At 44.5% G+C, this 115,343-nt stretch carries 110 protein-coding genes, 1 tRNA gene and 3 pseudogenes (1 of these 114 running past the window's edge); 103 read left to right on the top strand and 11 right to left on the bottom strand.

Going from position 1 to position 115,343, the window contains the following annotated elements; translation table 11 throughout:
• Positions 1-263, top strand: partial view of a S41 family peptidase gene (locus tag GGR02_RS07550; protein ID WP_229706119.1) — the 3' end only. Its footprint begins 1,141 nt before the window's first position; only the last 263 of its 1,404 coding nucleotides appear in the window; its start codon lies beyond the left edge, outside the window; its stop codon occupies positions 261-263.
• Between the two features lie 236 nt (positions 264-499).
• The gene (locus tag GGR02_RS07545; RefSeq protein WP_183184120.1) at positions 500-982 is read left to right on the top strand and encodes a C40 family peptidase; all 483 of its coding nucleotides are present in this window, start codon (positions 500-502) and stop codon (positions 980-982) included.
• A 143-nt stretch (positions 983-1,125) separates the two neighbouring features.
• On the opposite strand, the gene GGR02_RS07540 is transcribed toward GGR02_RS07545, so the two are convergent.
• A complete protein-coding gene (locus GGR02_RS07540) occupies positions 1,126-2,007 on the bottom strand; it encodes an accessory Sec system S-layer assembly protein (protein WP_183184119.1) in 882 nt (293 codons plus the stop codon).
• Complete coding sequence (secA2, locus tag GGR02_RS07535; RefSeq protein WP_183184118.1) at positions 2,004-4,388, bottom strand: accessory Sec system translocase SecA2; 2,385 nt, start codon at positions 4,386-4,388, stop codon at positions 2,004-2,006. Before secA2 ends, GGR02_RS07540 begins: the two co-directional genes overlap by 4 nt.
• Positions 4,389-4,603: 215 nt before the next feature.
• Here secA2 and GGR02_RS07530 point away from each other — a divergent pair, with 215 nt between their 5' ends.
• From GGR02_RS07530 to GGR02_RS07470, 13 genes are all read left to right on the top strand, one after another.
• Positions 4,604-5,686 carry a glycosyltransferase family 4 protein gene (locus GGR02_RS07530; protein ID WP_183184117.1) on the top strand — a complete coding sequence of 361 codons (1,083 nt, stop codon included), beginning with the start codon at positions 4,604-4,606 and terminating at the stop codon, positions 5,684-5,686.
• Between the two features lie 152 nt (positions 5,687-5,838).
• Complete coding sequence (locus GGR02_RS07525) at positions 5,839-6,951, top strand: DegT/DnrJ/EryC1/StrS family aminotransferase (RefSeq protein ID WP_183184116.1); 1,113 nt, start codon at positions 5,839-5,841, stop codon at positions 6,949-6,951.
• Between the two features lie 208 nt (positions 6,952-7,159).
• Positions 7,160-7,909 carry a lipopolysaccharide biosynthesis protein gene (locus GGR02_RS07520; protein ID WP_229706120.1) on the top strand — a complete coding sequence of 250 codons (750 nt, stop codon included), beginning with the start codon at positions 7,160-7,162 and terminating at the stop codon, positions 7,907-7,909.
• Positions 7,902-8,915 carry a Gfo/Idh/MocA family protein gene (locus GGR02_RS07515; protein WP_183184114.1) on the top strand — a complete coding sequence of 338 codons (1,014 nt, stop codon included), beginning with the start codon at positions 7,902-7,904 and terminating at the stop codon, positions 8,913-8,915. The genes GGR02_RS07520 and GGR02_RS07515 overlap by 8 nt, the downstream gene beginning before the upstream one ends.
• A gap of 16 nt (positions 8,916-8,931) precedes the next feature.
• Positions 8,932-10,245, top strand: coding sequence for a nucleotide sugar dehydrogenase (locus GGR02_RS07510; protein ID WP_183184113.1), 1,314 nt, complete (start codon positions 8,932-8,934; stop codon positions 10,243-10,245).
• 19 nt (positions 10,246-10,264) lie between these two features.
• On the top strand, positions 10,265-10,996 hold the full coding sequence (locus GGR02_RS07505) for an acyltransferase (RefSeq protein WP_183184112.1): 732 nt from the start codon (positions 10,265-10,267) through the stop codon (positions 10,994-10,996).
• A complete protein-coding gene (locus tag GGR02_RS07500) occupies positions 10,997-12,430 on the top strand; it encodes a lipopolysaccharide biosynthesis protein (protein ID WP_183184111.1) in 1,434 nt (477 codons plus the stop codon).
• 30 nt (positions 12,431-12,460) lie between these two features.
• On the top strand, positions 12,461-13,519 hold the full coding sequence (wecB, locus tag GGR02_RS07495; RefSeq protein ID WP_183184110.1) for a non-hydrolyzing UDP-N-acetylglucosamine 2-epimerase: 1,059 nt from the start codon (positions 12,461-12,463) through the stop codon (positions 13,517-13,519).
• Between the two features lie 12 nt (positions 13,520-13,531).
• Positions 13,532-14,926, top strand: a complete 1,395-nt coding sequence (locus GGR02_RS07490) for an O-antigen polymerase (protein ID WP_183184109.1) — start codon at positions 13,532-13,534, stop codon at positions 14,924-14,926.
• A 9-nt stretch (positions 14,927-14,935) separates the two neighbouring features.
• Positions 14,936-16,048, top strand: a complete 1,113-nt coding sequence (locus tag GGR02_RS07485; RefSeq protein ID WP_183184108.1) for a glycosyltransferase — start codon at positions 14,936-14,938, stop codon at positions 16,046-16,048.
• Positions 16,045-17,115 (top strand): glycosyltransferase, encoded by a 1,071-nt coding sequence (locus GGR02_RS07480; protein WP_183184107.1) that lies wholly within the window; start codon positions 16,045-16,047, stop codon positions 17,113-17,115. The genes GGR02_RS07485 and GGR02_RS07480 overlap by 4 nt, the downstream gene beginning before the upstream one ends.
• 3 nt (positions 17,116-17,118) lie before the next feature.
• The gene (gene galU / locus GGR02_RS07475; RefSeq protein WP_183184106.1) at positions 17,119-17,982 is read left to right on the top strand and encodes a UTP--glucose-1-phosphate uridylyltransferase GalU; all 864 of its coding nucleotides are present in this window, start codon (positions 17,119-17,121) and stop codon (positions 17,980-17,982) included.
• Complete coding sequence (locus GGR02_RS07470) at positions 17,982-19,199, top strand: glycosyltransferase family 4 protein (RefSeq protein WP_183184155.1); 1,218 nt, start codon at positions 17,982-17,984, stop codon at positions 19,197-19,199. Before galU ends, GGR02_RS07470 begins: the two co-directional genes overlap by 1 nt.
• A 32-nt stretch (positions 19,200-19,231) precedes the next feature.
• Here the strand turns inward: GGR02_RS07470 and GGR02_RS07465 are convergent, their stop codons facing one another.
• The 5 genes from GGR02_RS07465 to GGR02_RS07445 all read right to left on the bottom strand — a co-directional run bounded on the left by GGR02_RS07465 (position 19,232) and on the right by GGR02_RS07445 (position 24,974).
• The gene (locus tag GGR02_RS07465; protein WP_183184105.1) at positions 19,232-20,560 is read right to left on the bottom strand and encodes a SpoIID/LytB domain-containing protein; all 1,329 of its coding nucleotides are present in this window, start codon (positions 20,558-20,560) and stop codon (positions 19,232-19,234) included.
• Positions 20,561-20,562: 2 nt separating this feature from the next.
• Positions 20,563-21,228 (bottom strand): SH3 domain-containing protein, encoded by a 666-nt coding sequence (locus tag GGR02_RS07460; protein WP_183184104.1) that lies wholly within the window; start codon positions 21,226-21,228, stop codon positions 20,563-20,565.
• A gap of 41 nt (positions 21,229-21,269) precedes the next feature.
• Positions 21,270-23,087 carry an N-acetylmuramoyl-L-alanine amidase gene (locus GGR02_RS07455; protein ID WP_183184103.1) on the bottom strand — a complete coding sequence of 606 codons (1,818 nt, stop codon included), beginning with the start codon at positions 23,085-23,087 and terminating at the stop codon, positions 21,270-21,272.
• A 123-nt stretch (positions 23,088-23,210) separates the two neighbouring features.
• Complete coding sequence (locus tag GGR02_RS07450) at positions 23,211-24,245, bottom strand: LCP family protein (protein WP_183184102.1); 1,035 nt, start codon at positions 24,243-24,245, stop codon at positions 23,211-23,213.
• Between the two features lie 90 nt (positions 24,246-24,335).
• On the bottom strand, positions 24,336-24,974 hold the full coding sequence (locus GGR02_RS07445) for a YigZ family protein (RefSeq protein WP_183184101.1): 639 nt from the start codon (positions 24,972-24,974) through the stop codon (positions 24,336-24,338).
• A gap of 285 nt (positions 24,975-25,259) precedes the next feature.
• Here GGR02_RS07445 and GGR02_RS07440 point away from each other — a divergent pair, with 285 nt between their 5' ends.
• The 38 genes and pseudogenes from GGR02_RS07440 to darG all read left to right on the top strand — a co-directional run bounded on the left by GGR02_RS07440 (position 25,260) and on the right by darG (position 62,023).
• A complete protein-coding gene (locus tag GGR02_RS07440; protein WP_183184100.1) occupies positions 25,260-26,435 on the top strand; it encodes a sensor histidine kinase in 1,176 nt (391 codons plus the stop codon).
• Positions 26,432-27,112: a response regulator gene (locus GGR02_RS07435; RefSeq protein ID WP_183184099.1), complete on the top strand. Its 681-nt coding sequence runs from the start codon at positions 26,432-26,434 to the stop codon at positions 27,110-27,112. The genes GGR02_RS07440 and GGR02_RS07435 overlap by 4 nt, the downstream gene beginning before the upstream one ends.
• A gap of 101 nt (positions 27,113-27,213) precedes the next feature.
• On the top strand, positions 27,214-28,053 hold the full coding sequence (locus GGR02_RS07430) for a DegV family protein (RefSeq protein ID WP_183184098.1): 840 nt from the start codon (positions 27,214-27,216) through the stop codon (positions 28,051-28,053).
• A 67-nt stretch (positions 28,054-28,120) separates the two neighbouring features.
• Positions 28,121-29,611 (top strand): DEAD/DEAH box helicase, encoded by a 1,491-nt coding sequence (locus GGR02_RS07425; protein ID WP_183184097.1) that lies wholly within the window; start codon positions 28,121-28,123, stop codon positions 29,609-29,611.
• Positions 29,608-30,309: a ComF family protein gene (locus tag GGR02_RS07420; RefSeq protein ID WP_183184096.1), complete on the top strand. Its 702-nt coding sequence runs from the start codon at positions 29,608-29,610 to the stop codon at positions 30,307-30,309. The genes GGR02_RS07425 and GGR02_RS07420 overlap by 4 nt, the downstream gene beginning before the upstream one ends.
• Positions 30,310-30,427: 118 nt before the next feature.
• Positions 30,428-33,247 carry a hypothetical protein gene (locus tag GGR02_RS07415; protein WP_229706121.1) on the top strand — a complete coding sequence of 940 codons (2,820 nt, stop codon included), beginning with the start codon at positions 30,428-30,430 and terminating at the stop codon, positions 33,245-33,247.
• Complete coding sequence (locus GGR02_RS07410) at positions 33,244-33,531, top strand: EscU/YscU/HrcU family type III secretion system export apparatus switch protein (protein ID WP_183184094.1); 288 nt, start codon at positions 33,244-33,246, stop codon at positions 33,529-33,531. Before GGR02_RS07415 ends, GGR02_RS07410 begins: the two co-directional genes overlap by 4 nt.
• Positions 33,532-33,592: 61 nt before the next feature.
• Entirely contained in the window at positions 33,593-34,018 is a 426-nt protein-coding gene (gene fliS, locus GGR02_RS07405) for a flagellar export chaperone FliS (RefSeq protein ID WP_183184093.1), read from the top strand.
• A gap of 22 nt (positions 34,019-34,040) precedes the next feature.
• The gene (locus tag GGR02_RS17780; protein WP_306415774.1) at positions 34,041-36,035 is read left to right on the top strand and encodes a flagellin N-terminal helical domain-containing protein; all 1,995 of its coding nucleotides are present in this window, start codon (positions 34,041-34,043) and stop codon (positions 36,033-36,035) included.
• 84 nt (positions 36,036-36,119) lie between these two features.
• Positions 36,120-36,557 carry a YaaR family protein gene (locus GGR02_RS07390; protein WP_183184153.1) on the top strand — a complete coding sequence of 146 codons (438 nt, stop codon included), beginning with the start codon at positions 36,120-36,122 and terminating at the stop codon, positions 36,555-36,557.
• Between the two features lie 14 nt (positions 36,558-36,571).
• On the top strand, positions 36,572-36,979 hold the full coding sequence (locus GGR02_RS07385) for a TIGR03826 family flagellar region protein (protein WP_183184092.1): 408 nt from the start codon (positions 36,572-36,574) through the stop codon (positions 36,977-36,979).
• Positions 36,980-37,053: 74 nt separating this feature from the next.
• On the top strand, positions 37,054-37,317 hold the full coding sequence (gene flgM, locus GGR02_RS07380) for a flagellar biosynthesis anti-sigma factor FlgM (protein ID WP_183184091.1): 264 nt from the start codon (positions 37,054-37,056) through the stop codon (positions 37,315-37,317).
• Positions 37,318-37,333: 16 nt separating this feature from the next.
• On the top strand, positions 37,334-37,804 hold the full coding sequence (locus GGR02_RS07375; RefSeq protein WP_183184090.1) for a flagellar protein FlgN: 471 nt from the start codon (positions 37,334-37,336) through the stop codon (positions 37,802-37,804).
• A gap of 11 nt (positions 37,805-37,815) precedes the next feature.
• Entirely contained in the window at positions 37,816-39,654 is a 1,839-nt protein-coding gene (gene flgK, locus GGR02_RS07370; protein WP_183184089.1) for a flagellar hook-associated protein FlgK, read from the top strand.
• A gap of 9 nt (positions 39,655-39,663) precedes the next feature.
• On the top strand, positions 39,664-40,548 hold the full coding sequence (gene flgL / locus GGR02_RS07365) for a flagellar hook-associated protein FlgL (RefSeq protein ID WP_183184088.1): 885 nt from the start codon (positions 39,664-39,666) through the stop codon (positions 40,546-40,548).
• Positions 40,549-40,562: 14 nt separating this feature from the next.
• Positions 40,563-41,117: a DUF6470 family protein gene (locus GGR02_RS07360; RefSeq protein WP_183184087.1), complete on the top strand. Its 555-nt coding sequence runs from the start codon at positions 40,563-40,565 to the stop codon at positions 41,115-41,117.
• A 19-nt stretch (positions 41,118-41,136) separates the two neighbouring features.
• Positions 41,137-41,571, top strand: a complete 435-nt coding sequence (gene fliW / locus GGR02_RS07355; RefSeq protein WP_183184086.1) for a flagellar assembly protein FliW — start codon at positions 41,137-41,139, stop codon at positions 41,569-41,571.
• A 13-nt stretch (positions 41,572-41,584) separates the two neighbouring features.
• Complete coding sequence (gene csrA, locus GGR02_RS07350) at positions 41,585-41,827, top strand: carbon storage regulator CsrA (RefSeq protein WP_183184085.1); 243 nt, start codon at positions 41,585-41,587, stop codon at positions 41,825-41,827.
• 2 nt (positions 41,828-41,829) lie between these two features.
• Positions 41,830-42,015: a hypothetical protein gene (locus GGR02_RS07345; RefSeq protein ID WP_183184084.1), complete on the top strand. Its 186-nt coding sequence runs from the start codon at positions 41,830-41,832 to the stop codon at positions 42,013-42,015.
• Between the two features lie 139 nt (positions 42,016-42,154).
• Positions 42,155-43,315 (top strand): flagellin N-terminal helical domain-containing protein, encoded by a 1,161-nt coding sequence (locus GGR02_RS07340; protein WP_183184083.1) that lies wholly within the window; start codon positions 42,155-42,157, stop codon positions 43,313-43,315.
• A gap of 175 nt (positions 43,316-43,490) precedes the next feature.
• A pseudogene (locus GGR02_RS07335) lies at positions 43,491-44,774 on the top strand (IS110 family RNA-guided transposase).
• Positions 44,775-45,681: 907 nt separating this feature from the next.
• Positions 45,682-47,517, top strand: coding sequence for a motility associated factor glycosyltransferase family protein (locus GGR02_RS07330; protein ID WP_183184082.1), 1,836 nt, complete (start codon positions 45,682-45,684; stop codon positions 47,515-47,517).
• A complete protein-coding gene (locus tag GGR02_RS07325; RefSeq protein WP_183184081.1) occupies positions 47,514-48,635 on the top strand; it encodes a class I SAM-dependent methyltransferase in 1,122 nt (373 codons plus the stop codon). The genes GGR02_RS07330 and GGR02_RS07325 overlap by 4 nt, the downstream gene beginning before the upstream one ends.
• Before the next feature lie 21 nt (positions 48,636-48,656).
• Entirely contained in the window at positions 48,657-49,649 is a 993-nt protein-coding gene (pseB, locus tag GGR02_RS07320) for a UDP-N-acetylglucosamine 4,6-dehydratase (inverting) (RefSeq protein WP_183184080.1), read from the top strand.
• A gap of 11 nt (positions 49,650-49,660) precedes the next feature.
• Positions 49,661-50,527, top strand: a complete 867-nt coding sequence (locus GGR02_RS07315) for an aldo/keto reductase (RefSeq protein ID WP_183184079.1) — start codon at positions 49,661-49,663, stop codon at positions 50,525-50,527.
• Positions 50,528-50,529: 2 nt separating this feature from the next.
• On the top strand, positions 50,530-51,288 hold the full coding sequence (locus GGR02_RS07310; protein WP_183184078.1) for a cytidylyltransferase domain-containing protein: 759 nt from the start codon (positions 50,530-50,532) through the stop codon (positions 51,286-51,288).
• A 17-nt stretch (positions 51,289-51,305) separates the two neighbouring features.
• The gene (locus GGR02_RS07305) at positions 51,306-52,598 is read left to right on the top strand and encodes an aminotransferase class III-fold pyridoxal phosphate-dependent enzyme (RefSeq protein WP_183184077.1); all 1,293 of its coding nucleotides are present in this window, start codon (positions 51,306-51,308) and stop codon (positions 52,596-52,598) included.
• 12 nt (positions 52,599-52,610) lie between these two features.
• Positions 52,611-53,711, top strand: a complete 1,101-nt coding sequence (gene pseG / locus GGR02_RS07300) for a UDP-2,4-diacetamido-2,4,6-trideoxy-beta-L-altropyranose hydrolase (RefSeq protein WP_183184076.1) — start codon at positions 52,611-52,613, stop codon at positions 53,709-53,711.
• Positions 53,698-54,228, top strand: a complete 531-nt coding sequence (pseH, locus tag GGR02_RS07295) for a UDP-4-amino-4,6-dideoxy-N-acetyl-beta-L-altrosamine N-acetyltransferase (RefSeq protein WP_183184075.1) — start codon at positions 53,698-53,700, stop codon at positions 54,226-54,228. The genes pseG and pseH overlap by 14 nt, the downstream gene beginning before the upstream one ends.
• An 18-nt stretch (positions 54,229-54,246) precedes the next feature.
• Positions 54,247-55,290: a pseudaminic acid synthase gene (pseI, locus tag GGR02_RS07290; protein ID WP_183184152.1), complete on the top strand. Its 1,044-nt coding sequence runs from the start codon at positions 54,247-54,249 to the stop codon at positions 55,288-55,290.
• A 22-nt stretch (positions 55,291-55,312) separates the two neighbouring features.
• A complete protein-coding gene (gene pseC, locus GGR02_RS07285) occupies positions 55,313-56,503 on the top strand; it encodes a UDP-4-amino-4,6-dideoxy-N-acetyl-beta-L-altrosamine transaminase (protein WP_229706122.1) in 1,191 nt (396 codons plus the stop codon).
• 688 nt (positions 56,504-57,191) lie between these two features.
• Positions 57,192-57,566: a flagellar protein FlaG gene (gene flaG / locus GGR02_RS07280; RefSeq protein WP_183184074.1), complete on the top strand. Its 375-nt coding sequence runs from the start codon at positions 57,192-57,194 to the stop codon at positions 57,564-57,566.
• Positions 57,567-57,581: 15 nt separating this feature from the next.
• Positions 57,582-59,075 (top strand): flagellar hook-associated protein 2, encoded by a 1,494-nt coding sequence (locus tag GGR02_RS07275; RefSeq protein ID WP_183184073.1) that lies wholly within the window; start codon positions 57,582-57,584, stop codon positions 59,073-59,075.
• An 18-nt stretch (positions 59,076-59,093) separates the two neighbouring features.
• Positions 59,094-59,495: a flagellar export chaperone FliS gene (gene fliS / locus GGR02_RS07270; protein WP_183184072.1), complete on the top strand. Its 402-nt coding sequence runs from the start codon at positions 59,094-59,096 to the stop codon at positions 59,493-59,495.
• Entirely contained in the window at positions 59,495-59,848 is a 354-nt protein-coding gene (locus GGR02_RS07265; RefSeq protein WP_183184071.1) for a flagellar protein FliT, read from the top strand. The genes fliS (GGR02_RS07270) and GGR02_RS07265 overlap by 1 nt, the downstream gene beginning before the upstream one ends.
• A gap of 9 nt (positions 59,849-59,857) precedes the next feature.
• The gene (locus GGR02_RS07260) at positions 59,858-60,244 is read left to right on the top strand and encodes a hypothetical protein (protein ID WP_221210759.1); all 387 of its coding nucleotides are present in this window, start codon (positions 59,858-59,860) and stop codon (positions 60,242-60,244) included.
• 76 nt (positions 60,245-60,320) lie between these two features.
• On the top strand, positions 60,321-60,968 hold the full coding sequence (gene darT / locus GGR02_RS07255; protein WP_229706123.1) for a type II toxin-antitoxin system toxin DNA ADP-ribosyl transferase DarT: 648 nt from the start codon (positions 60,321-60,323) through the stop codon (positions 60,966-60,968).
• A complete protein-coding gene (gene darG / locus GGR02_RS07250) occupies positions 60,959-62,023 on the top strand; it encodes a type II toxin-antitoxin system antitoxin DNA ADP-ribosyl glycohydrolase DarG (protein ID WP_229706124.1) in 1,065 nt (354 codons plus the stop codon). Before darT ends, darG begins: the two co-directional genes overlap by 10 nt.
• A 10-nt stretch (positions 62,024-62,033) precedes the next feature.
• On the opposite strand, the gene GGR02_RS07245 is transcribed toward darG, so the two are convergent.
• Positions 62,034-63,116 carry an HD-GYP domain-containing protein gene (locus GGR02_RS07245; protein ID WP_183184068.1) on the bottom strand — a complete coding sequence of 361 codons (1,083 nt, stop codon included), beginning with the start codon at positions 63,114-63,116 and terminating at the stop codon, positions 62,034-62,036.
• A gap of 185 nt (positions 63,117-63,301) precedes the next feature.
• Between GGR02_RS07245 and hpf the strand changes: the two genes are divergently transcribed.
• The 12 genes and pseudogenes from hpf to GGR02_RS07185 all read left to right on the top strand — a co-directional run bounded on the left by hpf (position 63,302) and on the right by GGR02_RS07185 (position 75,215).
• Positions 63,302-63,850, top strand: coding sequence for a ribosome hibernation-promoting factor, HPF/YfiA family (gene hpf, locus GGR02_RS07240; RefSeq protein WP_183184067.1), 549 nt, complete (start codon positions 63,302-63,304; stop codon positions 63,848-63,850).
• A 65-nt stretch (positions 63,851-63,915) separates the two neighbouring features.
• Positions 63,916-64,557 (top strand): hypothetical protein, encoded by a 642-nt coding sequence (locus GGR02_RS07235; RefSeq protein ID WP_183184066.1) that lies wholly within the window; start codon positions 63,916-63,918, stop codon positions 64,555-64,557.
• A 128-nt stretch (positions 64,558-64,685) separates the two neighbouring features.
• The gene (gene secA, locus GGR02_RS07230; RefSeq protein ID WP_183184065.1) at positions 64,686-67,193 is read left to right on the top strand and encodes a preprotein translocase subunit SecA; all 2,508 of its coding nucleotides are present in this window, start codon (positions 64,686-64,688) and stop codon (positions 67,191-67,193) included.
• Between the two features lie 77 nt (positions 67,194-67,270).
• Positions 67,271-68,381 (top strand): peptide chain release factor 2 gene (gene prfB, locus GGR02_RS07225; RefSeq protein WP_183184149.1). Its coding sequence is split into 2 segments (ribosomal slippage): positions 67,271-67,345 and positions 67,347-68,381, totalling 1,110 coding nucleotides; the frame shifts between segments, so codons are not numbered across the junction.
• Positions 68,382-68,598: 217 nt separating this feature from the next.
• Complete coding sequence (locus GGR02_RS07220; RefSeq protein ID WP_183184064.1) at positions 68,599-68,847, top strand: hypothetical protein; 249 nt, start codon at positions 68,599-68,601, stop codon at positions 68,845-68,847.
• Positions 68,816-69,046: pseudogene (locus GGR02_RS07215) on the top strand (type II toxin-antitoxin system RelE family toxin); the annotation flags it as partial. The gene GGR02_RS07220 and the pseudogene GGR02_RS07215, both read left to right, overlap by 32 nt.
• A 287-nt stretch (positions 69,047-69,333) precedes the next feature.
• Positions 69,334-70,197, top strand: a complete 864-nt coding sequence (locus tag GGR02_RS07210) for a YitT family protein (protein WP_183184062.1) — start codon at positions 69,334-69,336, stop codon at positions 70,195-70,197.
• A 61-nt stretch (positions 70,198-70,258) separates the two neighbouring features.
• A complete protein-coding gene (gene cccB, locus GGR02_RS07205; protein ID WP_183184061.1) occupies positions 70,259-70,582 on the top strand; it encodes a cytochrome c551 in 324 nt (107 codons plus the stop codon).
• Between the two features lie 163 nt (positions 70,583-70,745).
• The gene (ftsE, locus tag GGR02_RS07200) at positions 70,746-71,432 is read left to right on the top strand and encodes a cell division ATP-binding protein FtsE (protein ID WP_183184060.1); all 687 of its coding nucleotides are present in this window, start codon (positions 70,746-70,748) and stop codon (positions 71,430-71,432) included.
• Positions 71,422-72,315, top strand: coding sequence for a permease-like cell division protein FtsX (gene ftsX, locus GGR02_RS07195; protein WP_183184059.1), 894 nt, complete (start codon positions 71,422-71,424; stop codon positions 72,313-72,315). Before ftsE ends, ftsX begins: the two co-directional genes overlap by 11 nt.
• 36 nt (positions 72,316-72,351) lie before the next feature.
• Positions 72,352-73,596, top strand: coding sequence for a murein hydrolase activator EnvC family protein (locus GGR02_RS07190; RefSeq protein WP_183184148.1), 1,245 nt, complete (start codon positions 72,352-72,354; stop codon positions 73,594-73,596).
• Between the two features lie 170 nt (positions 73,597-73,766).
• A complete protein-coding gene (locus GGR02_RS07185) occupies positions 73,767-75,215 on the top strand; it encodes a S41 family peptidase (protein ID WP_183184058.1) in 1,449 nt (482 codons plus the stop codon).
• 93 nt (positions 75,216-75,308) lie between these two features.
• Here GGR02_RS07185 and GGR02_RS07180 read toward each other — a convergent pair whose 3' ends face one another.
• On the bottom strand, positions 75,309-75,794 hold the full coding sequence (locus GGR02_RS07180; protein WP_183184057.1) for a MerR family transcriptional regulator: 486 nt from the start codon (positions 75,792-75,794) through the stop codon (positions 75,309-75,311).
• A gap of 193 nt (positions 75,795-75,987) precedes the next feature.
• On the opposite strand from GGR02_RS07180, the gene GGR02_RS07175 reads away from it, so the two are divergent.
• The 4 genes from GGR02_RS07175 to uvrA all read left to right on the top strand — a co-directional run bounded on the left by GGR02_RS07175 (position 75,988) and on the right by uvrA (position 82,444).
• Complete coding sequence (locus tag GGR02_RS07175) at positions 75,988-77,178, top strand: PDZ domain-containing protein (protein WP_183184056.1); 1,191 nt, start codon at positions 75,988-75,990, stop codon at positions 77,176-77,178.
• A 16-nt stretch (positions 77,179-77,194) separates the two neighbouring features.
• Positions 77,195-77,416 (top strand): CsbA family protein, encoded by a 222-nt coding sequence (locus tag GGR02_RS07170; protein WP_183184055.1) that lies wholly within the window; start codon positions 77,195-77,197, stop codon positions 77,414-77,416.
• A 181-nt stretch (positions 77,417-77,597) separates the two neighbouring features.
• Positions 77,598-79,574: an excinuclease ABC subunit UvrB gene (uvrB, locus tag GGR02_RS07165; protein ID WP_183184054.1), complete on the top strand. Its 1,977-nt coding sequence runs from the start codon at positions 77,598-77,600 to the stop codon at positions 79,572-79,574.
• 5 nt (positions 79,575-79,579) lie between these two features.
• The gene (gene uvrA, locus GGR02_RS07160; protein ID WP_183184053.1) at positions 79,580-82,444 is read left to right on the top strand and encodes an excinuclease ABC subunit UvrA; all 2,865 of its coding nucleotides are present in this window, start codon (positions 79,580-79,582) and stop codon (positions 82,442-82,444) included.
• Between the two features lie 47 nt (positions 82,445-82,491).
• On the opposite strand, the gene GGR02_RS07155 is transcribed toward uvrA, so the two are convergent.
• On the bottom strand, positions 82,492-82,725 hold the full coding sequence (locus GGR02_RS07155) for a hypothetical protein (protein ID WP_183184052.1): 234 nt from the start codon (positions 82,723-82,725) through the stop codon (positions 82,492-82,494).
• Positions 82,726-82,767: 42 nt separating this feature from the next.
• Here GGR02_RS07155 and GGR02_RS07150 point away from each other — a divergent pair, with 42 nt between their 5' ends.
• The 23 genes from GGR02_RS07150 to GGR02_RS07040 all read left to right on the top strand — a co-directional run bounded on the left by GGR02_RS07150 (position 82,768) and on the right by GGR02_RS07040 (position 100,644).
• Complete coding sequence (locus tag GGR02_RS07150) at positions 82,768-83,097, top strand: DUF4870 domain-containing protein (RefSeq protein WP_183184051.1); 330 nt, start codon at positions 82,768-82,770, stop codon at positions 83,095-83,097.
• Positions 83,094-83,288 (top strand): PspC domain-containing protein, encoded by a 195-nt coding sequence (locus GGR02_RS07145; RefSeq protein ID WP_183184050.1) that lies wholly within the window; start codon positions 83,094-83,096, stop codon positions 83,286-83,288. The genes GGR02_RS07150 and GGR02_RS07145 overlap by 4 nt, the downstream gene beginning before the upstream one ends.
• Entirely contained in the window at positions 83,285-83,626 is a 342-nt protein-coding gene (locus GGR02_RS07140) for a phage holin family protein (protein WP_183184049.1), read from the top strand. The genes GGR02_RS07145 and GGR02_RS07140 overlap by 4 nt, the downstream gene beginning before the upstream one ends.
• An 85-nt stretch (positions 83,627-83,711) precedes the next feature.
• Complete coding sequence (gene hprK, locus GGR02_RS07135) at positions 83,712-84,647, top strand: HPr(Ser) kinase/phosphatase (protein ID WP_183184048.1); 936 nt, start codon at positions 83,712-83,714, stop codon at positions 84,645-84,647.
• A gap of 14 nt (positions 84,648-84,661) precedes the next feature.
• Positions 84,662-85,471 carry a prolipoprotein diacylglyceryl transferase gene (gene lgt, locus GGR02_RS07130; protein ID WP_221210750.1) on the top strand — a complete coding sequence of 270 codons (810 nt, stop codon included), beginning with the start codon at positions 84,662-84,664 and terminating at the stop codon, positions 85,469-85,471.
• 16 nt (positions 85,472-85,487) lie between these two features.
• Complete coding sequence (locus GGR02_RS07125) at positions 85,488-86,423, top strand: nucleoside recognition domain-containing protein (protein ID WP_183184046.1); 936 nt, start codon at positions 85,488-85,490, stop codon at positions 86,421-86,423.
• Positions 86,423-87,070, top strand: a complete 648-nt coding sequence (gene ppaX, locus GGR02_RS07120) for a pyrophosphatase PpaX (protein WP_183184045.1) — start codon at positions 86,423-86,425, stop codon at positions 87,068-87,070. Before GGR02_RS07125 ends, ppaX begins: the two co-directional genes overlap by 1 nt.
• A complete protein-coding gene (locus GGR02_RS07115; RefSeq protein ID WP_183184044.1) occupies positions 87,067-87,570 on the top strand; it encodes an acyltransferase in 504 nt (167 codons plus the stop codon). The genes ppaX and GGR02_RS07115 overlap by 4 nt, the downstream gene beginning before the upstream one ends.
• Positions 87,571-87,680: 110 nt before the next feature.
• Positions 87,681-88,856, top strand: a complete 1,176-nt coding sequence (locus GGR02_RS07110; RefSeq protein ID WP_183184043.1) for an ATP phosphoribosyltransferase regulatory subunit — start codon at positions 87,681-87,683, stop codon at positions 88,854-88,856.
• Position 88,857: 1 nt separating this feature from the next.
• The gene (hisG, locus tag GGR02_RS07105; RefSeq protein WP_183184042.1) at positions 88,858-89,496 is read left to right on the top strand and encodes an ATP phosphoribosyltransferase; all 639 of its coding nucleotides are present in this window, start codon (positions 88,858-88,860) and stop codon (positions 89,494-89,496) included.
• A gap of 75 nt (positions 89,497-89,571) precedes the next feature.
• On the top strand, positions 89,572-90,840 hold the full coding sequence (gene hisD, locus GGR02_RS07100; RefSeq protein ID WP_183184041.1) for a histidinol dehydrogenase: 1,269 nt from the start codon (positions 89,572-89,574) through the stop codon (positions 90,838-90,840).
• Positions 90,837-91,424 carry an imidazoleglycerol-phosphate dehydratase HisB gene (hisB, locus tag GGR02_RS07095; RefSeq protein ID WP_183184040.1) on the top strand — a complete coding sequence of 196 codons (588 nt, stop codon included), beginning with the start codon at positions 90,837-90,839 and terminating at the stop codon, positions 91,422-91,424. Before hisD ends, hisB begins: the two co-directional genes overlap by 4 nt.
• Complete coding sequence (gene hisH, locus GGR02_RS07090) at positions 91,425-92,060, top strand: imidazole glycerol phosphate synthase subunit HisH (RefSeq protein ID WP_183184039.1); 636 nt, start codon at positions 91,425-91,427, stop codon at positions 92,058-92,060.
• Positions 92,060-92,794, top strand: a complete 735-nt coding sequence (gene hisA, locus GGR02_RS07085) for a 1-(5-phosphoribosyl)-5-[(5-phosphoribosylamino)methylideneamino]imidazole-4-carboxamide isomerase (protein ID WP_183184038.1) — start codon at positions 92,060-92,062, stop codon at positions 92,792-92,794. The genes hisH and hisA overlap by 1 nt, the downstream gene beginning before the upstream one ends.
• On the top strand, positions 92,791-93,549 hold the full coding sequence (gene hisF / locus GGR02_RS07080; protein ID WP_183184037.1) for an imidazole glycerol phosphate synthase subunit HisF: 759 nt from the start codon (positions 92,791-92,793) through the stop codon (positions 93,547-93,549). The genes hisA and hisF overlap by 4 nt, the downstream gene beginning before the upstream one ends.
• Positions 93,546-94,169, top strand: a complete 624-nt coding sequence (hisIE, locus tag GGR02_RS07075; protein WP_183184036.1) for a bifunctional phosphoribosyl-AMP cyclohydrolase/phosphoribosyl-ATP diphosphatase HisIE — start codon at positions 93,546-93,548, stop codon at positions 94,167-94,169. Before hisF ends, hisIE begins: the two co-directional genes overlap by 4 nt.
• 174 nt (positions 94,170-94,343) lie before the next feature.
• Entirely contained in the window at positions 94,344-95,786 is a 1,443-nt protein-coding gene (locus tag GGR02_RS07070; RefSeq protein ID WP_183184035.1) for a tetratricopeptide repeat protein, read from the top strand.
• A 90-nt stretch (positions 95,787-95,876) separates the two neighbouring features.
• Positions 95,877-96,824, top strand: coding sequence for a thioredoxin-disulfide reductase (gene trxB / locus GGR02_RS07065; protein WP_183184034.1), 948 nt, complete (start codon positions 95,877-95,879; stop codon positions 96,822-96,824).
• 223 nt (positions 96,825-97,047) lie between these two features.
• Entirely contained in the window at positions 97,048-97,506 is a 459-nt protein-coding gene (locus GGR02_RS07060; protein ID WP_183184033.1) for an NUDIX hydrolase, read from the top strand.
• 12 nt (positions 97,507-97,518) lie between these two features.
• A complete protein-coding gene (rapZ, locus tag GGR02_RS07055; RefSeq protein WP_183184032.1) occupies positions 97,519-98,409 on the top strand; it encodes an RNase adapter RapZ in 891 nt (296 codons plus the stop codon).
• Positions 98,406-99,383 carry a gluconeogenesis factor YvcK family protein gene (locus GGR02_RS07050; protein WP_183184031.1) on the top strand — a complete coding sequence of 326 codons (978 nt, stop codon included), beginning with the start codon at positions 98,406-98,408 and terminating at the stop codon, positions 99,381-99,383. Before rapZ ends, GGR02_RS07050 begins: the two co-directional genes overlap by 4 nt.
• Positions 99,384-99,418: 35 nt before the next feature.
• Entirely contained in the window at positions 99,419-100,372 is a 954-nt protein-coding gene (gene whiA, locus GGR02_RS07045; protein WP_183184030.1) for a DNA-binding protein WhiA, read from the top strand.
• A 14-nt stretch (positions 100,373-100,386) separates the two neighbouring features.
• Positions 100,387-100,644, top strand: coding sequence for an HPr family phosphocarrier protein (locus GGR02_RS07040; RefSeq protein ID WP_066322813.1), 258 nt, complete (start codon positions 100,387-100,389; stop codon positions 100,642-100,644).
• A 39-nt stretch (positions 100,645-100,683) separates the two neighbouring features.
• Here GGR02_RS07040 and clpP read toward each other — a convergent pair whose 3' ends face one another.
• Entirely contained in the window at positions 100,684-101,274 is a 591-nt protein-coding gene (gene clpP / locus GGR02_RS07035) for an ATP-dependent Clp endopeptidase proteolytic subunit ClpP (RefSeq protein WP_004892507.1), read from the bottom strand.
• 228 nt (positions 101,275-101,502) lie between these two features.
• Between clpP and GGR02_RS07030 the strand changes: the two genes are divergently transcribed.
• The 11 genes and pseudogenes from GGR02_RS07030 to GGR02_RS17895 all read left to right on the top strand — a co-directional run.
• Positions 101,503-101,574, top strand: a tRNA-Arg gene (locus GGR02_RS07030).
• Positions 101,575-101,778: 204 nt separating this feature from the next.
• On the top strand, positions 101,779-103,074 hold the full coding sequence (gene rpoN, locus GGR02_RS07025) for an RNA polymerase factor sigma-54 (protein WP_183184029.1): 1,296 nt from the start codon (positions 101,779-101,781) through the stop codon (positions 103,072-103,074).
• 11 nt (positions 103,075-103,085) lie between these two features.
• Positions 103,086-103,331, top strand: coding sequence for a glutaredoxin family protein (locus tag GGR02_RS07020; RefSeq protein ID WP_183184028.1), 246 nt, complete (start codon positions 103,086-103,088; stop codon positions 103,329-103,331).
• A gap of 129 nt (positions 103,332-103,460) precedes the next feature.
• Positions 103,461-104,495 (top strand): sugar-binding transcriptional regulator, encoded by a 1,035-nt coding sequence (locus GGR02_RS07015; protein ID WP_183184027.1) that lies wholly within the window; start codon positions 103,461-103,463, stop codon positions 104,493-104,495.
• A gap of 31 nt (positions 104,496-104,526) precedes the next feature.
• Positions 104,527-105,534, top strand: coding sequence for a type I glyceraldehyde-3-phosphate dehydrogenase (gene gap, locus GGR02_RS07010; RefSeq protein ID WP_183184026.1), 1,008 nt, complete (start codon positions 104,527-104,529; stop codon positions 105,532-105,534).
• Between the two features lie 108 nt (positions 105,535-105,642).
• Positions 105,643-105,777: a hypothetical protein gene (locus tag GGR02_RS17475; protein ID WP_260175000.1), complete on the top strand. Its 135-nt coding sequence runs from the start codon at positions 105,643-105,645 to the stop codon at positions 105,775-105,777.
• A gap of 133 nt (positions 105,778-105,910) precedes the next feature.
• On the top strand, positions 105,911-107,095 hold the full coding sequence (locus GGR02_RS07005; protein ID WP_183184025.1) for a phosphoglycerate kinase: 1,185 nt from the start codon (positions 105,911-105,913) through the stop codon (positions 107,093-107,095).
• Between the two features lie 17 nt (positions 107,096-107,112).
• Entirely contained in the window at positions 107,113-107,868 is a 756-nt protein-coding gene (tpiA, locus tag GGR02_RS07000) for a triose-phosphate isomerase (protein WP_183184024.1), read from the top strand.
• A complete protein-coding gene (gene gpmI, locus GGR02_RS06995) occupies positions 107,865-109,400 on the top strand; it encodes a 2,3-bisphosphoglycerate-independent phosphoglycerate mutase (protein ID WP_183184023.1) in 1,536 nt (511 codons plus the stop codon). Before tpiA ends, gpmI begins: the two co-directional genes overlap by 4 nt.
• A gap of 15 nt (positions 109,401-109,415) precedes the next feature.
• Positions 109,416-110,708 (top strand): phosphopyruvate hydratase, encoded by a 1,293-nt coding sequence (gene eno, locus GGR02_RS06990; RefSeq protein ID WP_183184022.1) that lies wholly within the window; start codon positions 109,416-109,418, stop codon positions 110,706-110,708.
• 1,525 nt (positions 110,709-112,233) lie between these two features.
• Positions 112,234-113,583 (top strand): annotated as a pseudogene (locus GGR02_RS17895) (DNRLRE domain-containing protein); the annotation flags it as partial.
• Between the last annotated feature and the right edge of the window lie 1,760 nt (positions 113,584-115,343).

Genomic DNA, 115,343 nt, shown 5'->3' with positions numbered 1-115,343 from the left:
CGAATAAACAATTCACGATGAAATTTTCTCGTAAACTAGCAATTAGCGATACAAGCAAACTCGGTATTAAGCTATATGAACTAGGCGGGCAAGAAGTGCCGGTAACGGTGCAAGTGAGCAAAGGAACGCAGCTTGTCATGAAGCCGAAAAGCTTGTTGAAAAAGGGGACATCCTATTTGTTAGTCGTTCCGCCGACGGTGAAAAGCAAAGATGGCGTTTTGATGAAAAAAGGAGCGTATGTCGAATTTAGTGTGGCAAAATAAGCGTTACAGCCGGTTCTCGTACGGGAGCCGGCTTTTTCTATTAAAAAATTTGTAGAACTTTGCAATTTAATAGTAAATGTTGTAACGAAAATGTAATATAACCATGAATTTTTAATAGGAATGAAACACAATAACGGAAAGAAATAAGGTAGAATTTTGGTGAGGTGGAATGAAACAACTGGATTTGCAACCGATTTCAAAGGGAAAGAGCGAGTTGCTTTGATAGGGGGAGACAAATGAAACAACGGCTGGCGATGGTAATCGTTTCACTTTTTGTGTTTTTGAGCGGGCATTATGCGTTTGCGGAAGAATTAGACATCGTTGCATTTAGCAAGCAATACGTCGGCGTTCCGTATAAATGGGGCGGAAAGACGCCGAAAGGTTTTGATTGTTCTGGATTTGTCACGTATGTATACCAAGAGTTTGGTGTTTCCCTTCCGAGAACAGCAGAAGAGCAGTACCGGCGCGGAAAGAAAGTGTCGAAAGAAGAGTTGGCTGTTGGCGACTTAGTCTTTTTTACGACGTATAAAAAAACGGCTTCTCATACGGGCATTTACATCGGGGACGATAAATTTATCCATGCAAGCGATAAAGGGGTCATTATCTCTGATTTAGATGAGTCGTATTGGCGAAAAACATATTTAGGAGCGCGCCGTTACTTCGACAGCGACGAAGAAGTGGCTGCGTTACAAAGCTATAACCGCCTTGGCTGGCATTAATACATAAAAAGATGCTGTTTGAAGCAAGGAGTTTTCCCTGCTCGAAACAGCATCTTTTTTGTCTTTAAAGCTCACATCGGTGGAATTCGCTCCGTCTAGCGCTGGGACGGTTAAACCTATTTAGCGAAGTTTACGCGCTTTTCTTATGCTTTTGGCGGGTATACTTTCCATTTCGTTAAATTCACATCTTCTTTTAGCAATAGAGTAGCTGGGAAAATAAACGTCCACGGTTTACTTGTATTCGCTTTTACTTCGAATTGCTCTAGCTGAAATACCCCTTTGCAAATGACATCGCCAGACGCATCTTCCACGACGAGCGGGATTTGCTCGAGCTGAATATGTTTGTCGCTTCCGTTGCGAATGAGCAACGTGACGACTAAATCGCGCTTTTCATTGAGTTTTGCTTCAAGCCCCATAAAGTTAATTTCTCCGACAGAAAGCGGCGGCAATGTTTCGATTAATTTTTGTAAATGTTCGCGTTGCTGCGTCGATAACGCTTGTTCCCAGCTTGCTTCTAAATCGAGGCGATGGTCTTCGCGCTTCGGAGCTTGTTTTAGTTCAAACGCAATCTTCCACCCTTCCTGTGGAATTTTGTCTACGAGTTTATCTTCCGCCGAGAAGAGGAAGCGCCACGGTCTTGCGGTCATCGGCGGAAGCTCCCCAAAGCTGTCCATCGCAAATGCCCGCTTGGCGATGGCTTGTCCGTTCTCATCTAAAAGCAGCAAGTTGATTTGCTCAAACCGGACTGGTTTCGGCAGTGTGCTTCGTAAAAAGGCGACGACAACAAACCCGTCGTTGTATTCAATCAGCTTCATTCCCGAAATGGAAAGTTGATTCGGTTTTAGCGGCGGAAGCTGCTGGTGATGAAACTGGTAGACGTATCGCTCCTGTGGCGATACGTCCCAGTCCGGATGGAACGATAGCGTTGTCTTTACTTCCTCTATCGTTTGTTCTTCCTTAGAAGTCGAATGAGAAAGTGCTTCTGCATTCGGTGCTGCTGTTTTTGTTTTTCGTTTAAAAATCATTCCGTACCCTCCTCATTGCCGTCTAACTCAAATTGGTTTTTGACGTAGTTCATAAAGCGAATCGAAATATCGGCTTGAATTTCTTGCTGGAGATGGACAAATTCATGAAACGCCTCGATTTCAAATAGGCGGTACGGGTCTTCTTGGCCGTATCCACGCAAATGGATGCCATCTTTTATGTTCGTAATCGTATCGAGATGACGAATCCAGTGCGAATCGATTGTTTGAATCATAAATCGTTTGAGCTGAGCGGCAAGCGACTCGTCGTCTTTTAGTGTGAATAAGTCTTCTTTTAGTTTCTCATATTCTTCGAAAACGATTTGTTCGATCTGCTCTTTTTCTAGTTCTTTTAAATCGTCGCACGTTTTATGGAAGCGTAAAAATACGAACGACAATTCTTCATACAAGCCTTTCGTGTTCCATTCCTCATAAAAAACGTCTGGCAAACAATATTTTTCGATTGTTTGTGTTAAATAGTTTTTGATATACTCCAGTATTTCTGCCATCATCTCTGTCGGTTCACACGCTAAAATGCGGTCGCGCATTTGATAGATGATTTTGCTTTGTCGATCGATGACAGAGTCGAGCTTTAATAAATGGGCGCGAGCCGAATAATGTGCGTGTTCGACTGTTTCTTGCACTTTGCGGACAAATTTTACAGGGTCTGGAGAAATAACGAGCCCCTCGTCATTTGTTTTCACTTTGCTAAGCCATTTTTCTAGCTCTTCCTTATCATATGATTTGAACAGTTCATCTTCTAACGAAATGATAAATTGCGAAGAGCCTGGGTCTCCTTGTCGTCCCGCACGACCGCGCAGCTGCATGTCGATCCGGTTGCTTTCATGACGTTCAGTGCCGATAATATGCAAGCCGCCAAGCTCTGCGACGCCTTCTCCTAATAAAATATCTGTTCCTCGTCCTGCCATGTTAGTTGCGAGCATCACTTGCCCTTTTTGTCCAGCAAGGGCAATGATTCGTGCTTCGTCTTCTTCTGTTTTCGCATTCAAAATTTGGTGTTGAATGCCATGTTTCGTTAAATACTTTGACAATCGTTCCGACTGCGCAATCGATGTCGTCCCGATTAAGACAGGGCGACCGAGATCGTGCATTTTTTTTACTTCAGCAACAATTTTTTTCGCTTTCGCTTCATATGTGCGATAGACGAGATCGTCCATGTCCACACGGCGCCGTGGCTTGTTTGTTGGAATGGTGACGACATGCAAATGATACGTGTCCCAAAACTCGTCTTTCGACGGGGTTGCGCTTCCTGTCATGCCGCATAATTTTTCGTACATGCGGAAGTAGTTTTGGATGGTAATCGTTGCTTGCACGTCGTTTTCTTCTGTAATCTCGACACCTTCTTTCGCTTCAATTGCTTGATGAAGCCCATCGCTGAACGTCCGTCCTTCCATAATGCGTCCAGTGAATTGGTCAACGAGAAGCACTTTTCCGTCTTTGACGATATAGTCGACATCGCGTTTCATAATCACAAACGCGCGCAGCGATTGCATAACGTTATGCAACAACGCTTGATGCTCGGCATCGTATAAGTTATCAATGCCAAACGCTTGTTCAATTTTTGCTGCTCCAGCGTCGGTTAAAAAGATTTGTTTTGTTTCTGGATACAATTCGTAATCTTCGTCTTGCTTAAATTGCCGAACGATTTGTGCGGTTACTTGGAACAATTCAGCGCCGATGCTCGATTTGTTTGCGATAATGAGCGGCGTGCGCGCTTCATCGATTAAAATGCTGTCAATTTCATCGACGATGGCGTAATGAAGCTTGCGCTGCACTTTCTCGCGAATATCATAGATCATATTGTCGCGCAAATAATCGAAGCCAAATTCCGTCCCTGTTCCGTATGTAATGTCCGCTTGATACGCTTCTTTTTTCGCTTGCGGAGAGATTTGCGAAATGTTTAGGCCGACAGACAGCCCTAAAAATTCGAACACTTTCCCCATTTGTTCTCGGTCGCGCCGCGCTAAATATTCGTTGGCGGTAATAATATGCACCCCTTTTCCTTCAAGGGCGTGCAAATAACTCGGAAGCGTCGCAACTAACGTTTTTCCTTCTCCCGTTTGCATTTCCGCAATATTTCCTTCATGTAAAACGAAGCCGCCGATTAGCTGTACGTCATAATGGCGAAGTCCAAGCACGCGTTTTGCGGCTTCGCGCACGACAGCAAACGCTTCAATTTTTAAATCATCTAATGTTTGTCCTTGCTGGAGACGTTCTTTAAACTCCATCGTTTTTGCTTTCAACTGTTCATCGTTTAACGAAGCGACGTATGTTTCTTGCTCGTTCACTTTGTCAACAAGTTTGCGCAACCGTTTGATATCGCGGGCACTTTCGTTAAACAGCTCTTTCACTTTTGTTAGCATAGTTCCCTCTCCTACTTAAATTCATTCCTAGACGAATTATAACATACTATGGCAAAGTGCAACTGCATGGAATTGTATTAGGAAAAAAATACAAATATCCATTGGATTATCCAAACTTGCCGAATGTTTTGAAGCAAAAAAAGATTGATTTACGCCGCTTATGTGGTAACATAAAAATGATGTGTAACTATTTATAGGTCAAAGGTGATCTGTTTATGAACATGCAAGCAATTTTGGCGTTTTTTGTGTCATTTCTGACAGTTATTGCTGTGACGCCTTTGGTGATAAAGTTTGCGATTAAAATCGGTGCAATCGACAAACCGAATGAGCGAAAAGTGCATACGCGTATTATGCCGCGTCTCGGGGGATTGGCGATTTTTATTGGTGTCACCGTCGGTTATTTTGTCGGAGGGGTGTATCACGAGAAAGTGACAGGCATTACGGTTGGCGCCATCTTAATCGTTTTGATTGGAATGCTGGATGATTTGTACGAGCTTTCGCCAAGGGTCAAGTTTCTTGGACAGTTATTGGCGGCTTGTCTCGTTGTCGCGTCAGGATTAAAGGTGGAATTGCTATCGATTCCATTTATAGGTAAATTTGATATTGGGCTATGGAGTTATCCAGTGACTGTTTTTTGGATTGTTGGCATTACGAACGCAATTAATTTAATTGACGGTCTTGATGGCCTTTCGGCAGGTATTTCTGCTATTGGGATTGCGACGATTGCCACGCTAGCCGGAATGGCGGGCAAGATGTTGATTTTTACTTTATCCCTTATTATATTAGGCAGCATTATTGGCTTTTTATTCTACAACTTCCATCCAGCGAAAATTTTTATGGGCGATACAGGCGCGTTATTTTTAGGGTACGCCATTTCTGTATTGTCGCTTCTTGGTCTGTATAAAAGTGTGACGTTGTTTAGTTTTGTCGTACCCGTTATTATTTTAGGGGTACCAATTTTTGATACGACGTTTGCGATTATCCGCCGCATCGTCAATAAAAAGCCGATTTCGGCGCCGGATAAATCACATTTGCACCACCGATTATTGGCACTTGGGTTTTCGCACCGAAACACGGTTCTACTTATTTACTGCTTTGGCATTATGTTTGGCGTTAGTGCGATTTTATTTTCTTCGTCGACGCTATGGCAATCGGTGTTAATTCTTTTCGGGTTGCTCATTTTAGGAGAAGTATTGGCAGAAGTAATCGGGCTTGTCAATGAACAGTACAAGCCGTTTATGACAATTGTTCGCAAACTTGTTCGCGGCGGAAGAAAAGTATATGGCGATCACCGATAAACAACAGGTTGACCGTTTGTGTCTTTCGTAGGTACAAACGGTTTTTTCGATAACAATATACGAATTTTGTCAAAAAAGAGCACTATATGAAGAAAAAAATGTGATAAACTAAACGTGTTATAAATTGATACCAACTTATTGGAGGAATTTTCATGAAAGTACCAATGTTAGACTTAAGCGAGCAATATCAACGTTTACGCGCAGAAATGTTAACGGTATTAGACGAAGTGATGAGCTCGTCGCGTTTTATTTTAGGCGATCATGTCAAAAAGTTAGAAACCGACGTCGCGGCCTATAGTAACGTCAAGCACGGCATTGGCTGCGGGAATGGAAGCGATGCGATACATATAGCATTACAAGCCGCTGGGGTAGGGCCTGGGGATGAAGTAATTACAACGCCATTTACATTTTTCGCAACAGGCGGTGCGATTGTCCGCGCAGGAGCGAAACCAGTATTTGTCGACATTGACCCAGTCACGTTTAACATCGATCCGGCAAAAATTGAAGAAGCGATTACGGAAAAAACGAAAGCGATTCTTCCGGTTCACTTATACGGACAAATGGCCGATATGGATCCAATTGTAGAAATCGCGAAGAAGCACGGGCTTTTTATCATTGAAGATGCTGCGCAAGCGATCGGCGCAAAATATAAAGGGAAAAACGTTGGTGAGCTTGGTACGGCGGCAACGTACAGCTTCTTCCCGACGAAAAACTTAGGTGCTTACGGGGACGGCGGCATGATTGTGACGAACGATGATGAAATTGCGGAAAAATGCCGCGTCATTCGTGTGCATGGAAGTAAACCAAAGTATTATCATCACGTCTTAGGATACAATAGCCGCTTAGACGAAATGCAGGCAGCGATTTTAAACGTGAAATTCCCGCACCTGAATGAGTGGTCGGAATTGCGTCGTGAACGCGCGTCAACGTATACACACCTATTAAATGAAATGCTTGGTGACGTTGTCGTAACGCCAGTGGAAGTAGAAGGTCATTACCACGTTTTCCATCAATATACGATTCGTGTACCGAAACGCGACGAGCTGCAAGCGTTCTTAAAAGAAAACGGGGTAGCGACAATGGTATATTACCCGCTTCCGCTACATTTACAACCAGTATTCCAAGAGCTCGGCTATAAAGAAGGAGATCTTCCAGAAGCGGAAAAAGCAGCAAAAGAAGCGGTATCATTGCCGATGTTCCCAGAATTGAAAGTAGAGCAACAACAATACGTTGTCGAGAAAATTGCCGAGTTTTATAAAAAGTGATTACGGGCGTATTATTTTATAAAAAACATAGCCGCTACATACAAGCTTTTCGGCCAGTCGGTAAAAAAGCTAAGGTAGCGTCCACTAGTTTTTATTCATTAATAAACACGCCTAAAAAGTGATACGATGAGAAAACGTCGCCGCTTGCGTGCAGGGGGCGTTTTCTTACTGAATATCTGCAGATGCGAAAATAGTTAGAATAAGGACGGTGAGTCTTTTGTCAGCGGAAAAACAAAGGTTCGTGTTATACGAATATCTTTCGTATTTTTGGAAAAAGAAAATTTGGTTTGTGATCATTCCACCGGTGATGGCGCTACTAATGTTTTTCGGTGTACAACTTGTAATGAACCACGCTAAATATACCGGAAAAGCGCTCGTGTTTACCGGGTCGATTAACGTATCAGATTTAACAAACCCAGATAATATTATGGCGCAACTGCCGAATGTGAAAAATACTGTCGATATTGTGGTGCCGGAAGAAAAATACGTAAAAATCACGGTAAAAGGAAATGATGAAAAAAGCGTGCAACAAGATTTGCATACGATTGTTGCAGATTATAACGAAAAACTGCAACGACATTCGAAAGAACGGCTTGATGTGACAAATACGTATTTGAACTCGTTAGACGAGCGGACGAAGACATTGCAGGCATTGATTGACCGCTATAACGAAAAACTCAACTCATCGTCTCTCACCCCGCAGCAAATCGAAAGTACAACCGATTTGCTAGTGGAGGCACAAAACGATTTAACGAAAACGATGGAAACGGCAAATCGTGTTCGCGGCGATTTAGCATTTTATGAAAAGCCATCGGTTCTTTCCGAAGTAGTCGCTCCATCGAAATCGTATGCAAAAGAATCGATTGCGAGCGGTCTTGTCTTCGGCGTGTTTTTGACTTTTATTTTCCTTACTTTGATGAAGTATGTGTTCGATGCTAGGAGGTACTATCATGGTTAAATTTGCGATTGTCGGGATGGGGCACATCGCTAAAAAACATATTGAAGCGATTGAAAACACCGAAGGAGCGGTGCTTGCCGCGGTGTGCGACACGAACCGAGAGCGTTTAACAGGATTTCCAGAAGAAGTGAAAACATATACCGATTTAGAAACGATGTTAAAAGAAAATGAAGATATTGCTGTCGTTAACATATGCGTACCTTCTGGGCTCCATGCGAAGCTGACGAATATTGTAGCAAACTATAAACGCCATATCATTGTCGAAAAACCAATGGCGTTAAAAATAGAAGACGCGGAAGAAATGATTCGAGTGGCGAAAGAAAACGGCGTGAAGCTTGCCGTCGTTCATCCAAACCGTTTCCGCCCAGCGATTCAAAAGTTGAAACAAAAAATGGAAGAAGGGGCATTTGGGAAACTGAGCCACGCCAACGCTACCGTTCGTTGGAATCGCAACCAAGCCTATTACGACCAAGCGCCATGGCGCGGGACGAAAGAATTTGATGGCGGCGTGCTGATGAACCAAGCGATTCATGACCTTGATTTAATGCTTTGGTTAATGGGGCCAGTCGAATCGGTGCAAGCGATGGCGGCGACAAGGCTGCGCCATATTGAAACAGAAGATGTGGCGGCAGCCGTCGTGCAGTTTAAAAACGGAGCGCTCGGAGTCATTGAAGCGGCTACTACGATTTATCCGAAAAACTTAGAAGAGTCGATTGCGATTTTCGGCGAAAAAGCATCGGTGAAAATTGGCGGTCGAACAGCGAATTTTATTGAGACGTGGGATATCGAAGGAGTAACAGAAGAAGAAAAAGCACAAGTCATTGCCGAAATTAATAACGACCCATTTGGAAAACCAGGACATCAGTGCATTGTGGAAGATATGATTCAAGCGATACGAGAAGATCGCGAGCCGATTGTGACAGGAGAAGACGGTCTTGCGCCTGTGAAGCTTATTTTAGCGATTTTAGAATCAGCAGAAACAGGAAGAAAGGTTATACTATCATAAGAAAGGAACGGTCACAATGAACTATTACGAACAATTATTAAATAAAATTGAGAAAAAAGAGGCAGTCATCGGAGTAGTCGGGTTAGGATATGTCGGCTTGCCGCTTGCGGTGGAAAAAGCAAAAGCGGGCTTTAAAGTTATTGGTTTTGATATTCAACAAAGCCGGGTAGACCAAGTAAATAGAGGCATTAACTATATCGGTGATGTCGTCGATGAAGATTTACATGAAATGGTGAAACAAGGTTATTTACAAGCAACAACGGACTATGCGCGCATTGCGGAAGTGGACGCGGTAGCGATTGCTGTTCCGACACCGCTTGATGAGCATCATCAGCCAGATACGTCCTATGTGGAAAGCTCCGCGAATGAAATTGCTAAATATGCACACGAAGGTATGTTAGTCGTCCTAGAGTCTACGACGTATCCTGGAACGACAGAAGAAATTGTTAAGCCAGCGTTAGAGAAAAAAGGATTGGTCGTTGGAGAAACAGTATTCGTCGCTTATTCTCCTGAGCGCGTCGACCCAGGGAACAAGGTGTTTAAAACGAAAAACACGCCAAAAGTGGTGGGCGGCGTGACAGAAAAATGTACGAAAGTCGCTTCGGCACTTTATCGTTCGGTACTAGAAGGCGATGTTCACGAAGTGTCAAGCCCAGCAGTCGCTGAAATGGAGAAAATTTTTGAAAATACGTTCCGCCATATTAATATCGCCTTAGCAAACGAAATGGCGATTCTTTGCGAACGAATGGGCATCGATGTGTGGGAAGTCATTGAAGCAGCGAAAACGAAGCCATACGGCTTTATGGCGTTCTACCCAGGTCCAGGGTTAGGCGGACATTGCATCCCGATTGACCCGTTCTATTTAACATGGAAAGCGCGCGAATATAACTACCATACACGCCTTATTGAATTAGCGGGGGAAATTAATAACGCGATGCCTGAATACGTCATCCATCGTACGATGCACATTTTAAACGAAGAAGGAAAAGCACTTCGCGGTTCAAAAGTGACAGTACTAGGGGTTGCGTATAAAAAAGACATTGACGATGTGCGAGAATCCCCAGTATTAAAAATTGTCGAGTTATTAGAGCAACATGGAGCGGAATTTACGGTCGTTGACCCATATGTTCCATCGTTCCGCGCGTGCAACCGCGTCATTGAAACGGTAGCACTGACGCCAGAATTGTTGCAGCGGTCTGACATCGTACTCGTTACAACCGATCATTCGACCTTTGATTATGAAATGATTGCACAAAATAGCCCAGTCATTTTCGATACGCGTAACGCGTTAAAAGATGTGGAAAAACCGAACAAGTACGTAAAACTATAACGGTGAGGAGAAAAGACAGATGAACTTTATTGATCCTTCAGTTATGCTTGATGAAACAGTAGCAGTCGGTTATTTTACGGTCATTGAAAAAGGGGTAAAAATCGGAAAAAATGTCACCATCGGCAATCGCGTGACCATTCATGAAGGAACGGTCATTGGCGACGGAACGACCGTCGCCGATGGCGCTGTGCTCGGGAAACCGCCAAAACCAGCCAAAACGAGTACTGTCAAACTTACCGGCGACGTACCTGCACTTGTTATCGGTGAAAATTGTACGATTGGTGCGAATGCGGTCATTTATCGCGGTGCGGTAATTGGAGCAAATACGCTCGTAGCGGATTTAGCAAGCGTGCGGGAAAACGTGGAAATCGGCGAATACGTCATTGTTGGGCGCGGAGTATGTATAGAAAACTATGTAAAAATTGGCGACCGGACAAAGATTCAATCGAATTCTTATATTACTGCGTATTCGACGTTAGAAGACCACGTGTTTATCGCGCCGTGTGTCACAACGACAAACGACAATTACATGGGGCGAACAGAAGAACGATTCTCGAAAATTAAAGGCGCAACGATTAAACGCGGTGCGCGTGTCGGTGGAGCTTCCATTATTTTGCCAGGTATTACAATTGCCGAAGAAACGTTTGTCGCTGCAGGTGCGCTTGTAACAAAAGATACCGAACCGAAAACAGTCGTTAAAGGGCTTCCAGCGAAATTCAGCAAAATGGTGGATGAACGGGAGTTGTTATAATTGCTATCACAAATTAAGCGTTTAGGAGCGGATTCGCTCCTTTACGCATTCATGAACGTAGGCACTAAATTGATTGCGTTTGTGATGTTGCCGGTGTACACGAGTTTTTTATCGAAGACGCAATACGGAGTAGTGGATATTTTAGATCGGCTGACATCGATGTTAACGTTTTTAGTAATTTTCGGAACGGACTCTGCTTTGTCTTTTTATTATTACGACACGAAAGATGAGGACAAGCGAGTGTTGTACGTGCAAAACGTCATGTATTTTCGTCTGTTTGTTGTTGCAGTGTTATTTTTGCTTGTCGTCATCGCTGGTCCGTGGTTTTCGGAAAAAATATTAGAAAATCCACACTATGTCGATTTGCTATATGTGAATTTATTGACATTGCTTTTAGATACGATTTTTCTTGTAGTAACAACAGTGATGCGCTTCGAGTTTCAAACAAAGCAAGTCGTGCTGTTTACTGTGTTGAAAATGTTGCTTGTTGCTGTTCTTTCCTATATGGCGCTAAAGTTTTTCTCGCCTACTCCAAGCGCTTTGTTTATCGGAAGGCTAGTAAGCAGCGTTGTCGTGTTTATCATGATGTTGCGCATGACATGGAACTATTTGAAGTTTCGCATCGATTGGTCGGTGTTAAAAGAGTTATTGGCGTATGCTGCGCCGTTAGCACCGACATCGATTGCGTTTTGGGTAATTGCCAATTCCAGCACATTTTTCATTCAACGGTTTGCTTCGCTTGCAGAGGTTGGCGTGTTCGGGGTTGCCCTCCGTTTAGCGATGATGATTACGCTTATTACAAGCGGGGTGCAGATGGCGTGGCGTCCGTATTCGATGTCGGTAAAAGACAAAAAGGATAGTCCGTATATATTTGCAAAAATTTATATGGCGTTATTGCTTTTAGGGCTTGTTGGGGTGATGGCAATAGCGACAGTTAGCCCGTGGGTCATGAGAACATTTTTTACTTCTGACTATTATGAAGCGTATCCATATATTCCTTTTTTGTCGTGTGTCACCTTTTTAAACTTCTATTACTTAATTATTTCAGTCGGTCTGTTCTTTAAAAAAGAAACAGGTTATATTACTCGTATATTTATGATTGCAGCGCTCATGAATATAGTGCTAAACTTTACGCTCGTGCCGTTTTTCGTTAGTTGGGGGGCAGTCATTGCTAACGTCGTCACATACGCCTTTGCGGTATGGTTCATTTTTCGAAAAAGCCAACAAGTATATTATGTGCCAGTGTCATTTGCGAAAATGGCTTTTTTATTTGTGAATATGATGATTAGTACTGTTGCCATTGTTTATGTGCAGGAAAAACATTTGAGCATGTTATTTATTTTAGGAAGTTGGGTTTATTTTCTTGCAACGGTAGCTATAAGTCGTGTCGATCGTGATTTTCGGCGGCAATCGGTGATGGAAAATGTGTCATAATGGAAATGCTAACTACGAGGAGGATGGGCTATGAAAATTGTTACTATTTTAGGGGCGCGCCCGCAGTTTATTAAAGCAGCTCCTGTGTCGCGCGTCTTGCGGAAGAAGCATACGGAAATTATCGTTCATACTGGGCAGCATTACGATGCGAACATGTCGGATATTTTCTTTGCGGAATTGAACATTCCAAAACCAGACTATCATCTTGGCGTTGGCTCAGGTACTCACGGCAAACAAACGGGCGAAATGATGATTAAATTAGAAGAAATCGTCCTAAACGAGCAGCCGGATTATGTGCTCGTATATGGCGATACGAACTCGACGCTTGCTGGGGCGCTTGTCGCTGCGAAACTCCATATCCCTGTTATTCATGTGGAAGCAGGCTTGCGCAGTTTTAACAAAAAAATGCCGGAAGAAATTAATCGAATTATGACTGATCATGTATCCGAATTTTTATTCTGTCCGACAGATACCGCAGTGGAGAATTTAAAGAACGAAAATATTACTCGCAACGTCTTGAACATCGGCGATGTCATGTACGATGCGGTGTTATACAATAAAGAATTGGCACAAGAAAAATCAACGATTCTTGCTGATCTTGGATTAGAGGCGAAGCAATACCACCTCATTACCATTCATCGTGCCGAAAACACAGATGATGTACAAAATATGAAAAATATTTTGGAAGCATTTGCGCAAATCGAAGAAGTGAAAGTATGGCCGATGCATCCGCGCACGAAGTATAAATTAGCGTCATACGGCCTGAGCGTAGAAGCGATTCCGAATTTAAAAGTGATTGAACCGGTCGGATATTTAGATATGCTGACATTAGAAAGCAATGCGAAAAAAATTATTACTGACTCGGGCGGTGTGCAGAAAGAAGCATATTTTATGCAAGTTCCGTGCGTCACTGTGCGTGAACAAACGGAATGGGTCGAAACGTTAGAAACAGAAGCAAACATTCTTGTAGGCACAGACGTCGAAAAAATTGTTGCTGCGGTAAAGAAAGATGTTCGTCCAGTGTATTCCGACGTATTTGGCGACGGAAAAGCAGCCGAAAAAATTGTTGAGGCAATTGAGCACGTATAAGGGTGCATTAGGATGCTATATGTTGTTATTTGGTTAATCGTACTAGTGGTGTCGACGGGATTGTTTCGATATGTCTCTGGCAGTTTGTCGGTTGTAAAACCAAATCTTGTGTCGCTTGTGTATTATTATTCGCTACTTATTTCTAGTTTTATTGGCTCTTTATTGATTGTGCTAGGAATCGATCATTACTATATGACGGAAAAATTATTTCGACCGGAAGAGTACCGAGTGATTGGATTTGCCGTTGTCTGCTTCGTGATGGTCTGTTTGCCGCTTGCGATGCTATTTATTTCGCGAGTATGTGGCTTTCATCCGAAACATGAATTTCATCGGTATTTACAGAGCCCTGTTCAACCAATAGGAGCGAATGGAAACGAGTTTTTTTATTGGTTTCTTGCCTTATCGATTGTAAGTGTATTAGCGATTTTATATACGATTTGGAAGACGCCACAAGTGCCTATTTTCGCACTACTGGTAGGGCATGGAGATACAAGTTTAGCAGAACTGCGAATTGCTGCTTCGATGCATTTTAAAGGAAATGTATTGTTTCGTAACATTTTCGCTCTCTCCTTAACGCCATTGTTGTCGCTAATAGCATACATTTTTGCTGTGCTTACAAATGAAGCGCGTTGGAAATTGTTATTTCTTGTTTTGTTTGCCGGGGCCGTCTTTGTCAGTATATATGATTTGGCAAAATCGCCAATTTTCTTCTATTTGATTATGTTTTTGCTTGTGCGCATTTACATTGGAAAAACGAAATTATCGGCTGCAAAAGTGCTGGCATATAGTGTAGTGGGCAGCATTGCCTTAGTCGGAATGTATATTGTTATTCAAGGAGTACGTGATGCCGAATCGTTTTTGTCATATAATAAAGGACCAATCGGGCGAATGATTTTCGCACAAATCGCTCCGACATTTTTACATTTAAATTTGTTTGGGGAGGCGCTTCCTTTTTTGCATGGAAGAAGCTTGCCTTCTATTTTGACAAGCTTGTTTGATGTGGATAACGTTCGTTCGGCACGGATAGTGATGGCGCACGTGTTTCCAGAGAGGATTGAAGACGGTACAGGTGGGGTGCTCAACACGCTATTTGTCGCGGAGGCATATGCAAACTTTGGTTATCTTGGAATCATCGTCGGGACCGTTTATATTGGGATGATGATTCAGCTGTTATACATTTGTTTTCTTCGGTTGCCGAAGAATCCGGTGTTTGTTAGCTTGTTCATTTATTTTTCTGTCAACATTCCACGAACGATTGTCGGCGGATTTACGGACTTTTTATTTAATCCGATTTGGGTGTTGCTTGTCATACTTTTCGGTGGAATAGTGCTGTTTTTGCGTATAAAAGAAGACGTCTGGCCATGGCTTGAAAAAAGAGGGATGTTGAAAAAAATTCGTGTTCGATGAGGGATTGCGATGAAAAAAGTGCTCGTCTATTATCCGTTTACGCTGGCGGAGCAAGCAAACAGCGGCTCTAAACTAAGACCGCATGAAATGTATAAGGCGTTTTGCGAATGGGGAAGCCGAAATGGAGTAAATATATTGTTCATTTCTGGGACGTCAGCCGAACGAGAGAAACAATTTCGTCAGCTCGTCAATAGCGGGGAACTAGAAGACATTTGGTTTTGCTATATGGAAAACCAAACGATTCCGTTATGGTTAACAGACCCAGGACATAAGCCGAAAAAACCGTTTATCGACTGGACGATATTGCGCTACTTAAAAAAACGAAACGTACCTGTCGGCGTGTTTTACCGAGACGTTTATTGGAAATTCGACGAGCTTTACCCGTTAAAAGGTTGGAAAAAGAAAGTAATGCAAACGATTTATCGGTTGGAAGAGCGGTTTTATGAAGCATATTGCGACGTCATTTTTTTACCGAGCAATGAAATGGGGAAATATGTAGCGATTAACCGTCCGATGACCGACCTTCCACCGGGAGGGAAACAACGGGCGATTGAACGAGAAACACGAAACGATTCCGTTGCGTCAGCCGTATATGTCGGGGGCATTAATAACGAAGACTACGGGTTGTTTTTGCTTCTTGATGCATTGGAATTAGTGAATGAACCAACACCGCTTCTTCATTTAACCATTGTTTGCCGGAAAAATGAGTATGAAGCGTTGCCCGAAGAACAAAAAGCTCGTATTCACCGTTTAGGTGTCGATGTCCGACATATTAGCGGTGCCGAGCTAGATCGGCTATACGAGCAAATGGATTTTGCGTTTATTCCTCGCTTGCGCAGCGAATACAACGATTTCTCCGTACCGGTAAAGCTGGTGGAATATTTATCGAATGAATTGCCGGTAGTGGCGACGAATTGCTTAGCGCAGCAGCGGTTTATTGAAACGGATGAATACGGGGTTATTTGTGAAGATACCCCACTGTCGATGGCCGAAGCGATTCGCACGATGATTGAACGAAGCGAATATTATCGTCAGCGAATTTCGGAAACATTTATGCAAAAACATTCTTGGCTTGCGAGAGTGGAAAAAGTGAAGCAAACGTTAACGAGGGAGGACACATGAAAGTAGCGCTGTTAGCCCCAAGCAAATCGATTCACACCCATAAATGGGCCTTGTTTTATCAGCAGCAAGGCATTGATGTCAAAGTGATTACGTTTAAAGATCATTATTCGCCAGAGAATGCGAAAGAAGTCGAAACATGGGTATTGCCGAAGTGGTTTCCCGGGAAATTCTCCTATATTTCGAGCGTATTCGCCTTAAAAAAACAGCTTGCTTCGTTCCAACCCGACATTTTACACGCGCATTACGTGTCGAGTTATGGATTTGTCGGGGCGTTAGCGAATTATCACCCTTTTTACGTTTCGGTGTGGGGACGGGATATTTACCAATTTCCGCAGCAACATGCGATCAATCGCACTATTGTGGAGTTTACGTTGAAAAAAGCGGATGTGATTTGTTCGACAAGCCATGTGATGGCAGTGGAAACGAAAAAATATACGAATAAGCCTGTAGAAGTGACGCCATTTGGTGTTGATTTGTCTATTTTTCGCCCGATGGAAAGACAGAAAAAGGATACGGTGACGATTGGAACGGTAAAAGCCCTTTCTGATAAGTACGGCATTGCAGATTTAATTAAGGCGTTTGCGATGATTCATCAACAATATCCGAACACGAATTTGTTGATTGTTGGGGATGGTCCGCAGCGCCAAGAGTACGAGCAACTAGTAGAAACGCTCGGAATTTGTCATGTGACGACATTTACAGGACGTGTACCAAACACCGAGGTGCCGAACTACATTAATCAAATGGATATTTTTGCTGTACCGTCTACAGAAGATAGCGAAAGTTTTGGTGTAGCGGCTGTAGAAGCGATGGCGTGCGGCGTGCCGGTCGTTGTCTCCAATGTCGGTGGGCTTCCCGAAGTGGTGAAAAAAGATATAACTGGTTTGATCGTCCCGAAAGAAAATCCAGAAGCGTTAGCGGCGGCGTTCCAAAAACTTCTCGGCGATACAGATCTTCGTCACCGAATGGGGAGAAACGGCATACAACATGTGAAAGAACATTATGATTGGATCGATAATGCGAATGGCATGTTGAAACTATATGAAAAAACGTTGAACGGGGTGTGAGAGATGATTAAAAAGGCGGTCATTCCCGCGGCGGGATTAGGCACGCGCTTTTTGCCGGCGACAAAAGCGCAGCCGAAAGAAATGTTGCCGATTGTCGATAAGCCGACCATCCAATACATTATTGAAGAAGCTGTTCATTCAGGAATTGAAGATATTATTATCGTGACAGGCCGCAATAAACGGGCAATCGAAGATCATTTTGATAAGTCGGTAGAACTTGAAATGTTACTAGAGCGGACGGGCAAGCATGATATGTTACAAGTTGTCGAGTCGATCTCGAACTTAGTTGACATTCATTATGTTCGGCAAAAAGAGCCGTTAGGGTTAGGGCATGCCGTATTGTGTGCGAAAAAATTTATCGGGAACGAGCCATTTGCTGTACTATTAGGAGACGATATTATCGACAGCGATGTCCCAGCATTAAAGCAAATGATCGACCAATACAACCGCGTGCAATCAAGCGTGCTTGGTGTAAAAGATGTTCCGCGCTCGGAAGTGAATAAATACGGAATAGTTGATTACAACGGGCAAGATGGGGAATTGTTTGCTGTGAAAGGATTAATAGAAAAACCGCCAGTAGAAAAAGCGCCTTCTACACAGGCGATTATCGGTAGATATATTTTAACTCCTGCGATTTTTGAGATGCTTGAAGAAGTGCAACCAGATGCGAAAGGAGAAATTCAATTGACCGACGCTATTGACCGGTTGCTTTCGAAAGAATCAATTTATTCGTACATTATTAAAGGAACTCGGTATGATGTGGGGGATAAGTTTGGATTTTTGCAGGCCTCGATTGATTTTGCGTTAAAGCGCCCAGATTTAAAAGATAAATTAGAACATTACTTGCGGGAAAAATTGCAGCCATGATGCGAATTATTTATTTATGTCAACATTTTCCACCAGAGACGGGCGCACCGCAAATTCGGGTGTATGAGGTTAGTAAAGAGCTTATCAAACGTGGACACCAAGTGGAAGTGTTGACTGCGTTCCCACATCATCCGAAAGGGGTTATTCCAGAAGAGTATCGCGGGATGTTTTATTTATTTGAGGAATGGGACGGGATTCCTGTCCATCGAACGTGGATTTACCCATCGCCAAAAGGTAGTTTTTGGAAAAGGTTGGCATCGTATTTTTCGTTTACGTTTAGCGCGTTTTATTCGCTTTGGAAAGCGAAACCGACGGATGTCATCATTTGCAATTCTCCACCGTTATTTTTAGGGATTACTGGATATATTGGCGCAAAACTGAAACGGGCGAAATTTGTATTTAACGTAGCCGACATTTGGCCGGAATCAGCGGTCGAATTAGGGATTTTAAAAAATAAAGCGTTCATTCGGATGGCGACATGGCTGGAACATTTTTTATATAAAAAATCGTGGAAAATTGCGACGGCAACCGAAGGGATTCGCGAATACATGATTAAACACGGTAAACCGGCAAGCGATGTGTTTTTATTGCCGAATGGCGTCAATACGGACGTGTTTCGTCCGCTTCCAAAAAGCGAAGCACTCGTGAAAGAAATTGGACTCGAAGGAAAAATCGTCTTTACGTATGCAGGAACGATGGGGTATGCCCAAGGACTAGATGCGGTGTTAGAGGCAGCTGCTTTGTTGAAAAACGAGCACCCGAATGTTCACTTTTTATTTGTTGGAGACGGACAAGAGCGAGAGAAGTTAATCGAGATGAAGGAACAGCTTCAGCTTGATAATGTGACCTTTTACGGTTCAGTGCCGGTTGCGAAAATGCCGGAAATTTTTTCGATTTCTGATTACAGCATTGTGTCGTTGCGCAACATTGATTTATTTAAAGGGGCTCGTCCGTCAAAAATTTTCCCAGCGCTTGCGACAGGAACCCCGGTGCTTTATTGTGGGGAAGGCGAGAGCGCGCAAATTTTATTAACGCATCATTGCGGTCGGATTGCGCCGCCGGAAAATCCAGAAGGAATCGCAGCGGAAATTCGCCACTTGCTTGCCATTTCTCCTGAAGAATATAAGACGATGTCAGAGAGCGGGAGAAAATTAGCCGTTGAGGAATATTCGTGGATTCGCATTGTGGATGATTTACTACAACATCTTACGGAATAGAAAGAGAGCCTAGGATGATCGCCTAGGCTCTTTTATTTAGAAACGACAGCCCCTTTGAAGTAGTATTGCAAAATTTGTTCGGCTGTCCATCCGCGTTCTGCAAACGCTTTTGCCCCATACTGGCTCATTCCAATGCGATGTCCCCACCCTTTTCCATTAACGATTACTGAAGTGACAGTACCGATTGTCGAAGGAATAGTAGTTACACCATCCGTCGTTTGGACTTTGACGTTTCCTGCATCTGTAATGGCTTGAACACCAGCTGTTGTTTGGACTTGCTGTCCGCTTAATGAATATAGCGGGGTTTTTCCTGCCAAGGTTTGTACGTATAACCCCCCGTCTTTATTAACGGTAATGGTAAACCAGTTCGAGAGCAGTTTGTTGTAATAGCGAGTATCGTTAATCGGAAACAAGCTACGAATCGTGCTTTCGTTGCCACTAATCGTTTTTTCCCCAGCAGAAGTCATCACGGTAACCGCGCCAATTTCGCCATTTACTCCTTTTTTCGTAATGGATACGTCATATAAAACGGTGGAAGAGGCAGTAAAGCCGAACGACTGTAAAATAGTAGTTGGTGTAAACGTAAACGACCAGTTGCTATACGGCGATGATTCGTACGGATCGCTCACGCTTGAAAGGTAAGGGAATAAGCTTTGGTTAGAGTTCCATACGTCCCCGACATTTGCAGTTTTCCCACCACTTGTGGAGTGGAAAAACGCTTGAATGACTTGACCGTTATATTTGACGTACAGCCCTTTCGTTTCATCGACTGCTTGGTTCGTCGTCGCTTTTTCGCTGCTATATCCGCCATATACTTGTGTATTTGGGTTCGTTGTTAGCGTGCCTTTTGTTTTTTCCGCATAGCTTCTTGCGGCAATGGCTTGTGCTTTTAGCGCTTCTTTCGGCCAAGAGGACGGCATTTCGTTCGGCACGACTCCTTTTAAATAATCTTCCATGTCAAGTATATTAACCACTTGCAGTTTGTTCGTTTGGCTTGTAATGTCCGCGCTGCCGCGATACAATGTGGTGTTTACTTTGAGCAAGGAAAGAGCATATACTCCTTTTGTTTCTTGAATCGTAAACCCAAGCGTCGATGTGTAAGTGGATGTCCCATCAGAAACGACAATACCTGTTGGCGTGTATTGAACCGTCAACGTCGTGTTCGTACTTAACGGTGTAATCGCTCCTGTTTGTTTATTAAACAATTGGTAGTTTCCGTTAATTAAAATAGAAACAGAGTTTCCTTGATACACAAGAACATTGACAGGGTTGGCGTACGTTACGACTTCCATTGCTTTTGGCGAAACGGGAAGCGCAAAGAAAAGGATGCCGGCAAACAAAAGCGAAAGAAGGTGTTTCATCGTCACTTCACCTCGCCTAAATATCCGGCCATCCAGCCTCTTTTCCCGCTGTTTGTTTGCACGTTATACCATATTTCACCTTGACTATTTGTAAACGGTTGAATGAACAGAAGCATTGCTCCACGTTCGACCGTTTCAATAATCGGATAAGACGTGCTTGCTCCTTTTCGAATGTTTGTTTTCGCGATCGTTACGACTGTTTTTTGGCTGCTGCTTGCAGTGCCTTTGATTGTCGACACATCGCTGTAGGACACCCATCCTTTTACCGTTGACGAAGCTTGTACATAATACCATACTCCTTGCGAAGAGGAGAGAGCGCTAATGACTTTTAATGATTCTCCTGCGTTTTTATAGGCGACGATTTTGTAAACTGTGCTTGCTCCACTGCGGATAGCTGTTTTGCTTTTTGTTGCATAAACAGTGGACGGCAGCGCTGCTTGTTTCGCTAACTGTTGTTTTAAGCTGTCGATTTCTTTTTGCTGGGCATCAATTTTTGCTTGTAAAGTAGTTATCTGCGTTTTGATTGGATTTAATTGTGCCGTTACCCAGTCGACACTAGCTAAAATGACTTCTTCTGACGCTTTCATGATTGTCGGGGTGAAAAAAATCGAACCTGTGACGATTCCGATTGTTAGCCCGAGAGAAATCGTCCATTTTTTTGCGTTCATCGCAAACCCTCCATCTTGTAGTTTCGTTGAGCAATGTGTTATTAAAAGTTATTAAAATATTGCTCGAGCCCTTGACGAATGCCAACCGCTGCCTTTTGGAGAAACGCTTTCGTTTTTAGTAATGCTTCTTCATTTGGATTAGACACGTATGCTAATTCTACAAGAATACTAGGCAGTTCATTTTTTCGGTTCACATAAAATGCTTGTTCTTTGTAGCCACGGTTTGGTGTTTTTAATTGGGCAACGAGCGATTGTTGCACATATTGTGCTAACGTTTTGCTTTTCGGTCCGTTAAAATTGGTAGTAACGTTATAGTACGTTGTCGTTCCTGTTGATGTTTTCGAATAAGAGTCTGCATGGATGCTAATAAACGCATCGTAATCCGAATTGTTTGCGATGGCTGTCCGCTCGAATAATTCGAGAAAAACGTCTGTGCTTCGTGTTAATGTGACGATGGCGCCAGCCTTTTCTAATTCTTCTTTTAACAGCAATGCCGTATTTAACGTAATCTCTTTTTCTTTTAAACCAGTTGGACCGATGGCGCCTGTATCATGTCCGCCATGCCCGGCATCCACAATAATTTTCTTTCCTTTTAAGCCTGTTTCAACGATTTTAATAGACAAACGATCGCTGTAATTTCGAATCGTAAATGTATACCCAGGCGAGAATGTCACGATGACAGAAGCGTCCGTTTGCTCAATCGACTGTATGCCGTCAATCGAAAATGTTGGAATATCTGCATACGAAAACGCTCCGGTAATTTTTAGACGGTTGCCGGACAATACAGTATACGATACGTTAAAATTATTCGTTTTTTTCCATTCTAAATAGCGTTCTTCCCCGCTGTTTTCCATCGTCGGTGCAGTAAGGCTATTAACAGCAAGGGGAGAAACATTTTCTTCTAGTACCCAACCTCGCACTCCAGCAGGCGTTTCGACATACAGCCATTCGTCCTCACTGTATAAAGACAGGAGACGATCATTTATGTTTAACATCTGTATTGGCTCGTCTACCCATGTCGGGTTGCTTTGGAGTGGAACAGCCGTGTTTTTTGCATACACATATTTAGGGACTGTGTAGTTTAGTTCAAACTGTGGAAGCCACCCAACAGTCCCAGATGACGTGGAGACTTTTACCCAGTTGAACAAGGAATCGATGGCTGTGTCTAGCACAGTGACTTGGTCATTTCGTTGGACACTTCCAACAACTGTAGCGCTTAGAGAAGGCGCACTGTAAAGGGTAGCCATGTTGGTGATGACGGTTTTTTTCGATGACGTTGTACTGTCAGATGATGACGATGTATTTGTGCTAGCCTTGACAACCGTTTCATGCACCCAACCCGTTTTGTTGTTAGCGAGCACGACTTTATACCATTTTGCGCCTTTTGCATCCGCGGAAATAGCGATTGCTTTTAGTACAGTGCCTTTCTTCAGTTGGGTCAGCACTTTGGCGCTTGTCGAAGGGCTTTGTCGAACATTCGCAACGGAAACGTTAATGGATAATTGAGCAGCGATCGATTTTTCGCTATTTAGTTGCGAATTTTTCACGGCAGTCGTTGTTTTTGGATTAGAAGCGACAGTTTTCACGACCGTTTCGTGCATCCATCCCGTTTTGTTGTTAGCGAGCACGACTTTATACCATTTTGCGCCTTTTGCATCCGTCGACACAGCAATCGCTTTTACTGCCGTTCCTTTTTTTAATTTCGTGACGACTTTTGCGGTCATTGTCGGATTTTGCCGGACATTTGCGACCGAAACTTTTACCGATAAAGGATAGGTCGCTGTCGCCGCTTCCACCGAAGCAAACGTTGAACCTAGCAAACTAGCTGTAATCATCGTAGAAGCAATCCACTTTTTCACGCTATCCCTCCGCACGTTAATATTCTCCTATCTTTATAGTAACCGATTTTTGTCGAAATTTCCAATCGGAAGAAAGTGCTAAAAGGGTCCTATGACCAAGGACCCTTTTAGCTAAAAAACTATTTAGTTAGAAGCTTTGGAATTTTGTTCACTATTACTTTGTGTATAGGATGTGTTTGTGTCTTTTTGTAATGCTTGTTTTAATGTTTCGTTAATTTCTGCCACTGATTGTTCGTCAGGGATATAGTAATACACATGGTCGATGAAATCATCGTATCCTTTTAAATGCAGATTCTCCACAGGGACATCTTTCATTTTTTTGTATAAGTAAATAAACGACAACAAATCCGAAGGTGGAATGTTTGTCCGGACGTTGTCTCCTAGGTTAGCAATCACGTCATCAAGTTTCGGTAGAGAAGTGATTGACGTACTTTTGTCAATAATTGCTCGGAGAACTTGTTTTTGCCGTTCGTTTCTTCCTAAATCTCCTTTAGGATCAGATTTTCGCATTCGTACGTATGCAAGCGCTTGGTTTCCGTTAAGTTCCATTTCCCCTTTATGGAACGTATACCATTTTAATGAACCCGTCAGTTGCGCTTTAAACGTAAATGGTACATCGACTTTCACTCCGCCGAGCGAGTCAACGATTTGTTCAAATCCTTCAAAGTTTGTTGTAATATAATAATCAATCGGTACGTCAATTAATTCGTTGACCGCAGCGATTGTTGCTTCGATGCCGCCATAGCTGTAAGAATGCGTAATTTTATCTTTTCGCCCTTCTGCCGGAATGTAGACACGCGTATCGCGCGGAATGCTTAGCACATATATTTTTTTCGTTACCGGATTAACGGTTAACAACATAATAACGTCTGAGCGTCCTTTTTCATCATGGTATTGATTCTCGACACCGACGAGCAAAATTGTCATCGGGTCTTTTTTAATCTCAATGTTTTCATGCGGCTTCTTTTTCAATTTGGAAACATCTAATGCAGCATATATTTTTTCGCTCGCTCGTTTTGCTTCAGAATAGATTTGGTAGGCGAAAACACTTCCGGTACCAATGAGCAACAAAAGGACAATGAAAAGAAAAGAGCGAAATTTTTTATTTTTTTTCTTTTTCTTTTTAACAGCTTTCCTGTTCGTTCGTGAATCAATCATAAAAACCCTCTTTTCGGTTGAGAATAAGTCAATGTTTGTACCATCATATCATTTTATAAAAAATGAAAGATGCGGTAAATATATTTTTCCCTAAAGTGTTACTTCATTCTCCAAATACTCTGTCGCTCGTTCGACAATCTCCACCCTCCCGTTCGTCAAGTCGGTGATCCAGTCGATGAACGGTTGTTTGGCGGCTTCTTCGACGAATACGTCGATTTCGACGCGGTCGAGGTAATGGATGGCTTTAATCGGATAAACGGACGCCCGCAGCTCATTTTCGACTTTGCCAAGCCAAGGGTAGTCGATCGTTAAGCGCATGACGCGCATGAGCCGGCGCTCGACAATTTTCGCTGCTTTTAATCCTTCGGAAACGGCTTTGCTATAGGCACGGACAAGACCGCCAGCACCGAGTTTAATGCCGCCAAAGTAGCGCGTGACGACAACGACCGTATCTTTCAGCCCTTTTTTCTTTAATACATCAAGCATCGGAACGCCGGCAGTGCCGCTCGGTTCGCCATCATCGTTTGCTTTTTGAATTTGGTCGTGTTCGCCAATGAGGTAGGCCGAGCAGTTGTGCGTCGCATCCCAATGCTTTTTTTTAATCGTTTGAATGAATTGCGTTGCTTCTTCTTCTGTCGTCGCCCGATTCACATAACAAATGAACCGTGATTTTTCAATCACGAGTTCTGCTTCTCCGTACCCTTTGACGGTGTAGTACATTGGCAACAAACGAAAAACACCCCTTATCGGAAACGTTCGACATTGCGACTTTTGTTCGAATGTAGAAAAACGTCTATTTTCCTAATCTGTCCATAGAAAAACGTGCTATACTAAAAATAAACGCATGAAACGGCGATAAAAACAATTACGCTTTTTCTATTATAAATCGACAACTTTTTTCCTTCAATAAAACTTTTCACCGGAAAAATTTATCGTTTTTTTATCATGCTAACTTAAGAAGCCCTTCTCTATAGCTAGAAGGGCGGGGATTTCACTGAACGTTGGAGGAACGTTATGTCTTCACATAAAAAATTAAACGCTAAGGCATTGGATAAAATTGTCGAAAAAATGATTAATACGGTGCACGATAGTAAGGACGAAATTTTCCGAATTGGTGAGCAGTCGCGCCAAGAGCATGACCGTTTGCTTAACGAGCTAACGGAAACAAAACGGCGCGTCCAGCAAATTATTCGCGAAGCCGATCAATTAGAGGTGCACGCACGGCTTGCCCGGCAGCGTTTGTCGGAAGTAAATCGCCAATTTTCTCGCTACTCCGAAGAAGAAATTCGTGAAACGTACGAAAAGGCGCACGATTTGCAAATGAAAGTGACGATGATTCGCGAACAAGAAAAACAATTGCGGCTGCGCCGTGACGAGTTGGAACGAAGACTCGCAGGCTTAAAAGAAACGATTCAGCGCGCCGACCATTTAATCGGGCAAATTACGGTCGTATTGAACTATTTAACGAGCGATTTCCGCGAAGTGAGCGAATTTATTGAAGGGGCGCGGCAAAAGCAAGAGTTTGGCCTAAAAATTATTGAAGCGCAAGAAGAAGAGCGAAAGCGCCTATCGCGCGAAATTCATGATGGGCCTGCGCAGCTCCTTGCGCATGTGATGATGCGGTCAGATTTAATGGAACGCATCATTCGCGAAAGGAGTGCGGAAGAAGCGATTGACGAAGTGCGTGATTTTAAAAAAATGGTTCGTTCAGCTCTTTACGAAGTGCGGCGAATTATATATGATTTAAGACCAATGGCGCTTGACGATTTAGGCTTAATTCCTACACTTCGCAAATATTTGCAAACGGTGGAAGAGTATAACAAAAAAACGCGCATTTCGTTTGTACATATCGGAGAAGAAAAACGGCTGCCCGCTCGATTGGAAGTCGCGATCTTTCGCCTTGTCCAAGAATCGGTGCAAAACGCGCTGAAACATGCCGATGCATCGGAAATTGAAGTGAAAATGGAAATAAAAAAGAACCTTTTGTTTTTATTAGTAAAAGATAATGGCAAAGGGTTTGATGCGACGGAAAAAAAAGAAAACGCCTTCGGGCTCATTGGGATGAAAGAGCGTGTCGAGCTGCTAGAAGGAACGATGAATATTCGTTCACAACTTGGCGTCGGCACAACGATTTTTATTCAAATTCCACTTAATGTAGAGGCAACAGAGAAAGGGAGGAACGAGCGATGAAAACGCGCATCGTCATTATTGATGATCATCGTCTATTTCGCGAAGGAGTTAAGCGCATTTTGCAATTTGAAGAACAGTTTGAAGTCGTCGCTGAAGGGGCGGATGGCAAAGAGGCACTTGCCCTTGTCGAAAAGCATCGCCCAGATATTGTCATTATGGATATTAACATGCCGCACACGAACGGAGTGGAAGCAACGCGCCAATTGATTGAAGCATATCCCGATATAAAAGTCGTCGTTCTCTCCATCCATGATGACGAAAATTATGTGATGCATGCGTTAAAAAGCGGCGCGTCCGGCTATTTACTAAAAGATATGGACGCTGATACGTTAGTCGAAGCGGTGAAAGTAGTGGCGGAAGGTGGTTCGTATTTGCATCCGCGCGTCACGCATAATTTAATTAAAGAATATCGCCGGCTTGCGTCCGGGGAAAATGAAAAAGAAGCGCCGGCAAAGCGCGAAGTATGTTTGCCATTGCATTTATTAACGCGCCGCGAGTGTGAAGTGTTGCAGCTATTAGCAGATGGAAAAAGCAACCGCGGCATCGGCGAAGCGCTGTTTATTAGCGAAAAAACAGTAAAAAACCACGTCAGCAACATCTTGCAAAAATTAAACGTCAGCGACCGGACGCAAGCCGTCGTTGTCGCGATTAAAAACGGCTGGGTCGAAGTGCGCTAGCGAAGGTTGTCGAATCGTTCGACAGCCTTTTTTAATGCAATTTGTCCCATTTTTCGCTACAATAAAGCTTAGACCACTATCGAATGAGGAAGGTACGAGCGATGAAAACAGCGATTGTAACAGATAGTACGGCGTATATTCCGAAAGAAGTGCGCGAGTCGTTGCATATTCATATGATTCCGTTAAGCGTGACGTTTGGCAATGAAACGTATCGGGAAGAAATCGACATCGATGCGGAACAATTTTTTACGGAAGTAAAGCAGCATAAACATCTCCCGACGACATCGCAGCCATCAACTGGGGCGTTTGTGGAGCTGTTTGAGTCGCTACGGAAGGAATACGATGCCATCATTAGTATTCATTTATCGAGCGGCATTAGCGGAACGTACCAAGGGGCGGTGACCGCGGGAACGATGGTCGATATTCCAGTGTATCCGTACGATTCGGAAATTAGCTGCATGGCGCAAGGGTTTTACGTCATCGAAGCAGCGAAGATGGCGCTTTCTGGAAAAAAACCAGAGGAAATTATTGCTCGCTTAGATGAAATGAAAAAATCGCTTCGCGCCTATTTTATGGTCGATGACTTAATTCATTTGCAGCGCGGCGGTCGCTTAAGCGGAGCGCAAGCGTTCATCGGCAGCCTTTTGCAAGTCAAGCCGCTATTGCATTTTGAAAAGAAAGTCATCGTGCCGTTTGAAAAAGTGCGTACACGCAAAAAAGCGATAAACCGCATCGAGGAGTTGCTCGCAGAAGACGCAGCAAGCGGCGCACCGTTAAAAGCGGCAATTATTCATGCGAATCGCTTAGAAGAGGCAACGGCGTGGAAAGACGAGCTCGCGGCGCAATATCCGAACGTCGAATTTACTATTAGCTATTTCGGACCGGTCATCGGTACGCATTTAGGTGAAGGGGCACTTGGTCTTGCTTGGTATCGGCCATAATGGCGTTCCTCTGTTGATGGAGGAGCGCCAAGCCCTCATACTCATTATTTTTAGCAGGAGGGATACGATGCGTTTTATGTATGATGGGACAAACTTAGTGCCTGAGCCATTAACGGCTGGGGGAGAAAAGGTGGTGCCGATCAGCCGAGTTGCCACAATCCCCATCTATGAACTGAATCCTCATTTTTCTCCTTCTTCTGAACTTCTTTCGTTTCTTGCTGGAAGACAACTGCTTCTTGATGAACTCTCTTTTTCACTCGACCAACTTCACGCACATTATGAAAACGGATATGTATCGTATCAAAAAGGCGTCGTTCCTACCGAACAAGGGCATCGCTGCATGCGGTGTGGAAACGATGCGCCTCATTTCTTTGCTTCCTTTTTTTGTGCCCGCTGTGAAACGGTATGCACGTATTGCCGAAAGTGCGTGACGATGGGGCGAGTGAGCGAATGCACTCCGCTTGTTGTTTCTAACGTTCCACCAGAGCGCGTCGTTTATCCACATCCGTTGGCGTGGACAGGAACACTTTCGAAAGCGCAACAACGAGCCGCCGATGCAGTCGTACAAGCCATCGAACGGCGCGCAGAACTGCTCGTTTGGGCGGTGTGCGGCGCAGGGAAAACAGAAGTATTGTTTCCTAGCATCCAACGAGCGCTAGAGCTTGGCGACCGTGTATGCCTTGCCACTCCACGAACGGACGTCGTTCTTGAATTAGCCCCGCGCTTAAAACAAGCGTTTCCATCGGTTTCAACAATCGCTTTATACGGCGGCAGCGAAGACCGAAAGAAAGAAGCGTCCCTCGTCATTACAACCACCCATCAGTTATTACGGTTTTATCGCGCGTTTGATGTGATGATTATTGATGAAGTCGATGCGTTCCCATATTCTGTTGAGCCGATGCTTGCATACGCTGCCGAAAAAGCGCGGACAAAACCGTCTGCCCTCATTTATTTAACCGCTACTCCAAACGAAAATTGGCAGCGAGAAATGAAACAAGGAAAACGTTCCGCTGTCACGATCCCTGCCCGCTACCACGGCTATCCACTCCCTGTTCCGACGTTTGCATGGTGTGGGAATTGGCGGAAAAAAGTAAACCGAGGGACGTTGCCAACAAATGTGCTCGCTTGGGTCGAAAAGCGGTTACAGGAAAAGAAACAAGCGTTTTTGTTTGTGCCGCATGTGGAGTTGTTGGAAAAAGTCGCTGCGATTTTGCAGCGGTTCGACCGCCGCATTGTCGGGGTGCATGCGGAAGATAAAGCGCGCAAAGAAAAAGTGCAATCGTTTCGTGATGGCAATATTCCGCTTTTAGTGACGACAACCATTTTAGAGCGGGGCGTGACCGTTCCGAATATCGATGTTGCAGTGCTTGGGGCAGAAGATGATGTATTTACGGAAGGAGCGCTCGTACAAATTGCCGGAAGAGTGGGGCGCAGCGCCCAATATCCAGGCGGGGACGTTCGTTTTTTTCATTTCGGAAAAACAAAAGCGATGGTGAAAGCGAAGCGGCATATTTGCGACATGAACGACGAAGCGAGAAAAAGGGGGTTATTATGGTGATGTGTTTGCTTTGCCATCAGCGCTATGAACCGAGGCTAGGCTGGAGCGATTTTTTAACGGTGAAGGAAGCGGACGTATTGTGTGAACAGTGTCGCCGCTCGTTTTCGTTAATCGAAGGGGAACGGTGCCACCAGTGTGATCGGCCCTTTTCGCTCATTTCCGATTCGTACCGCTACGGGGAATTGTGCACCGATTGCCTTCGTTGGCAGCAAGCTGACGAGTGGCGGGATGTATTGACAAAAAATCGGTCGGTTTATGTATACGATGAGTGGATGAAAGACGTTGTGACGCGCTGGAAGTTCCGTGGCGATTACGCGCTTGTCGAAGCGTTTCGCGTCGATGTCCGCCGCGAATTTTTTCGTCACTTTTCAGCGGACGTTGTTCTCGTTCCGATTCCGCTGAGCAAAAAGCGGTTGTATGACCGCGGCTTTAACCAAGCGAAAGCGCTTGCCGAAATACTTTCCCTCCCCATCGCCGACGTGCTTGAACGCGTCGATTCCGAAAAGCAGTCGAAAAAGACGCGGATGGAGCGGCTGCGGACGGTTCAGTTTCGTTTGTGTACGAGGGAGTGGCGATACGACCAATGCGTTCTCATTGATGATCTTTATACGACCGGTTCGACCGTTTATCACGCTGCGCGTCTATTGAAGCAAGGAGGAGTGCGCGACGTTTCTTCTTTCACGCTTGCTCGTGCGTAATAACGACACGGTTTCCGCTTTTTTCGTTCCGCAATTGTTGGGAACAATCTCCCATTCAAACTGGCTAGCGATTCGTCGATATAAAAAATAGAACAAACGGAAAACGGAGATGGTGTCGATGGAAATACGGGGATACGGGCAACTGCAGCGGTGGTCAACGCCACCTGCTGCATTAACGATGAAAGTGGGCGACGTATATGAAGTAATCGTGAAAGAGAAAGTGAGCGATAGCGAAGCGATTGTCCAGTTGCGCGGTGTCGATGTTCGGTTTCGTTTTGACGGCGACGTGCCGAAAGATGGGCGTCTAACGGTGCAAATTACTGGGCAACAAGGAGAAATTATCGAGGGGAGAGTAGTCGTTACGCAGCCAACGATAGCGCCTCCTTCTTTTGAAACACCGGAGTTACGCCAAGCGGCGCAGATTATCGCTGCAAAGCAGCTACCGCTAACAAACGAGCTTGTTGCCTCGTTGCGGACGTTTTTAACGGAAGGAACGGGAACGGTCGAACAAAAGTTAGAAACGATTCAAGTTGCCGCAAGTAAAAAGCTTGAAATGACCGTATCGCAGCTAACAGCAATCCATGAAGCGCTGCACGGGCAATCGCTTAGTGCGTCGCTAAGCGAAATCGTTCAGGCAATCGATGCGAATTTTTCGTTTACGCGAATGACCGAGGAGCGCTCGCTGTCTTTGCCGGAACTTCGTATACAAGTGCAACAAGAACCGATTTTTGCGCGGGCGGTTGAACACGTAAAGCGATATGCGGAGGAAACGGGCGATACATCGCTAGGAAACGCGGTACAGGAAGCGATTCGTTTCAAAGAAACGAACGAACCGCTCGCACGCAGTCGCTTATTGCAAGCGCTGATGGCAGCGGAACGGAAAGAATCGCCAATCAATGAACAAGCCCCAGCAAGCGAAGCGCTCCGCCTTGTGCGCCGGCAAGTTGAGCGGGAGCCGATTGTGGCGAAAGCACTTTCGATTGTCAAAGCAAACGAGTCGGTGCGGCAACTGCTTGGAAAAACGTTTGATGACATAGAAGAATTGTATCGCTCAGGACAACCGCTATCGGCGAAAACGAAGCTGTTGCAGGCATTAATGGAAGCAGAGCAGCCGCTAGAAAGCAAAGCTGTGCAAAAAGCACTCATGTCACTGGAGCAAGCAGTGATGGAAGCAAAGCAAATCGTTCGGTCGGCTCGCCACGTCGAAGAAGCGGTGCAGCAACTAAAGGAAACGGTTTTGCCTAACGTTCGTGGGGGAAGCGGGTTAGAAGAGGTCGTTTCCCGCATCGAACAAACGATTCAGCAAGCGAAAGAACAATTTGTAAAAGTGGTACAGGCGCCACAGCAGCAAACGGCTATTGAGGCGGCAGAAAACGTGCAAACCGCTCCACGCTCGGAAGCGCAACAGCTAATCATCTCTCGCGTGCAACAAGGCATGCTGTCACTTTCTGATGCAATCGAGCAGCTTTCGGTAGCGGACAATCCTATTTTTCAGCAACTCAAACAGGCTCTCTATACTCAGAAAGAACAGCTTTCAACGGCGCTTTCCGAATTAGACGGGCAGGTTCGTCCTGCATCTTTCATCGTGGCGCAAGCGATGAAAGTGGTGCAGCGGGAAGCGAATATCCAATCGGTGTTGAAAACGATTCAAACGGAAACGATTCCGGCGCTTCATCGTCATTCCGATGCCCAACAAATGATTACAGCGGCGGTTGCGACAGCGAAACAGCTCGCGGAAGATGGGCGGGAAATGGCGGCGCGGCAGGCGATAGTGCACGCCTTGCAACAGGTAGAACAAACGCTGCCAACTTCCGCCCCTGCTATCGAGTGGCAAGCAACGCTTCCGCTTTCAACGAAAGATATACTAGTGCAAACGGTAACGAAGCGCATGGCGGAGGCGACGCACCATTTCCAGCAAATAAAGCGTGATATGATGCGTAATTTAAGCGCAACCGACCAGCTTATTGCCCAATTTAAACAAGCCGCTCGCCCGCAAGCGAAGCAGCTATTAGAAACAGTCATTAAGCAGCTCGATCAAACGATTTTAAAAAGCGATGTGATGTTATTTGCTGATATGGCGTTAGAAAAAAAGCTGCTACAAGCAAGTTCGCAGCTTGCCCAAGCGAAACAGTTGCTAGAAAAAGGGCAAATAAGCGATGCGCAAAAAATCGTGAAAGAAGTGAAACACGTTCTTGAACCATTGCAATTTAAACCGGCGGATACGAAAGTAAAACATTTTATCGCAGCCGATAAACAAGAAACGCCAGAACAAGCGCTGCTTTCAGAATGGAACAAAATCGTCCAGCCGGAGTCGTCTGCCCGTCATGTATTTGACACGATTCGCCGGATGGGGTTAACGTACGAGGCTGACATGGCGAACGCGCTCGTATTAGGAGAAGCAAAGCGAGAAGAGGCGGAAGCATCGTTAAAAGGATGGTTAACCAAATTGGCGCAGACCGGTAACGAAGCGGTTGCGAAACAAGCGGAGCAAGCCGCAACTAATCTCACCGGCCAGCAGCTATTAAACAAAGGAGACCAAGGCAGTGCGATGCAGACGCTCTTTTTTACGCTTCCGCTTTTGTTGCAAAGAGAAGTAAAAGACGTGAAAGTGTACGTCAATGCGCGCAATGACGGCAAGCGAATCGATTGGGAAAATTGCAGCTTATATTTTTTATTGGAAACGAACAAGCTTGGGGATGTTGGGGTGCTACTAAGTGCGAACGAACGAACGCTGTCGGTGACATTTCGCAACAATCGCGAAGATTTTGCCGAAAAAATGCGCCCGCTTGTCGAGGCGGCAACAGAAAAACTAGAAGCGATTGGCTACCGCGTGGGCAACGTCCAGTTTACGACGTTTGCGGAACCGGAAAAAACAGCAACTAAACCGGAGCAAAAGCGGGCGACGTGGACAGAGAAAGGATATGATTTTACGATATGATGTACTTTAACCAAAAACGAAAGCGAGAAGTCAACGGGCCATCTGCGGCGGTTATTCGATACGAACAAGGGGATAAAGCGCCGAAAGTAGTTGCGCACGGCAAAGGCTATGTCGCCGAAAAAATTATTGCACTCGCAAAAGAGCATAACGTGCCAATGGAACAAGACGCTTCGCTCGTGCACCATTTGCTTGACATTGATCTCGGGGACAGCGTTCCGCCGCAGCTATATGCAGCCATTGCCGAAATTTTAATTTTAATAGAAAAAATGGAACGAAACTATTAAACTAAAAAAAGAAGCGGACGATAAATAAAGTAGGGAAATGGTGAAAAAGGGGAGTGGGCGTGTGGAATTCCTCACCGAAGAAGCAGTATATAAAAAAACACCGCAACAATTAACAGCATTGCTATATGAAGGGCTAATCGAGAGCATGGAAGAAGCGATCGCAAGCACGAAACAAGGCGACTACGTCCGGGCAAATAAGCGGTTGCAAAAAGCAAACGACATTTTGCGCCGCCTTGGTGTTGGGCTAAAATACGATGCCGGTATTGTCGCCCATCAGCTTGATGCGCTGTATAACTATATGGCAGAGCGGTTGATTGAGGCGAACGTTAAAAAAAATATCGACATGATGCAAGAAGTGCTTACCATTGCGACGGAAATTGCCCGCGCGTGGAACGAAGCGTTGAAAAAAGAGCCAAAGCCTGTGCAACAAGCGTTTATGCAAAAAGCAGCGGCGTACGAGAAGTTTGTGACGACGTACGAACAATAAGAGAAAAGGAGCGAACGATTCGATGAGAATTAACCACAATATTCAAGCGCTGAACGCGTATCGCAACTTAGCAACGAACCAAGCGAATGCTTCCAAAAACTTAGAAAAACTTTCTTCCGGCTTGCGCATTAACCGCGCCGCAGACGACGCGGCCGGCCTTGCGATCTCCGAAAAAATGCGCTCGCAAATTCGCGGGCTACAAATGGCAGAACGCAACGCCTTAGACGCCATCTCGCTCATCCAAACAGCGGAGGGAGCGCTCAACGAAGTGCACAGCATCCTTCAACGCATGAGAGAACTGGCAGTGCAGGCGGCGAATGATACGAATACGAATGAAGATCGCACACATATTCAAAGCGAAATCAATCAATTGGCTGATGAATTAAATCGGATTGGAAATAGCACAGAATTTAACAAAATCACGTTGCTTGACGGCAGCATTCAAAAAACAGATGCGCTTCCTGCGAAATATATAAGCAATCCAGTGAGCGGAAATATCGAGATTCGTAGCGCAGAAACAAAGGCAAAAGTGGAAGGGCAACCTATTTCAACTGCTGTTGATATTCACGGGGATAAAGCGGGATATGTTACAGGTAGTGTGAAATTATCTAATAGTGATTTATCTAGCTCAAATATTACTATTGATAGTACAAATAACGAATTGACATTAGAGCTAGATGACGGTACAACGGATGCTATTGTTATTGATGTAAGTGGAGGCAACAAAACGTACGATGGAACGTCTGGAAAAGATAGTTCGACTTTATTAAATGACATTGAAGCAGCTATCAATGGATCAAGTTTAAGCGGAAAAGTTTCTGCAAGCATTGATGCTAATGGTTATTTAGTGTTTACTCGTTTAAATAAGACAGGTAACGGTAGCTACGTGAAAGTAATGGGGGGGAATGCTGTAGGGACATTAATTGGTACAGCAACAAGAACGGATGGAATCCCGGCTAACCACACCCTTACGTTTGATTTTACGGATGGTGCGGGTGGTAATGGCGGTACTGTTACTATTACTCTAACCGATAAGGTCTATAATACAGTAGATGAAATCGTAACAGAAATCAATAGCAAGCTAACATCGTCTGGCTATAACGTTACCGCTCTAAATGACAACGGAAAAATTGTTCTTCAAGCGAATGATGGTGGAGCGGATAGTTCTATCACAAACGTAAGAGGTTCTGCTGCATCCCCATTATGGTTAGTCAATGCTAAAGAAATTGCTGGATTAGATGTAAATAATCAAATTTCTTTCAAACTCAATGGAAATGCGTACACTGCAGCCATTCCTGCTGGAACGTATACAGATCGCAGTGTATTAGCTTTAGCTATTCAAAACGCCATTAATAATGCAACAAATAACGGGGAGCCAGATATGACTGTGAAAGCAGTTGGTGACCTTTTTGTGTTTGAAACGGGAGATGTTGGTGCAAATCAAAAGTTCGAGATTACTTCTCCTCATGTTGATTTAGGATTAACAGCGCGTGAAGAGAAAGGACAAGATGCGTTGAACGTTGATATTAGTCTTCAAATTGGGGCGAATGAAGGACAAAGCTTTACGTTCAGCATTGCTGATATGAGAGCAAAAGCATTAGGACTCACGTATACAGTTTCTGGAGATCGTACGTATACAAGTGCAGATGGAAATACTATTTCTGCTAATTATTCTGTTAATACCGTTAAAAACGGAACTACTACCGAGTATGTGATTAATGTTTCCGATGCTAAATCGGCAAGTAAAGCGATTACTGTAATTGATAATGCGGTTAGGTTAGTATCTGCGGAACGGGGCAAAATTGGTGCGATCCAAAACCGCCTTGAGCATACAATTAACAACTTAAAAACAGCGAACGAAAACTTAACATCCGCCGAATCCCGCATTCGCGATACGGATATGGCGATGGAGATGACGGAGTTTACGAAGAACAATATTTTAAACCAAGCGGCACAGGCGATGCTTGCGCAGTCAAACCAGCTGCCGCAAGGGATTTTGCAATTGTTAAAAAGCTAATGTTTTTTCACAGGGTTAGGTCAAAGCGACCTCGCCCTTTTTTTGTACGTGTGGCATAATAAAAAGAAAAAGGTGTGAGCGATGATGGAAGTGCAGAAAGTGTCGCGGGCAACAATCAATCGCGTGGAGAAAAAAGACGATGCGCCGACGGAATCCGTTTCGTTTACGGAAGTGATGCATAAGAAAAAAAACGATGTGTTGTTTGAACGATTTCAAACGATGGCCCAGGAGATTGAAGCACAAGGAAAAAAATTAGCCGAATCGCAAACGGTGGAAGACTTAAAAAAATATAAAAAGCTTGTCAAACAATTTCTCGACGACGCCGTCAAAAATGGCTTGCAGCTGGAAGAACAGCGCGGCTTTAGCCGCGGCGGACGAACACGCATTTATAAAATCGTCAAAGAAGTCGACAAAAAACTAATCGATTTAACGAACGCCGTACTGCAAAAAGAACAAAAAGGACTCGACTTATTAGGACTTATTGGGGAAATCCAAGGGTTGATTATCAACATTTACACATAAAGAAGGGGAGAACTATGGCACAGTTAGATAATTGCCCAAAATGCGGCCGTTTATTTGTCAAAAACCAATTTCGCGACATATGCGAAGTATGCTATAAGGAAGAAGAAAAATTGTTCGAAAAAGTGTATAACTTTTTGCGAAAACGGGAAAATCGTACAGCGACGCTTGCGCAAGTCGTCGCTGCGACCGAAGTAGACGAAACGCTTATCATTAAATGGATTAAAAAAGGACGGATTCAACTTTTGCAATTCCCAAACCTTGGCTATCCGTGCGACAAATGCGGCAAGCTTATTCGTGAAGGACGGCTTTGCTTGGAGTGCAACCAAGGACTACAACAACAGCTACAAAAACTCGAAGAAGAAAAACAACGGCAAATCGACAAACAGCGGATGACGTATTATACAAAGAAAGACGAAAACTAAACATTCCCTCTTTTTTGCCGATATAAACAATAGATACGTTTGCGCGTACACCTGAAGAAAGCGAGGTGAGCACGATGAACATCCATCGCATTGGCTCAACGAACGTCAATCCTTATCAGCGTCAAATGAACAAACTAGAACAAAGTGCAAAAACAACGGGAAAAAAAGATAAAGTCGAAATTTCCCAAGCGGCAAAAGAACTGCAAGAAGCGTCCAAGTTAGAAGCCGCTCGCCAAGAAAAAGTCGAGCAGCTCAAACAACAGGTGCAAACCGGCACGTACACCGTTGACGCAAAAGCGGTTGCGGAAAGCGTCTGGAATTATTATTTCAACAAATAATTGGGGAGAAAAAAAGATGACGTTTACTGAATTGATTTCTCTCTTAGAAAAACAAATCAAACTGCATAAAAGCCTCTACCAGCTCGCATTAAAGAAAACAGAAGCGCTAAAAAAGCAAGACATCGAAACGTTAACAGCACTTATGAAAGACGAGCAAAAACATATTTTTGCCATTCAGCAGCTGGAAAATAACCGGTTGCACTTCATGCGACAACACGGTCTTGCGGAAGCGACGATGACAAACTGCATCGAGCTTGCGGAAGAGCCAGAACGTTCGCAGCTTGCCGAACTATACGACGAGCTCTCGCGCATCATAGCAAATATTAAGCAAGCAAACGACGTAAACCGGCAGCTGACCGAACAATCGCTACAATTCGTTTATTTAACACTCGATATGATGACGCCGCAAGCGCAGCCGATGAACTATAATAAGACGAACACGTACGAGGAGCCGTTCGACCGCTCGATGTTCGAGTCGAAGGCGTAAGGGGGATTATGATGCTTTCTACATTTGGAGGATTAGAAACGGTACGGCGCGGCATGACCGCTCAGCAACAAGCACTCTATGTCACCGGACATAATATTGCCAATGCAAACACGCCTGGCTACTCGCGCCAGCGCGTCAATTTCGTTCAGACGCCGCCGTATCCGTACCCGTCACAAAACCGCCCAGTCATTCCAGGCCAAATCGGGACAGGGGTCGAAGGCGGAACGGTGCAGCGGATGCGCGAAGAATTTTTAGACGTGCAATACCGCGGGGAAAATATGAAATACGGCTATTGGAACATGCGCTCGGATGCGCTTAAAAAAATGGAAGAAATTATGAACGAACCGTCGGACGAAGGGCTAGCGAAAACGCTTGACCGTTTTTGGCAGTCGCTCCAAGACTTAGCCGTCAACCCGTCCAACTCTGGTGCTCGTTCGGTCGTCCGTCAGCGCGGCATCGCGGTCACGGAAACGTTTCATTATTTATCTTCTTCGTTAAAATCGATTCAAAACGATTTAAAAAATGAAATAGACGTTACCGTCCAAGCGATTAACTCACTGGCGACCCAATTGAACAATTTGAACCAACAAATTGGCGAAACGGAAGTGCACGGCTATTTGCCGAACGACTTGTATGACGAGCGCAATCGGTTATTAGACGAATTGTCGCAATATGTCAATATGAAAGTAACACCTGTATCAAGCGGCGGCAGTGCGCTAAAAATTGCCGAAGGGCGGTTTACGGTCGAACTTGTCGATAAAACGAGCGGCGCTACCATAGGAACGCTTGTCGATGCGAAAAACAGTACCGTACAAAAATTCGATGTCCAATATAAAGACAACGTAAAAAAAGAAGGACCAGTCGTGTCGTTTTCGCTCGGCAATCAGACAGTCAATTCTTTTATGAATTTAAAAGAAAACGGCAAAATTGGGGCGCTTCTTTATTCCTATGGCTATAGTGAAGACGGCGGCGCAACGGAAAGCGGCTTGTACCCAGACATGTTAAACAACTTAAACGCCATGGCGAAGGCGTTTGCAGATGAGTTTAATAAAATTCATTCAACAGGTTGGAGTATTCATGAAATTCAAACAGGTCAAAAGCTTTCAAGTAATAATTTCTTTACTTATGACCCTTCCGATGTGGCAGGAACGCTTGGCATACATTCTAATATTGTAGGTTCATTAGACAACATTGCTGCATCATTTGCTGGGTTTGGAATTTCTCCTTGGGGGACTTTTGATGGCAACGTCAATAGTTCGGGTCCTTATAACCGTATTCGTTTAGAGTTAGAATTTGACCATATAAATAATCGTTTTGATTATAAAGTATTTGATGAGAACTCTAGCTTAATCACATCTGGACATACAGTGGATACAAGTGAAAGTTCGTTAAAATCCACGCTCGAGAGTTTGTTTAATGCAAACACAGTTGAGTTTATGGCACAATTTACAACACTGAAACAAGGTGATAAATGGACGTTTGAATTTGAAAAAAATAAGCAGATTGTTGGACAAATCGGCGATGGAAGTAACGCCCAAGCGTTAGCTGAAGTAAAAAATACAACGATGTCTATCGCCGGCAGTACGACGACCATTCAAAACTTTTACGAAAGCGTCATCGGACAAATGGCGGTGAACGCCCAAGAGGCAGAGCGGCTTGCCAATAATAGCGATACGCTCCGCCAGTCGGTCGACGAACGCCGCCAGTCGGTCAGTTCGGTATCGTTAGACGAGGAAATGACGAACATGATTAAATTCCAGCACGCTTATAACGCGTCAGCCCGCATGATTACGATGATTGACCAAATGTTGGATAAAATTATTAACAATATGGGCGTTGTCGGAAGGTAGGTGAACTAAATGCGCATCACGCAATTCATGCTTACGAACAACTCATTGCGTAACATTAGCCAAAGCTATGCGCGGATGGATAAATACCAAGAGCAACTATCGACAGGAAAAAAAATCCAACGCCCATCGGACGACCCGGTTGTGGCGATGAAAGGGATGTATTACCGTACAAGTTTAACGGAAATCGAGCAATACCAACGGAACTTGTCCGAAGTGCATACGTGGATGGACAATTCCGAATCGGCGCTTGACCATGCGACACAAGTATTGCAGCGCGTGCGCGAACTCGTCGTCCAAGGGAAAAATGGGACGTTGACGGATGAGGACAAGCAGGCGATCGCCCGTGAGATTGGACAGCTAAAAAGCGATCTCGTGCAAACGGCAAACACAAAAGTAGCAGGAAAATATATTTTCAATGGCACAAACATTGCCCAAGCTCCCGTGACGGAACAACCATCGCCAACTGCACCATCTGTAACTAACAACACTGACGATTTTACAGTAGAAGTATCAAAAGGCATTAAATTAAAGGCGAATATTAATCCAAACAACGTCTTTAGCCAAGGGCTATTTGATACGCTGCAAAAGCTCGAAAACACGTTTAGCGGCAAGTCATCTGACAATTTGGATCAACTCTTAAGCGACTTAGATAATCATATGAATAGCGTTTTAGCAGAGCGAGCCGATCTTGGCGCACGCGTGAACCGGCTCGAGCTGATTGAGCAGCGTCTTTCTACGCAACAAGTCATCGCGCAACAAATGATTTCTGACAACGAAGACGCTGACCTTGAAAAAGTCATTACCGATTTAAAAACGCAAGAAAGCGTCCATCGTGCCGCATTGTCCGTCGGGGCGCGCATCATCCAGCCGACGCTCGTTGATTTCTTGCGTTGAGGGGATGATTCGTCATGAAACTTCCGCAATTAACGATGCAAGCGACGTTTCCACAATTGGCGATTTCGATCGAGCGGGCGCAAATGGAAATGCGTCAGCCGCCCGCGGACGTTTCGATTGCGCAGCCGCCCGCGCAGCTCGAGATGGAAACAACCCCGCCGCGCTTGACGATCGACCAATCGGAAGCGTGGGCAGATATGGATTTAAAACATATTTTTCGCCGCATCGAAGAAGCAGCGCAAGAAGGGTACGAAAATTGGCTATCCTATTTAGAAACGACATCGGCACAAGGCGATGAATTAATGCGCATCGAACAAGGTGGGGATGTGCTGGCCGAACAGGCGAAAGCAAATAGCGAGCCCCCGCCGCTAGAAGTGAACGTTGGGCTTGTGCCGCGCCCATTCAGCGTGAAAATCGGCTTTGAGCCGGGTCGTATCGAGATGAACTGGCAAACGTATGGTGCGCGCATCCACATCGAACCGCGCCCAGTGCAAATCGATTACAAACCTGGTGCGGTTCATTTTGACTTAGCGCGGCATAATGCTTTGCGCATTGACGTCGTCACATAACGAATTGAGGGATAAGCGTATGAATATTGCTACAAAATATCATGGAGAGATCGAAATTCACGAAGCCGACATTATTCGTTTTGAACAAGGCGTTCCGGGCTTTCCTGACGAAAAGCAGTTCATCTTATTGCCGCTTCATGACACGCCGTTTGTCATTTTGCAGTCCATAAATACGCCCGCGCTCGGCTTTGTCATGATCGAGCCGTTTTCGTATTTTCCGACGTACGAAATCGACCTCGATGACGCAACGTGCGAACAGCTGTCGCTCAAAGCGGAAAAAGACGTTGCCGTATACGTCATTTTAACCGTCGCCGAGCCGTTTGGCGATACGACAGCAAACTTGCAGGCGCCTGTTGTTATTAACGTCTGCGAGCGTCTCGGCAAACAAGTCATTTTAACGAACACAACGTACAAAATAAAACATCGTCTATTTCCAGAAAAAGTGGCGAAATAAGGAGGCGGGAACGATGCTTGTTTTAACGCGCAAATTAAAAGAAGCGATCCAAATTGGCGATGACATCGAGATTACCGTTCTCGCCATCCAAGGCGACCAAGTGAAGCTTGGCATCCATGCGCCAAAACATATTGACATTCACCGAAAAGAAGTATATCTCGCCATCCAAACAGAAAATAACGCTGCTTCGCACGCCTCCGTTTCGTCGCTAAAACTGCTGACGGAGCAATTAAAGCAACGGAAAGGAGGGAAGTAAGCATGAGTGTAAGCATCGGCGGCGTCCAAATTCCTGGCGTCATCGCGCGCATCGTCGAAGACAACAAACAAATCGCCGAACAAGCGCTAAACGAAATCATTAACAAACATAAAGACGACCCAGCGCGCATCGTCAAAGAAATCCAACAGCCATCTCCATTTTCGCAATTTCTTGACATTAAAATCTAATTTTTTTACAAAAAACTATTAAACTTTAAAACTATCTATCCGATAATAAAAGTGAACGCAGAAACGAAAGGCGGCCGACTTTCGAAACTGCAAACAACCACACGGACGTGGGAAAAACAAATTCAAGGAGGAATATGAAATGAGAATTAACCACAACATTGCGGCTCTTAACACGTACCGCCAATTAACAGCTGGTACACAAGCTGCAGGAAAATCAATGGAAAAATTATCTTCTGGTCTTCGCATTAACCGCGCAGGCGACGACGCAGCAGGTCTTGCGATCTCTGAAAAAATGCGCGGCCAAATTCGTGGGTTAGAAATGGCTTCCAAAAACTCCCAAGACGGTATCTCGCTTATTCAAACGGCTGAAGGAGCATTAAACGAAACGCATAGCATTTTGCAACGCATGCGAGAATTAGCAATCCAAGCGGCAAATGATACAAACACAGATGCCGACCGTTCAGAAATCCAAAAAGAGATTAATCAGTTGACGGATGAAATCGATCGTATCGCAACAACGACAGAGTTTAACACTAAAAAGCTATTAAACGGTGGTTTAAAAGGAGTGCAAGCTTCTGTTGGCGCTTCATTGAAATTTGCTGCATCTAATGCAGCAGCAGCTGTTAACGTAACTGCAGCAGCTTCTGTCATTGCTGCTATGGCTGGATCGATTTCTGACACAATCCGTTTCCGTTTAACACAAGGAACTGCTACAACATCAGGTAACGTTTCTGTGTCACGTGCGTTAAACTCAGTAATGACAGCGTCAATTGGTACAGATGGGACAGTTACAATTGGTTCTGTTGTTGTTGGTTCAATTGATGTAACAGCATTTAAAGCAGGAGATACAATTACGGTTTCGTTTACGAAGGCAGAGGATGCGGTTACAACTGATAACGCGCTTCGTTTCCACATCGGAGCAAACACAGCACAGGAGATTACGGTTGGTATCGGTGATTTAGCTGCACAAAGCCTTGGCGTTAAATCTGGTTCTACGTATTTAGATGTGTCAACACAATTTGGTGCAGAAGCATCAGTTGATCGTCTTGATGCAGCAATTGCAAAAGTTTCTGCAGAGCGCTCTAAACTTGGTGCGTACCAAAACCGCTTGGAGCACACAATCAACAACTTAGGTACAGCTGCAGAAAACTTAACAGCCGCAGAGTCTCGTATTCGCGACGTAGATATGGCGAAGGAGATGATGGAGTTCACAAAGAACAACATCCTTTCTCAAGCTGCACAAGCAATGTTGGCTCAAGCGAACCAACAGCCACAAGGAGTATTGCAATTACTCCGTTAATCATTATGAAACAAAGAGGGAGCTTAGGCGTTCTAAGGTCCCTCTTTGTTTTTATTTAAAAGATAAGAAAGCATTCCTGTTAGAAAGGTTTTGGGGGACTTGAAAGAAAAAAGCCCTCTTGGTATGATGCAGGGGTACCAACAAAAACCTACCATCAAACCAAGGAGGACTCATTATGAATTGTACACAAAATCGCAAAATTGAACAAGTCACGGATCAAACATTAGTGATTGGAATGGACATTGCCAAGCAAAAACATTTCGTGGCGATGGTGGACGCACGGGGAAGAGAACTCAAGAAGAGGGTTCCAGTGCTCCAGTCGAGAGCCGGATTTGAGCAGTTCTATGCGTTGATTCAGGAGGCGATGAGGGAATTCGATAAAACGGAAGTGATCGTCGGAATCGAACCGACCGGACATTACTGGTTGAACCTTGCCCATTTTCTCGAGGAAAAAGGGATCCCGTTGGTCATGGTCAACCCGATGCACGTCAAACGGTCGAAAGAACTGGACGACAACTTACCGACGAAGCATGACGCCAAAGATGCCCTCGTCATCGCAAGGCTCGTCAAAGACGGACGATTTAGCTATCCACGCATTCTCCACGAGGTGGAGGCGGAATTACGGGCAGGAACCACGTTTCGAGAATCACTGATCAAGGAACGGAATGCCGTCCTCAATCAAATGATTCGTTGGCTGGATCAGTACTTCCCAGAGTTTGTGCAAGTGTTTCCGTCGTTCGGAAAACTCGCATTGGCAGTTTTAGAACACACGCCGTTTCCGATGGACATGGCCGATCAGACGATCGAAGGGCTCATGGAGCGATACCGTCAAAGCGAAGGACTGAAATGTCCGCAAAAACCGAAAATTCAAAAGCTGATCGAGGTTTCTCGCGATTCGATTGGCATCACGGAAGGACAACGGATGGCCCGTACCCAAATTGCCACGTTGGTCCGCCGATATCGCCAATTGGAACAAGAGATCGCAGCGTTGACGGAAGAGTTAGTTGCCCTTGCACAAACGACGGTGGAGTACGAATGGCTTCAAACCATCCCGGGGTTAGGCGATGCGACGATGGTGGAACTATTGTCGGAAATCGGGAGTTTTCAACAGTACCAAGATCCGCGGCAATTGATCAAATGAGCGGGCTTGACGTTGAAAGAAAACTCGTCGGGACAACACAAGGGGCAAAAACGAATCTCGAAGCGAGGGCGAAGACGGCTACGCGCCCTTCTCTTTCGGGTGATGATCCCACTCATTCGCCATAACAAGGCGTTTCGTGCCTTGCACGAGTACTATACGACACGTCCTGTCCATCCGTTGCGTAAGAAGCAATCCATCGTTGTGTTATGTGGCAAGCTATTGAAGATTGTATACGCGGTTTGTGTGAAACAGCAAGCATTTGATGAGGAACGAATGATGCGAGATATCTTCTCCTCCACTCAAATACAGGCAGCCTAAAGCCGCCTCCTTTGACAAAAAGAGTGTTCTGAACAACCAGATGACACGGAGAAGCTGGCACCATTTTATACATTCGACCTCGAGTCCCTAAGAAAGCTTAGCCGGCCTCTGCCTGGTGAAGAGACCGAACGAAGGAATGTTGGCACACGGATGCCCAGAGACATGGGAGGGTTCGTCCTCATCAGTAATGCAGAGATCCAAGGTGCATCGCATACACATCCCCCCACTGGTATATAAAAATACAAAAATATCCAGTGGTCGCGAAGCGCACCATTGGTTGTTAGATATCAACAAAAATGAAAAAATGTGTGATGAGTTTTGTCGAAAAATATTTTTTTGGCACCCCTAAGATGCCAAGAAACCTTGATATATCAACATTTCTAGAGGGAGTATAAAATTTTACGATTAGGTGGGGCGATGTCTAGCTTCAAGCGCCATCGGTGTGATGCGCCTCGCCCCTTCTTTCGGCGGCGACACACTGAGTTTGCTTCTTTGAAATATCCCACGCAAGCGAAAGCTTTGCTTTGGCTGAGCCTCCTCGGTGGGGCTTGTGCGCTCTTCGCCGATAGGCGGATAGGCGGGCGCTTTGCGCTTTTCTTATGATTTACACTATGCCAAAAAACAGGTTCATCATCACCCCAACATGTACTTACCAAACGGTATATTTTTCTGAACAATCATGTGGAAAAATCACTGGTTTACTTGTTTTTCCTCGGAAGCATAAGTAAGACATGTTATGAAAAAATCAAGTACAACTTTTGGTGAAGAGCCAAAAAACAATCATATTTCTGCAATTATCCACAACATGTTGCAAAAAGGATTTAAACTTCTTTATTTTATTCCGATATAACAGGTAGGGAGATGAGTATAAAATAATGATTAAATTACTTAAAGAGGAGAGAGTGTATTGAAACTAATCGATTACAATATTGCTATTTTGTTTAGAGAGCATCACAACAATGTGATTGATTTACATCATGTTCCAGAAGATGTTGTTTTCAAAGAAATACAAAACGACAAAGAAATATTTTTCAATGCATGGGCTGATCAAACGTTTGAAGTAATTGACCAGCTAGAGGGAAAGCCGGATGTTTCAAGACATAAACGTGAGTTAGTAATCATTATTGGTGTGAATAACTTGAGAGAAATTGAAACGATTGTTGCAAATGGAAATCCAAATAGCTTTTATTTAGTCTACGAGCCGATGCGTGGCTTTTTTAAACATGTTTGCGAACAAAAAGATATGACGATTTTTAATCGCGATAACGTATGTCTTGTGCACGTACCGTTGGAAAGACTGAAGTTTGTTATTAACGAGTTGTTCTCGACAACACTCATTTTTTTAACAGCGAATATTCGCTTTCATTTAACACACCCATATCGAACATATTTATTGCCATTGTCTAAAAAAATTGTGAATGCGTTCAGTCTTGTGTTGCGTACAATTCGGTGGGGGTTTGGAAACTCTATTTATGATTGTCTAGAAGGATCGACGCAAAATATCCATAATATTAAGTATATGTTTCGTTCGAAAGATGTGCGAAAGCTGAAAAAACGTTTTGCTAATGTTCCAGCGATTATTGTCTCAGCTGGACCTTCGTTAGATAAAAATATTCATCATTTACATAAGGCAGTTGGGAAAGCAATTATTATCGCTACTGAAACGATTTTAGAACGGCTCGTTCGTGAAGGAATTATTCCGGATTTTGTAACATCGATTGAGAGAGTACAGTCGGCATACGAATTAAGTTACAAAGGGAAGAAATATCCAAAAGAAGTAACACTTGTTGCTCCAGCTGTTATCAAACCGATGATTTTTGAAGAATTTCAAGGTAACTGGATCATGCCGTTGCGTGATGGAATTGGAGAGTATGAATGGCTTGACCGAATTTTGTCGCTTGGTCCGGATGCGTTTGTTTCCATGGGAGATTCAACCGCTCATTTAGCGCTTGGGTTTGCACATCATCTGGGAGCCAATCCGATTATTTTAATCGGTCAAGACTTAGCATTTGGTGAAGGGGGAACGGGGTGTCATGCTTCCGGTACTATTTATGAACAAATTGGAACGAATCCGTTGGATGACCCGATGCAAGATCCAACAAAAACGGTTGAAGGGTATTACGGCGGAGAAGTTGTTACGTCTGAATTGTGGCTTGCATTTAAAAAATGGTTTGAATTTTATATCGAATATATAAAAGAACAAACGAACGTTATTAATGCAACAGAAGGTGGAGCGAAAATCGAAGGAACTGTTCAAATGCCGCTTTTACAAGCTATTGAGCAATATTGCCAACAGGAGATTAACGTGTACTCCATCGTAGAACAAACGCCAATGTATCAATTCAATCGCGTGGACATCATTGAAAAATTGAAAACTGAAAAAGCGAAGATTGTTCAGGTTGAACAATTGGTAACACGCTTTGCAAAAGAAATTGATGGGATTGTGTTTCCGGAAAATGAAGATGTGCTCATATTGGAACAAATTATAGAAAAAATGAAAAAAGCTGATGAGATTTTATTAGCAGTTTATGACCATAAGTTATTGTTCCATAATATGCAACCAGAATTGGTCAACACGTTTTATAAAATGTATAAAATTGATGAAATATTGTCTTTGGAAAATGTAAAGAAAAACATAGATGTGCAAAAAGATTTTTTACGCACCCTTCGCATCGTCCTTGATGCGCTTATTGATCAAATTGATCGCACAATTACGGAACTCTCAAAGGAGTTGGGAAAATGAACGAATATACAAAAAATGAAGAAAATATGACAAATATTCAGCAACTTGAACAGCTTGGTATACATTTTTTTCAGGAAGGAAACTACGAAGAGGCCGAAAGATATCTGGTACAAGCTTTTGAACAAGAACCTGATTTAGAGCGGTTTTATAACGTTATTCATGTTAAATATAAGCTTGGTAAGTTTTCTGAAGTTGTGTACCTAGGTGAAAAATATCTAGAAATTGATGAAAATGAAAAATACGTGCTTGATATGGTCGGGGATAGTTATTATTATTTACAACAGTATAAGCAATCAATGGATATGTTTGTTCGGTTGCAAAAAATCAGTTATGACGAACGTGTATACAAAAAAATAGTAGAAGTGAAACGAAAACTTGAAGAACAACAAGAGAAACGCCGTCTTGAAAAATGGGCCGAAGAGTTTTATTATGTATCGTCTTATGGAGAAAAAGGAAGACAGACCCGGACACTGCAATTTCCTATTTTATTTAAAGATCATGTTCTTGAATATTTGTTAATGAGCAAGCTCATTCAGTATGGTTTTCAAAACATTCCACAAGTAAAAGTGCTAGATGTAGGGTGCGGAGAAGGGAGATGGTTGCGCAAACTTGTGGATTGGGGAGCTTCACCTAAACACTTAGCTGGTGTGGATTTAGATGGAAGTATTATTCAGTTGGCGAAAGAACTATGTGCCAAAGATATGACACTGTTACAAGCGCATGGCGATGAGCTGCCGTTTGCGAATGAATCGTTCGATGTTGTTTTAACAATCGGTGTGTTACAGCATATTAAAGACAAGGAATTAAGAAAAAAAGTCTCAAATGAATTGTCACGCGTGTTGAAAAAAGGAGGAATTATTTTTACGTACAACTTAAACAAAAAACAGTTTGCGAAATCGGTAGGAAATCTATTTATCCACAATACAACAATTGGAATTGAAATGGGGGAATTAGAAGAAATGTTCCCTGAACATGAAATCGTTTATGAGGAAGTGTTACTCGCAGATAGTGTCATTTTCAATGTCATTCCGGAACAATGGGGGACTTTATTCGATAAAGCGACTCAGTCGAAAAACTTTAATCATGGCTATGGCATTGCTGTCATCTGTAAAAAGTGAAAGGATATGTGGAGGAAAGTTATGTTTACCGGAAAAACAGTGTTGATTACAGGTGGAACAGGATCTTTTGGTAAAAAATGTGTAGAGATACTACTACGAGATTATTCACCGAAAAAGATCATCGTATACTCTCGAGACGAATTAAAACAATATGAAATGCAACAACAGTTTCATACGGAGGTTATGCGTTATTTTATAGGGGATGTTCGGGATGAATCGCGATTAAAGCAAGCGATGAGAGAAGTAGATTTCGTTATTCATGCGGCAGCGCTTAAGCAAGTGCCTGCCGCAGAATACAATCCAATGGAGTGCATTAAAACGAATGTTCTTGGTGCGCAAAATGTTATTAATGCGGCAATTGAAAATGGCGTGCAAAAAGTAATTGCTCTTTCTACAGATAAGGCAGCAAATCCTGTCAATTTGTATGGGGCAACGAAATTAGCCTCCGACAAGCTATTTGTTGCGGCGAACAACATGGTAGGGAGCAATCCGACGCGTTTTTCTGTTGTTCGTTACGGTAATGTTGTCGGTTCACGTGGATCGGTCATTCCGTTTTTTAAAAAGCTAGTAAAAGAAGGTGTAAAAGAACTGCCGATTACCGATGTGCGTATGACGCGTTTTTGGATTACGCTTGAGCAAGGAATTCACTTTGTGTTTAAAAGCTTTGAGCGAATGTATGGTGGAGAAATTTTTGTTCCAAAATTACCGTCCGCTCGAATTGTAGATATTGCTAAAGCGATTGCTCCATATTTACCATATAAAATTATCGGTATTCGTCCAGGAGAGAAGATTCATGAGGTGATGTGTCCGAAAGATGATTCGCATTTAACATTGCAATTTCATGATCATTTTGTAATTAGACCTACAATCACATTCAATCGTCCAACAGATTATAAAGTGAATGCGGTTGGTGAAGTGGGTACAGAAGTAGAGCAAGATTTTGAATATAATTCGGGCAACAATCCTCATTTTTTGACAGTAGATGAAATTTGTCAATTAGTTGATCATGTATGAAAGGTGACGATATGAAACTGGCGTTAGGAACAGTACAATTTGGTATGCATTATGGGGCATTTAATCATGCTGGGCAGCCTTCTAAAGAAGAGGTAAAACGCATATTCATCACTGCAAAACAAAATGACATACGTACTATTGATACAGGGGCTGCTTATGGATGTAGTGAAGAAATTATTGGTGAATGTATCGAATCCGATTCGCGCTTTCTAGTCGTAACAAAAACCCCAGTCAATATAAACGATGCTTCTGACATAAAAAAAAGTTGTTATGATTCACTTCAAAAACTTGGCATCGATCATTTATACGGGCTTCTTGTTCATCGTCCACATCATTTGTTGGATGGAAAGGCAGAACACATATATAGGGTGCTTGATGAATTGAAGCGTGATGGACTCGTAAAAAAAGTAGGTGTATCTGTTTATACACCTAAGGAACTGGAATCGATTTTAGCACGGTTTGCGCTTGATCTCGTTCAAATCCCTCTCAACGTATTTGATCAACGGTTTTTACATAGAGGTTTATTGAGAAAGCTAAAGCATATAGGGATTGAAATACATGTACGTTCTATATTTTTGCAAGGATTGCTGTTGCAAGATGTTGAAAAAGTACCGAAGCATTTTTCTAAAGTACGAAAAACGATGATAGACTATTTTGCTTTTTTAAATAGTTGCAAGCTTTCTCGTTTAGAAGGAGCCATTCATTTCGTCAAACAAATAGATGAAGTCGATCGTATAGTAGTAGGGGTTGATCACGTTCAACAGTTTATTGAAATTATTGAAGCGTACAACAAGAACATCCCAAGGATTGATTTTTCTTCTTTTGCGATGGAAGATGAGGATATACTTAACCCATCTTTATGGAAATTGGAGGAATAACAATGATTTTAGCGGTAGTGCAAGCGAGAATGAGTTCAAAGCGATTACCGGGAAAAGTATTGTTACCGCTAGTCGGTAAGCCGATGATTGTTCGGCAACTTGAACGAATTCAGAGGTGCAAAATGATTAATCATATCGTCGTAGCAACGAGCACACATGAAAGCGATGATCCGCTCGTTCAAGTTTGTTTACAACACGGAATAGATGTATATCGAGGATCGCTAAAAGATGTACTAGAACGTTTTTACTTCGTGTATGAAAAATATAGACCCGAGCATATTGTCCGTTTGACAGCGGACTGTCCACTCATTGATCCAACTGTGATTGACAAGGTTGTTCAGTTTCATCTCGAAGGTCGCTATGATTATACAAGTAATGTACTACCTCCAACGTTTCCAGATGGGTTAGATGTTGAAGTGTTTGTTGCAAATAAATTGACAATTATTTATGAAAAAGCAACACTACAATCTGAACGGGAGCATGTTACGCCATTTTTTTACAAAAATGAACACCTTTTTTGCATCGGTCGTTTTTGCAATAATAAAGATTTGTCTACGTACCGATGGACGGTGGATGAACAAGAGGACTATTTTCTTGTAAAAAGCATTTACGAAGAATTGTATCCAACGAACCCTTATTTTTTGATGGAAGATATTTTGGGTTGTTTAGATCGTCATCCTAATTGGCTTAATGTAAATAGTCAATATTGGCGCAATGAAGGGTATGAAAAGTCCCTACAAGCAGATCAGTACATAAAATAGCTAAAGAAGGGGTCACTATGTCCAAACGATATGCTAAATCTGAACAATTTTTAGAGCGATCGCTTCAATCTATTCCGCTTGCTTCTCAGACGTTCAGTAAAAGTATGATACAATATCCTTTAGGTGTTTCACCGTTATTTGCACAAAAAGGAAAGGGAAGTAGGCTATTTGATATTGATGGTAATGAATATATTGACTTTGTGAATGGTCTCGCTTCCCTTACGCTCGGCTATAACGATCCAGATGTTCAAGAAGCAGTCATTGCCCAAATACATGAAGGGACAATTTTCTCACTACCTCATCCGTTAGAAACATTTGTAGCTGAAAAAATAATAGAGATGGTTCCTTGTGCAGAAATGGTTCGTTTTGGAAAAAATGAATCAGATGCTACGGCTGGTGCTATTCGTTTAGCGCGTGCGTTTACACGCCGTGACCGTGTTGCAGTATGTGGGTATCACGGGTGGCAAGACTGGTACATTGGCTCCACGTCACGCGATTTAGGGGTACCAAAAGCAACAAAAGAACTGACTCACGTGTTTATTTATAATGACATCGATTCATTAAAGAAACTGTTTCAACAGTATCCTAATGATATTGCAGCTGTTATTTTAGAGCCAATGAATGTACAAGAACCAAAGAATGGCTTTTTGCACGAGGTAAAAGAGCTGACACATCAACACGGAGCCATCCTTATTTTCGATGAAACGATTACAGGTTTTCGTTTTGCAAATGGTGGGGCTCAAGAATATTTCGGAGTAATCCCTGATTTAGCTACATTTGGAAAAGGATTAGCTAATGGATATCCGTTATCTGCAATTGTAGGGAAAAAAGAGATTATGCAACTGATGGAAGAAATTTTCTTTTCGTTTACATTCGGTGGGGAAACATTGTCGTTAGCCGCATCGTTAGCCACCCTTAATAAATTGCAACGAGAGCCCGTTATTGACACGTTGTATGTACAAGGAAGTAAACTTATAAATGGATTGCGGAATATTATAGAGAAATTGCAGCTTCAAGAAGTGATTGATTTATCGGGACACCCTTCGTGGTCGTTTGTACATGTTAAGCCGACTAGTCGATATAACATTTGGGAAATAAAGACATTATTTATGCAAGAACTGTTTCAGCGCGGCGTGTTGATGATTGGCACGCATAATATGAGTTACGCTCATAGTGACGAGGATATTGAAATAACATTGAACGTTTACGCTGAAGTGCTAACAGTCATTAAGCAAGCGATGGAAAATGAAACGCTAGAGCAAATGTTGCGAACAAAGCCAATAGAGCCTTTGTTTAAAATTCGTTCGTAATGAGGGACTATAATGATGAACATTTTTTTTCGTGTTGACGCATCTATTGAGATCGGTACAGGTCATGTGATGAGATGTTTAACGTTAGCTGACGAATTAAAAAAGTACGGCAATCGTGTCATGTTCATATGTCGTATGCATAAAGGGCATTTATGTAATTTCATTGAAAGCAAGGGATATGAAGTTGCTCGTTTACCTCAAATACAAGAAGAAATTGAGTGGTTAACGCCTCATTCTCATTGGCTAGGTGCTCATTGGCTGACAGACGTACATGACACCATTCAATCGCTGAAAAAAAATGCACCGATTGATTGGCTCATTATTGATCATTACGGTATCGAAGAAAATTGGCAAAAGGAAGTTCGCCCTTATGTAAAAAAAATAATGGTGATTGATGATTTAGCGGATCGAAAGCATGACTGCGATCTTTTATTGGATCAAAATTACTATGCACAAATGGAAAATAGATATAGACATCTGGTAAAAAATGAAACGAGGTTACTGCTTGGACCAAAATATGCTCTAATTAGAGAGGAATTTAAGAAAGTTCGCCTCAATTTAAAGGAACGTAATGGAGAGGTTAAACGAATAGTTGTTTTTTTAGGCGGAAGTGATCCGCATAATGTGACAGAGTTGGTTCTTGAGGCGTTGAAGATAGAGGAGTTTCGTAACATTGAAGTCAATGTTATTGTAGGGACGTCAAATATACATAAAGAACGCATTCAAAATATTTGTAGTCAAGTACCCCGATTTCACTTTCACTGTCAAATCAACAATATGGCTGAATTAATGGCTACAGCAGATTTAGCAATTGGTGCTGGTGGTACAGCGATTTGGGAGCGTTGTTATCTAGGGTTACCTTCTTTAGTTATTATACTGGCGAGTAACCAAGAGCAAGTAATCCATGCTCTAGAGTGGTACGGTGCTGTTTATAACCTTGGGTATAAAGAGAATATTTGTATTGAGCACATCGTTTGCTCACTAAAAAAGTTAATAAATAATAAAAAAATCTTAAGGGATATGTCAAGAAAATGTAGAGACTTGTTTGGCGAATCATTAGGGAATGAATTAGTTGTATCCTTGTTAAAGGGGGATAGCGATGTTATTATTTGACTATCGACTAAGGGATATAACTGAAGAAGACTTAGAAACTGTTTTGTGTTGGAGAAATTCAGAACGTATCAGAAGATATATGTATCATGATCATACGATTAGTATGGAAGAGCACATTCGCTGGTTTGAAAGTCTACAAAATGATTCATCGAGAATATTTAAAATGTTCATCTATAAAGATGAGCCGATCGGAACCGTAAGTTTTAACAAAATTGACAGAAAAAATGGAAGATGCAGTTGGGGGTTTTATATTGGCAACGAACATGCTCCAAAAGGTGCCGGCACGATATTAGGATATTTAGGGATTGAATATGCATTCTATGAGTTACAAATGCGGAAGATATGTGCGGAGGTACTAGAATTTAACGAAATAAGTATTCGTTTTCACCAGAAATTGGGTTTCTATAATGAGGGAAGGCTACTTAAGCACGTAAAAAAGAATGATGTACTTGTTGATGTTCTTTTATTTGTACTGCTTCGAGAGAGATGGGAGCTTGTTAAAAGAAATATATTGTGAGGTGAGAGCGTGACAGAAATGACGTTAGGAGATAAAAAAGTAGGTTCTGATCATCCGCCATTTATCATTGCTGAAATGTCCGGGAACCACAATAAGTCACTAGAACGCGCCCTAGAAATTGTAGAAGCTGCAGCTAAAGCAGGAGTACATGCGCTAAAGATTCAAACGTATACTGCGGATACAATGACGTTAGATTTGGATAACAAAGATTTTAAAATAGAAGATCTAAAAAGCTTATGGAAAGGACACACTCTCTATAAACTTTACCAACAAGCATATACTCCTTGGGAGTGGCATAAACCAATTTTTGATAGAGCGCGCGAATTAGGGATTATTGCTTTTAGTACGCCATTTGATGAAACAGCTGTTGATTTTCTTGAAGAGCTAAATGTACCGATGTATAAAATTGCATCGTTTGAAAATACAGATCTTCCACTAATTAAAAAAGTGGCTTCTACAGGCAAGCCACTGATTATCTCAACAGGAATGGCAACGGTTGCTGAAATTGATGAGACAGTCAGAACAGCGCGCGAGGCTGGATGCAAAGAATTAGTCCTTCTAAAATGTACAAGTACATATCCTGCTTCACCGACAGATTCAAATATTTTAACGATTCCACATATGAAGAAACTATTTGATTGTGAAGTAGGGTTATCAGATCATACACTAGGAATTGGTGTCGCCGTAGCAAGTGTAGCGCTTGGTGCAACAGTCATTGAAAAGCATTTTACTCTCTCAAGAGCAGATGGTGGGGTAGATGCAGCGTTTTCTCTAGAGCCTCATGAAATGAAAGCGCTGGTAGAGGAAACAAAGCGTGCTTGGGAAGCGATGGGTAACGTACATTACGGACCGACGGAAAAAGAGAAAGCCTCCATAAAATTTAGAAGATCAATTTATGTTGCACAAGATATAGAAGAAGGACAGCCATTCACAAAAGAAAATATAAAAGTTATTCGTCCGGGATTTGGGCTTGAACCGAAATATTATGAGAAGATCATTGGAAAAACAGCAAAAGTTCGTTTGCAAAAGGGAACAGCTTTAACGTGGGATCATATTTTATAAGGGAAGGATAGGAGGAATTTTTTTGGAGCTTGCATTGTTTGGCGGTACTCCAATTCGAGACACAATGATTTCGTATGGTCGGCAGTGGATTGATGATGATGATATTCAAAGTGTTGTTAGAGTCCTTAAAAGTCCCTATCTCACTCAAGGACCAGTGCTAGAACAATTTGAAAAAGCGGTTGCTAATTATGTGGGTGCAAAGTATGCTGTTGCCTTTTGTAACGGGACAGCCGCGTTGCACGGAGCCTACTATGCTGCAGGGATCGGAGAAGGTGATGAAATTATTACGACTCCGATTACTTTTGCAGCTACCGCAAATGCAGTTTTATATTTAGGAGCGAAACCAGTTTTTTCTGATATTCATCCTCAAACGTATAATATTGATGTAAGTAAAATAGAGAAAGCGATTACTCCAAAAACCAAGGCAATTGTACCTGTTGATTTTACAGGTCAACCGGCGGATTTGGATCCTATTATGGAAATTGCTAAAAGGTATGGGTTAGCTGTGATTGAAGATGGAGCCCATTCTTTAGGTGCAACGTATAAAGGAAGGAAAATCGGGAGTATAGCTGACATGACAATGTTTAGCTTTCACCCTGTTAAACTGGTGACGACAGGGGAGGGTGGAATCATTGTCACTGATTCTCCTGTTTATTATGAAAAACTAAAATTGTTCCGTTCTCATGGAATTACGAAAGAGTCACATCTTCTTAGCAAACATGAAGGACCATGGTATTATGAGATGATTGATCTCGGTTACAACTACCGTATGACAGATATTCAAGCTGCATTAGGTCTTTCGCAATTACAAAAGCTTAATCAATTTATTGAGAGGCGTCAATTGATAGCAAATCGATATAACGAGGCTTTTCAAGAGATGAAAGAAATCATTGTACCACATCATCTCAATTGTGTGACATCTAGCTGGCATCTTTATATTATCAAATTAAATGTTTCAGCATTGAAAGTCGGAAGAAAAGAGGTTTTCGAAGCGTTGCAAGCTGAAAATATTGGAGTCCAAGTACATTATATTCCGATATATTTCCATCCTTATTACCAAAAATCGGGATATAAAAGAGGAATATGTCCAATTGCTGAAGAATGGTATGAAAATGTAATTACCCTGCCTTTGTTTCCGAAAATGACCGATGAGGATATAGATAGTATAATACAAGGGGTAAAAAAGGTTATACAGTATTACAGCATCGAATAGTTTTAGCAATTTATTTTTCTCTTCTTCTATAGATGTTAATGCATCCACCTCTTATACGAAGAAGAGAGTGAACAATATAGAGGATAGTTTTCACCTGTAAATATGGTTATGTACATCATATTTTAACGGATTTCCGAAAGAAGTCTCCCATCTCAAGGAACGTGAAGGGTGTAACCCAGTGAGTAGGTGGGAGATGAATGTCGGTTGGCGTCAGCCAAAACGCATGATAGAATAAACGTATATCATGTTCTTTGCGAACTGGATATTAGGGGGCATGGAGAAAATCCAATGCGAAAACCAAGCAAAGCCTTCCATGCGTAAAATATCCAAGACGCGAAAGAACCCCGAATCATCGGATACCTAGGGTTGGAACGACCCAAAGTAACGCTCAGGGAGACAAAAGATTGCTTTCGTCGTGGAACTGAGAGAAGTTCCCACTTCAAGAGTTAGGTAAGTGATAAGTAGTTCACTTGTTTCCAAAAATATTGAGATGAATCGTATGAATTGATGTATGATAGGTTGGGTAATTTACTGATTTTAACTTTATTAGATATCATTTCAAGAAACAACCCCGTTTGTTATTCGTTTTTAGCGGGTTGCTCTTATTTTTCCTCATCTCCCCCTTTACAACCCTTCATTTTGATCCGATATAAGAAGTAGTAAGTGTTTATCAAAGGAGCGAACTAAGGTGACCATTGAACGTATTTCTTCACAACCTTCTTTTTCGTTTTCGGATATAAGCAGCCAAAAGGCTTCAAATGAGGTGCCGGTGCAACAGACAGACGATCAACCGAAAGCAGAAGCACATAAAGAGACGAAAGAATCGCCCAAGGAGTTATCAAAAGATCAACTTGAAAACATTATTAAAGGGATGAATGAATTTTTGCAGCCAAGCCAGACGTCGTTGAAGTTTGAGTTACACGATGAGTTGAAGGAATATTATGTGCAAATTGTCGATGAGCGGACGAAAGAAGTCATTCGCGAAATTCCGCCGAAAAAGCTGTTAGATATGTATGCAGCGATGATGGAATTCGTCGGGTTAATTGTTGATAAGAAAATTTGATGGAGGTGAATGAGATTGGCAAGCAATATGCGCATTAGTGGTTTGGCGAGCGGTATGGACATTGACAAACTCGTCAGTGATTTAATGAAAGCCGAACGCATGCCGCTTGATAAACTAAAACAAAAGAAACAAATTTTAGAATGGCAGCGCGATGACTATCGCTCGATGAATACGTTGCTTCAAGATTTAGATAGCTATATTTTTAATAATTTAACGTTGCAAAGCAACATGTTAAAAAAGAAGACAACGAGTTCGGATGAGAGTGTTGTTACGGCGACAGCGAATACGTCGGCAGCGAATATTAGCACCAATTTAACGGTTACGCAAGTCGCTACCGCAGCAACTTGGGTCTCAGCAGCTTCTTCTAGTTATACACCAAGCGGTACAGATACGACATTGAAAATTAACGTAACAAACGGTGACGGCACGAGTCCAACCAACCCTGTGACGATTACAATCGCAGCCAACTCGTCGTTAGATGCGGTGATCTCTCAACTAAACAGCAATAGCGACCTTGGCATTACGGTGTTCCGTGATACACAGACAGGAAAAATTTCGATTACAAAGAAAGATACAGGGGCAGCGGCAAGTTTAGTGATGGGGGACGCAACGACTGCTTCGTTTTTCCAACAGCTCGGGTTTACGGGCGCTGCGAATGGTGCAGAATTGACAGGGAAAACGGCGGGGGAGAATGCACAATTTACGATTAACGGTCTTGTGACATCACGTTCAACGAATACGTTTACGATTAATAATGTCACCTATACGCTGAAAAAAGCAGGAACGGCTTCTGTCACCACGACAAACGATACAGATGCCACGTTTAATGCAATTAAAGGCTTCGTCGACAAATATAACGAAATTATTGGTAAAATTAATGCGAAAATATCAGAAGAACGGTACCGCGACTACTTACCGCTGACAGATGAACAAAAACAAGCGATGTCGGAGAAACAAGTCGAGCTTTGGGAAGAGAAAGCGAAAAGCGGGCTTCTCCGCCGTGATTCGATTTTGTCAGGCGGCTTAAGCCAAATGCGCCTTGACGTCTACAGCAAAGTGAACGATCCAACGATCAATCCAAATTATGATACCCTTTCGGAAATTGGGATTACGACATCGAGCAACTATTTGGAAAACGGAAAGTTGATTATTGATGAAACGAAGCTACGAGCGGCGATTGAAAACGACCCGAATTCGGTGTACCAGCTATTTAACGCCAACGGCACGACGTTTGATACGAAAGGCATCGCCCGCCGCTTGCGGGATACGATTAAAGGGACGATCGGAAAGATTGAACAAAAAGCCGGAAAAACGGTTTGGACGAATCAGCAGTTTTCGATTGGTCGTGATTTGAATCAAATCAACAGCCAAATCGATGCCTTCAACGACCGTCTCAAGCAAATCGAAGACCGTTATTATCGGCAGTTTACGGCGATGGAGGAAGCGATTAATAAAGCGAATTCGCAAAGTGCGTACTTAATGAACGCCTTTGGCGGCGGAACGAAATAATGAAAAGGAGTGTTGCCAATGGCTACAAATAATCCATATCAATCGTATCAAGCCAATGCGGTGCAGACGGCATCGCCAGGTGAGTTAACGCTTATGCTGTATAACGGTTGTTTGAAATTTATTAAGATGGCGCGCAAAGCGATGGAGGAAAACAATGTCGAGGAGCGCCATACAAATTTATTAAAAGCGCAAAAAATTATTCAAGAGCTCATGGTGACGCTGAACATGGACTATGAAGTTGCAAAATCCATGATGACGATGTACGACTATATGTATCGCCGGCTCGTGGAAGCAAATATTAAAAGCGATGTGGCGATTTTGGACGAGGTCGAAGGATATGTGACGGAATTCCGTGATACGTGGAAACAAGTCATTCAAATCAATCGCCAGCGGCAATATGCGCAAGGTGGGCAAGCGTAGTGAGCGTCGTAGCGGAATTATGGGAAGTGACGAAAACATTAGTAGCGCTGCTCGAAAAGCCAGTTGCTAAAGAAGCGCGCGAGGAAACGATTGCGGCGGTTGAGCAGTGGCTTGAGCGTCGCGAGGAGTTAATCGCCCAGCTATCGCCACCATATAGCGAAGAAGAGCAGCGGCTTGGGCAAGAGATCGTTGCGCTCAATCAAACGATTGGGAAAAAGCTTACGCAGCTTAAGCAACAAATCCAGCAAGACTTAGCCACCTTAAAACAAAAAAAGAAAGCAAATCAAAACTATACCAATCCGTACCAAGAAACGGTTTCGATGGACGGTATGTTTTATGATAAAAAAAGGTAGGTTATCGTGATGAACTTAACTCCAGAACAATTGGCAGTCGTTCGCCAGTATGCGGCGCTGCTTGATACGGTCGAAGAAGGGTTTACGTATGTCGTGGAAAGTTTCCACAATTACGAACGAACACATGGCGATGTCGTATTAGCGGATATTTTTACGGCGTTTGGACAAATTGATATGACGAACCAGCAGTCGCTTGCCTCCTTTTTTGCGGAAGATGAAGCGATTTTAGCGGAAATTGAGCGATTTTCGGCAGTTGTGGACGAAGCTTGGAAGCTAGACGGCAAACTAGATGACCAAAATGCGAAGCAACACATCGTTGAGAACCATTTAGCCCCTGCGTTCGAAGCGTGGAAAACAAGCATCTTACACCACTTGCGTCCATATGTGGAGCAGTAACATTATTCTCCAGCTGACTTCTTACTTTTGGAAGTCAGCTTCTTCCTTTTAGAATAAATGGGGAGGGATGATAATAATGAGCAAAAAATGGTTGTATCATCTTACTCACTATAGGAATCTCCCGTCTATTTTCGAGCAAGGGGGATTAGTTGCACATCGCATGATAAAGGGCAGCCGTATTCCGTACATCGACATTGCCAATGTAGGAATACAAAATAAACGATCGCTGACTTCTATCCCAATTCCTCCATATGGTACTTTGCATGACTATGTTCCTTTCTATTTTGCCCCTAAGTCCCCTATGTTGTATGCTATTCATAAGGGCTACGTAGAAGGATATAAAGAAGGACAGAATGAAATTGTCTATCTTCTGTCGCGAACCGATCTTATCCATCGTAGCGGATTAGCTTATTTGTTCACCGACGGTCACGCCATTATGAAGTTTACTGGTTTCTATCATGACTTAGCGGATTTAAATAAAATTGATTGGAAAGTGATGCAGTCTTCGTTTTGGTTTGACACAGAAGAAGACCCTGACCGAAAAAGAAGAAGACAAGCAGAGTTTTTAGTTCATCAGTTCGTTCCGGTGGCATTGATTGTCGCGATTGCGGTTAAGGATCGTGAAATGAAACAAAAAATAGACCTGATTCTTCAGCAATACCGTCACGATAAGCAAGTGGTTGTTCGTCCACATTGGTACTATGGAGAGGGGAGATGGAAATGATCGTTTTCAAACAAGGAAATTTACTGGAAGATGATGCGGAAGCGCTTGTGAATACAGTAAATTGCGTCGGTGTGATGGGAAAAGGAATTGCCTTGCAATTCAAACAAGCGTATCCCGATATGTTTTGTGAGTATGAAAAAGCTTATCGACGAGGAGAATTACAGCCGGGGAAAATGCATGTTTTTAAAAGAGATTCTTTCTTTCCACCAAAATATATCATTAACTTCCCAACAAAGCGCCATTGGAAACAAAAATCGCGGATAGAGGATATTGAATTAGGATTGGTAGATTTAGTAAACGTTATTAAAAAACTTGGGATTCGCTCAATCGCCATTCCACCGCTTGGGTGTGGGAACGGAGGGTTGCAATGGGAAGAAGTACGGCGAAAAATTGAAGAAACGTTTGAATCGCTACCAAACATCGAGGTACATTTATATGAGCCAGCTGAAAGCCCAGTTCCCGACCAAGTAATGATTCGCACCAATCCTCCGAAGATGACGAGAGCGAGGGCATTGTTATTGCTGGTAATGAACGATTACTCGATTCCAGGGTATAAATTATCATTGCTTGAAGTACAAAAATTAGCCTATTTTCTCCAAGTGGTGGGAGAGCCACTGAAGCTGCGATTTGAAAAAAGCAAGTACGGGCCGTATGCCGAAAACTTAAACCACGTATTCATTCGTTTAGACGGTCATTTTATTCGCGGATTTGGTGACCGAAGTCGAAAAGCAGAAATATATGTGATGCCGAACGCTGTCCAACAAGCAGAGCAATATTTGCAAGGGGATGCAGAAGCTTATGACCGGTTACGAAAAGTACGAGATATTATTCAGGGGTTTGAAACGCCGTATGGCTTAGAGTTGCTTTCTACCGTACATTGGGTAATCGAAGAAAATGGTAACATAAATGATATTCATCAGATTGTTGAGGCAATACACCAATGGAATGAGCGAAAACGTAAAATATTCCAAAAAGAACATATTCAAAAAGCATGGGAACATTTACAAGCGGTTGGAATAGTGGGGAAAGGAAATGATAAAGGAGCTCGTTACTAGCAGAGCTCCTTTACACCGCCCTTACAATCGTCACATTCATTTCTTTTCGCAAGTCGATTTCGTACGGGCTTTTTAGCTCTTCGCCGTACGGGTCTTGGATGATGCGAACGATTGGGCGCAGCGGAAAGTCAGGGAACACTTTGGCGACGACGCCGATGTAGCCGGTATTTAAAACGACGGTAGTGGCCACTGGATAGATAGCAACATGCGAAAGGAACGTTTTAATTAGCTCATAATCGAATAAAATGTTTCCAGCGGCGGATAAATATTCTGCTGCTTCGTGCGGCGAATATTGTTTGCGGTGGTAGCGCGCCGATATGAGCGCGTCAAATACGTCGGCAATCGCCACAATTTTCGCGTATTCGTGTATTTCCTTTCCTTTAATGCCGCGCGGATAGCCGCTTCCATCATACCGCTCGTGATGTTGCAGCGCACAGTACGCGGAAGCGAGCGAAATGTTGTCTTGGTCTTTTAACATGTGAAAGCCAAGGATCGTGTGCTGATGAAGAATGGCTCGTTCTTCCGGCGTTAAAAACCCTTTTTTCCGCCAAAGCTCTTCAGGAATTTGCGTCATGCCGATATCAAATAATAATGCGCCAATCCCAAGGTCAAATAGCTGCTCTGTCCGATACCCTTTCGCTACGCCAATGACCGCCGCAATCGTTGCGACATTGACCGCATGATGGAAAAAATAGCCGTTCGATACGACTAAATCAGATAGTTGAATCATCAATTCTTGGCGGTTTAATACATCTTCTAATATTTGTTTGAAAATAGTTTGATACGCCTTCCCTAAATCAAACGACGACACGCGCTTCATGAACGATTTTTCATTAATGAGCGACGTCATCGTTTCATATACTTTTTTAACCGCCTGTTTTCGAATCGCAGAGTTCAGCATCGGCCATGCGGTAATATCGAATGTGTATACATCATCAATATACAAATATTGTACGCCTTTTTGCCGCAACGCCCGAATGTAAAGGTCGGTTAATTTGACCCCTTTCGACAATAAAATTGCGCCATTGGCGCCATAAATATCAACGGCCAACATATCGCCGCTTTTGACTTCTGAGATGTGCACTTTGCGCATCACTAAACACTCCGTATGTAGTAAAATAGAACTAGCATATTCGAACAATCACCTAAGTAGATATTACCACATAATTGCGTGTGCTTCACAAAATTTTCAAAAAAACATTCGACGTTTGAAGAAGGATTTTGTAGGGTATTGTAGAATTATATATATAACCTTTGATTAAAGGAGGCATACAGCGTATGAAGTACAACATTCGCGGTGAAAACATTGAGGTTACCCAGGCACTACGGGAGTATGTCGAGAAAAAAATCGGCAAACTTGAACGTTATTTTGAATCGACGGAAGGAGTAACAGTACACGTTAATTTAAAAGTATATAACGATAAACAAGCGAAAATTGAAGTAACGATTCCGATGCCGCAGTTAGTGTTGCGGGCGGAAGAACGCCACGACGATATGTATGCGGCAATCGATTTAGTCGCCGATAAATTAGAGCGCCAAATCCGCAAACATAAAACGAAAGTGAACCGGAAATGGCGCGATAAAGATACGAAACAAGTATTTGCGCCAAATGATGCGCCAGCGACGGCAGTCGAAACGGAAGAAGAAGAATTCGAGCTCGTGCGAACGAAGCGATTCAGCTTAAAACCGATGGATAGCGAAGAAGCGATTTTGCAAATGAACATGCTCGGACATAACTTCTTCGTCTTTACCAACGCCGAAACGAACCGAACAAACATCGTCTACCGCCGCAAAGACGGCCGGTACGGCTTAATTGAAACGAACTAATCCCACACCCTCTGTCGCTTTTCGGCAGAGGGTGATATACTACTATTGGAAGGAGGTGAGGGAGGATGGAAGCCATTTTGCGCGAAATTTTAGCGAAAGTGACGAATATTGAAAGTAGTTTTTCATCTTTTCAACAAGAAGTGCGCGACCGATTCGCCCAGATGGACAAGCGATTTGAGCAAATGGATGTTAGGTTTGCGGAAATTGATCAGCGGTTTGCTCAGATGGACGAGCGATTTGCGGAGATTGACAAGAGGTTTGAGCAAATTGATACTCGGTTTGCGGAAATTGATCAGCGGTTTGCACAGATGGACGAGCGGTTTGCGGAGATTGATCAGCGGTTTGCTCAGATTGACGAACGGTTTGCTCAGATGGATGACCGGTTTGCTCAGATGGATGACCGGTTTGCGCACATGGAAACTCGATTAGGCGCGCTTGAACAAGAGATGAAAGAAACAAACAAGCGCATTAGCCGTCTTGAAGCGGATATGCGTGACGTCAAGGCGCGGCTTGAGCATGTAGAAACGCAACTAGGCGAGGTAAAAGAAACGGTGCAACGACTAGAAATTCAACTAGCCGATGATGTACATGCATTATTGCAAAGCATTTATAGAAAGATCGATGAAAAAGGATTTGAAATCCATGCTCTTAACAAACGTCTGTTGCGAGTGGAAGCAACGATCGAACAACTGCAATCGCAAGTGTAAATCATCCAGCGGGAATGCTGGTTTTTCTTTTTTCTTCGTTTTCCTCTCTTTCCTTCGTCTTAGTTGTCACCTTTTCCTGTAAATGATATGATGTAAATTAGTGATTCTATAATTAAGGGGCGTTCAGTATGCTTGGAGTGTTAAAAAAGGTGTTTGACCCGAACAAGCGCCAAATTCATCGATTAGAAAAAATTGCAGAGCAAGTCGATGCGCTCGGTCCGGAAATGGCGAAGCTTTCGGATGAAGCGTTGCGCCAAAAAACGGAAGAATTTAAAGCGCGCTACCAACAAGGCGAATCGCTCGATGATTTATTAGTCGAAGCGTTTGCGGTGGTGCGTGAAGGGGCAAAGCGCGTCCTTGGTTTATATCCATACAAAGTGCAAATTATGGGTGGTGTTGTCTTACATGAAGGCAATATCGCGGAAATGAAAACAGGGGAAGGGAAAACGTTAACGGCGACGATGCCGGTGTATTTAAATGCACTTACTGGGAAAGGTGTGCACGTCGTTACCGTGAACGAATACCTCGCGAGCCGCGACGCAACAGAAATGGGGCGGTTGTACGAATTTTTAGGGTTAACCGTCGGTTTAAACTTAACGGGCATGTCGCGCGAAGAAAAACAAGCGGCGTATAATGCCGATATTACGTACGGAACGAACAACGAATTCGGCTTTGACTATTTGCGTGACAACATGGTGCTTTATAAAGAGCATATGGTGCAACGGCCGCTTCACTTTGCCGTCATCGACGAAGTGGACTCGATTTTAATTGACGAAGCGCGCACCCCGCTCATTATTTCCGGCACCGCGCAAAAATCGACGAAATTATATATTCAAGCAAATGCGTTCGTCCGCACGTTGAAAAAAGACGTCGACTATACGTACGACGAAAAAACAAAAAGCGTCCAGCTGACGGAAGAAGGTATTACGAAAGCCGAGCGGGCGTTTGGCATCGAAAACTTGTTTGACTTGAAACATGTGACGTTGAACCACCATATTAACCAAGCGCTAAAAGCACATGTGACAATGCATCGCGATATTGATTACGTCGTCGAAGACGGAAAAGTCGTGATCGTTGACCCGTTTACCGGCCGGTTGATGCGCGGTCGCCGCTACAGCGATGGATTGCATCAAGCAATCGAGGCAAAAGAAGGGCTTGAAATCCAAAATGAATCGATGACGCTTGCGACGATTACGTTCCAAAACTACTTCCGGATGTATGAAAAATTAGCTGGGATGACTGGTACAGCAAAGACGGAAGAAGAGGAGTTTCGCAACATTTACAACATGCATGTCGTCGTCATTCCGACAAATCGTCCCGTCATCCGCGACGACCGCCCAGACTTAATTTATAAAACGATGGAAGGAAAGTTCCGCGCCGTCGTGGACGATATTGCGGAACGCCATGCGAAAGGACAGCCGGTGCTCGTCGGGACGGTCGCGATTGAAACGTCCGAATTAATTTCCAACCTGTTAAAGAAACGCGGCATTCCGCATAACGTGTTAAATGCGAAAAACCATGCGAAAGAAGCGGAAATTATCGCGCAAGCAGGACAAAAAGGCGCGGTAACGATCGCAACAAACATGGCAGGCCGCGGAACGGACATTAAGCTTGGTGAAGGCGTGAAAGAACTTGGCGGACTTGCGGTCATTGGTACGGAGCGCCATGAAAGCCGCCGCATTGATAATCAGCTGCGCGGTCGTTCTGGGCGCCAAGGTGACCCAGGGGTATCGCAATTTTATTTATCGCTGGAAGATGAATTGATGCGCCGCTTCGGTTCAGAAAACTTAATGGCGATGATGGATCGCTTAGGCATGGACGATTCGCAGCCGATTCAAAGCAAAATGGTGACGAAAGCGGTCGAATCGGCGCAAAAACGAGTGGAAGGGAACAACTTCGATGCGCGCAAGCAATTGTTGCAATACGACGATGTGTTGCGCGAGCAGCGCGAAATTATTTACCGCCAACGTTTTGAAGTGCTCGATTCGGAAAACTTGCGCGGCATTGTTGAAAAAATGATTCAATCGGTCATCGAGCGGGTCGTGAACGCGCATACGCCGAGTGAAGAAATGCCGGAAGATTGGGATGTAAAAGGCATTATCGACTATGTGAACGCAAACCTTTTACCAGAAGGCGATGTCACGGTCAACGACTTGCGCGGCAAAGAGCCGGAAGAAATGATCGAACTCATTTGGCAAAAAGTAAAAATGCGCTATGACGAAAAAGAGCAGCAAATCGCACCAGAGCAAATGCGCGAGTTTGAGCGCGTCATTGTCCTTCGCGCTGTCGATATGAAATGGATGGATCATATTGATGCGATGGAGCAGTTGCGCCAAGGCATTCACTTGCGGGCGTACGGCCAAGTCGACCCGCTTCGTGAGTATCAAATGGAAGGATATGCGATGTTTGAAGCGATGATCGCGTCCATCGAAGAAGAAGTCGCGAAATACATGATGAAAGCAGAAATTCACAGCAACCTTGAGCGACAAGAAGTTGCCAAAGGGGAAGCCGTTCATCCGAAAGAGGATGAAGGAGAAGTGAAGAAAAAGCCGGTACGCAAAGCGATGGATATCGGTCGAAACGACCCGTGCATTTGCGGCAGTGGCAAAAAATATAAAAACTGTTGCGGACGATAAGTGAGGGAATTTCCCTCGCTTTCCTTATGTTGCGTTCGTTAGGATGTTTGAATACAATAATGCTTGAGGTGAACGTCATGTTTGATTTAGTAGAAGTGAAGCAAGAGTTAGAGAAAATGGCTAAGCGATTAGCGGATATTAGGGGGTCTCTTTGACCTCGAAGCAAAAGAAGCGCGCATTCAAGCGTTAGAAGAGCAAATGGCTGCGCCTAATTTTTGGGACGACCAAAAAGGAGCGCAGGCGGTCATTAGCGAAGCGAATGCGCTGAAAGAGTTAGTCGGCGAGTTTCGCGCCCTAGAGGAGCGGTTTGAAAACTTAGAAGTCACTTATGAACTCGTCAAAGAAGAGCCGGATGAAGACTTGCAGCAAGAACTTGTAGCAGAGGCGAAAAAGCTTGCAAAAGATTTTAGCGAATTTGAGCTTCAGCTGTTATTAAACGAGCCGTACGATAAAAACAATGCGATTTTAGAGCTGCATCCGGGGGCGGGCGGCACGGAATCGCAAGACTGGGGCTCGATGCTTTTACGGATGTATACGAGATGGGCGGAGAAAAAAGGCTTTAAAGTCGAAACGCTCGACTATTTACCAGGCGAGGAAGCTGGCATTAAAAGTGTGACGCTTTTAATTAAAGGGCATAACGCTTACGGCTATTTAAAGGCGGAAAAAGGGGTACACCGGCTTGTGCGCATTTCGCCGTTTGATGCTTCAGGACGCCGCCATACATCGTTTGTGTCGTGCGAAGTGATGCCGGAGTTTGACGATGATATTGAGGTAGAAATTCGCCCGGACGAAATTAAAGTCGATACGTACCGTTCGAGCGGTGCGGGCGGCCAGCACGTCAATACGACCGACTCAGCGGTGCGCATTACCCATCTTCCGACCGGCATTGTTGTGACGTGCCAATCGGAGCGGTCGCAAATTAAAAACCGTGAAAAAGCGATGAACATGTTAAAAGCAAAGCTTTATCAAAAGAAAATGGAAGAGCAGCAAGCCGAACTGGCGGAAATTCGTGGCGAGCAAAAAGAAATCGGCTGGGGCAGCCAAATTCGCTCGTACGTGTTCCATCCGTATTCGCTTGTCAAAGACCATCGCACAAATACCGAAGTCGGCAACGTTCAAGCGGTCATGGACGGCGAAATTGACGTCTTTATCGACGCCTATTTACGTTCGAAACTAAAACAAGGGTGATCCGATTGGATCGCCTTTTTTGTACAGGTAAGAAAGGATAAAATTTTACCATTAGGTGGAGCGCTGTCTAGCTCCAAGCGCCATCGGCCTGAGGCGTTCCCTCTCCGGTGGGGCTTGTGCGATCTTCACTGATAGTCGGGCGCTTTACGCTTTTCTTATTTGACGTGCACAAACTCGCATGGTAATCTGAACGTAAAATAGGCAAGGGGGAAATGAGATGGAAGTTGGGAAAAAGGCGCTTCATGACATGATTGAGCAATTAAGTGAAGCAGATCGAAAGTCTGCCTATGATTTTCTATCGTATTTATTAGAACGACCAAAACGAGAAAGAATCATTTGGGAGCAAATCGAGGAAGACGAGGAGCCGTTGACGGAAGAAGAGCGTCAACAATTGCAAGGAGATGAAGGGTATGTGACGGGGAGTGAAGCAAAGCGTGAGTTCGGGCTACAAGTTGATCTACCGTAAAGAAGCGGTAAAATTCCTTGCCAAGCAGGAAAAGGTCGCACAAGAACGGATTGCTCTAGGGCTGCAAGGATTGCTTGATGTTCCGCCCCAAGGGGATATTAAAAAGATGAAAGGGCAGCAAGGACTGTACCGTTTGCGCATCGGCACATACCGCATTCTGTTTCGCCTCGATCATCAAGAACGAATCATCTATCCTGAAAATACCCAAATCCCAAAATGTGTAAACTTAAAATATTCGACAAAAAGGTATTTTCATCCTTCCGATGGCGCCGAATTTTTTCGGCATGGGCGTCTATATTGAAGCGATTGGAAATCGCGGAGATGTGTATTGACCGTTCTCCCCAATCAATGTTCCACATTTTTCTACATTCGGCGGGCGCATGCTCGCCTTTTTCCTTTATTATAGTAACACATTATTGCGTTAATGAGCCGGCATTTACTTGCTAAAACGGGCATGCTATACTCACAAAGGAAGGTGGGAAAGGTATGGGAAAAAAGAGAGGAAAAACGTTGCATCCAACGATGGAAACGATTATGGAGTATGTATACATATTGGTTGGCTCGGCGATTGTTGCAGTAACTTTTAACGTCTTTTTACTGCCGAACCGTGTCGCTTCTGGCGGAGTGAGCGGACTTAGTACGATTTTGCATGCGACGCTTGGTTGGCAGCCGGCGTATGTGCAGTGGGCGTGTAACATTCCGCTCTTTATCGCGGGAGTTGTGTTGCTCGGGCGGCAGTTTGGGGCGAAAACGCTCGTCGGCACGATCTTTTTGCCGTTCGTCGTCTATTTGACAAAAGACATCGAACCAGCGACGCATGATCCGCTGCTTGGCTCGCTGTTCGGCGGCATTGGCGTCGGCATCGGACTCGGGATTGTTTTTCGCGGCAAAGCATCGACGGGCGGGACGGACTTGGCAGCGCAAATTATTCATAAATATACAGGGTTGTCGTTAGGCACGTGCGTGATTTTAATTGACGGGCTAATCGTCTTAACAGCGGCAATTGTGTTTGATATTGAACGGGCATTATATGCGCTTATTGGCTTATTTGTCACAAGCAAAACAATCGATTTCGTTCAAGTGGGCTTTGGCTACTCGAAAATGGCGATGATTATTACGAACAAAGAGGAAGAAGTGCGCGAAGCGATTTTGCATAAAATTAACCGCGGGGTAACGAAATTGTCCGGATTTGGCGGTTATACCGAACATGAGCGACCTGTATTGATGTGCGTCGTCGAGCAGACGGAGTTCACAAAATTGAAACAATTGGTGAAAAGCATTGATCCATCAGCATTTGTCGTCGTTATGGACGCCGCGGAAGTGCTTGGTGAAGGATTTAAACGTGCGTAAAAAATGCAAAAATCGGTTATAATAGAAGCGTATGCAATTTTCCACAGGGGGGAGTTCATTCATGAAAGGAAAACTCATCGGCCTATTCGTAGGTGCGTCACTTGTACTAGCTGCATGTAGTGGGGGGAATAGTGCAAGCGACAATAAAGACAACAGCGGCTCGACTGCTTCTGCAGCAGAGCAAATTTTCCAGCAAAGCTGTGCTAGCTGCCACGGCCAAAACTTAGAAGGAAAAGTAGGACCGAACCTTCAAAAAGTCGGCAGCAAATACTCAAAAGACGAAATTAAACAAATTATTGAAAAAGGACGCGGCGGCATGCCAGCTGGCGTCATTCAAGGCGACGACGTCGACAAAGTCGCGGAATGGTTAGCGTCGAAAAAATAACTAACAAACAATCCAGTGCTATTTGGCACTGGATTGTTTTTATTTTGAAATATAACTGTAAACGAAAAATGTATCGAACCGTGTTATAATATGTCTTGTGGAATTTTGTATAAACAGCGCGAGGCAGCACGAAAAATGACAACTATAAAACAAGGTGATTAAAATGATCGAAATGAAAGATGTATATAAAACATACCCAAACGGCGTCATTGCCTTAAATGGCATTAGCGTCCGCATTAAGCAAGGAGAATTTGTGTACGTCGTCGGCCCGAGCGGTGCGGGGAAATCGACGTTTATTAAAATGATGTACCGCGAAGAAAAGCCAACGAGCGGCTCGATTATGGTTAATGGGGTCAATCTAGCAAAAATGAAAGATAGCCGAGTGCCGCTTTTACGCCGCCATATTGGTGTTGTATTCCAAGATTTTAAATTGCTTCCTAAGCTAACGGTATATGAAAATGTAGCGTTTGCTTTGGAAGTAATTGAAGAATCGCCAAAAGTGATTAAAAAGAAAGTAATGGAAGTATTAGATTTAGTCGGCCTAAAACATAAAGCTCGCTTTTATCCGAACGAGCTTTCTGGTGGGGAGCAACAGCGCGTATCTATCGCTCGTTCGATTGTCAACTCGCCGAAAATCGTCATTGCTGACGAGCCGACAGGAAACTTAGACCCAGAAAATTCATGGGGCATTATGGAACTGTTTGAAACAATTAACGACCGCGGCACGACGATCGTGATGGCAACGCATAACCGTGAAATTGTTAATACGATTAAAAAGCGTGTCATTGCGATTGAAGGTGGAAAAATTGTCCGCGATGAGGTAAGGGGGGAATACGGCTATGAGAATTAATACCCTCCGCCGCCATATGCGCGAAAGTGTAAAAAGTCTCGGGAGAAATGGCTGGATGACGTTTGCGTCCATTAGCGCAGTGACAGTGACGCTTTTACTTGTCGGTGTGTTTCTTGTCATTATGATGAACATGAACCATTTTGCGAATAAAATCGAAAGCGATGTCGAAATTCGCGTCTATATTGACGTGACGGCAAACGAGAAAGAGAAGCAAGCGTTAAAAGCGCAAATTGAGGCAGTGCCAGGAGTCAAAGACGTGCAATATTCGTCAAAAGAGCAAGAACTGCAAAACTTAATTAAAAGTTTTGGCGAAGAAGGAGCGTCGTTCCGCCTTTTTGAACAAGACAACCCGTTAAGCGACGTATATGTCGTTAAAGCAGCGAAACCAGAAGATACGGGAAAAATCGCCAAAAAAATAGAAACGTTTAAGTTTGCCCATAAAGTGAAATACGGACAAGGGCAAGTAGAAAAGCTATTTAAAACGTTGCGTGTCGCGCGAAATGTCGGGATTGGCTTAATTGTTGGCCTCTTGTTTACGGCAATGTTTTTAATCTCGAATACGATTAAAATTACGATTTTTGCACGCCGGCGTGAAATTGAGATTATGAGATTAGTAGGTGCGACGAACGGCTTTATTCGCTGGCCGTTTTTCTTGGAAGGATTATGGCTTGGCGTGGTTGGGGCGATCGTGCCGATTGCGTTAATTTCGTTTGTGTACTATAACCTTTATACATTTTTAAAGCCGAAAGTCACCGTTCCGTTTTTGCAATTGCTTCCGGTTGACCCGTTTATGTGGCAAATTAGCGCCATTTTATTGGTGTTAGGGGCATGCATTGGCGTCTGGGGAAGTATGATGTCCGTCCGGAAATTTTTAAAAGTTTAATAGAGAAAGGGGAACGAAGTCGTGAAGCAAAAAGTCATGTCACTAGCGGTAGCGGCCGTGCTCGGGATGACGAGCTTTTCTTACCCGGCAAATGCGGTAAGCAATCGAGAAATTCAGCAAAAACGAAATGCGATTAATAACATCCAGTCGAAACAGTCTTCCATCCAAAGCGAAATAAAGAAAGCAGACCAGCAAATCGAACAGCTAAAAACGCAGCAAGCGCAACTAGCAGCGGAAATGGAAAAATTGGACATGGAAGTATCGGAAACGAGTGCAAAAATCCGCAACGTTTCCCAAACGATTAGTGACACAAAGCAAGATATTGAAGCATTGAAACGCGAAATTGCGGAAGTCGAGGCGCGCATTAAGAAACGAAATGAGCTACTGAAAGAGCGGGTACGTTCGTTGCAGTTAAGCGGCGGGATTATTAGCTATTTAGACGTATTGCTTGGTTCGCAAAGCTTTGGTGACTTTATCGACCGCATTAGTGCGGTGACGACGATTTTTGAAGCGGACAAGCAAATTATTCAAGAGCAAGAAGAAGATAAAGCGTTGAAAGAAAAGAAAGAAAATGAACTGACGTCGAAGTTAACATCGCTGCAAAGCGACTTGCAAGAGTTAGAGCAATTAAAGCAAACGTTGAACAAGCAAATGAACGAAAAAGAACAGCTTATCGCGCAATTAAAACAGCAGGAGCAAAGCATTAACGAAGAAAAATTATCGTTAGCGGAAGAGCAAGAGTTGTTGGAAAAACAAGAAGCGGCGATTCGCTCGCAACTTCAACAACTAATCATAAAAAAGCAGCAAGAACAAGCAGCCCAACAATCACCGTCATCGTCTAATCATTCGAGCAACGGTGGAAACGTCCCTCCGGTAACCGACGGTGCGTTTATGCGCCCAGCTAATGGCCCGATTACATCAGGCTTTGGTCCGCGTGGCGGGGAGTTCCATTATGGGGTGGATATTGGCAAGCGCGCGCCAGAAGTGCCGGTCGTCGCAGCAGCCGATGGTGTCGTGTTCCGTTCCTATTATTCTTCTAGCTATGGAAATGTCGTGTTTATTACGCATATGATTGACGGACAAATATATACAACTGTCTATGCCCATTTAGAATCACGGCTTGTCGGGGAAGGACAGACGGTAAGCAAAGGGCAAATTATTGGCTATATGGGCAATACAGGCCAATCAGAAGGGGCACACCTTCATTTTGAATTGCACCGTGGCTCGTGGAACGCTGCAAAATCAAATGCGGTCAATCCGTTAAGCTATATTAACTTCTAACAACACCCCCCACTGCGGGGGTGTTGTCGTATAAGTTGAGAAAATCGAGCGAACGGTGTAAACTGGTAGTGCGTGTATCATATTTTGTACAAGCTAAACATATAATGACGATAAAGGGCATCGCACGGTGGTGTGGTGCCTTTCCTTGCATGGTGTAGGGAGGAGAAACGATGAAGAAGCAAACGGTAGCACTATTAATGGCATTATCGATGGTAATCGGAGCAGGCGGAACGTATGCTGGCATGCAATTTGCCGAACGAAAGACGGACAATGCTTTGATTTTCCCATCGGAGCAAACAACGAAATCCATGACGAAGAGCGAGGAGGAAGAATTAAAAAAAGTTCAGAAAGCATATGAACTCATTAAAAGTCGGTATGTGCAAAAAGTAGATGACAAAAAACTAGTAGAAGGCGCCATCCAAGGGATGATTCAGACGCTGGACGACCCGTATTCTGTCTACATGGATGAAGAAACGGCGCATCAATTTAACGACTCGCTTAACTCTTCTTTTGAAGGAATTGGAGCGGAAGTGAGCATGGTCGACGGAAAGGTGACGATCGTTGCCCCGTTTAAAAACTCCCCAGCGGAAAAAGCAGGGCTAAAGCCGAACGACCAAATTTTAAAAGTGGACGGGAAAAGCTTAGAAGGGCTTGATTTGTATGAAGCGGTCTTAAAAATTCGCGGGAAAAAAGGAACGACCGTCCATTTAGATATTTTGCGCCCTGGCGTGAAAGACATTATTAAAGTGAGCGTCGTTCGCGACGAAATTCCGATTGAAACGGTGTACGATTCGGTGAAAACGTACAACGGCAAAAAAATTGGCTATTTAGAAATTACGTCGTTCTCGGAAAATACGGCGCAAGATTTTCAAAAGAAATTGGCGAAATTAGAAAAAGAAAAAATTGCTGGGCTCATTCTTGATGTGCGTGGCAACCCTGGCGGCTATTTGCAAAGCGTCGAAGAAATTTTAAAACAGTTCATTCCAAAAGATAAACCGTACGTCCAAATTGAAGAACGAAACGGGAATAAGCAGCAATTTTATTCCGACTTACAAGCGAAAAAGCCATATCCGATCGTCGTGCTCATCGATAAAGGCAGTGCATCGGCTTCCGAAATTTTAGCCGGTGCGATGAAAGAAGCAGGCGGCTACAAATTAGTTGGGGAAACGTCGTTCGGGAAAGGAACGGTACAACAAGCCATCCCGATGGGCGACGGCAGCAACATTAAACTGACGTTGTATAAATGGCTCACACCGGACGGGCATTGGATTCATAAAAAAGGAATTAAACCAGATATTGCTGTCCAACAGCCAGACTATTTCCATGCGACGCCGATTCATATCGACAAACCGCTTGCATATGACATGAACAACGAGCAAATTAAAAGCGCCCAACAAATGTTAAAAGGGCTTGGCTTCGATCCGGAACGGGAAGACGGCTACTTTAGCAAACAAACGGAACGAGCGGTCAAATCGTTCCAACAAGCAAATAAATTGCCGGTTACCGGAAAAATCGACAAGCAAACCGCTGAACTGCTCGAAACAAAAGTATTGCAAGCCGTCCGCGACGACCAAAACGATGCCCAGTTAAAAGCAGCGATGAAAGCATTGTTTGAATAATGATTGTTTTTCATCACGAAAAAAAGAAGCGCCACCGAATGGCGCTTCTTTTTTTGGAAAATCGTTTAGTCGTTATTTTCACGACGAGGCAGTTTATACAAACATCCCCATAATTCGGCTGACGCCGCGTCGTTTCGGTCGTTTCGGTACGTCTTCGGCTTGTTTTTGCTGCTCTTCTAGCAAGGCAAGGCGTTGTTCGAGTTGGCGGATATACGCATGAAGTTCTTCAATTTCTTTTCGGTGCTGCAACAGCTGGAATGAGACGACTTCGTCCGCTTTTTGCTCTAGCTGTCGTTCGACGCGGTGCAATCGGGTGGTGAACTTGTCAAGGTGCGGTTGAATGTAAGTGGAGAAAAACGTGTCTGGGCATAAAGTATGTTCTTCTTCAAACTCCATTTCTTCCAGTGCGGCACCGTGTTCAAACTTGATTTGTTCAAGCAACGTAATCGTTTCTGCATCAAAGACGTAATGACCGGCTTCATTTTTTTGGCACGGAATATTGTACTTTTTCACCCAACGCTGCACCGTTTTCGGTGATACCCCGAGCCGTTTCGCGACATTGCTTGTTTTGATTTCCATCGGTCGTTCCTCCTTTTCGTTTCTTTCTGTATATCATTTTTCCATCGATTGCTTATTTCCTTTCGGTTTGACAAAACTAGTGTTCATTCGGCAAAGAAAGTGAAAATACGCCAATATACGAAAAATATATGCAGGGAGTTGGCGGATTTGCTAGAATAAATAGTAAGAGACGTTTGCCATCGGAGGTGGAAACATGGCGTCGGCATGGGGCATAGAATTGCTTTTCAGTATTGGACGTGGATTGGCACAGCCGTTTTTGTATTACGGCATATTGCTTGTGGCGTTTGTCGGATGGCGTCGGGTGAAGCGAGAGCGCCGGTCTTTTCATATTCGCGTCTATGATTGGTTTCATGAAAGCAAGTTTTTTTGGCGGAGCGGACTTGGCATCGGGCTTTTGCTTTCGTTGATCATGGTAATTGCAGGAATTGTCATTCCGACGGACGGGGTACGGCTTTTGTTTTACGTGACCGCGCTCCTTGGCTTGACGTTACAACTAAGGCTACTGTCGCCTGCCTATACGGTCGGGGGGACGATGCTAGCTATAGCGGTGCTCACGAAATATGAAAAAACAAAACCGTTTTTTGCGGCTTATTTTCCAGGGGTAAAAGAAATGAACGTTGTGTCGATGGCGTTCCTATTAGCGCTTCTTTTACTCGCGGAAGCGTGGCTTATTTTGCGAAACGGTGCGGAAGGGACGTCGCCGCAACTAACGAAAGGAAAGCGCGGATTAATCGTCGGGGAGCATTGGACAGAGCGGCTTTGGCTTGTGCCTGTATTTTTGCCGGTGCCAAACGGGGTGCTGTCGTCCTTTTCGTGGTGGCCGTTGTTCCCTACAGGCGATGGTGCTTATTCGCTCCTACTTGTCCCTTTTTTGCTTGGGTTTTCGCAGCGCGTCCAAGGGATGCAGCCGCAGCTTTCGATTCAGCTGACAGGACAGCGCGTCTGTCTGCTTGGGCTCATCGTGGGGGTATTCGCGCTTGCTAGCTATTGGTACGGGGTGCTGGCGATTGTTGCCGCAGCTGTTGCATTATTTGGAAGGGAGTGGCTTGCGTTTTGGCAACATACACAAGACCGAATGCAACCGCCGTATTTTGCTCATCGGGCGCACGGACTTGTCATTTTAGGTATTCTTCCTGAATCGAAGGCAGAAAAAATGGCGTTAAAAATCGGCGAAATCATTGTCAAAGTGAACGGAACGCCAGTGAATACAGAAGAAGAGTTTTATGAAGCGCTCCAGCCTAACCGCGCGTATTGCAAGCTCGAAGTGTTGGACGAAAACGGAGAAATTCGTTTTGTTCAAGGGGCGCTATACGAAGACGAGCACCATGAACTTGGGTTATTGTTTGTACAAGATCGGAAAAAATGGACATCGGAAGCGGTGTAGAGAAGGGGAAGTAAGTATGTGGTTTCTCATTGCCTTAATTGTGCCATTTTTGTTAGTGTTGTTATTTACGCGCGTGACGTACAACCATTACGTCGGGACGTTGTTGACTGCCGCGTTGTTAGTTGCTTCTTACATGAAGGGCTATACGAATGAATGGTATGAAATTTTTGCCGACATCGCCTCGACAGGTGCGGGGTTTTTCGTAGCGGAGAAAATGGTGCGGAACTTAAAAAAATGACGTGCTTTCCGAGAGGAAGGCACTTTTTTTATGAAAAAATGCGCGTTTGGGCAATCTTTAAGCCTGGGCATATGCACGAATGCTTGTAAAAAACGAATGTCAGTTCGCATTTTTTGTGCATCTTCTTGTGGAATATGATAAAATGAAACGTAAGATGAATGCGGATAGGAGGCTTTGCATAGTGAACGATCGGTTTGAGCTAGTGTCTGCCTATGAGCCGCGCGGCGATCAGCCGAAAGCGATTGAAAAACTTGTCGAAGGGATTCAGCGAGGAGTCAAGCACCAAACGTTATTAGGAGCAACCGGAACGGGAAAAACGTTTACGATTTCCAACGTCATTCAACGAGTGAATAAACCGACGCTCGTGATCGCACATAATAAAACGCTAGCGGGGCAATTATATAGCGAATTGAAAGAATTTTTTCCGAACAATGCCGTCGAGTATTTCGTCAGCTACTACGATTACTATCAGCCGGAAGCGTATGTGCCGCAGACGGATACGTACATTGAAAAAGATGCAAGCATTAACGACGAAATCGATAAACTGCGCCATTCGGCGACATCGGCGCTGTTTGAGCGGCGTGATGTCATTATCGTTGCGAGCGTATCATGCATTTACGGCTTAGGGTCGCCGGAAGAATACCGTGAACTAGTCGTTTCGCTTCGCGTCGGCATGGAAATCGAACGGAATGAATTATTGCGCCGCTTAGTCGATGTGCAATATGCGCGAAACGACATTGATTTTCAGCGTGGGACGTTTCGTGTGCGCGGCGATGTTGTCGAAATTTTTCCAGCGTCCCGCGACGAACATTGCATTCGCGTCGAATTTTTCGGCGATGAAATCGACCGCATTCGCGAAGTCAATGCGCTGACAGGCGAAGTGATTGGCGAGCGCGAGCATGTCGCGATTTTCCCAGCATCGCACTTCGTCACGCGCGAAGAAAAGCTGCGGCTTGCGATTCAAAACATTGAACAAGAGCTAGAAGAGCGGCTACAAGAGCTGCGCGAGCAAGGCAAACTGTTAGAAGCGCAGCGGCTCGAGCAGCGGACGCGGTATGATTTAGAAATGATGCGGGAGATGGGCTTTTGTTCCGGGATTGAAAACTATTCCCGCCATTTAACGCTCCGTCCGCCTGGCTCAACGCCGTATACGTTGCTTGACTACTTTCCAGACGATTTTTTAATCGTCATTGATGAATCGCACGTCACCGTCCCGCAAATTCGCGGCATGTATAACGGCGATAAAGCACGGAAACAAGTGCTTGTCGACCACGGCTTTCGCCTGCCGTCGGCACTCGATAACCGGCCGTTGACGTTTGAAGAGTTTGAACAAAAAATGAATCAAGTCATTTACGTATCAGCAACTCCAGGACCGTACGAATTAGAACACTGCCCGGAAGTCGTCGAGCAAATTATTCGCCCGACAGGTCTTCTTGATCCGACGATTGACGTTCGTCCAATTCGCGGACAAATTGACGATTTAGTCGGCGAAATTCATGAGCGCATAAAACGGAATGAACGGACGCTCGTGACGACATTAACGAAAAAAATGGCAGAAGATTTGACCGACTATTTAAAAGACATCGGCATGAAAGTCGCGTATTTGCATTCAGAAATTAAAACATTAGAACGAATTGAAATTATTCGCGACTTGCGGTTAGGGAAATACGACGTGCTCGTTGGCATTAACTTACTGCGCGAAGGGCTCGATATTCCAGAAGTGTCGCTCGTCGCGATTTTAGATGCTGACAAAGAAGGGTTTTTGCGCTCGGAGCGCTCACTGATTCAAACGATTGGCCGTGCGGCGCGCAATGCGAACGGACATGTGATTATGTACGCGGATACGATCACAAAATCAATGGAAATCGCGATTAACGAAACAAAGCGGCGCCGAGCGATGCAAGAAGCATACAACCGCGAACATGGCATCGTTCCGCAAACGATTCAAAAAGAAGTGCGCGATTTGATTCGGGCGACATACGCCGCAGAGCAACAAGAATCGTATGAAGCAAAACCGACACAAAAACTGACGAAAAAAGAACGAGAAAAACTGATTGCCAATGTAGAAAAAGAAATGAAAGAAGCAGCGAAAGCGTTGGATTTCGAACGCGCTGCGGAACTTCGCGACTTACTGTTTGAACTAAAAGCGGAAAGGTGAGAACGATGGCATTAGATAAAATCACGATTAAAGGAGCGCGGGCGCACAATTTAAAAAACATTGATGTCGAAATTCCGCGCGATAAGCTCGTCGTGTTGACGGGCTTATCGGGCTCGGGAAAATCGTCGCTTGCGTTTGATACGATTTACGCCGAAGGGCAGCGCCGGTATGTCGAATCGCTTTCAGCCTATGCCCGCCAGTTTTTAGGGCAAATGGACAAACCCGACGTCGACGCGATTGAAGGATTGTCGCCTGCCATTTCGATTGACCAAAAAACGACGAGCCGCAACCCGCGGTCAACGGTCGGAACAGTAACGGAAATTTACGACTATTTGCGCCTCTTGTTTGCCCGCATCGGCCGACCAGTTTGTCCGGAGCACGGCATTGAGATTACGTCGCAAACGATTGAACAAATGGTGGACCGCATTTTATCGTATCCGGACCGGACGAAAATTCAAGTATTGGCACCGGTCATTTCCGGACGAAAGGGGACGCATGCAAAAACGCTGGAGGACATGAAAAAGCAAGGATACGTACGCGTTCGTATCGATGGAGAAATGCGCGAACTAACGGATGACATTGTCCTAGAAAAAAATAAAAAACATTCGATTGAAGTCGTTGTCGACCGCCTTGTCGTCAAAGACGGCATCGCCTCGCGCTTAGCGGATTCGCTTGAGACGGCGTTAAAATTAGCGGATGGAAAAGTGATTATCGACGTCATCGGCGAAGAAGAACTGCTGTTTAGCGAACACCACGCATGTCCGTATTGCGGATTTTCCATCGGTGACTTAGAGCCTCGCCTTTTCTCGTTCAACAGTCCGTACGGCGCTTGCCCAGAATGCGACGGCTTAGGGGCGAAACTGGAAGTCGACCGCGATTTAGTCATTCCAAACGAGGAGTTGACGCTCCGTGAGCATGCGATTGCACCGTGGGAGCCGCAAAGTTCGCAATATTATCCGCAACTATTAGAAGCGGTATGCCGCCATTACGATATCGATATGGACGTGCCGGTGAAAGAACTGCCGAAAGAGCAGCTCGACCGCTTGTTATATGGAAGTAACGGCGAAAAAATTTATTTCCGCTACGAAAACGATTTTGGCCAAGTTCGCGAAAATTACATCGAATTTGAAGGCGTCATTCCCAACGTTGAACGCCGCTACCGCGAAACGAGTTCCGATTATGTTCGCGAGCAAATGGAAAAATATATGGCGGAGCAAGCATGCCCGACATGTAAAGGCAACCGGCTGAAAAAAGAAAGTTTAGCCGTATTCATCGGCGGCAAGCATATCGGAGAAGTGACGGCGTTTTCTGTCACCGAAGCGCTCGAGTTTTTCCGAACGCTCAAGCTGAGTGAAAAAGAACAAAAAATCGCCCACATGATTTTGCGTGAAATTATCGAACGGCTTGGCTTTTTGAAAAACGTCGGCCTCGATTATTTGACGTTAAACCGCTCAGCTGGCACGCTTTCCGGTGGGGAAGCGCAGCGCATTCGTTTAGCGACGCAAATCGGTTCGCGCTTGACAGGGGTATTGTATATTTTGGACGAGCCGTCGATTGGACTGCATCAGCGCGACAACGACCGCTTAATTGCGACGTTAAAAAACATGCGCGACATCGGCAATACGCTTATCGTCGTCGAGCATGACGAAGATACGATGCTAGCGGCAGACTATTTGATTGACATCGGGCCAGGCGCTGGTATTCATGGCGGGCAAGTCGTCGCCGCCGGAACGCCGCAAGAAGTCATGAACGACCCGAATTCACTCACCGGACAATATTTATCAGGGAAAAAGTTTATTCCGCTCCCAGCGGAGCGTCGCCAGCCAGACGGACGCTGGCTTGAAATTATTGGGGCGAAAGAAAACAACTTAAAAAACGTGTCGGTGAACATTCCGCTCGGGACGTTTATTGCCGTGACGGGTGTGTCCGGTTCAGGGAAAAGTACGCTCGTGAATGAAATTTTGCATAAAGCGCTCGCGCAAAAATTGCAGCGCGCCAAAGCCAAACCGGGAGAGCATAAAGAAATTCGCGGCATCGAACATTTAGAAAAAGTCATCGATATCGACCAGTCGCCAATCGGGCGGACGCCGCGCTCGAATCCAGCGACGTATACGGGCGTGTTTGACGATATTCGCGAAGTGTTTGCCGCGACGAATGAAGCGAAAGTGCGCGGTTATCAAAAGGGGCGGTTTAGTTTTAACGTGAAAGGCGGGCGCTGCGAAGCGTGCCGCGGCGACGGGATTATTAAAATCGAAATGCACTTTTTGCCGGACGTGTACGTGCCGTGCGAAGTGTGCCACGGCAAACGATACAACCGCGAAACGCTCGAAGTGAAATATAAAGATAAAAACATCGCGGAAGTGCTAGAGATGACCGTCGAAGATGCGCTTGCATTCTTTGAAAATATCCCGAAAATTAAACGGAAACTACAGACGATTTACGATGTCGGCTTAGGCTATATGCAGCTTGGGCAACCAGCGACGACGTTGTCAGGCGGCGAAGCGCAGCGGGTGAAGCTCGCGGCAGAGTTGCACCGCCGCTCCAACGGCCGGACGCTTTACATTTTAGATGAGCCAACGACTGGGTTACACGTCGATGACATCGCCCGCTTGCTAAAAGTGTTGCAGCGGCTTGTCGATAATGGCGATACGGTGCTGGTGATTGAGCATAATCTCGATGTCATTAAAACGGCGGACTATATTATTGACCTTGGACCAGAAGGCGGCGACAAAGGCGGGCAAATTGTGGCGGTCGGAACGCCAGAGGAAGTAGCGCAAGTCGAACGTTCCTATACCGGACGTTATTTACAGCCGATTTTAGCGCGCGACCGCGAACGAATGCGCGCTTTGTATGAAGTGCCGAGTAGATAATGCTCGGCAATTTTTGTCCTAAGGTAAGAAAGTATAAAATTTTACGATTAGGTGGAGCGTTGTCTAGCTCCAAGCGCCATCGGCTCGAGTCGCTCCGCCTCTTCTTTCGGCGGCGACACATTGAGTTCGCTTCCTTGAAATATCCCACGCAAGCCAAAGCTTTGCTTTGGCTGAGCCTCCTCGGTGGGGCTTGTGCGATCTTCGCCGATAGGCGGGCGCTTTGCGCTTTTCTTACGACCGTGAACGTATTCGGGTGTATATTTCGTGAAACTTTTCCTCATGCGCATCGTATGTATAAGTAACAACGAAAGGGGATGGAACGAATGGAAGGGAATAAACTCATTGCGGCGTTATGTTATTTTAGTGTGTTGTTCGCTCCGTTTTTATTTCCGCTCATCGTCTATTTTGTGACAAAGCATGCGCGCGTCAAGCAACATGCGAAAGCGTCGTTTTTATCGCACTGCATTCCGGCGGCTTTGTTTGTCGTCAGTGCAATCGTCGCGATTGTTCTTGGCATGAATCAAAGCGACGCCTTTTTCGGCGTTTGGATGCTTGGAGCTTTAGGCGGCGGCCTTGCGCATCTCATTGTTGCCGTTTGGAATATTATAAAGGGGATTAAAGTATTGCAAGAGCCAGGAGGAATGTATCAATGAAAAAATTAGTTCGCCCGCTGCATGACCGAATGCTCGCAGGGGTGTTAAGCGGCATCGCGCAATACGTGCAAATGGACGCGACGGTCGTCCGGCTTCTTTTTATCGCCCTTCTTCTCATCACAGGGGTTATGCCGTTTGCTTTTTTATACGTATTGGCGATTTTCATCATCCCGAATGAGGTGGAAGCATGAAATGGATCGCGCATATTATCGTCAATGCTGTGCTGCTATTGGCGCTTGCTGGTTATTTTGAGTCGATTCATTTATCCGGTATTGGCGCGGCGCTCGTCGCTAGTTTTTTGCTGTCGGTTTTAAATATTGTCGTGAAGCCTGTCCTTATTTTGCTTACGCTTCCGGTAACGGTGCTGACGTTCGGCTTATTTTTATTTGTGATTAACGCCATCACCCTTTGGTTAACATCATGGTTGATGGGCGATTCGTTTACGATTGACGGATTTGGTGCGGCACTATTTGCTTCGTTAGCCATCTCGCTTTTCCATGTTGTGATTGATGCAGTCAGTAGCGACTAAAACGTTCCGCTTAAGCGTGAACGTTTTCTTTTTTCACACGTACGCGGAAAAGTGTTACAATGAAGAAAGCAAAGGAGGGATTTTTGTGCCAAAAGTGCGGACGAAAGACTTAATGGAAAAATTTCAATTAGAGCTTATTAGCGGGGCGGAGGGGATTCACCGTCCGATTACGACAAGTGATTTGTCGCGTCCTGGCATTGAAATGGCCGGCTATTTTGCCTATTATCCAGCGGAGCGAATTCAATTGTTAGGGAAAACGGAACTTTCGTTTTTTGAAAAATTAAATCCGCGCGAAAAGAAAATTCGGATGGAAAAGCTTTGTACAGACATTACGCCAGGCATTATTGTGTCGCGTGGGCTAGAAGTGCCGATGGAATTAATCGAGGCGTCCGAGCGGCATTCGGTTCCGGTTATGCGCTCAACGATGAAAACGACGCGCCTTTCTAGCCGATTGACGAACTTTTTAGAAAGCAAGCTCGCGCCGACGACAGCGGTACACGGAGTATTAGTCGATGTATATGGGGTTGGCGTATTGATTACTGGAAAAAGCGGGGTCGGCAAAAGCGAAACGGCGCTTGAATTAGTGAAGCGCGGACACCGGCTCGTGGCGGATGACTGTGTGGAAATTCGCCAAGAAGACGAAGGGGTACTCGTTGGCAGTGCACCAGAACTGATTGAGCATTTATTGGAAATTCGTGGGCTAGGCATTATTAATATGATGACATTGTTTGGCGCTGGGGCAGTTCGGACGCATAAGCGCATTTCGTTAGTCATTGATTTAGAGCTTTGGGATCCGAATAAACAATATGATCGATTAGGGCTTGAAGAAGAAAAAGTGAAAATTATTGATACAGAAATTACGAGATTGACGATTCCGGTTCGTCCTGGCCGAAATTTAGCCGTCATTATTGAAGTAGCGGCGATGAATTTCCGCTTGAAGCGAATGGGGGTTAACGCTGCGGAAGAGTTTTCGGCACGGCTGACGGATGCGATTGAAGACGGAGAACACGATTACGAATAAAGGGGGAGAAGTTGTTGGAGACATCGATTCAGCCATTAGATCGCGTATTTTTGCACCTTGGACCAATTACGATTTATTGGTATGGAGTTATTATCGGTACCGGCGTATTGCTTGGGCTGTGGCTTGCGACAAGAGAAGCCGTCCGGCGCGGATTAGCGAAAGAAACGTTTGTTGACCTTGTGCTGCTGGCAGTGCCGATTGCGATTATATGCGCGCGCGCCTATTATGTCTTGTTTGAATGGGAATATTATTCGCAGCACCTTTCCGATATCCCAAAAATTTGGGAAGGTGGGCTAGCAATTCACGGAGGGCTGATTGGGGCAATCGTGACAGGCATTGTGTTTGCGAAACGGCGCGGGCTGTCGTTTTGGAAGCTTGCGGATATTGCGGCGCCAAGCATTATTTTAGGACAGGCAATCGGTCGCTGGGGAAACTTTATGAACCAAGAAGCGCACGGCGGACCGGTGACGAGAGCGTTTTTAGAACGGTTGCATTTGCCGGATGTTATTATTAATCAAATGTATATTGATGGGCAATATTATCATCCGACGTTTTTGTACGAATCCATTTGGAATATTACAGGGTTTTGCTTCCTTCTTTTGCTTCGCCGCGTCAATTTGCGGCGCGGGGAACTATTTTTAAGCTATTTGGTTTGGTATTCAGTTGGTCGTTTCTTTATCGAAGGAATGCGTACCGATAGTTTAATGTTGACCGAACATTTGCGAATGGCGCAAGTGATGTCGCTAGCGCTTATCGTGTTGGCGGTAAGCATCGGGGTTGTTCGACGGGTAAAAGGATTAGCGGCGGAACGGTATTTAGATTAAAAAGGGGAGAAAAACGTTGGGGGAAACGGTCAAAAAAGGGTTGGCTGTCGGACTGAAGACGACGTGGACGCTCGGGAAAATCATTTTTCCGGTGACGTTGTTTGTGTCGCTTTTGCAACATACGCCTGTATTGCAATGGCTCATCCAACTAGTCGCACCGCTCATGAAAGGGATAGGACTTCCTGGCGATGCGGCGATTCCGCTAGTACTTGGAAACGTGCTAAATTTATACGCAGGCATCGGGGCGATATTAACGCTTAAACTCACCGTAAAAGAAGTGTTTCTTTTGGCGGTCATGCTGTCGTTTTCGCACAATTTGCTCGTCGAAGTGACGGTCGCAAGAAAAGTAGGAGTGAATGCAGCGCTAGCGACAGCCGTTCGCGTCGGGTTAGCAGTTGTGTCTGCCTTTTTCATTCATCTTTTTTGGCACGGAGGAAACGACATCGCGCGGTATGGGTTCATTTCGCCTTCCGAAGAAGTGTTGACAAGTTGGACAGCAATATTTTTTGCTGGGGTGAAAAAAGCGTTTGCCGGCATTGTTCAATTGGCGATCATCGTTATTCCGCTCATGGTTGGTATTCAAATATTAAAAGACTTACAATGGCTGAACGTCTTTTCTCGCTGGATGGCACCAGCGACAAAAGCGCTCGGCATGAAAGAAAATACGTCGCTGACGTTAGCGGCAGGGCTTTTGTTCGGATTGGCATATGGTGCAGGCGTCATGATTCAAGCGGTAAAAGAAGACGGGGTAGCGAGAAAAGATGTGCTGCTTGCTTTTTTGTTTTTATCGGCCTGCCATGCAGTCGTCGAAGATACGCTTTTATTCGTCCCACTCGGCATTCCGGTGTGGCCGCTATTAACGATTCGGTTAGTAACGGCGATCATCCTAACGATGATGATTAGCTTTGTTTGGAAACATTTAGAGCAATGGAGAAGAAAGGAAGCTGCTTGATGAACATTCGCACGATTTTATTTGACTTAGACGGCACATTAATTGATACGAACGAACTGATTATTCAATCGTTTTTACATACGCTAGAAACGTACTATCCGGGAAAATATAAGCGGGAAGACGTGCTGCCGTTTATCGGTCCGCCGCTATACGATACGTTTGCCGCACTGGATGAGGCGCGCGTTCAAGAAATGATTGCGACATACCGCGCCTTTAATCATGCACAGCACGATGCGCTCGTTCGGGAATATGAAACGGTGTACGAAACGATTGCGGCATTGCACCGAAATGGTTTTCGCTTAGGGGTTGTGACGACGAAAATTAATGCGACGGCGATCATGGGATTAAAGCGGACGAAACTCGATCCGTTTTTCCATTGCATTGTCGGATTGGATGATGTAACGAACGCGAAGCCGCACCCAGAGCCAATTTTAAAAGCGCTCGAACTGCTTGGCTCGACACCAGAAGAAGCGCTCATGGTTGGTGACAACTACCACGACATTTTAGCAGGAAAACAAGCGGGAACAAAAACAGCAGGGGTTGCTTGGGCGATTAAAGGACGGGAATACTTAGAAAAGTACGAACCGGATTTTATGCTCGAAAAAATGAGCGATTTATTGCGCATTGTAGGGGTGGAATCAGTTTGAGACGAACGACGAAATATCCGGTATCGGGGGCAAATTCGCTTTGGCAAGTGTACCGGACAGTTTCTTTTTGGAAAGTGTTTAAAAATGTAATCGTCATTCAAATCGGGCGGTACACGCCGTTTATGCCGCTGAAAAATTGGTTGTACCGCACGTTTCTCGGCATGAAAATCGGCGAAAAAACAGCGCTTGCGTTTATGGTCATGCCGGACATTATGTTTCCAGAAAAAATCACAATTGGCCGCAATTCGATTATCGGGTATAATACGACGATTTTAGCGCACGAATATTTAGTGGACGAATATCGGCTTGGCGACGTGGTGATTGGCGACGAAGTGATGATCGGCGCGAATACGACGATTTTGCCAGGTGTCACGATCGGCGACCGCGCCGTTGTCGGGGCGGGCACGCTCGTGCATAAAGACGTCCCGGCCGGCGCCTTTGTCGCTGGCAACCCGATGCGCGTCATCCGCCAAGAAGAACATGCATTCTATCGGGAATAGAATGCATTTTTTTATTATTGACGGATGAAAGAAGGAGGAGTAAACTACAAGTAACTTCACTTCTCTACCATATTAGCAAACTAAAGTATTGAAAAAAAGGACGGGGAAACATGTCAAAGTTATTTACGTTTGAAAAACCGCTCGGCATGCGCGATACATTGCCGTTTTTATATAACGTAAAAAAGCGTGTTCGGCAAGCGATGGCACAAGAACTAGAACAATGGGGCTATGAGTTTATTGAAACGCCAACGCTAGAATATTACGAGACAGTCGGTACTGCCTCTGCAATTGCTGACCACCAGCTGTTTAAACTATTAGACCAACAAGGGCATACGCTCGTCTTACGACCAGATATGACGGCGCCAATCGCCCGTTTAGCCGCTTCCCGCCTTTACCAGCATGGAAATCCGCTTCGCTTGGCGTACCATGCGAACGTGTTCCGCGCCCAACAGCGCGAAGGCGGACGTCCGGCGGAGTTTGAGCAAATTGGCGTAGAATGCATTGGCGACGGGACGGTGACAGCCGATGCCGAAGTGATTCGCTTAATGATTGCGGCGTTAGAAAACGTCGGGCTAGAGCGGTTTGCGGTGGCGGTCGGGCATATCGGCTATGTGAACGCCTTGTTTGTCGATGTACTAGGCAACGAAGAGCGGGCGAACGTGTTGCGTCGCTTTTTATATGAAAAAAATTACGTCGGCTATCGTCATCACGTAAAATCGCTACCGCTTTCGTCCATCGACCAGCAACGGCTATTAAAACTACTTGAACTGCGTGGGGGGACGGAAGCGTTAGCACGTGCTCGGGAACTTGTGCAGACAGAGGAAGGAAAAAAAGCAGTAGAAGAACTAGAAGAACTATGGCATGCGTTGAAATTATTTGGGGTGACAGAAACGATTAAAATCGACTTGCCGCTCGTCAGCCATATGAGTTATTACACTGGCATTTTGTTTGAAGTATATGCCGACGGTGTCGGGTTTCCGCTTGGAAATGGCGGACGATACGATGAGCTGCTTGAAAAATTTTCGTGCAAAGCGCCAGCGACCGGATTTGGCATTCGCCTTGATCGCCTCATCGAAGCATTGCCAGAAGCCGCAGCCGACAACGAAATCGAATGCATCGTGTTCAGCCAAGAACGGTTTGCCGAGGCGATTCAGTTGGCGGAAGAACAGCGGAAGAAAGGCAAAAAAGTCGTGCTGCAGCATATCGCGGGCATTGGTGACATTGACGCTTACAGCAAACGGTACAACATCACGTATTTGCTCGGACGTGCAGGAAAGGAGAACTAAAATGTTGACGATTGCAATGCCGAAAGGGCGTATTTTTGAAGAAGCGCTCGAATTGTTGCGCAAAGCAGGATATGCGCTTCCGCCAGAATTTGTCGAATCACGTAAATTGATGATTGACATTCCGGAAGAAGAGATGCGTTTTATTTTAGCCAAACCGATGGATGTCGTAACATACGTCGAACATGGCGTGGCCGATTTAGGGATTGCCGGAAAAGATGTATTGCTCGAAGAAGAACGCGACGTCTATGAATTGTTGGATTTGCGCATTAGCCAATGCCGCTTGGCGGTGGCGGGACTCCCAAACAGCCGCCTAAACGATATTGCGCCGCGCGTAGCGACGAAATATCCAAACGTTGCCTCTAGCTATTTCCGCGAGCAAGGAGAACAAGTAGAAATTATTCCGTTAAACGGCTCGATTGAACTTGCGCCGCTCATCGGGTTGGCCGACCGCATCGTGGACATCGTCTCGACTGGTCGAACGTTAAAAGAAAACGGCTTAGTCGAATTTGAGACGATTGCTAACGTTACATCGCGTCTCATTGTCAATCCTGTGAGCTATCGCATGAAAGATGAAAAAATTGATGAATTAGTCGAACGGTTGGCAGCGGTGATTGCGAATGAAGAAAAGGCAGTTTTATAAAAAAGGGTGGCGTCAAAACATCAAAAATCACCACGAGCTGCTTTTTGAAGGAAAATGAGAGTAGGAGGGAGCAAAGTGAAAATTGAGCGGGTTACTGGGCAGCTTTCATTGCGGCGGACGATTGAGTCCGGCACGGAAGAACAACGGCGTGCGGTGCAAGCGATTATCGATGACGTGCGCACGAACGGAGATGCGGCATTAAAAAAATATACGGAACAGTTTGACAAAGCAGCCATCGACGACTTTCTTGTATCGAAAGAAGAAATCGACGCAGCGTATCGTGACATAAACGACGAACTGCTTCACGTGCTGCGCGAAGCGGCCGCTAATATTCGCGATTATCATGAGCGGCAAAAACGCGAATCATGGATAATGACAAAAGAAGACGGAACGATGCTTGGGCAAAAAGTGACACCGCTTGATGCGGTCGGTTTGTACGTTCCCGGCGGAACGGCAGCGTATCCGTCATCGGTGTTGATGAACGTCATCCCTGCACAAGTAGCAGGCGTCAAACGAATCGTCATCGTTTCCCCGCCGACTAAGCAAGGGACGCTTCCTGCGGGCGTGTTAGTCGCTGCCCATGAACTTGGGGTGAAAGAAATATATAAGGTCGGCGGTGCACAAGCGATTGCGGCGCTAGCGTACGGAACGGAAACAATTCAACCAGTCGATAAAATTTTCGGTCCAGGCAACATTTATGTGGCGTTAGCGAAGCGGGAAGTGTTCGGACAAGTAGCGATTGATATGATTGCTGGTCCGAGCGAAATTGTCGTGTTGGCCGATGAAACCGCGAAAGCGAATGAAATTGCGGCGGATCTTTTGTCACAAGCGGAACACGACGAACGTGCTTCAAGTATTCTCGTTACTCCTTCGCTGAAGTTGGCACACGAAGTGGCAAACGAAGTGCAAAAACAGCTTGAAACATTGCCACGCCAAGCGATTGCGGCGGCATCGATGGAACAATATGGGGCGATTTATGTGACCGATACGCTTGAAGAAGCGATTGCGGTCGTCAATGAGCTTGCACCGGAGCACTTAGAAGTAATGACCGCAGAACCGCTGCTTGTGCTCGGCCAAATTCGCCACGCCGGCGCTATCTTTTTAGGTCGTTTCAGCTCCGAGCCGGTCGGTGATTATTTTGCCGGTCCAAACCACGTATTGCCGACGAACGGAACGGCAAGGTTTTCAAGTGGCTTAAGCGTCGATGAATTTGTGAAAAAGTCAAGTATTATTTTTTATAGCGAACAAGCGTTAAAAGAAAACGGCCGCAAAATTGCCGCATTTGCGAGAGCAGAAGGGTTAGAGGCGCATGCGCGGGCGATAGAGGCAAGGGGGAAAGAGTGATGCGAAAAGCAGCCATTTCACGGACGACCAACGAAACAGACATTCAACTCGAGCTAACGATTGACGGCGAAGGAAACGCTCAATTAGACACCGGAGTTCCTTTTTTAACTCATATGCTTGATTTATTTGCGAAGCACGGGCAGTTTGATCTACGTGTGAAAGCGAAAGGCGATACGCATATTGACGACCACCATACGACGGAAGATATCGGCATTTGCTTAGGACAGGCGTTGCGCGAGGCGCTCGGCGATAAAAAAGGGATTAAGCGTTACGGAAACGCGTTCGTACCGATGGATGAAGCGTTGGCGCAAGTCGTCGTTGATTTAAGCAACCGCCCGCATTTTGCGTTTCGCGGCGAATTTCCGAGCCAAAAGGTCGGAACGTTTGATGTGGAATTAGTGCATGAATTTTTATGGAAACTTGCCTTAGAGGCGCGCATGAATTTGCATGTCATCGTTCATTACGGCCATAATACACACCATATGATTGAAGCGGTATTTAAAGCGTTAGGGCGCGCGTTAGACGAAGCGACGACCGTTGACCCGCGCGTGAAAGGAGTTCCATCAACGAAAGGAATGTTGTAAATGATCGGCATTATTGATTACGGGATGGGGAATTTATATAGCGTCAGTAAAGCGCTCGAGCGGCTGAACTGTGAGTATGTGATTTCTAGCGACCAAAAAAAGTTGACGCAAACGAACGGCCTAATTTTGCCTGGCGTCGGCTCGTTTCGCGATGCGATGCACATCTTGAACGAGACAAGGCTTTCGGCGTTTATTCGCACCGCTGTTCAAGAAGGAATGCCATTACTTGGCATTTGCCTTGGCATGCAGCTATTGTTTGAAGAAAGCGAAGAAAATGGGAGAACGGCAGGACTGAAGTTATTAAAAGGGCGCGTCGTCCGTTTTCCGGGCGTTACGGCTACCGGCGAACCGTACAAAGTGCCGCATATGGGCTGGAACCGTCTGCAATTTCGTCATCCGTCCCCAATTTTAGCTGGTGTAGAAGAAGGATACGTTTATTTCGTGCATTCGTATTATGTCGATACAGACGACGATTCGGTTGTGTTGGCAAGCAGCATATACGATGTCGACGTGCCAGCGGTAGTCGGCAATGGACGAGTGTTTGGTACGCAGTTTCACCCAGAAAAAAGCAGCACCATCGGCATGCGTATTTTACAAAACTATGTGAGTCTTGTCGAAGGAAAGGGGAGTTCGTGATGGCGGCATTTACGGTATATCCAGCGATCGATATGCTTGGCGGCAAATGTGTTCGCCTACTGCAAGGGGACTACGCGAAAGAAACAGTATACGGCGATTCACCGGTAGAGATGGCGCGTTTATTTGCCGAACAAGGCGCACAATGGATTCATATGGTCGATTTAGACGGAGCAAAAGCAGGAAAACGTGTGAACGACCGTTTTGTGTTGGAAGTGGCGAATACGCTTCCTGTTCGTGTGCAAATTGGTGGAGGAATTCGTACGGAAGAAGACGTCTTGTTTTATTTAGAAAACGGGGTTGCTCGCGTCATTTTAGGCAGCGCCGCCATCGCCAATCCGCCGTTTGTCAAAAAGATGCTTTCGCTTTACGGTGAGCGCATCGTCATTGGCATTGATGCGAAAAACGGCTTCGTGGCGACGGAAGGGTGGTTGAACACTTCTAAAGTGAAAGCGGTCGACCTTGGAAAAGAACTAGCGGCTGCTGGCGCACAAACGTTTATTTTTACCGATATTGCGACCGATGGGATGCTGTCTGGTCCGAACGTAAACGCGGCGGTAGAGATGGCGCAGGCAACCGGTAAGCACGTGATCGCTTCTGGTGGGGTAAGCTCGTTAGCGGATGTGCAAACATTAGCAGCGCATGTTTCGGATGGTGTCGTCGGAGCCATTGTCGGCAAAGCGCTGTATACGAACCAATTTACGCTCGCAGAAGCGCTAAAGGCGGTGCAAGCATGATTACGAAACGCATTATTCCTTGTTTAGATGTGAAAGATGGACGGGTCGTAAAAGGGGTGCAGTTTGTGCAACTGCGCGATGCTGGCGATCCAGTCGAATTGGCAACGTTTTACGACGACCAAGGGGCAGATGAACTTGTGTTTTTAGACATTTCTGCGTCGCACGAAGGACGAAAAACGATGGTAGACGTCGTCGAGCAAGTTGCCGCACAGTTGGCGATTCCGTTTACGGTTGGCGGCGGCATTCACACACTTGACGATATGAAAAAAATGTTGCGTGCCGGTGCGGATAAAGTGTCAATCAATACAGCGGCTGTGAACAACCCAAATCTGATTACGGAAGGGGCAGACTTTTTTGGTTCGCAATGCATCGTTGTCGCCATCGACGCCAAATACGATGAAACGATTCAGTCATGGCGCGTCTATACGCACGGTGGACGTCGTGCGACCGAATGGGAAGTCGTAGCATGGGCGAAAGAAGTCGTCGCGCGCGGCGCGGGGGAGATTTTATTGACGAGCATGGATTGCGATGGCGGGAAAAACGGGTTTGATTTAGCGTTGACAAAAACGGTGAGCGAAGCGGTATCCGTTCCGGTCATCGCTTCGGGTGGTGCAGGAAGTGCGGAACATTTTCTTGCAGCGTTTGTCGAAGGGAAAGCAGATGCTGCGTTAGCTGCTTCCATTTTCCATTATAAAGAAACATCGGTGCGCGAAGTGAAGCATTATTTGCGCATGCAAGGGGTGAACGTCCGATGAATGATATTCGTTTTAACGAGCAAGGGCTTGTGCCTGTCATTGTTCAAGATGCACAAAGCAAAGAAGTGTTAACGTTAGCGTATATGAATGAACAGTCGTTGCAAAAATCGCTCGAAACAGGCGAAACATGGTTTTACAGTCGCTCGCGCCAAGCGCTTTGGCATAAAGGAGAAACGTCCGGCCATACGCAGCGCATTGTCGAGATGCGCTACGATTGTGACCGCGATGCGCTGCTTGTGCTTGTCGAACCGAAAGGATCTGCCTGTCATACAGGAAGTTATTCATGTTTTTCGCATCGGCTTACTGGTGAATACAACGATCCGTCGGCTCACCGCTTTGCCATTATTAACGAACTAGAAAGTGTAATTGCCGCAAGGGAGGCAGAACGTCCAGAAGGGGCGTACACGACGTATTTATTCGACAAAGGCGTGGATAAAATATTAAAGAAAGTCGGCGAAGAAGCAGCAGAAGTAATTATTGCCGCGAAAAACCGCCAACCGGAAGAGCTGAAATGGGAGGTAGCCGATTTGCTGTATCATTTGCTTGTCTTATTGCGTGAACAAAAGCTGCCGCTCGATGAGGTGCTTGCGGTCTTAACCGAACGGCATGCGGGCAAGTGAACGGAAGCTAGTCCATCATCCGAAGATGGGCTAGTTTTTCTTATTTTAGGAGTCGTGCAGAAAAACAGCACTAACTATAAGCTTCTTCTGTTATTTTTTTTGGAAATGTTCCGGTTGGGCGAAAGAATGTGATATACTTCTTTTCGGTGAATTCAACGGAGTATGGAGGAATAGATGAACAAACGATTCAAAACGAAGCGATCGACAATGAACGTCATTCCGTTCGTGCAGAGCGGAGATTATTATTTTACCAAAGGGGTACGTGCGTATCGGCGCCGTGATTTATTGAAAGCGAAAAAATATTTGGAACGGGCGGTACATCTTGAGGGGGATGAGGCGATGTACGCCTGTCAACTGGCGGTTGTGCTCTCGGAGTTAGGCGAATATCAGGCGTCGAACGAATGGTTTTTAAAAATTATCGCCGAATTAGACCCAGATATGAACGAATGTTTCTACTTTTTAGCCAACAATTACGCCCATCTTGGCTTGTTTCGCGAGGCAATGAACTATGCGGAAAAATATTTAGAACGAGAGCCTGACGGTAGCTTCGCCGAGGAAGTGGAAGATTTAATCGATTTATTGAGCATTGAACAAGAAGTGCTCGATGACCAAGAAGATTTAATTATAAAGCAAGAAAAAGCGCGGATGTTGTTAGAAAAAGGCGAGTTTTTGGCAGCGATTCACGTCTTAGAAACAATGGTGCAGGAGTTTCCAGAGTTTTGGTCGGCATATAACAACTTAGCGCTTGCGTATTTTTATATGGGAAATGCGGAACGGGCGCAGCAAATTCTCGATGACGTACTTGAAAAAAATCCAGGCAACTTGCACGCGCTTTGCAATCGGCTTGTTTTTTCGCACTATTTGCAAGAGGAAGAACAAGTACAACGGTTGGCGGACGAGTTGGCATGTGTGCATCCGTTTTTAATCGAACATCGCTACAAACTAGGCGCAACATTTGCGCTCGTCGGCCGCTTTGATCTCGCGTTTAAATGGCTGCGCCATTTGTATAAAATCGGGTTTGACGGCGACTATTCGTTTTATTATTGGCTTGCGTATTCGGCATATTATACCGGCCATGAACAGCTTGCGAAAACAGCATGGGAAAAAGTGATGGAGCAAAGTCCAGAAAAGCTTGGACAAGAGCCGTGGGCGGTGCCTAGTAAATTGATGCGATGGCTGACGAGTGCGGAGATGGCGGAAGTGTTGTACGGATTATATATGATGAGTAAGTCGCTGACGGCGGACGAATTGGTTCGCTACCAGCAAATAAAAAGCGAGCTTCCAGCGTCGGCACAGGCATTTGCGGACTATATTTTTGGCTCGGATAGAGAAGTATCCCTCACTATTTCTGATGGGTATGCCGTAATGGACGAATTATGGCAGCGAAATTTGCTAGGGGATGAACAACTGCATATCGCGTGGTTTCGCGTCTTTCTTCACGCTGCCAATACCGAGCTGCATTTTACGAATCATTGCGCATGGGCGGCGGCAACGGAATACGTATGGAGACAAATGCAAGGAGAACCAGTGACGCAAAAAATGATGGCAGAAAAGTACGATATTTCTTCGGCAACCGTACAAAAATACGTGCAAAAAGTACGGAAATGGTTATCGTGAGCAAACTATTAGACGTTTACTCGTTTGTTATATACGATAAAGGAGAAGGAAACAATAACACAGAAGAGAATCGTAAGGGAGTGGGAAAACGTGTCCGAAGAAAAAATGTATGACGTCATTATTATCGGGGCAGGTCCAGCGGGGATGACCGCTGCGGTATATACGTCTCGCGCCAATATGTCAACATTAATGATTGAGCGCGGGGTGCCAGGCGGACAAATGGCAAATACGGAAGATGTCGAAAACTATCCGGGCTATGAACATATTTTAGGTCCGGAATTGGCGATGAAAATGTTTGACCATGCAAAAAAATTTGGGACGGAATATGCTTACGGTGATGTGAAAGACGTCATTGATGGCAAAGAATATAAGACGGTTATTGTCGGCAATAAGGAGTATAAAGCGCGGGCAATTATTATTGCGACTGGTGCGCAATATAAAAAGCTAGGCGTTCCAGGCGAAGCGGAACTGAGCGGGCGCGGTGTTTCGTATTGCGCCGTTTGCGACGGGGCATTTTTCAAAGGAAAAGACCTTGTCGTTGTCGGTGGCGGCGATTCCGCGGTAGAAGAAGGCGTGTATTTAACGCGATTTGCCAATAAAGTAACGATTGTGCATCGGCGCGATAAATTGCGGGCGCAGAAAATTTTGCAAGACCGTGCGTTTGCCAATGAAAAAATCGATTTTATTTGGAACCATACGATAAAACAAATTAACGAAAAAGACGGAAAAGTCGGTAGTGTGACACTTGTCAATACGCAAACTGGTGAAGAGCAGCAATTTCCGTGCGACGGCGTCTTCATTTATGTCGGCATGGTGCCGTTATCGCAGCCGTTTGCGAACCTTGGCATTACAAACGAGAACGGCTATATTGTTACAAACGAGCAAATGGAAACGAAAGTGGCGGGCATTTTTGCTGCGGGTGACGTTCGTGAAAAAACGTTGCGCCAAATTGTCACCGCCACTGGCGATGGAAGCATTGCCGCACAAAGCGCCCAACATTATGTCGAAGAACTAAAAGAAGCGTTAAACGCGAAATAATTTGTTAACGAAAACGTAATATACGTTTAACTCGACTGTAACACAATTGAAATAATTTTCCTGTAAGATAAAAGTAAGTAATTGACCCCCTTTTATATAAACCCTTTTCAAGCACGGGCGCTTTCCCGTGCTTCTTTTTTCGCCGGGACTTTAGCTGGCATGAACTGGCTCAGCATAGTATAATAAAGGAAACAGCATTGATTGTGATGTTGAGGTGAACGAGTTGCAACGGGTGACAAATTGCGTTTTACGAAACGATGGGAAAGTGTTGTTGCTGCAAAAACCGCGGCGCGGCTGGTGGGTCGCACCTGGCGGCAAGATGGAGCAAGGCGAAACGGTGCGGGAAGCATGTATTCGTGAATATCGCGAAGAAACAGGCATTGACGTAAAGCATCCTCAATTAAAAGGCGTTTTTACCATCATCATAAAAAGAGGGGAAGAGGTCGTTTCCGAATGGATGATGTTTACGTTTTTCGCGGAACAATTTGCTGGCGAATTGGTGTCGCACTGTGAGGAAGGGACGCTCGCTTGGCATGCAGAGGAAACGATTCACGAACTGCCAATGGCGCCGGGCGATTACTATATTTTCGATCATGTGCTAAAAGGGTCAGGGATGATGTATGGCACATTTGTATATACCGAAGATTTTCAACTTCTTTCGTATCGGCTAGACCCAAGCTAAGGGGGGATTAGAATGAGTACGGGCTCAAGCGATATTCAAATGGTGATTATTACCGGAATGTCTGGTGCAGGGAAAACGGTGGCGATTCAAAGTTTTGAAGATTTAGGCTTTTTTTGTGTCGATAATTTGCCACCGACGTTACTTTTGAAATTTTTAGAGCTAATGAAAGAATCAGGGAATAAAATGAATAAAGTCGCGCTTGTGATGGATTTGCGGAGCCGCGACTTTTTTGACAGTTTATTTGCAGCGCTTGACGATTTGGCCGAGCGTTCATGGGTGACGCCGCAAATTTTATTTTTAGATGCGAAAGACGATACGCTTGTGGCGCGCTACAAAGAAACGCGGCGCACGCATCCGCTTGCACCGAACGGGTTGCCATTAGAAGGCATCCGGTTAGAGCGGCAGCTGTTAGAAGAGCTAAAAGGACGGGCGCAAATCATTTACGATACGTCCGATTTAAAACCGCGGGAGTTGCGCGAAAAAATTTTACAGCAATTTTCGGCGAATAAGCAGCAACCGTTTACCGTCAATGTCGTATCGTTTGGATTTAAATACGGATTGCCGATTGATGCCGATTTAGTGTTTGACGTCCGCTTTTTGCCGAATCCACACTATATTGACCATATGCGTCCGAAAACAGGATTAGATGAAGAAGTCGCTTCTTATGTATTAAAGTGGCATGAAACACAAAAGTTTTTGGAAAAAGTGACAGATTTATTAGCGTTTATGCTGCCGCATTATAAACGAGAAGGGAAAAGCCAGCTCGTCATCGCCATCGGTTGCACGGGCGGCCAGCATCGGTCGGTGGCGCTGGCAGAATATATTGCGAACTATTTTGCTGCTGATTATAGAACGCATGTATCCCATCGCGATATGGAGAAGAGGAAGGAAAAACATTCATGAGCACCACACAGCATCCGAAAATTGTCATCATTGGCGGCGGAACAGGACTTCCTGTACTGCTTAGAGGATTGAAACAATACGCTGTCGATATTACTGCGATTGTGACGGTTGCTGACGACGGAGGGAGTTCAGGACGATTGCGCGATGAGCTCGATATGCCGCCCCCAGGCGATATTCGCAACGTGCTCGCTGCGCTTTCGGATGTCGAGCCGCTCGTTGTCGAGTTGTTTCAGCACCGGTTTGAGAATGGAAATGGGTTATCAGGGCACTCGTTAGGCAATTTAATTTTAGCAGCGATGACGTCGATTACAGGCGACTTTGTCCGCGCGGTTCGTGAAATGAGCAAAGTGTTGAACGTCCGTGGCAAAGTGCTGCCAGCAGCGAATAAAAGCGTCGTGTTACACGCGGAAATGGAAGACGGAACGGTTGTATCTGGGGAATCGAAAATTCCGTATTCAGGAAAGAGAATCAAAAAAGTGTTTTTAACGCCAGAGCAAATTGAACCGCTGCCAGAGGCGATTGAGGAAATTCGTCAGGCAGATTTAATTGTCATCGGACCGGGAAGTTTATATACGAGCATTTTGCCGAATTTATTAGTTCCGAAAATCGGGCGAGAAGTGTGCGAGGCGAACGCGAAAAAAGTATATGTATGCAATGTGATGACCCAAGCAGGGGAAACGTTGCATTATGCGGCGAGCGATCATGTGAAAGCGCTGTATAACCATATGGGATGTGCGTTTTTAGATTACATTCTTGTCAATAACGGGCACATTCCAGAAGACATTCAGCAACGCTATGCGGAAGAATACGCCGAACCGGTGAAAGATGATGCGGAGCAATTAGCAGCGCTAGGGGTAACGGTCATTCGCGAAAACATCGTCAGCTACAAAGATCGCGTCATCCGCCATGATACGCAAAAGGTGGCGGCGTTGCTTGTTTCGCTTTTAGAAACGCAGGAAAACCGCACCTCCTAATTGCCGGCTGCGATGATGAAATGGAGGTGAGCATGTTGTCATTTGCATCCGAAACGAAAAAAGAATTAACCAATTTAGAAGTAAAACCATGTTGTTTAAAGGCAGAGTTGTCTGCATTATTGCGAATGAACGGTTCTTTATCGTTCTCCAATCGCAAGTTGACCGTCGATGTACAAACGGAAAACGCGGCTATTGCTCGGCGAATTTATACGTTAACGAAAAAAGGATACACCGTCACGGTTGAACTGCTCGTTCGCAAAAAAATGCGGCTGAAAAAAAATAATGTCTATATCGTTCGCGTCGTTGAAGGGGCACGTGAGCTATTAGAGGATTTAAAAATATTAGAAGAGCCGTTTTCGTTTATTCGCGTCATTTCACCGGAATTGGTCAAGAAAAAATGTTGCAAACGCTCGTATTTGCGCGGTGCGTTTCTTGCCGGAGGCTCGGTAAATAATCCAGAAACGTCTTCTTACCACTTGGAAATTTTTTCGCTCTATAAAGAACATAACGAATCGTTATGTGAACTGATGAACAGCCATTTTTTCCTTCATGCAAAAACGTTGGAACGGAAAAAAGGGTTTATTACGTATTTAAAAGAAGCAGAAAAAATTTCCGAGTTTTTGAATATTATCGGGGCGCATCAAGCGCTGCTCCGGTTTGAAGATGTCCGCATCGTCCGCGATATGAGAAACTCAGTCAACCGGCTCGTGAACTGCGAAACGGCGAATTTAAATAAAACGATTGGTGCAGCGATTCGGCAAGTGGAAAACATTCGCTATATTGACGAAACGATCGGGTTAAGTGCACTTCCAGAGAAATTACGAGAAATTGCCGAGTTGCGTGTCACGTACCAAGATGTGACGTTAAAAGAGTTAGGGGAAATGGTGTCAGGCGGGAAAATTAGCAAGTCTGGCATTAACCATCGGCTGCGAAAAATTGATGAGATTGCCGAGAAACTGCGAGCAGGCCAACCAATTGATTTTAAATAAAGGGGAGAAGAAACATGGTGGAAAAACAAGTGGAAGTGTTGTTGAAAACAGGATTGCAAGCGCGCCCAGCCGCGCTCTTCGTTCAGGAAGCGAACCGGTTTTCATCGGACATTTATTTAGAAAAAGACGGGAAAAAAGTGAACGCGAAAAGCATTATGGGGCTCATGAGTTTAGCGATTAGCTCCGGTTCGGTCATTACGCTCATCGCCGACGGTCCAGACGAAAACGAAGCGCTAGACACATTAACCAAATACGTTCAGCGCGAAGGATAAAAAAACGGCTGTTCTCCAAAAGAGAGCAGCCGATTTCTTTTATTTTTCATCAACGCGCGTCAATACACGGTCGATCAAGCCATATTCTTTTGCTTTTTCAGCAGTCATAAAGTTGTCGCGGTCTGTGTCGCGCTCAATGACTTCGATTGGCTGGCCAGTATTTTCGGAAAGGATGCGGTTTAATTTATCGCGCAAGAACAAAATGCGTTTCGCAGCGATTTCGATTTCGGTCGCTTGCCCTTGCACCCCGCCAAGCGGCTGATGAATCATAATTTCGCTGTTTGGCAAAGCAAACCGTTTTCCTTTTGCCCCTGCCGCAAGCAAGAAAGCACCCATCGATGCCGCCATGCCGATGCAAATCGTCGAAACGTCTGGCTTAATAAATTGCATCGTATCGTAAATTGCCATTCCAGCCGTAATCGACCCACCAGGGCTGTTAATATACAGCGAAATGTCTTTCTCTGGATCTTCGGCTGCTAAAAATAAAAGCTGGGAAACGATCGAGTTCGCGACATGATCGTCAATTGGGCTTCCTAAAATGATAATGCGGTCTTTTAATAAACGGGAGTAAATGTCATAAGCGCGCTCCCCGCGGCTCGTTTGCTCAATAACTGTAGGGATTAAATTCATAAGCTTTCCTCCTTTGCCAATTTGGCTAAATCGTATGTATTTTTATGATACATAATTGGTCAATGAAGGTCAAACAAAAAGCGTTTTTCCTTCTACCTAAATATATTCGCCACCGTTCGACCGTATCCCTTTTTCCATCATACCCTCTTTTCCATTTTTTAAACGCATATTTTCCTCTTGCCAAACGGGAGTGTCTTGAGTATAATTGAATATGCAACTGAACATTGTGCCCTCGTAGTGTAGTGGATAGCACGAGAGATTCCGGTTCTCTTAGCGTGGGTTCGAATCCTGCCGAGGGCGTGACGAAACACTGGTGGGGGAGTTAGTGAAAAACCTCCCCTATTTTATTTTTGGAGTACTTCATAAAAGACTTGCTGCGAACGATGCAGCAGGTCTTTTTTTATGCGCTCAATGAATATATATAAGCAAAATAGCGCTTACATTTCATTTCCATACCCGTCGTTTCGATGTTAGTGTACAATAAGGGGAGAAGGGGGACTAAGTATGAGGGCTGAATTGTTGCAAGAACAACGTTTAAAGCTTGCGTTAACAAAAGAGTTGGCGCAAGCGATTGAGTTGCTTCAATATTCTGCGCTTGAACTGCGTTCGATTTTATATGAACAGTCGTTGGAAAATCCTTTTCTAGAAATAAAAGAAGGAAAACCGCTTCGTTCACCTAAACGGACGATGACAAAACAAGAACGAAATTGGCTAGAAAACATCAGCAAACCGTCCGACACGTTAGCAGCGTATTTAGCCAACCAGCTACATACGATGTCATTGCCCTCTCGAACACGAAAAGTGGTTGACTATTTAATCGCCTCCCTTGACGAAGACGGATATTTGCGCATTAATATGAGCGACACAGCTGCTTTCTTAGCCATTTCAGAAGCGGAATTAGAAGAAGCAGTGCAGCTACTGCAGTCGCTTGAACCGGCAGGAGTAGGCGCAAGGTCGCTGCAAGAATGCTTGTTGCTACAGCTCAAACGGCTGCCTGTCCGCAACGAGTTAGCAGAAAAAGTGGTTGAAAAACACTTCGTCGCATTTGCGGAAAAAGCGTGGAAGGTGTTGGCGAAACAATTAGGCATTGGCGTATCTGACTTGCAGCAAATATGGGATTTTATTCGCACGCTTGAACCTCGTCCAGGCAGCCATTATACAGCAGCCGACCCGCATTTTATCGTGCCTGATGTGATCGTGGAGCGGCGCGGAGAAGACGTATCCGTTTGGCTGAACGATGAGTTCCTCCCAGAAATTCGCTGGAATTACGCTTATGAGAAAAAAATGGCTGACAGCTGCGATGAGCAAACAAGCTTCTTTATAAAAGAAAAATATCGCCAATTTTCGTGGCTAGCGAAAAGTTTAGAACAGCGCAAACAGACGCTTCTAGACGTGGCAAAAGAAGTAATGGATCGACAAAAACAATGTTTAACGGAAGGATTGGCAGCGTTAAAGCCGTTGACGATGCGGGAAGTGGCGGAAGTATTGAACATTCACGAATCGACGGTCAGCCGTGCAGTCAAAAACAAATACGTGCAGACGCCGTTTGGAACGGTCGAATTGCGCCGTTTCTTTACAAGTTCGCTCTCCTCGATGAGCGAGGAAGAAGCATCGGCGGCAAAAACGAAAGCGCTTATTACGCAACTAATTGAGACGGAAAACAAACATAATCCGCTCTCAGATCAAGCCATTGCCGATTTATTAGGTGAAACGTACGGCATTGCCATCTCGCGACGAACGGTGGCGAAATATCGCGAGCAGCTGCACATTCCTTCATCCGCGAAACGAAAACGGTATTAGAGGTGGAAATAGTGATTGTAACTCTTTATTCGAAAATCGATTGCCCGCTCTGCGAAAAAGCGAAAGCGGTGTTGCAAGAGCTGCAACAGGAATATGGATTTGAAATCAATGAAATCGATATTTATAAAGACGACGCATTGTTAGAAAAATACCAGCTCATGATTCCAGTGGTTGAAGTAGACGGGGAAGAGCTGGCATACGGACGTATTCACAAAGAATTCATAAGAAAGCGTTTGCTTGAGCGAATGAATAGTTGAACATCGCCAATACTCCTGTTACAATTAAACATGTAGGGCAGGAGTAATTTTTTTGCACAAGCGGGACATAATAAGTCACACAGGGACGATTTAAGTCCAACTAGTTTGTACAAGGGGAAGGGAAATGAATTGCGACCATTGATTGATGCACAAAAAAAATTATTACCTGATCTTCTCGATGTTATGCAAAAGCGATACCGCATTTTGCAATATATTCGGTTGATGCAGCCCATTGGCAGAAGGACGCTTTCTGGAAACATCGGAATAAGCGAACGTATTCTTCGGGCGGAAGTGCAGTTTTTAAAAGAACAAAACTTGCTTTCCATCAGTTCAACAGGAATGGTCGTAACGCCGGATGGAGAGCAACTGTTGCAAACGCTCGAAGATGTGATGCGAGAAATTTTAGGACTAAAAGACTTGGAAACAAAGCTAAAGCGCATACTTCCTATTGAGGAGGTTATCGTCGTAGCAGGGGATAGCGACCTTTCTCCTTGGGTGAAAAAAGAAATGGGAAGAGCTTGTGCAGCCCGCTTGAAAGAAAGAATGTCTTCGCATAGCATCGTTGCCGTTACAGGTGGAACAACGCTTGCGGCAGTTGCGGAGATGATGACCGCTGACCCGAAGCAAGGAGATGTACTGTTCGTCCCAGCGCGCGGCGGTCTGGGAGAGCACGTCGAAAATCAAGCGAATACGATTTGTGCGAAAATGGCAGAAAAAGCGGCAGGGAACTATCGGCTGCTTCACGTGCCTGACTATTTAAGCAATGAAGCGTATCAATCGCTCATTGAAGAACCGGCGGTAAAAGAAGTACTCCAGCTGATTCAGTCCGCTAATATCGTCATTCACGGAATCGGGGATGCCATTACGATGGCGAAACGGCGGAAAACGCCGGAAGAAGAAATGGCGAAAATTATCGCAGGTAATGCGGTTGCCGAAGCGTTTGGCTACTATTTTAATCAAGCAGGCGATGTCGTTCATAAAGTACAAACGATCGGCATTCAGCTCGATGACCTTCGTCATGTTCGCCATGTCATTGCGGTAGCCGGCGGGGCTTCCAAAGCAAAAGCGATTGAAGCGTATATGAAACAAGCGCCGCGCTCGGTATTAATCACCGATGAAGGAGCAGCAAAAGCGTTAGTAAGGGAATCATATCCCTCACCATAAATATTTTTGATTTTTAAAGGAGGAACTATCGATGGCAGTGAAAATTGGGATTAACGGTTTTGGCCGTATCGGTCGTAACGTATTTCGCGCAGCATTAAAAAATCCAGAAATTGAAGTAGTGGCAGTAAACGACTTAACAGATGCAAAAACGTTAGCACATCTTTTAAAATATGACTCTGTACACGGCACATTAGATGCAGAAGTGTCTGTAAACGGCAATAACCTTGTGGTAAATGGAAAAGAAATTATCGTGAAAGCAGAACGCGATCCAGCAAACTTAGGATGGGGCGAACTTGGCGTTGAAATCGTAGTAGAATCCACTGGTCGCTTCACAAAACGTGACGATGCAGCGAAACATTTAGAAGCAGGGGCGAAAAAAGTGATCATCTCTGCACCAGCGACAAACGAAGACATTACAATCGTCATGGGGGTTAACCAAGATAAATACGACCCAGCAAACCATCATGTCATTTCGAACGCATCTTGTACAACAAACTGCTTGGCGCCATTTGCGAAAGTGTTGCATGAAAAATTCGGCATCGTTCGCGGCATGATGACAACGGTTCACGCATACACAAACGACCAACAAATTCTTGACTTACCACATAAAGACTTACGTCGTGCGCGTGCGGCCGCTGAGTCCATCATTCCAACATCAACAGGCGCAGCAAAAGCAGTGGCGCTCGTGCTTCCTGAATTAAAAGGAAAATTGAACGGTATGGCGATGCGCGTACCAACACCAAACGTATCGGTTGTTGACCTTGTCGCAGAGCTTGAAAAAGAAGTAACCGTCGAAGAAGTAAACGCAGCATTAAAAGCAGCGGCAGAAGGCGAGTTAAAAGGCATTCTTGCTTACAGCGAAGAGCCGCTTGTTTCTCGTGACTACAACGGTTCTACTGTTTCGTCGACGATTGATGCACTCTCCACAATGGTTATTGAAGGAAGCATGGTAAAAGTCGTTTCTTGGTACGACAACGAAACAGGCTACTCTCACCGCGTTGTTGACCTAGCAGCATACATCGCAGCAAAAGGCTTATAATTTTTTCACAAGTGTTGATTATCCATTATTTTACTAAAAAACACAGAATCATATGACTGAACACAAGCTTTTCTGCCTCTTCTCTCGAACAAGAACGCCGGCGGGCAAATGACATTTGCCCGCAAAGCGTTCATTGTTCGAGAAGGGCATGCGCACAGCATGACCAGTCGGCAAGCGAACCGCTTGCCGACTACGGCAGAAAAGCTAGAAATAGGGCGATGTCAACTGGATTTTATTGGTTAATCAACACACCTATAATTTTTTGGATTGTTTGCCCAAAACGGTTTATAATAAATAGTTGGAACTACCGAAAAGGGGAGCGGGGGTGATCCCCACTCCCTTTCGTATGCCAAAACAATGAAAAGGAGGCCTTTCCATGAACAAACAAACCGTCCGCGACATTGATGTCAAAGGGAAACGAGTCTTTTGCCGCGTCGATTTTAACGTGCCGATGCAAGACGGTGCCGTGACAGACGACACGCGCATTCGTGCGGCGCTGCCAACAATCCAATATTTAATGGAACAAGGAGCGAAAGTCATTTTAGCGAGCCATCTTGGCCGTCCGAAAGGAAAAGTAGTCGAAGAGATGCGTTTAACGGCAGTTGCCGCTCGCTTAAGCGAATTGCTTGGCAAACGTGTCGTAAAAACAGACGAAGCGTATGGGGATGCAGTGAAAGCAGCGATTGCTGAAATGAATGAAGGCGATGTGTTATTGCTTGAAAACGTCCGCTTCTACCCTGGCGAAGAGAAAAACGACCCAGAATTGGCAAAAGCGTTTGCCGAACTAGCCGATGTATACGTCAACGATGCATTTGGTGCAGCACACCGTGCGCATGCGTCAACAGAAGGCATTGCCCATTATTTACCGGCTGTTGCTGGGTTTTTAATGGAAAAAGAAATTGAAGTGTTAGGAAAGGCGTTATCGAACCCAGACCGTCCGTTTACGGCAATCATCGGCGGCGCGAAAGTAAAAGATAAAATTGGCGTTATCGAAAACTTATTAGACAAAGTCGATAATTTAATTATCGGTGGCGGATTAGCTTACACGTTTGTGAAAGCGCTCGGCCATGAAATCGGAAAATCGTTATTAGAAGAAGATAAAATTGAATTAGCAAAATCGTTCATGGAAAAAGCGAAAGAAAAAGGCGTCAACTTCTATATGCCTGTGGATGCAGTCGTAGCAGATGCGTTTGCAAATGACGCGAACAAAAAAGTAGTGAACATTGACGAAATTCCAAGCGACTGGGAAGGGCTTGACATCGGTCCGAAAACGCGTGAATTGTACCGCGATGTCATTTTGAAATCAAAACTTGTTATCTGGAACGGCCCAATGGGCGTATTTGAAATGGATGCGTTTGCCGAAGGAACAAAAGCGGTTGCACAAGCGCTCGCTGATGCGAAAGATACATATACGGTCATCGGTGGCGGCGATTCGGCAGCGGCAGTCGAAAAATTTGGACTTGCGGATAAAATGGATCATATTTCGACAGGTGGCGGTGCGTCGCTTGAATTTATGGAAGGTAAACAACTTCCAGGTGTCGTTGCTTTAAATGACAAGTAAGAAAGGAGCGAAAAGCGATGCGAAAGCCGATTATTGCAGGAAACTGGAAAATGCATAAAACGTTAACAGAAGCGCTCCAGTTTGTCGCAGAAGTAAAACATGCGATTCCTTCTTCTGCGCAAGTCGACTCGGTCGTTTGCGCACCAGCGCTCTTTTTAGAGCGGCTTGTAGAAGAAGCGAAAGGAACAGACTTAAAAATCGGGGCACAAAATATGCATTTTGCCGACCAAGGGGCATTTACTGGGGAGATTAGCCCAGTAGCATTAAAAGACATTGGCGTACAATATGTGATTATCGGTCATTCCGAGCGCCGTGAAATGTTTGCGGAAACCGATGAAACAGTCAACAAAAAAGTACTCGCAGCGTTTCAACACGGGATTATTCCAATCGTTTGCTGCGGCGAAACGTTAGAAGAGCGCGAAAGCAACCGCACAAACGAAGTCGTTGGCGCACAAGTGGAAAAAGCGCTTGCCGGCTTAACGGAAGAACAAGTGAAGCAAGTGGTTATCGCCTATGAGCCGATTTGGGCGATCGGTACAGGAAAATCGTCGACAGCAGACGATGCCAACAACGTATGCGGACATATTCGACAAGTGATCGCGAACAAATTCTCGCAACAAGCAGCGGATGCGGTTCGCATTCAATACGGCGGCAGCGTGAAGCCGTCTAATATTCAAGAGTTTTTAGCGCAACAACATATTGACGGCGCACTAGTCGGTGGCGCCAGCCTAGAACCACAATCGTTTTTACAACTCGTGGAGGCAGGAAAATGAGCAAACAACCAGTAGCACTAATTATTTTAGACGGGTTTGGACTTCGGGAGGAAACGTTCGGAAATGCGGTGGCGCAGGCGAAAAAGCCGAACTTTGACCGCTATTGGAATGAGTTTCCGCATGCGACGTTAACGGCATGCGGCGAAGCGGTTGGGCTTCCAGAAGGGCAAATGGGAAACTCGGAAGTCGGCCATTTAAACATCGGGGCAGGGCGCATTGTTTACCAAAGCTTAACACGCGTGAATATTGCGATTCGTGAAGGCGAATTTGAGCGGAACGAAACGTTTTTAGCGGCGATGAACCACGTGAAGGAAAAAGGGACGAATTTGCACATTTTCGGGCTTCTTTCTGACGGTGGGGTGCATAGCCATATTAACCATTTGTACGCTTTATTGAAGCTTGCGGCAAAAGAAGGCGTAAAAAATGTGTATATCCATGGCTTTTTAGATGGTCGCGACGTCGGTCCGCAAACGGCGAAAACATACATTGAGCAGTTAAACGAACAAATCGCGCAAATCGGCGTCGGAGAAATTGCGACATTATCTGGCCGCTATTATTCGATGGACCGCGACAAGCGGTGGGAGCGCGTGGAAAAAGCGTATCGCGCAATGGTATATGGCGAAGGGCCAACGTATCGCGACCCGATGGAATGTATTGATGATTCGTATGCGCATGGCATTTACGATGAATTCGTCTTGCCATCGGTTATCGTTCGTGAAGACGGAACGCCAGTCGCAACGATTCAAGATGAAGATGCGATCATTTTCTACAACTTCCGTCCAGACCGGGCGATTCAAATTTCCAACACGTTTACAAACGATGATTTCCGTTCGTTCGACCGCGGACCGAAACATCCGAAAAACTTATTCTTCGTATGCTTAACGCATTTTAGTGAAACAGTAAAAGGGTACGTGGCGTTTAAGCCAACGAACCTTGACAATACGCTTGGGGAAGTATTGTCGCAAAACGGCTTAACGCAGCTTCGTATTGCCGAAACGGAAAAATATCCGCACGTCACATTTTTTATGAGCGGCGGACGGGAAGAAAAATTCCCTGGCGAAGAGCGCATTTTAATTAACTCGCCAAAAGTGGCAACATACGACTTAAAACCAGAAATGAGCGCATACGAAGTAACCGACGCTTTGCTGAAAGAAATTGAAGCAGACAAGTTTGACGCGATTATTTTAAACTACGCAAACCCTGACATGGTCGGGCATTCCGGAATGCTAGAGCCGACGATTAAAGCAGTCGAAGCAGTCGATGAATGTTTAGGGAAAGTCGTCGATGCGATTCTGGCGAAAGGCGGGGTTGCCATTATAACCGCCGACCACGGCAATGCGGATGAGGTGACGAATCCAGACGGAAGCCCAAATACGGCGCACACGACGAATCCAGTGCCGGTCATTGTCACGAAAAAAGGCATTATGCTTCGTGAAGATGGCATTTTAGGGGACTTAGCACCGACAATGCTTGATTTGTTAGGACTACAACAACCGAAAGAAATGACAGGGAAAACGTTAATTATTAAATAAAAGGAGAGATGAATGATGCCAACAATCGTTGATGTATATGCTCGTGAAGTATTAGACTCTCGCGGCAATCCAACAGTAGAAGTAGAAGTATACACAGAATCTGGTGCGTTCGGTCGTGCATTAGTACCAAGCGGTGCATCGACTGGGGAATATGAAGCGGTCGAATTACGCGATGGCGACAAAGGCCGCTACCTTGGCAAAGGCGTATTAAAGGCGGTGGCAAACGTCAACGAAGTGATCGCTCCGGCGATTATCGGGTTTGATGTCACTGACCAAGTCGGCATTGACAAAACGTTAATCGAGCTAGACGGTACAGAAAATAAAGGGAAATTAGGAGCAAACGCGATTTTAGGCGTTTCGATGGCAGTGGCGCGCGCGGCAGCTGACTACTTAGAAATGCCATTGTACCAATACTTAGGCGGCTTTAACGCAAAAACGTTGCCGGTGCCAATGATGAACATTTTAAATGGCGGGGCGCATGCGGACAACAACGTCGACATTCAAGAATTTATGATTATGCCGGTTGGCGCGCCAAACTTCCGCGAAGCGCTTCGTATGGGTGCAGAAATTTTCCATAGCTTAAAATCGGTATTAAAAGCAAAAGGCTACAACACAGCAGTTGGTGACGAAGGTGGATTCGCGCCAAACTTAAAATCAAATGAAGAAGCGCTTGAAACGATCATTGAAGCGATTGAAAAAGCAGGCTACAAACCAGGCACAGAAGTGATGCTTGCGATGGACGTGGCATCTTCTGAGCTATATAACAAAGAAACAGGCAAATACCATTTAGAAGGCGAAGGCGTTGTGAAAACGTCAGAAGAAATGGTCGCTTGGTATGAAGAGCTTGTCAACAAATATCCGATCATCTCGATCGAAGACGGCTTAGATGAAAACGACTGGGCTGGCCATAAATTATTAACAGAACGCCTTGGCAAAAAAGTTCAGCTTGTTGGTGACGACTTATTTGTAACAAATACGAAGAAACTTGCTGAAGGTATTGAAAAAGGTGTAGGTAACTCTATCCTTATTAAAGTAAACCAAATCGGTACGTTAACCGAAACATTCGAAGCAATCGAAATGGCCAAACGTGCTGGTTACACAGCGGTCATCTCTCACCGTTCTGGTGAAACAGAAGATAGCACAATCGCCGACATCGCGGTCGCAACAAACGCTGGCCAAATTAAGACAGGCGCTCCTTCACGCACAGACCGCGTTGCAAAATACAACCAATTGCTTCGGATTGAAGATCAACTAGGTGAAACAGCAGTATACGATGGAATAAAAACATTCTACAACTTGAAGAAGTAAAAAATAAGGATGCCTTCGCATGAGGGCATCCTTTCTTTCAAGTTTTTCTTTTCTTTTGGATATATTGCACTACAATGAAAATAAATACAAGAAAGAGTAGCACATCAATAACCCAATCGAGGGAGTATGTTTTTAAAAAATCTTTTGCGGTACTTTTTATGACTAATAATAAAAGACTAACGATTAACCCTATGATAACCCCTGTCATGGTAGTAAATATAATTTTTGCTTTACTTATTTTGGTATCCCTCTGTTGAATTTATATCGTTTTATCAAATAAGGATGTCTTCGAATCAGGATTAATTTTGTTTTTGTAGTTTGTTGAAAGTTCGGACTAGACAAATGAGTGCTTCTCATGGTCAACAAGTTAAGAAAGCAGCAACATTTGTCACAGTCCTAAAATAGAATTTATTTCGTGTATTGTCAATTGGGATTCTATCAAATCAAATACATCAAAATATGCGAAATTGGAGCCCAATCTAAAAGATTTGTCCTCGGCGGATTCATCAGTAGGCGCGGTTAATGTTTCATTGTACTTTTCTTGAATAAGTGTAATCAAATCCTCCAAAAAAATCATTAATTGTTCATCTACTCCTCACATTTCTCATAGCGGGATGATCGTACAAAACAATTGAAAAAAACGACCGTTATCGCTACTGTCTGAAAGGTTAAGTGATAAAATCGATTTTTGTCGAATAATGACGAAATTTGTTTGTCGGAAAATATTGCGAGTATGTTTTTTATAGCATAAAATCTCCTCATGCGGCTCGAATTAGGCAACTTAGGATTGATAAGGAGAGAAAATATGAGGCATCTAAGAACATGGTTTGTTTGGTGGTTAGTATTTTTATTAGTTTTTACGAGTATTCCTATGGAGGGATTGGCGGAGTTCATCTATTCTAAATCTGACAATGCGATGAAACAATCACCTCTTAAAGTACCAGAAGCGCCTAGCATCAACTTGAAGCCGGGAGAGCTGATAGGGGAACGAACAGAGAATACGAAAGTGTATTACAATGGTGATGGTACGTTTACCAGAAAAATTTTCTTTGAACCGATTCATATTAAGAAAAAGAACGAAAAACAATTTGAGGAAGTTTCCACTTTCTTCATCGACCATCCCAATCATGTTCAAGCAGAGAATACGATTTTGGAACCTCGTTTTTACAAGAAAATGGTGGATGGAGAATATGCAAAATTTCTGTATAATGAATATTCCATTTCTTATTCTATTTTAGAAGCATCAGGGAATGGACTGAAGCCGATTCAAGCGAAAGATGTTCCCGCTATTTATAAGAAAAAAGACAATAAGATTGTGCATAAAAATATTTTTCCAAATATAGACTTGCAAAATATCGTATTTAACGAATCAACGAAAGAAGATTTAGTTCTTCACTCTTTTACGGGCTATCACATTTTCAAATTTCGTTTGAAAACCGATTTGCATGCCAATATTCAAGACGATGGATCGATTTTATTTACAAACAAAGAAAATGAAAAAGTATTTGAACTTCCTAAACCATTTATGGTCGATTCGAATATCGACGAACACTCGGGAGAAGCACAGCGCTCGGAACATGTAACATACGAACTTCAACAGGATGATCAAGGGTATATTTTAACGGTTAAAGCTGATCCGCAGTGGTTGAAAGATCCGAAGCGCGTCTATCCGGTTTATATTGACCCTAGCACTTCTGTTGCTATTGCTGCCGATGCATTTGTCATGAGCGCCTACCCGACAACCAACTATGGTTCTGCATCAAGTAAATGGGATTCGGCGCAAGGACAATATGTGTTAAAAGTCGGTTATTATGATGGAACGACAGGGACTTGTTACGGATTTTTAAATCCTGATATATCAAATATCGAAAATATGAATGTGACGAGTGCCACATTCAACGTGTATGTGACACACTCATACTATGCAACAACAGCAACCGGCTTATGGTTAGATGCGGTCAATGGTTCATGGTCTGCGAGCACCTTAACATGGAATAATAAACCCTCTTCCACGAACATTGGTAAAGTCGATGTGGCAAGAGACCAATGGGCGCAATTTGATGTGACGAGCACCGTCAAAGCGTGGGCATCAGGGACCAAACCAAACTATGGATTGAAACTCCATACGAATGGAAACGATCAAACGTACTGGAAAAAAGTTGTCTCCACGACAAACAGTAGCTACAAGCCTTATTTGTCTGTGACGTATACGATCCCTATTCCTGATGCACCGACGGGAACGGTTTTTAGCAATGGAGATGGGACAGGATATGTCAACCTATCTTGGGATCCAGTTCCTGGTGCGACGGGTTATAAAGTTTGGATTTATAATGGAAAAGCATATGAAGCGTTTAGTGTAGGAAATGTGACTTCTTGGAGCACAAAAGGAAAGAAAATTTGGCCGACTGCCTCCGAAATTAGCGCCGGAAGATATGATTTGCATCATGACGGCTTGGGAACCGAGTTAGCTGTCGATCCTTCCCCGGTCTATCGAAATTCAGGCGGAAGTTATCCAAACAGCAAGAACTACTGGCTCCGAGTCAGCGCCATTTTCCCTCAAGGCGAAAGCGCCGTATCTGGTGCGTATATGCCGACGATTCCGAATTTGGCGAAACCAGATGTTCCAACCGGAGTCAGCTATACGAACGGAAATGGAACTGGGTATATCAACTTCAAATGGCAGGCGGTAAGCGGTGCGACGGGATATAAGATCTGGATGTTTAACGGTTCTTATTACGAATCACTAGATGTGGGAAATGTGACGTCATGGACCACGCAAGGAAAAAAATATTGGCCAACTCCAACAGAATTTAGCAACGGCCGATATCAGCTACACCTAAATGATAATCTAGGCGCGGAATTGCCAGTCGATCCTTCTTCGACTTATGCCAAAGCCGGTACGCGCTATGCCAATTCTACGAACTACTGGATTCGCGTTAGTGCCTATAACTCCCAAGGGGAAACGGTCTTTTCGGATGCGTATATGCCGAAAATATCACCTTTGCCTAAACCTGCTACACCATTAGGTGTCGCTTTTGGATATGACGAGAAAAAAGGGGCAGTTGAGTTATCTTGGGGGGGATTGGAAGGTGCAACAGGTTATAAGGTTTGGATATTCAATGGAAAAGAATATGAGAGCATTGATGTTGGAAATGTAAATACTTGGACTACTGCTGAAAAAGGAATTTGGCCTAGGGATGAAGACATAGCTAATGGTAGGTACAAATTATGTTTAGATGGATCAGGTACTGAATTAGATATTAATCCTTCTCCGCTTTATACTAATGCCGATGCCAAATATGCGAATAGCAATAATTATTATTTTAGGATTAGTGCATATGATCAATATGGGGAAACAGTTGTTTCTGAGGCCTTTGTTTCATCAATTAGTCCGATTACTGAAAAGGAAGCTATGATTGATAATACACCTGTAGATGAGGAAGGATGGATCGAGGAAGGGTATGAAGATATTGACATAACTACAGATGGTGAAAAGGTATTAGAGGATTTAAAAGAAAACATCTCAGAGACTAGTGATCAAATTAACGAATTGAAGGATTTCCCTGAAACTACTGAAATATATAATGAGCTTTCAAACGTCGATATTGAAGAAGAGGTAGTGAAAGAGGAAATTAACAATTTAACCCATCAAATTGAAAATGAAAAAACTATATACAGTGAATCTAGTACGACAGAACAAGTTCAATCTGATAGTGTTACAGCAAATAATTTATCTTTCACTAGTAGTAAACCAGATGATACAAGTGAAGAAATCGAGGAAGTCTTTTATGATTATCCGGAGGATATGTTTCTACCGGAAACAATTGTGAATGTTGATACTAATTTAATACTGGTCGATAGCAATACTGGCGAGACTTACTCTACTGAAGAATATATTTCGCAGGCAGTAGCAAAAGAACAGAGGAACACTGTCCAAACTGCTTCTTATCTACCACAACTTGGTTATTTTCTCACTAAGGAAGTTACTTATGTAAAGAATGCAGGGACTACTAATGCTACAATTGTGCATTGTAGTACAGTGGTACAAGCAGGAGGTAATTTAAGACCGAATTATTTTACAGTTAAAGCTTCGCTTTTAAGTTCAAATGATGTGAACGGCCCATTTGATGTAGCTGCGTCAACTACAAAGTATAATGTAAAATTACTCCAAGACGTTTGTGTTGAGAAAAGAATAACGTCAACTAAATTCTGGATTGGAAAAACTCACATTACTGCTCATTACAAAGGGGGATATACTTCTCAAAAAGTAAAAATGAGTGAAAAGTTTCTACTGAATAAAAAGGGAGTAATATATCCTTATTATCGTGACCCAAGAATGAGAAAAGTAATGAAAAAACCATCGTCAACAACATGGGATAGGGTACCTAAAGAGCAGCGAGTAAAATGGAGTACTAGTCAAAGAGACAAATATTTAGATTGGTATATAGAAAACTATGGATTTATAATTAAGAGTTTTTACGAAGTTCACCATATTAGACCGAGAGAATATGGTGGTAACAATGATTATTCGAACTTAATCCTGTAAATTATCATTTTATCCCCGAATAAAACGCCTTCTTTTTTGCAAATTCCTTCGGAATGTCCCCCTCCCCTTTTCTGAAACAGTATGCTAAA

It is taken from the genome of Anoxybacteroides voinovskiense (genome assembly GCF_014196205.1).
In the GTDB taxonomy this organism is placed as follows: Bacteria; Bacillota; Bacilli; order Bacillales; family Anoxybacillaceae; genus Anoxybacteroides; species Anoxybacteroides voinovskiense.
This window is presented reverse-complemented; position numbering and strand designations above follow the sequence as displayed.

Excerpts from the sequence above, each read along its gene's own strand:
- GGR02_RS07545 (WP_183184120.1), top strand. The coding sequence starts at position 500 with ATGAAACAACGGCTGGCGATGGTAATCGTTTCACTTTTTGTGTTTTTG.
- GGR02_RS07540 (WP_183184119.1), bottom strand. The coding sequence starts at position 2,007 with ATGATTTTTAAACGAAAAACAAAAACAGCAGCACCGAATGCAGAAGCA.
- secA2 (WP_183184118.1), bottom strand. The coding sequence starts at position 4,388 with ATGCTAACAAAAGTGAAAGAGCTGTTTAACGAAAGTGCCCGCGATATC.
- GGR02_RS07530 (WP_183184117.1), top strand. The coding sequence starts at position 4,604 with ATGAACATGCAAGCAATTTTGGCGTTTTTTGTGTCATTTCTGACAGTT.
- GGR02_RS07525 (WP_183184116.1), top strand. The coding sequence starts at position 5,839 with ATGAAAGTACCAATGTTAGACTTAAGCGAGCAATATCAACGTTTACGC.
- GGR02_RS07515 (WP_183184114.1), top strand. The coding sequence starts at position 7,902 with ATGGTTAAATTTGCGATTGTCGGGATGGGGCACATCGCTAAAAAACAT.
- GGR02_RS07510 (WP_183184113.1), top strand. The coding sequence starts at position 8,932 with ATGAACTATTACGAACAATTATTAAATAAAATTGAGAAAAAAGAGGCA.
- GGR02_RS07505 (WP_183184112.1), top strand. The coding sequence starts at position 10,265 with ATGAACTTTATTGATCCTTCAGTTATGCTTGATGAAACAGTAGCAGTC.
- wecB (WP_183184110.1), top strand. The coding sequence starts at position 12,461 with ATGAAAATTGTTACTATTTTAGGGGCGCGCCCGCAGTTTATTAAAGCA.
- GGR02_RS07490 (WP_183184109.1), top strand. The coding sequence starts at position 13,532 with ATGCTATATGTTGTTATTTGGTTAATCGTACTAGTGGTGTCGACGGGA.
- GGR02_RS07485 (WP_183184108.1), top strand. The coding sequence starts at position 14,936 with ATGAAAAAAGTGCTCGTCTATTATCCGTTTACGCTGGCGGAGCAAGCA.
- GGR02_RS07480 (WP_183184107.1), top strand. The coding sequence starts at position 16,045 with ATGAAAGTAGCGCTGTTAGCCCCAAGCAAATCGATTCACACCCATAAA.
- galU (WP_183184106.1), top strand. The coding sequence starts at position 17,119 with ATGATTAAAAAGGCGGTCATTCCCGCGGCGGGATTAGGCACGCGCTTT.
- GGR02_RS07470 (WP_183184155.1), top strand. The coding sequence starts at position 17,982 with ATGCGAATTATTTATTTATGTCAACATTTTCCACCAGAGACGGGCGCA.
- GGR02_RS07465 (WP_183184105.1), bottom strand. The coding sequence starts at position 20,560 with ATGAAACACCTTCTTTCGCTTTTGTTTGCCGGCATCCTTTTCTTTGCG.
- GGR02_RS07460 (WP_183184104.1), bottom strand. The coding sequence starts at position 21,228 with ATGAACGCAAAAAAATGGACGATTTCTCTCGGGCTAACAATCGGAATC.
- GGR02_RS07450 (WP_183184102.1), bottom strand. The coding sequence starts at position 24,245 with ATGATTGATTCACGAACGAACAGGAAAGCTGTTAAAAAGAAAAAGAAA.
- GGR02_RS07440 (WP_183184100.1), top strand. The coding sequence starts at position 25,260 with ATGTCTTCACATAAAAAATTAAACGCTAAGGCATTGGATAAAATTGTC.
- GGR02_RS07435 (WP_183184099.1), top strand. The coding sequence starts at position 26,432 with ATGAAAACGCGCATCGTCATTATTGATGATCATCGTCTATTTCGCGAA.
- GGR02_RS07430 (WP_183184098.1), top strand. The coding sequence starts at position 27,214 with ATGAAAACAGCGATTGTAACAGATAGTACGGCGTATATTCCGAAAGAA.
- GGR02_RS07425 (WP_183184097.1), top strand. The coding sequence starts at position 28,121 with ATGCGTTTTATGTATGATGGGACAAACTTAGTGCCTGAGCCATTAACG.
- GGR02_RS07415 (WP_229706121.1), top strand. The coding sequence starts at position 30,428 with ATGGAAATACGGGGATACGGGCAACTGCAGCGGTGGTCAACGCCACCT.
- GGR02_RS07410 (WP_183184094.1), top strand. The coding sequence starts at position 33,244 with ATGATGTACTTTAACCAAAAACGAAAGCGAGAAGTCAACGGGCCATCT.
- GGR02_RS17780 (WP_306415774.1), top strand. The coding sequence starts at position 34,041 with ATGAGAATTAACCACAATATTCAAGCGCTGAACGCGTATCGCAACTTA.
- GGR02_RS07390 (WP_183184153.1), top strand. The coding sequence starts at position 36,120 with ATGGAAGTGCAGAAAGTGTCGCGGGCAACAATCAATCGCGTGGAGAAA.
- GGR02_RS07385 (WP_183184092.1), top strand. The coding sequence starts at position 36,572 with ATGGCACAGTTAGATAATTGCCCAAAATGCGGCCGTTTATTTGTCAAA.
- flgM (WP_183184091.1), top strand. The coding sequence starts at position 37,054 with ATGAACATCCATCGCATTGGCTCAACGAACGTCAATCCTTATCAGCGT.
- GGR02_RS07375 (WP_183184090.1), top strand. The coding sequence starts at position 37,334 with ATGACGTTTACTGAATTGATTTCTCTCTTAGAAAAACAAATCAAACTG.
- flgK (WP_183184089.1), top strand. The coding sequence starts at position 37,816 with ATGCTTTCTACATTTGGAGGATTAGAAACGGTACGGCGCGGCATGACC.
- flgL (WP_183184088.1), top strand. The coding sequence starts at position 39,664 with ATGCGCATCACGCAATTCATGCTTACGAACAACTCATTGCGTAACATT.
- GGR02_RS07360 (WP_183184087.1), top strand. The coding sequence starts at position 40,563 with ATGAAACTTCCGCAATTAACGATGCAAGCGACGTTTCCACAATTGGCG.
- fliW (WP_183184086.1), top strand. The coding sequence starts at position 41,137 with ATGAATATTGCTACAAAATATCATGGAGAGATCGAAATTCACGAAGCC.
- csrA (WP_183184085.1), top strand. The coding sequence starts at position 41,585 with ATGCTTGTTTTAACGCGCAAATTAAAAGAAGCGATCCAAATTGGCGAT.
- GGR02_RS07345 (WP_183184084.1), top strand. The coding sequence starts at position 41,830 with ATGAGTGTAAGCATCGGCGGCGTCCAAATTCCTGGCGTCATCGCGCGC.
- GGR02_RS07340 (WP_183184083.1), top strand. The coding sequence starts at position 42,155 with ATGAGAATTAACCACAACATTGCGGCTCTTAACACGTACCGCCAATTA.
- GGR02_RS07325 (WP_183184081.1), top strand. The coding sequence starts at position 47,514 with ATGAACGAATATACAAAAAATGAAGAAAATATGACAAATATTCAGCAA.
- pseB (WP_183184080.1), top strand. The coding sequence starts at position 48,657 with ATGTTTACCGGAAAAACAGTGTTGATTACAGGTGGAACAGGATCTTTT.
- GGR02_RS07315 (WP_183184079.1), top strand. The coding sequence starts at position 49,661 with ATGAAACTGGCGTTAGGAACAGTACAATTTGGTATGCATTATGGGGCA.
- GGR02_RS07310 (WP_183184078.1), top strand. The coding sequence starts at position 50,530 with ATGATTTTAGCGGTAGTGCAAGCGAGAATGAGTTCAAAGCGATTACCG.
- GGR02_RS07305 (WP_183184077.1), top strand. The coding sequence starts at position 51,306 with ATGTCCAAACGATATGCTAAATCTGAACAATTTTTAGAGCGATCGCTT.
- pseG (WP_183184076.1), top strand. The coding sequence starts at position 52,611 with ATGATGAACATTTTTTTTCGTGTTGACGCATCTATTGAGATCGGTACA.
- pseH (WP_183184075.1), top strand. The coding sequence starts at position 53,698 with ATGTTATTATTTGACTATCGACTAAGGGATATAACTGAAGAAGACTTA.
- pseI (WP_183184152.1), top strand. The coding sequence starts at position 54,247 with ATGACGTTAGGAGATAAAAAAGTAGGTTCTGATCATCCGCCATTTATC.
- fliS (WP_183184072.1), top strand. The coding sequence starts at position 59,094 with ATGGCTACAAATAATCCATATCAATCGTATCAAGCCAATGCGGTGCAG.
- GGR02_RS07260 (WP_221210759.1), top strand. The coding sequence starts at position 59,858 with ATGAACTTAACTCCAGAACAATTGGCAGTCGTTCGCCAGTATGCGGCG.
- darT (WP_229706123.1), top strand. The coding sequence starts at position 60,321 with ATGAGCAAAAAATGGTTGTATCATCTTACTCACTATAGGAATCTCCCG.
- darG (WP_229706124.1), top strand. The coding sequence starts at position 60,959 with ATGGAAATGATCGTTTTCAAACAAGGAAATTTACTGGAAGATGATGCG.
- GGR02_RS07245 (WP_183184068.1), bottom strand. The coding sequence starts at position 63,116 with ATGCGCAAAGTGCACATCTCAGAAGTCAAAAGCGGCGATATGTTGGCC.
- hpf (WP_183184067.1), top strand. The coding sequence starts at position 63,302 with ATGAAGTACAACATTCGCGGTGAAAACATTGAGGTTACCCAGGCACTA.
- GGR02_RS07235 (WP_183184066.1), top strand. The coding sequence starts at position 63,916 with ATGGAAGCCATTTTGCGCGAAATTTTAGCGAAAGTGACGAATATTGAA.
- secA (WP_183184065.1), top strand. The coding sequence starts at position 64,686 with ATGCTTGGAGTGTTAAAAAAGGTGTTTGACCCGAACAAGCGCCAAATT.
- GGR02_RS07220 (WP_183184064.1), top strand. The coding sequence starts at position 68,599 with ATGGAAGTTGGGAAAAAGGCGCTTCATGACATGATTGAGCAATTAAGT.
- GGR02_RS07210 (WP_183184062.1), top strand. The coding sequence starts at position 69,334 with ATGGGAAAAAAGAGAGGAAAAACGTTGCATCCAACGATGGAAACGATT.
- cccB (WP_183184061.1), top strand. The coding sequence starts at position 70,259 with ATGAAAGGAAAACTCATCGGCCTATTCGTAGGTGCGTCACTTGTACTA.
- ftsE (WP_183184060.1), top strand. The coding sequence starts at position 70,746 with ATGATCGAAATGAAAGATGTATATAAAACATACCCAAACGGCGTCATT.
- ftsX (WP_183184059.1), top strand. The coding sequence starts at position 71,422 with ATGAGAATTAATACCCTCCGCCGCCATATGCGCGAAAGTGTAAAAAGT.
- GGR02_RS07190 (WP_183184148.1), top strand. The coding sequence starts at position 72,352 with ATGTCACTAGCGGTAGCGGCCGTGCTCGGGATGACGAGCTTTTCTTAC.
- GGR02_RS07185 (WP_183184058.1), top strand. The coding sequence starts at position 73,767 with ATGAAGAAGCAAACGGTAGCACTATTAATGGCATTATCGATGGTAATC.
- GGR02_RS07180 (WP_183184057.1), bottom strand. The coding sequence starts at position 75,794 with ATGGAAATCAAAACAAGCAATGTCGCGAAACGGCTCGGGGTATCACCG.
- GGR02_RS07175 (WP_183184056.1), top strand. The coding sequence starts at position 75,988 with ATGGCGTCGGCATGGGGCATAGAATTGCTTTTCAGTATTGGACGTGGA.
- GGR02_RS07170 (WP_183184055.1), top strand. The coding sequence starts at position 77,195 with ATGTGGTTTCTCATTGCCTTAATTGTGCCATTTTTGTTAGTGTTGTTA.
- uvrA (WP_183184053.1), top strand. The coding sequence starts at position 79,580 with ATGGCATTAGATAAAATCACGATTAAAGGAGCGCGGGCGCACAATTTA.
- GGR02_RS07155 (WP_183184052.1), bottom strand. The coding sequence starts at position 82,725 with ATGAGGAAAAGTTTCACGAAATATACACCCGAATACGTTCACGGTCGT.
- GGR02_RS07150 (WP_183184051.1), top strand. The coding sequence starts at position 82,768 with ATGGAAGGGAATAAACTCATTGCGGCGTTATGTTATTTTAGTGTGTTG.
- GGR02_RS07145 (WP_183184050.1), top strand. The coding sequence starts at position 83,094 with ATGAAAAAATTAGTTCGCCCGCTGCATGACCGAATGCTCGCAGGGGTG.
- GGR02_RS07140 (WP_183184049.1), top strand. The coding sequence starts at position 83,285 with ATGAAATGGATCGCGCATATTATCGTCAATGCTGTGCTGCTATTGGCG.
- ppaX (WP_183184045.1), top strand. The coding sequence starts at position 86,423 with ATGAACATTCGCACGATTTTATTTGACTTAGACGGCACATTAATTGAT.
- GGR02_RS07110 (WP_183184043.1), top strand. The coding sequence starts at position 87,681 with ATGTCAAAGTTATTTACGTTTGAAAAACCGCTCGGCATGCGCGATACA.
- hisG (WP_183184042.1), top strand. The coding sequence starts at position 88,858 with ATGTTGACGATTGCAATGCCGAAAGGGCGTATTTTTGAAGAAGCGCTC.
- hisH (WP_183184039.1), top strand. The coding sequence starts at position 91,425 with ATGATCGGCATTATTGATTACGGGATGGGGAATTTATATAGCGTCAGT.
- hisA (WP_183184038.1), top strand. The coding sequence starts at position 92,060 with ATGGCGGCATTTACGGTATATCCAGCGATCGATATGCTTGGCGGCAAA.
- hisF (WP_183184037.1), top strand. The coding sequence starts at position 92,791 with ATGATTACGAAACGCATTATTCCTTGTTTAGATGTGAAAGATGGACGG.
- hisIE (WP_183184036.1), top strand. The coding sequence starts at position 93,546 with ATGAATGATATTCGTTTTAACGAGCAAGGGCTTGTGCCTGTCATTGTT.
- GGR02_RS07070 (WP_183184035.1), top strand. The coding sequence starts at position 94,344 with ATGAACAAACGATTCAAAACGAAGCGATCGACAATGAACGTCATTCCG.
- rapZ (WP_183184032.1), top strand. The coding sequence starts at position 97,519 with ATGAGTACGGGCTCAAGCGATATTCAAATGGTGATTATTACCGGAATG.
- GGR02_RS07050 (WP_183184031.1), top strand. The coding sequence starts at position 98,406 with ATGAGCACCACACAGCATCCGAAAATTGTCATCATTGGCGGCGGAACA.
- GGR02_RS07040 (WP_066322813.1), top strand. The coding sequence starts at position 100,387 with ATGGTGGAAAAACAAGTGGAAGTGTTGTTGAAAACAGGATTGCAAGCG.
- clpP (WP_004892507.1), bottom strand. The coding sequence starts at position 101,274 with ATGAATTTAATCCCTACAGTTATTGAGCAAACGAGCCGCGGGGAGCGC.
- rpoN (WP_183184029.1), top strand. The coding sequence starts at position 101,779 with ATGAGGGCTGAATTGTTGCAAGAACAACGTTTAAAGCTTGCGTTAACA.
- gap (WP_183184026.1), top strand. The coding sequence starts at position 104,527 with ATGGCAGTGAAAATTGGGATTAACGGTTTTGGCCGTATCGGTCGTAAC.
- GGR02_RS17475 (WP_260175000.1), top strand. The coding sequence starts at position 105,643 with ATGACATTTGCCCGCAAAGCGTTCATTGTTCGAGAAGGGCATGCGCAC.
- GGR02_RS07005 (WP_183184025.1), top strand. The coding sequence starts at position 105,911 with ATGAACAAACAAACCGTCCGCGACATTGATGTCAAAGGGAAACGAGTC.
- tpiA (WP_183184024.1), top strand. The coding sequence starts at position 107,113 with ATGCGAAAGCCGATTATTGCAGGAAACTGGAAAATGCATAAAACGTTA.
- gpmI (WP_183184023.1), top strand. The coding sequence starts at position 107,865 with ATGAGCAAACAACCAGTAGCACTAATTATTTTAGACGGGTTTGGACTT.
- eno (WP_183184022.1), top strand. The coding sequence starts at position 109,416 with ATGCCAACAATCGTTGATGTATATGCTCGTGAAGTATTAGACTCTCGC.